General features: G+C 72.2%; 110 protein-coding genes, 4 pseudogenes and 1 riboswitch. Of the genes and pseudogenes, 35 read left to right on the forward strand and 79 right to left on the reverse strand.

Annotated elements, in window-relative coordinates:
* The 12 genes from AB0K15_RS31825 to AB0K15_RS31880 all read right to left on the reverse strand — a co-directional run.
* Nucleotides 1-146: cytochrome ubiquinol oxidase subunit I (locus AB0K15_RS31825; RefSeq protein ID WP_364059153.1), on the reverse strand; the 146-nt coding region annotated here is incomplete at its 3' end.
* 255 nt (nucleotides 147-401) lie between these two features.
* Entirely contained in the window at nucleotides 402-761 is a 360-nt protein-coding gene (locus AB0K15_RS31830) for a hypothetical protein (protein WP_364058718.1), read from the reverse strand.
* Nucleotides 758-1033, reverse strand: coding sequence for a hypothetical protein (locus AB0K15_RS31835; RefSeq protein WP_220241270.1), 276 nt, complete (start codon nucleotides 1031-1033; stop codon nucleotides 758-760). Before AB0K15_RS31835 ends, AB0K15_RS31830 begins: the two co-directional genes overlap by 4 nt.
* A 5-nt stretch (nucleotides 1034-1038) precedes the next feature.
* Nucleotides 1039-1281, reverse strand: coding sequence for a hypothetical protein (locus tag AB0K15_RS31840; RefSeq protein ID WP_364058721.1), 243 nt, complete (start codon nucleotides 1279-1281; stop codon nucleotides 1039-1041).
* Nucleotides 1282-1300: 19 nt separating this feature from the next.
* Entirely contained in the window at nucleotides 1301-1528 is a 228-nt protein-coding gene (locus AB0K15_RS31845; protein ID WP_220241271.1) for a hypothetical protein, read from the reverse strand.
* A gap of 13 nt (nucleotides 1529-1541) precedes the next feature.
* Nucleotides 1542-1796, reverse strand: a complete 255-nt coding sequence (locus tag AB0K15_RS31850; protein WP_364058724.1) for a hypothetical protein — start codon at nucleotides 1794-1796, stop codon at nucleotides 1542-1544.
* Nucleotides 1797-1806: 10 nt separating this feature from the next.
* The gene (locus AB0K15_RS31855; RefSeq protein ID WP_364058727.1) at nucleotides 1807-2391 is read right to left on the reverse strand and encodes an SRPBCC family protein; all 585 of its coding nucleotides are present in this window, start codon (nucleotides 2389-2391) and stop codon (nucleotides 1807-1809) included.
* Nucleotides 2385-3335: an XdhC family protein gene (locus tag AB0K15_RS31860; RefSeq protein WP_364058730.1), complete on the reverse strand. Its 951-nt coding sequence runs from the start codon at nucleotides 3333-3335 to the stop codon at nucleotides 2385-2387. The genes AB0K15_RS31855 and AB0K15_RS31860 overlap by 7 nt, the downstream gene beginning before the upstream one ends.
* Before the next feature lie 10 nt (nucleotides 3336-3345).
* On the reverse strand, nucleotides 3346-5736 hold the full coding sequence (locus tag AB0K15_RS31865) for an aerobic carbon-monoxide dehydrogenase large subunit (protein WP_364058733.1): 2391 nt from the start codon (nucleotides 5734-5736) through the stop codon (nucleotides 3346-3348).
* Between the two features lie 10 nt (nucleotides 5737-5746).
* Complete coding sequence (locus AB0K15_RS31870) at nucleotides 5747-6265, reverse strand: (2Fe-2S)-binding protein (RefSeq protein ID WP_364058736.1); 519 nt, start codon at nucleotides 6263-6265, stop codon at nucleotides 5747-5749.
* Complete coding sequence (locus AB0K15_RS31875; protein WP_364058739.1) at nucleotides 6262-7128, reverse strand: xanthine dehydrogenase family protein subunit M; 867 nt, start codon at nucleotides 7126-7128, stop codon at nucleotides 6262-6264. Before AB0K15_RS31875 ends, AB0K15_RS31870 begins: the two co-directional genes overlap by 4 nt.
* Before the next feature lie 10 nt (nucleotides 7129-7138).
* Nucleotides 7139-7375: a hypothetical protein gene (locus AB0K15_RS31880; protein WP_364058742.1), complete on the reverse strand. Its 237-nt coding sequence runs from the start codon at nucleotides 7373-7375 to the stop codon at nucleotides 7139-7141.
* Between the two features lie 287 nt (nucleotides 7376-7662).
* Here AB0K15_RS31880 and AB0K15_RS31885 point away from each other — a divergent pair, with 287 nt between their 5' ends.
* From AB0K15_RS31885 to AB0K15_RS31900, 4 genes are all read left to right on the forward strand, one after another.
* Entirely contained in the window at nucleotides 7663-8529 is an 867-nt protein-coding gene (locus tag AB0K15_RS31885; RefSeq protein WP_364058745.1) for a xanthine dehydrogenase family protein subunit M, read from the forward strand.
* Nucleotides 8530-8534: 5 nt separating this feature from the next.
* Entirely contained in the window at nucleotides 8535-9008 is a 474-nt protein-coding gene (locus AB0K15_RS31890; protein ID WP_364058748.1) for a (2Fe-2S)-binding protein, read from the forward strand.
* The gene (locus tag AB0K15_RS31895) at nucleotides 9005-11350 is read left to right on the forward strand and encodes an aerobic carbon-monoxide dehydrogenase large subunit (RefSeq protein ID WP_364058751.1); all 2346 of its coding nucleotides are present in this window, start codon (nucleotides 9005-9007) and stop codon (nucleotides 11348-11350) included. Before AB0K15_RS31890 ends, AB0K15_RS31895 begins: the two co-directional genes overlap by 4 nt.
* A gap of 63 nt (nucleotides 11351-11413) precedes the next feature.
* Complete coding sequence (locus AB0K15_RS31900) at nucleotides 11414-11668, forward strand: hypothetical protein (protein ID WP_364058754.1); 255 nt, start codon at nucleotides 11414-11416, stop codon at nucleotides 11666-11668.
* Between the two features lie 42 nt (nucleotides 11669-11710).
* Here the strand turns inward: AB0K15_RS31900 and AB0K15_RS31905 are convergent, their stop codons facing one another.
* The 5 genes and pseudogenes from AB0K15_RS31905 to AB0K15_RS31925 form a co-directional block, all read right to left on the reverse strand.
* The gene (locus AB0K15_RS31905) at nucleotides 11711-12997 is read right to left on the reverse strand and encodes an MFS transporter (protein WP_364058757.1); all 1287 of its coding nucleotides are present in this window, start codon (nucleotides 12995-12997) and stop codon (nucleotides 11711-11713) included.
* A 93-nt stretch (nucleotides 12998-13090) separates the two neighbouring features.
* Nucleotides 13091-15211 (reverse strand): DUF2156 domain-containing protein, encoded by a 2121-nt coding sequence (locus AB0K15_RS31910; RefSeq protein ID WP_364058760.1) that lies wholly within the window; start codon nucleotides 15209-15211, stop codon nucleotides 13091-13093.
* 23 nt (nucleotides 15212-15234) lie between these two features.
* A complete protein-coding gene (locus AB0K15_RS31915; RefSeq protein ID WP_364058763.1) occupies nucleotides 15235-15933 on the reverse strand; it encodes a hypothetical protein in 699 nt (232 codons plus the stop codon).
* A gap of 795 nt (nucleotides 15934-16728) precedes the next feature.
* Nucleotides 16729-16899, reverse strand: a complete 171-nt coding sequence (locus tag AB0K15_RS31920; RefSeq protein WP_364059177.1) for a hypothetical protein — start codon at nucleotides 16897-16899, stop codon at nucleotides 16729-16731.
* Nucleotides 16900-16985: 86 nt separating this feature from the next.
* A pseudogene (locus AB0K15_RS31925) lies at nucleotides 16986-17162 on the reverse strand (short chain dehydrogenase); the annotation flags it as partial.
* A gap of 323 nt (nucleotides 17163-17485) precedes the next feature.
* Here AB0K15_RS31925 and AB0K15_RS31930 point away from each other — a divergent pair.
* Nucleotides 17486-17866 carry a hypothetical protein gene (locus AB0K15_RS31930; protein ID WP_364058766.1) on the forward strand — a complete coding sequence of 127 codons (381 nt, stop codon included), beginning with the start codon at nucleotides 17486-17488 and terminating at the stop codon, nucleotides 17864-17866.
* A gap of 124 nt (nucleotides 17867-17990) precedes the next feature.
* Here the strand turns inward: AB0K15_RS31930 and ligD are convergent, their stop codons facing one another.
* Nucleotides 17991-18992 carry a non-homologous end-joining DNA ligase gene (ligD, locus tag AB0K15_RS31935; RefSeq protein ID WP_364058769.1) on the reverse strand — a complete coding sequence of 334 codons (1002 nt, stop codon included), beginning with the start codon at nucleotides 18990-18992 and terminating at the stop codon, nucleotides 17991-17993.
* A 70-nt stretch (nucleotides 18993-19062) separates the two neighbouring features.
* The gene (locus AB0K15_RS31940) at nucleotides 19063-20499 is read right to left on the reverse strand and encodes an amidohydrolase family protein (protein ID WP_364058772.1); all 1437 of its coding nucleotides are present in this window, start codon (nucleotides 20497-20499) and stop codon (nucleotides 19063-19065) included.
* A 228-nt stretch (nucleotides 20500-20727) separates the two neighbouring features.
* Here AB0K15_RS31940 and AB0K15_RS31945 point away from each other — a divergent pair, with 228 nt between their 5' ends.
* The 5 genes from AB0K15_RS31945 to AB0K15_RS31965 all read left to right on the forward strand — a co-directional run bounded on the left by AB0K15_RS31945 (nucleotide 20728) and on the right by AB0K15_RS31965 (nucleotide 26023).
* Complete coding sequence (locus AB0K15_RS31945; RefSeq protein ID WP_364058775.1) at nucleotides 20728-21537, forward strand: IclR family transcriptional regulator C-terminal domain-containing protein; 810 nt, start codon at nucleotides 20728-20730, stop codon at nucleotides 21535-21537.
* A gap of 96 nt (nucleotides 21538-21633) precedes the next feature.
* A complete protein-coding gene (locus AB0K15_RS31950; RefSeq protein ID WP_364058778.1) occupies nucleotides 21634-22845 on the forward strand; it encodes a CoA transferase in 1212 nt (403 codons plus the stop codon).
* Nucleotides 22842-23639, forward strand: coding sequence for a citryl-CoA lyase (locus AB0K15_RS31955; protein WP_364058781.1), 798 nt, complete (start codon nucleotides 22842-22844; stop codon nucleotides 23637-23639). The genes AB0K15_RS31950 and AB0K15_RS31955 overlap by 4 nt, the downstream gene beginning before the upstream one ends.
* A 33-nt stretch (nucleotides 23640-23672) precedes the next feature.
* Nucleotides 23673-24536: a dioxygenase gene (locus tag AB0K15_RS31960; protein WP_364058784.1), complete on the forward strand. Its 864-nt coding sequence runs from the start codon at nucleotides 23673-23675 to the stop codon at nucleotides 24534-24536.
* 110 nt (nucleotides 24537-24646) lie between these two features.
* Nucleotides 24647-26023, forward strand: a complete 1377-nt coding sequence (locus AB0K15_RS31965; RefSeq protein ID WP_364058787.1) for an NADP-dependent succinic semialdehyde dehydrogenase — start codon at nucleotides 24647-24649, stop codon at nucleotides 26021-26023.
* Between the two features lie 18 nt (nucleotides 26024-26041).
* On the opposite strand, the gene AB0K15_RS31970 is transcribed toward AB0K15_RS31965, so the two are convergent.
* From AB0K15_RS31970 to AB0K15_RS32010, 9 genes are read right to left on the reverse strand one after another with little or no spacing between them, the layout of a single operon-like run.
* Nucleotides 26042-26821 carry an SDR family NAD(P)-dependent oxidoreductase gene (locus tag AB0K15_RS31970; protein ID WP_364058790.1) on the reverse strand — a complete coding sequence of 260 codons (780 nt, stop codon included), beginning with the start codon at nucleotides 26819-26821 and terminating at the stop codon, nucleotides 26042-26044.
* A gap of 44 nt (nucleotides 26822-26865) precedes the next feature.
* A complete protein-coding gene (locus AB0K15_RS31975) occupies nucleotides 26866-28605 on the reverse strand; it encodes a biotin carboxylase N-terminal domain-containing protein (protein WP_364058793.1) in 1740 nt (579 codons plus the stop codon).
* The gene (locus tag AB0K15_RS31980; protein WP_364058796.1) at nucleotides 28598-29521 is read right to left on the reverse strand and encodes an LLM class flavin-dependent oxidoreductase; all 924 of its coding nucleotides are present in this window, start codon (nucleotides 29519-29521) and stop codon (nucleotides 28598-28600) included. The genes AB0K15_RS31975 and AB0K15_RS31980 overlap by 8 nt, the downstream gene beginning before the upstream one ends.
* Nucleotides 29521-30345, reverse strand: a complete 825-nt coding sequence (locus AB0K15_RS31985) for a CoA ester lyase (protein WP_364058799.1) — start codon at nucleotides 30343-30345, stop codon at nucleotides 29521-29523. The genes AB0K15_RS31980 and AB0K15_RS31985 overlap by 1 nt, the downstream gene beginning before the upstream one ends.
* 10 nt (nucleotides 30346-30355) lie before the next feature.
* Nucleotides 30356-31873, reverse strand: a complete 1518-nt coding sequence (locus AB0K15_RS31990; protein ID WP_364058802.1) for an acyl-CoA carboxylase subunit beta — start codon at nucleotides 31871-31873, stop codon at nucleotides 30356-30358.
* Entirely contained in the window at nucleotides 31870-32316 is a 447-nt protein-coding gene (locus tag AB0K15_RS31995; RefSeq protein ID WP_220241301.1) for a MaoC/PaaZ C-terminal domain-containing protein, read from the reverse strand. The genes AB0K15_RS31990 and AB0K15_RS31995 overlap by 4 nt, the downstream gene beginning before the upstream one ends.
* Nucleotides 32313-32801: a MaoC family dehydratase gene (locus AB0K15_RS32000; protein WP_364058805.1), complete on the reverse strand. Its 489-nt coding sequence runs from the start codon at nucleotides 32799-32801 to the stop codon at nucleotides 32313-32315. The genes AB0K15_RS31995 and AB0K15_RS32000 overlap by 4 nt, the downstream gene beginning before the upstream one ends.
* 39 nt (nucleotides 32802-32840) lie before the next feature.
* Entirely contained in the window at nucleotides 32841-33590 is a 750-nt protein-coding gene (locus AB0K15_RS32005; protein WP_364058808.1) for an enoyl-CoA hydratase-related protein, read from the reverse strand.
* A 16-nt stretch (nucleotides 33591-33606) separates the two neighbouring features.
* Nucleotides 33607-35223, reverse strand: coding sequence for an ATP-dependent acyl-CoA ligase (locus AB0K15_RS32010; RefSeq protein WP_364058811.1), 1617 nt, complete (start codon nucleotides 35221-35223; stop codon nucleotides 33607-33609).
* Between the two features lie 121 nt (nucleotides 35224-35344).
* Between AB0K15_RS32010 and AB0K15_RS32015 the strand changes: the two genes are divergently transcribed.
* Nucleotides 35345-35926, forward strand: a complete 582-nt coding sequence (locus AB0K15_RS32015) for a TetR/AcrR family transcriptional regulator (protein ID WP_364058814.1) — start codon at nucleotides 35345-35347, stop codon at nucleotides 35924-35926.
* Nucleotides 35927-35989: 63 nt separating this feature from the next.
* Nucleotides 35990-36622, forward strand: coding sequence for a nitroreductase family protein (locus tag AB0K15_RS32020; protein ID WP_364058817.1), 633 nt, complete (start codon nucleotides 35990-35992; stop codon nucleotides 36620-36622).
* Nucleotides 36623-36683: 61 nt separating this feature from the next.
* On the opposite strand, the gene AB0K15_RS32025 is transcribed toward AB0K15_RS32020, so the two are convergent.
* The 9 genes and pseudogenes from AB0K15_RS32025 to AB0K15_RS32065 form a co-directional block, all read right to left on the reverse strand.
* Complete coding sequence (locus AB0K15_RS32025; protein ID WP_364058819.1) at nucleotides 36684-37346, reverse strand: DUF4190 domain-containing protein; 663 nt, start codon at nucleotides 37344-37346, stop codon at nucleotides 36684-36686.
* Nucleotides 37347-37699: 353 nt separating this feature from the next.
* Nucleotides 37700-38287 (reverse strand): YbaB/EbfC family nucleoid-associated protein, encoded by a 588-nt coding sequence (locus AB0K15_RS32030; protein WP_364058822.1) that lies wholly within the window; start codon nucleotides 38285-38287, stop codon nucleotides 37700-37702.
* A gap of 364 nt (nucleotides 38288-38651) precedes the next feature.
* A pseudogene (locus tag AB0K15_RS32035) lies at nucleotides 38652-38942 on the reverse strand (type VII secretion target); the annotation flags it as partial.
* A 7-nt stretch (nucleotides 38943-38949) separates the two neighbouring features.
* Complete coding sequence (locus AB0K15_RS32040) at nucleotides 38950-40872, reverse strand: hypothetical protein (RefSeq protein ID WP_364058825.1); 1923 nt, start codon at nucleotides 40870-40872, stop codon at nucleotides 38950-38952.
* 10 nt (nucleotides 40873-40882) lie between these two features.
* On the reverse strand, nucleotides 40883-41272 hold the full coding sequence (locus AB0K15_RS32045; protein WP_364059156.1) for a hypothetical protein: 390 nt from the start codon (nucleotides 41270-41272) through the stop codon (nucleotides 40883-40885).
* 55 nt (nucleotides 41273-41327) lie between these two features.
* The gene (locus AB0K15_RS32050; protein ID WP_364058828.1) at nucleotides 41328-42176 is read right to left on the reverse strand and encodes an ESX secretion-associated protein EspG; all 849 of its coding nucleotides are present in this window, start codon (nucleotides 42174-42176) and stop codon (nucleotides 41328-41330) included.
* A 292-nt stretch (nucleotides 42177-42468) separates the two neighbouring features.
* Entirely contained in the window at nucleotides 42469-43398 is a 930-nt protein-coding gene (locus AB0K15_RS32055; RefSeq protein ID WP_364058831.1) for a 2-dehydropantoate 2-reductase, read from the reverse strand.
* A gap of 83 nt (nucleotides 43399-43481) precedes the next feature.
* Complete coding sequence (locus AB0K15_RS32060; protein ID WP_364058834.1) at nucleotides 43482-43988, reverse strand: DinB family protein; 507 nt, start codon at nucleotides 43986-43988, stop codon at nucleotides 43482-43484.
* Between the two features lie 165 nt (nucleotides 43989-44153).
* Entirely contained in the window at nucleotides 44154-44645 is a 492-nt protein-coding gene (locus AB0K15_RS32065; protein ID WP_364058837.1) for a helix-turn-helix domain-containing protein, read from the reverse strand.
* A 184-nt stretch (nucleotides 44646-44829) separates the two neighbouring features.
* On the opposite strand from AB0K15_RS32065, the gene AB0K15_RS32070 reads away from it, so the two are divergent.
* Nucleotides 44830-45777, forward strand: coding sequence for a hypothetical protein (locus AB0K15_RS32070; RefSeq protein WP_364058840.1), 948 nt, complete (start codon nucleotides 44830-44832; stop codon nucleotides 45775-45777).
* A 21-nt stretch (nucleotides 45778-45798) separates the two neighbouring features.
* On the opposite strand, the gene AB0K15_RS32075 is transcribed toward AB0K15_RS32070, so the two are convergent.
* The 5 genes from AB0K15_RS32075 to AB0K15_RS32095 all read right to left on the reverse strand — a co-directional run bounded on the left by AB0K15_RS32075 (nucleotide 45799) and on the right by AB0K15_RS32095 (nucleotide 50978).
* A complete protein-coding gene (locus AB0K15_RS32075) occupies nucleotides 45799-46497 on the reverse strand; it encodes a flavin reductase family protein (RefSeq protein ID WP_364058843.1) in 699 nt (232 codons plus the stop codon).
* A gap of 84 nt (nucleotides 46498-46581) precedes the next feature.
* Nucleotides 46582-47397, reverse strand: coding sequence for a xanthine dehydrogenase family protein subunit M (locus AB0K15_RS32080; RefSeq protein ID WP_364058846.1), 816 nt, complete (start codon nucleotides 47395-47397; stop codon nucleotides 46582-46584).
* A complete protein-coding gene (locus AB0K15_RS32085; protein ID WP_364058849.1) occupies nucleotides 47394-47864 on the reverse strand; it encodes a (2Fe-2S)-binding protein in 471 nt (156 codons plus the stop codon). The genes AB0K15_RS32080 and AB0K15_RS32085 overlap by 4 nt, the downstream gene beginning before the upstream one ends.
* Nucleotide 47865: 1 nt before the next feature.
* A complete protein-coding gene (locus tag AB0K15_RS32090; protein ID WP_364058852.1) occupies nucleotides 47866-50130 on the reverse strand; it encodes a xanthine dehydrogenase family protein molybdopterin-binding subunit in 2265 nt (754 codons plus the stop codon).
* An 83-nt stretch (nucleotides 50131-50213) separates the two neighbouring features.
* A complete protein-coding gene (locus tag AB0K15_RS32095) occupies nucleotides 50214-50978 on the reverse strand; it encodes a sulfite exporter TauE/SafE family protein (protein ID WP_364059159.1) in 765 nt (254 codons plus the stop codon).
* Between the two features lie 163 nt (nucleotides 50979-51141).
* Between AB0K15_RS32095 and AB0K15_RS32100 the strand changes: the two genes are divergently transcribed.
* Complete coding sequence (locus AB0K15_RS32100; protein WP_364058855.1) at nucleotides 51142-52125, forward strand: LacI family DNA-binding transcriptional regulator; 984 nt, start codon at nucleotides 51142-51144, stop codon at nucleotides 52123-52125.
* Nucleotides 52126-52149: 24 nt separating this feature from the next.
* Here the strand turns inward: AB0K15_RS32100 and ribA are convergent, their stop codons facing one another.
* The gene (gene ribA, locus AB0K15_RS32105; RefSeq protein ID WP_364058858.1) at nucleotides 52150-52785 is read right to left on the reverse strand and encodes a GTP cyclohydrolase II; all 636 of its coding nucleotides are present in this window, start codon (nucleotides 52783-52785) and stop codon (nucleotides 52150-52152) included.
* Nucleotides 52786-52883: 98 nt separating this feature from the next.
* Here ribA and AB0K15_RS32110 point away from each other — a divergent pair, with 98 nt between their 5' ends.
* Nucleotides 52884-53363 carry a MarR family winged helix-turn-helix transcriptional regulator gene (locus AB0K15_RS32110; RefSeq protein WP_364058861.1) on the forward strand — a complete coding sequence of 160 codons (480 nt, stop codon included), beginning with the start codon at nucleotides 52884-52886 and terminating at the stop codon, nucleotides 53361-53363.
* 16 nt (nucleotides 53364-53379) lie between these two features.
* Here the strand turns inward: AB0K15_RS32110 and AB0K15_RS32115 are convergent, their stop codons facing one another.
* Genes AB0K15_RS32115 through AB0K15_RS32125 form a run of 3 tightly spaced genes read right to left on the reverse strand, consistent with a single transcriptional unit; the run spans nucleotide 53380 to nucleotide 56838 of the window.
* Nucleotides 53380-54135: an FHA domain-containing protein gene (locus AB0K15_RS32115; protein WP_364058864.1), complete on the reverse strand. Its 756-nt coding sequence runs from the start codon at nucleotides 54133-54135 to the stop codon at nucleotides 53380-53382.
* 52 nt (nucleotides 54136-54187) lie between these two features.
* Nucleotides 54188-55021 (reverse strand): FHA domain-containing protein, encoded by an 834-nt coding sequence (locus tag AB0K15_RS32120; protein WP_364058867.1) that lies wholly within the window; start codon nucleotides 55019-55021, stop codon nucleotides 54188-54190.
* Complete coding sequence (locus tag AB0K15_RS32125) at nucleotides 55018-56838, reverse strand: serine/threonine-protein kinase (protein ID WP_364058870.1); 1821 nt, start codon at nucleotides 56836-56838, stop codon at nucleotides 55018-55020. The genes AB0K15_RS32120 and AB0K15_RS32125 overlap by 4 nt, the downstream gene beginning before the upstream one ends.
* 574 nt (nucleotides 56839-57412) lie before the next feature.
* Between AB0K15_RS32125 and AB0K15_RS32130 the strand changes: the two genes are divergently transcribed.
* The 4 genes from AB0K15_RS32130 to ahcY all read left to right on the forward strand — a co-directional run bounded on the left by AB0K15_RS32130 (nucleotide 57413) and on the right by ahcY (nucleotide 61477).
* Complete coding sequence (locus tag AB0K15_RS32130) at nucleotides 57413-57703, forward strand: DUF3040 domain-containing protein (protein ID WP_364058873.1); 291 nt, start codon at nucleotides 57413-57415, stop codon at nucleotides 57701-57703.
* 37 nt (nucleotides 57704-57740) lie between these two features.
* Entirely contained in the window at nucleotides 57741-58787 is a 1047-nt protein-coding gene (locus AB0K15_RS32135; RefSeq protein ID WP_364058876.1) for a DNA polymerase IV, read from the forward strand.
* An 84-nt stretch (nucleotides 58788-58871) separates the two neighbouring features.
* Nucleotides 58872-59645, forward strand: coding sequence for a GAF and ANTAR domain-containing protein (locus tag AB0K15_RS32140; protein WP_364058878.1), 774 nt, complete (start codon nucleotides 58872-58874; stop codon nucleotides 59643-59645).
* Between the two features lie 67 nt (nucleotides 59646-59712).
* Nucleotides 59713-59795: riboswitch (S-adenosyl-L-homocysteine riboswitch) on the forward strand.
* 206 nt (nucleotides 59796-60001) lie between these two features.
* Nucleotides 60002-61477, forward strand: a complete 1476-nt coding sequence (gene ahcY, locus AB0K15_RS32145; RefSeq protein WP_364058881.1) for an adenosylhomocysteinase — start codon at nucleotides 60002-60004, stop codon at nucleotides 61475-61477.
* A 242-nt stretch (nucleotides 61478-61719) separates the two neighbouring features.
* On the opposite strand, the gene AB0K15_RS32150 is transcribed toward ahcY, so the two are convergent.
* Entirely contained in the window at nucleotides 61720-61932 is a 213-nt protein-coding gene (locus AB0K15_RS32150; RefSeq protein ID WP_364058884.1) for a hypothetical protein, read from the reverse strand.
* A gap of 198 nt (nucleotides 61933-62130) precedes the next feature.
* Nucleotides 62131-63021, reverse strand: coding sequence for a Ku protein (locus tag AB0K15_RS32155; RefSeq protein WP_364058887.1), 891 nt, complete (start codon nucleotides 63019-63021; stop codon nucleotides 62131-62133).
* Between the two features lie 236 nt (nucleotides 63022-63257).
* On the opposite strand from AB0K15_RS32155, the gene AB0K15_RS32160 reads away from it, so the two are divergent.
* The 3 genes from AB0K15_RS32160 to AB0K15_RS32170 all read left to right on the forward strand — a co-directional run bounded on the left by AB0K15_RS32160 (nucleotide 63258) and on the right by AB0K15_RS32170 (nucleotide 67703).
* Nucleotides 63258-63899 carry a TetR family transcriptional regulator gene (locus AB0K15_RS32160; protein WP_364058890.1) on the forward strand — a complete coding sequence of 214 codons (642 nt, stop codon included), beginning with the start codon at nucleotides 63258-63260 and terminating at the stop codon, nucleotides 63897-63899.
* Between the two features lie 64 nt (nucleotides 63900-63963).
* Nucleotides 63964-65697 carry an ABC transporter ATP-binding protein gene (locus AB0K15_RS32165; RefSeq protein WP_364058892.1) on the forward strand — a complete coding sequence of 578 codons (1734 nt, stop codon included), beginning with the start codon at nucleotides 63964-63966 and terminating at the stop codon, nucleotides 65695-65697.
* Nucleotides 65698-65813: 116 nt separating this feature from the next.
* A complete protein-coding gene (locus AB0K15_RS32170; RefSeq protein ID WP_364059162.1) occupies nucleotides 65814-67703 on the forward strand; it encodes an ABC transporter ATP-binding protein in 1890 nt (629 codons plus the stop codon).
* Between the two features lie 84 nt (nucleotides 67704-67787).
* Here AB0K15_RS32170 and AB0K15_RS32175 read toward each other — a convergent pair whose 3' ends face one another.
* Nucleotides 67788-69536 (reverse strand): pyruvate dehydrogenase, encoded by a 1749-nt coding sequence (locus AB0K15_RS32175; protein ID WP_364058895.1) that lies wholly within the window; start codon nucleotides 69534-69536, stop codon nucleotides 67788-67790.
* Between the two features lie 120 nt (nucleotides 69537-69656).
* Between AB0K15_RS32175 and AB0K15_RS32180 the strand changes: the two genes are divergently transcribed.
* The gene (locus AB0K15_RS32180) at nucleotides 69657-70406 is read left to right on the forward strand and encodes an SRPBCC domain-containing protein (RefSeq protein ID WP_364058898.1); all 750 of its coding nucleotides are present in this window, start codon (nucleotides 69657-69659) and stop codon (nucleotides 70404-70406) included.
* 170 nt (nucleotides 70407-70576) lie between these two features.
* Nucleotides 70577-71866, forward strand: coding sequence for a DNA polymerase ligase N-terminal domain-containing protein (locus tag AB0K15_RS32185; RefSeq protein ID WP_364058901.1), 1290 nt, complete (start codon nucleotides 70577-70579; stop codon nucleotides 71864-71866).
* Here AB0K15_RS32185 and AB0K15_RS32190 read toward each other — a convergent pair.
* From AB0K15_RS32190 to AB0K15_RS32210, 5 genes are all read right to left on the reverse strand, one after another.
* Entirely contained in the window at nucleotides 71850-72248 is a 399-nt protein-coding gene (locus AB0K15_RS32190) for an SPW repeat protein (RefSeq protein ID WP_364058904.1), read from the reverse strand. The genes AB0K15_RS32185 and AB0K15_RS32190 overlap by 17 nt on opposite strands.
* A 111-nt stretch (nucleotides 72249-72359) precedes the next feature.
* Nucleotides 72360-72713: an STAS domain-containing protein gene (locus AB0K15_RS32195; protein ID WP_364058907.1), complete on the reverse strand. Its 354-nt coding sequence runs from the start codon at nucleotides 72711-72713 to the stop codon at nucleotides 72360-72362.
* A 200-nt stretch (nucleotides 72714-72913) separates the two neighbouring features.
* The gene (locus AB0K15_RS32200) at nucleotides 72914-73420 is read right to left on the reverse strand and encodes a hypothetical protein (RefSeq protein WP_364058910.1); all 507 of its coding nucleotides are present in this window, start codon (nucleotides 73418-73420) and stop codon (nucleotides 72914-72916) included.
* A 98-nt stretch (nucleotides 73421-73518) separates the two neighbouring features.
* Nucleotides 73519-76479: a BTAD domain-containing putative transcriptional regulator gene (locus AB0K15_RS32205; RefSeq protein ID WP_364058913.1), complete on the reverse strand. Its 2961-nt coding sequence runs from the start codon at nucleotides 76477-76479 to the stop codon at nucleotides 73519-73521.
* A gap of 157 nt (nucleotides 76480-76636) precedes the next feature.
* Nucleotides 76637-77338 carry a DJ-1/PfpI family protein gene (locus AB0K15_RS32210; RefSeq protein WP_364058916.1) on the reverse strand — a complete coding sequence of 234 codons (702 nt, stop codon included), beginning with the start codon at nucleotides 77336-77338 and terminating at the stop codon, nucleotides 76637-76639.
* A 98-nt stretch (nucleotides 77339-77436) separates the two neighbouring features.
* Here AB0K15_RS32210 and AB0K15_RS32215 point away from each other — a divergent pair, with 98 nt between their 5' ends.
* From AB0K15_RS32215 to AB0K15_RS32225, 3 genes and pseudogenes are all read left to right on the forward strand, one after another.
* Nucleotides 77437-78414, forward strand: coding sequence for a GlxA family transcriptional regulator (locus AB0K15_RS32215; protein ID WP_364058919.1), 978 nt, complete (start codon nucleotides 77437-77439; stop codon nucleotides 78412-78414).
* 895 nt (nucleotides 78415-79309) lie between these two features.
* Nucleotides 79310-80548, forward strand: a pseudogene (locus AB0K15_RS32220) (YibE/F family protein); the annotation flags it as partial.
* Nucleotides 80549-80637: 89 nt separating this feature from the next.
* Nucleotides 80638-80913, forward strand: coding sequence for a hypothetical protein (locus tag AB0K15_RS32225; RefSeq protein WP_364058922.1), 276 nt, complete (start codon nucleotides 80638-80640; stop codon nucleotides 80911-80913).
* On the opposite strand, the gene AB0K15_RS32230 is transcribed toward AB0K15_RS32225, so the two are convergent.
* Nucleotides 80885-81541, reverse strand: coding sequence for a hypothetical protein (locus AB0K15_RS32230; protein ID WP_364058925.1), 657 nt, complete (start codon nucleotides 81539-81541; stop codon nucleotides 80885-80887). The genes AB0K15_RS32225 and AB0K15_RS32230 overlap by 29 nt on opposite strands.
* Nucleotides 81542-81546: 5 nt before the next feature.
* Nucleotides 81547-82122, reverse strand: a complete 576-nt coding sequence (locus AB0K15_RS32235) for an MBL fold metallo-hydrolase (protein WP_364058928.1) — start codon at nucleotides 82120-82122, stop codon at nucleotides 81547-81549.
* 146 nt (nucleotides 82123-82268) lie between these two features.
* Between AB0K15_RS32235 and AB0K15_RS32240 the strand changes: the two genes are divergently transcribed.
* On the forward strand, nucleotides 82269-83156 hold the full coding sequence (locus AB0K15_RS32240; protein WP_364058931.1) for a peptidylprolyl isomerase: 888 nt from the start codon (nucleotides 82269-82271) through the stop codon (nucleotides 83154-83156).
* Nucleotides 83157-83942, forward strand: a complete 786-nt coding sequence (locus tag AB0K15_RS32245) for an aminotransferase class IV (RefSeq protein ID WP_364058934.1) — start codon at nucleotides 83157-83159, stop codon at nucleotides 83940-83942.
* 7 nt (nucleotides 83943-83949) lie between these two features.
* On the opposite strand, the gene AB0K15_RS32250 is transcribed toward AB0K15_RS32245, so the two are convergent.
* Nucleotides 83950-84729 (reverse strand): enoyl-CoA hydratase-related protein, encoded by a 780-nt coding sequence (locus AB0K15_RS32250; RefSeq protein WP_364058937.1) that lies wholly within the window; start codon nucleotides 84727-84729, stop codon nucleotides 83950-83952.
* 73 nt (nucleotides 84730-84802) lie between these two features.
* Here AB0K15_RS32250 and AB0K15_RS32255 point away from each other — a divergent pair, with 73 nt between their 5' ends.
* A complete protein-coding gene (locus tag AB0K15_RS32255) occupies nucleotides 84803-85666 on the forward strand; it encodes an alpha/beta fold hydrolase (RefSeq protein WP_364058940.1) in 864 nt (287 codons plus the stop codon).
* Here AB0K15_RS32255 and AB0K15_RS32260 read toward each other — a convergent pair.
* The 8 genes from AB0K15_RS32260 to ruvC all read right to left on the reverse strand — a co-directional run bounded on the left by AB0K15_RS32260 (nucleotide 85642) and on the right by ruvC (nucleotide 94830).
* Nucleotides 85642-88005, reverse strand: a complete 2364-nt coding sequence (locus tag AB0K15_RS32260) for a bifunctional (p)ppGpp synthetase/guanosine-3',5'-bis(diphosphate) 3'-pyrophosphohydrolase (RefSeq protein WP_364058943.1) — start codon at nucleotides 88003-88005, stop codon at nucleotides 85642-85644. The two genes, AB0K15_RS32255 and AB0K15_RS32260, sit on opposite strands and share 25 nt — an antisense overlap.
* Before the next feature lie 178 nt (nucleotides 88006-88183).
* Nucleotides 88184-88702 (reverse strand): adenine phosphoribosyltransferase, encoded by a 519-nt coding sequence (locus tag AB0K15_RS32265; RefSeq protein ID WP_364058946.1) that lies wholly within the window; start codon nucleotides 88700-88702, stop codon nucleotides 88184-88186.
* 5 nt (nucleotides 88703-88707) lie between these two features.
* Nucleotides 88708-89961, reverse strand: a complete 1254-nt coding sequence (secF, locus tag AB0K15_RS32270; protein ID WP_364058949.1) for a protein translocase subunit SecF — start codon at nucleotides 89959-89961, stop codon at nucleotides 88708-88710.
* A 1-nt stretch (nucleotide 89962) separates the two neighbouring features.
* Nucleotides 89963-91726 (reverse strand): protein translocase subunit SecD, encoded by a 1764-nt coding sequence (secD, locus tag AB0K15_RS32275; protein WP_364058952.1) that lies wholly within the window; start codon nucleotides 91724-91726, stop codon nucleotides 89963-89965.
* A gap of 205 nt (nucleotides 91727-91931) precedes the next feature.
* Nucleotides 91932-92354, reverse strand: coding sequence for a preprotein translocase subunit YajC (yajC, locus tag AB0K15_RS32280; protein WP_364058955.1), 423 nt, complete (start codon nucleotides 92352-92354; stop codon nucleotides 91932-91934).
* Between the two features lie 155 nt (nucleotides 92355-92509).
* Nucleotides 92510-93592 (reverse strand): Holliday junction branch migration DNA helicase RuvB, encoded by a 1083-nt coding sequence (ruvB, locus tag AB0K15_RS32285; RefSeq protein ID WP_364058958.1) that lies wholly within the window; start codon nucleotides 93590-93592, stop codon nucleotides 92510-92512.
* 3 nt (nucleotides 93593-93595) lie between these two features.
* Nucleotides 93596-94192: a Holliday junction branch migration protein RuvA gene (gene ruvA / locus AB0K15_RS32290; RefSeq protein ID WP_364058961.1), complete on the reverse strand. Its 597-nt coding sequence runs from the start codon at nucleotides 94190-94192 to the stop codon at nucleotides 93596-93598.
* Nucleotides 94189-94830: a crossover junction endodeoxyribonuclease RuvC gene (gene ruvC, locus AB0K15_RS32295; protein WP_364058964.1), complete on the reverse strand. Its 642-nt coding sequence runs from the start codon at nucleotides 94828-94830 to the stop codon at nucleotides 94189-94191. The genes ruvA and ruvC overlap by 4 nt, the downstream gene beginning before the upstream one ends.
* Before the next feature lie 74 nt (nucleotides 94831-94904).
* On the opposite strand from ruvC, the gene AB0K15_RS32300 reads away from it, so the two are divergent.
* Nucleotides 94905-95351 (forward strand): cupin domain-containing protein, encoded by a 447-nt coding sequence (locus tag AB0K15_RS32300; protein ID WP_364058967.1) that lies wholly within the window; start codon nucleotides 94905-94907, stop codon nucleotides 95349-95351.
* Between the two features lie 34 nt (nucleotides 95352-95385).
* On the opposite strand, the gene AB0K15_RS32305 is transcribed toward AB0K15_RS32300, so the two are convergent.
* The 3 genes from AB0K15_RS32305 to pdxT all read right to left on the reverse strand — a co-directional run bounded on the left by AB0K15_RS32305 (nucleotide 95386) and on the right by pdxT (nucleotide 97674).
* Nucleotides 95386-95907, reverse strand: a complete 522-nt coding sequence (locus AB0K15_RS32305; RefSeq protein ID WP_364058970.1) for a DUF4262 domain-containing protein — start codon at nucleotides 95905-95907, stop codon at nucleotides 95386-95388.
* A 291-nt stretch (nucleotides 95908-96198) separates the two neighbouring features.
* Nucleotides 96199-96954, reverse strand: coding sequence for a YebC/PmpR family DNA-binding transcriptional regulator (locus AB0K15_RS32310; RefSeq protein ID WP_364058973.1), 756 nt, complete (start codon nucleotides 96952-96954; stop codon nucleotides 96199-96201).
* A gap of 60 nt (nucleotides 96955-97014) precedes the next feature.
* Nucleotides 97015-97674 carry a pyridoxal 5'-phosphate synthase glutaminase subunit PdxT gene (pdxT, locus tag AB0K15_RS32315; protein ID WP_364058976.1) on the reverse strand — a complete coding sequence of 220 codons (660 nt, stop codon included), beginning with the start codon at nucleotides 97672-97674 and terminating at the stop codon, nucleotides 97015-97017.
* Nucleotides 97675-98129: 455 nt separating this feature from the next.
* Between pdxT and pdxS the strand changes: the two genes are divergently transcribed.
* A complete protein-coding gene (gene pdxS, locus AB0K15_RS32320) occupies nucleotides 98130-99044 on the forward strand; it encodes a pyridoxal 5'-phosphate synthase lyase subunit PdxS (RefSeq protein WP_364058979.1) in 915 nt (304 codons plus the stop codon).
* Between the two features lie 26 nt (nucleotides 99045-99070).
* On the opposite strand, the gene AB0K15_RS32325 is transcribed toward pdxS, so the two are convergent.
* The gene (locus AB0K15_RS32325; RefSeq protein WP_364059165.1) at nucleotides 99071-99634 is read right to left on the reverse strand and encodes an XRE family transcriptional regulator; all 564 of its coding nucleotides are present in this window, start codon (nucleotides 99632-99634) and stop codon (nucleotides 99071-99073) included.
* A 70-nt stretch (nucleotides 99635-99704) separates the two neighbouring features.
* Between AB0K15_RS32325 and AB0K15_RS32330 the strand changes: the two genes are divergently transcribed.
* A complete protein-coding gene (locus tag AB0K15_RS32330) occupies nucleotides 99705-100400 on the forward strand; it encodes an AzlC family ABC transporter permease (RefSeq protein WP_364058982.1) in 696 nt (231 codons plus the stop codon).
* Nucleotides 100400-100720: an AzlD domain-containing protein gene (locus tag AB0K15_RS32335; protein ID WP_364058985.1), complete on the forward strand. Its 321-nt coding sequence runs from the start codon at nucleotides 100400-100402 to the stop codon at nucleotides 100718-100720. The genes AB0K15_RS32330 and AB0K15_RS32335 overlap by 1 nt, the downstream gene beginning before the upstream one ends.
* A gap of 243 nt (nucleotides 100721-100963) precedes the next feature.
* Here the strand turns inward: AB0K15_RS32335 and AB0K15_RS32340 are convergent, their stop codons facing one another.
* Both AB0K15_RS32340 and AB0K15_RS32345 read right to left on the reverse strand, forming a co-directional pair.
* Complete coding sequence (locus AB0K15_RS32340; RefSeq protein WP_364058988.1) at nucleotides 100964-101695, reverse strand: hypothetical protein; 732 nt, start codon at nucleotides 101693-101695, stop codon at nucleotides 100964-100966.
* A 57-nt stretch (nucleotides 101696-101752) separates the two neighbouring features.
* Nucleotides 101753-103174, reverse strand: coding sequence for an FAD-binding oxidoreductase (locus AB0K15_RS32345; protein ID WP_364058991.1), 1422 nt, complete (start codon nucleotides 103172-103174; stop codon nucleotides 101753-101755).
* Nucleotides 103175-103346: 172 nt separating this feature from the next.
* On the opposite strand from AB0K15_RS32345, the gene AB0K15_RS32350 reads away from it, so the two are divergent.
* Nucleotides 103347-105458, forward strand: a complete 2112-nt coding sequence (locus AB0K15_RS32350; RefSeq protein ID WP_364058994.1) for an elongation factor G-like protein EF-G2 — start codon at nucleotides 103347-103349, stop codon at nucleotides 105456-105458.
* Nucleotides 105459-105501: 43 nt separating this feature from the next.
* On the opposite strand, the gene AB0K15_RS32355 is transcribed toward AB0K15_RS32350, so the two are convergent.
* The 8 genes and pseudogenes from AB0K15_RS32355 to thrS all read right to left on the reverse strand — a co-directional run bounded on the left by AB0K15_RS32355 (nucleotide 105502) and on the right by thrS (nucleotide 112621).
* Complete coding sequence (locus tag AB0K15_RS32355; protein ID WP_364058997.1) at nucleotides 105502-106014, reverse strand: XdhC family protein; 513 nt, start codon at nucleotides 106012-106014, stop codon at nucleotides 105502-105504.
* Nucleotides 106015-106049: 35 nt separating this feature from the next.
* Nucleotides 106050-106538 (reverse strand): NUDIX hydrolase, encoded by a 489-nt coding sequence (locus AB0K15_RS32360; protein ID WP_364059000.1) that lies wholly within the window; start codon nucleotides 106536-106538, stop codon nucleotides 106050-106052.
* The gene (locus AB0K15_RS32365; RefSeq protein WP_364059168.1) at nucleotides 106535-107680 is read right to left on the reverse strand and encodes a glycosyltransferase family 4 protein; all 1146 of its coding nucleotides are present in this window, start codon (nucleotides 107678-107680) and stop codon (nucleotides 106535-106537) included. The genes AB0K15_RS32360 and AB0K15_RS32365 overlap by 4 nt, the downstream gene beginning before the upstream one ends.
* 16 nt (nucleotides 107681-107696) lie before the next feature.
* Nucleotides 107697-108614, reverse strand: a complete 918-nt coding sequence (locus AB0K15_RS32370; protein ID WP_364059003.1) for a phosphatidylinositol mannoside acyltransferase — start codon at nucleotides 108612-108614, stop codon at nucleotides 107697-107699.
* Nucleotides 108615-108751: 137 nt separating this feature from the next.
* Nucleotides 108752-109351: pseudogene (pgsA, locus tag AB0K15_RS32375) on the reverse strand (phosphatidylinositol phosphate synthase); the annotation flags it as partial.
* 100 nt (nucleotides 109352-109451) lie between these two features.
* Nucleotides 109452-109982: a MarR family transcriptional regulator gene (locus AB0K15_RS32380; protein ID WP_364059006.1), complete on the reverse strand. Its 531-nt coding sequence runs from the start codon at nucleotides 109980-109982 to the stop codon at nucleotides 109452-109454.
* A gap of 66 nt (nucleotides 109983-110048) precedes the next feature.
* A complete protein-coding gene (locus tag AB0K15_RS32385; RefSeq protein WP_364059009.1) occupies nucleotides 110049-110597 on the reverse strand; it encodes an HIT domain-containing protein in 549 nt (182 codons plus the stop codon).
* Nucleotides 110594-112621, reverse strand: coding sequence for a threonine--tRNA ligase (thrS, locus tag AB0K15_RS32390; protein ID WP_364059012.1), 2028 nt, complete (start codon nucleotides 112619-112621; stop codon nucleotides 110594-110596). Before thrS ends, AB0K15_RS32385 begins: the two co-directional genes overlap by 4 nt.
* Nucleotides 112622-112670: the final 49 nt, after the last annotated feature.

Genomic DNA, 112670 nt, shown 5'->3' on the forward strand with positions numbered 1-112670 from the left:
GCCCGGTCGTGATGGCGCACCGCCCGGTAGTTCGCGATCAGGACCATGAACGCCCACGACACCCCGAGCGGCACCAGGATGATGTGGAACCCGAGCGTGAACGCCATCTGCGAACGCGCCCACGGCACGGGGTTCACCGCAGCCATCGTCGCCAGGCCGGTCAACGTCTCGCCCACGATCACCCCTGCCCGCTTGCCCGTGCACCGGCCCCGGCCGCTCGGCGGGTTCGCCGGTTGTGGCGATGCCCCGACCCTGTCGGGTGCCGCACCCGGCGGGCATCACCCCGCGGGGATGACGTCGGCTCCGTACCGAACCGCGGAGGAACGGGGGTCAGGCGGCCGCGTGGCCGGCCGGAAGGTTCGCTTCGCCTCCTCGATGCCCGTAAAGGGTGCCGGCCAGGGTCAGTGCCGCGCGAACCCCACCGCGTCGTGCAGCCGCGAGCGCCGGGTGCCCGAAGCGGGGCGCGCCGGCGGGCGTTCCTCCGTCGGCGGTGTGTAGGTCGCGCCCACCACGATGTCCTCCGCCATCCCGTACAGCAGCGGCAGCGCACCCGCCACGACCCCGCCCGTGCGGTTGATGTGCGAGACGCCCGGCACGATCGCCTCGGCGTGGGTGTTGATGCGCCGCACGGTCTCCGCGCAGTCCTCGAGGTTCGTCGCGATGCGCGCGAGCAGGCCGCCGACCCAGAACAGGTACACCGCGAGGCCCGCGACGAGCAGGGCGATGTCGACGACGGTCAGCACGACCAAGGTGGTGGTCACGACTTCACCTTTCCGAGCACTCGTCCGAGGAACAGGTGGTGCTGCAGGCCTTCGGCGAGCACGGCGTCGACGCGCGTGGCCGTGACGGGGATCAGGTCGGTGTGCTGCGTGTTGTCCGCCGCGCCGTGCAGCGTGTCACGGATGCCCGCGACCCGGCGGTCGATCACCTTCACGTACCGGATGAGCAGGCTCAGCAGAGCCACCACCACGAGGATCACCACGAACCCGGCGGCGATGGCGATCCACCACAACGTCTCGTCCTGTGTGGACATCCCGATCAGCCTCCCAGCCGCTCGCGGCCCCGTCGCAGCCCGGCGACGATGACCTCGGCGTGGTCGATGGTGGTGCGCAGCTCGGCCAGCGGCGCGGTGTTGCGTTCGGCCGCCTTGAGCTCGTCGTCGATGAGCGGCGCCGCCCGGCCGATGGAGCGCGCGAGCACCAGGATCGGCACCACGAGCGCCACCACGACGAGCACGATGACGACCCCGATCGAAAACCCGATGATCCAGCCCGTGGTCACGGTTCGCCTCCTTCGGCGTTCACACCGACTCGCAGAAGTCGCGCACCGGCTTGAGGTTCGCGTTCACCGAGCCCAGCGCGGCGGGCACGGGCGCGGTCTCCTCCGCGATCACGCGCACGCCGCCGAGCACACTGCCGAGCGTGCGGCGGACGTGGCGCAGGTGCAGGATCACGCGGAGCAGGCCGACGGCGGCGAACAGGATGATCAGTGCGCTGATGGCCAGGGTGGCCCATGCGGCGGCAGGCATGGCGGAACTCCTTTCAGCCCAGCAGTTTCGCGACGCTGCCGGCGTACCGGGTCGCGCCGGCGGCCACTTCGCCGATGGTGCGGTCGGTGCGCGCGAGCGCCTCCGGGACGGGTTCGAGCTGCCCCGCGAGGCGCACGCCGCCCACGAGGATGTCGTCGGCCGCGGCGCGGATCCGCTCCACGGCGGCCAGCACGCGGTTGAGCAGGGCGATCACCACGGGCAGCACCACGAACAGCAGCACGGCGTTGCCGATCCACCACAGGACCACGGTTGCCTCCTCAGGCCGGGGTGCTCGGGTAGGGCGCGAAGAACCGGCGGAACACGCGCTTGAGCGCCATGAGCGTCGCCTGCAGGCCGATCGTGAACCCGCGGGCCGGGGCCGCCGCGTGGCGAGCCTCCGCCGTCTCCCCGCGTTCGGCGCGTGCGATGGCCTCCTGCACGTTGAGGGCGAACTGGCGCATCAGCACCGACGAGACGTCGGCGATCATGCCCCGGCCGTACTGCGCGGCGGCGCCGGACACCTGCAGGTCCTGCTCGAAGTCGACGCGGGTGCCCACGTCGGCGCGGGCCAGCGTCGCCGTCACGACCATGGCCGCCTGGCCCCGGCCGCGGGCTTCGGCCCCACTCGCGTCGACCACGAGCCGGCGGGCGTCCTCGTCGCGCGAGGTGATGGCCGCGACGCCGTCGAACTTCAGCGACACCGGTCCCAGGCGGACGCCCACGCGGCCGCGGTAGCGCTCGTCACCGAGCTCCTCGGTCAGCTCGGCGCCGGGCAGGCACGTCGCCACGGCGGGGACGTCGTCGAAGAACCGCCAGACCTTGTCCACGGGCTGCGCGACCTCGAACTGGTTGCGGATCAGCATCGGCTCTCCTTCTTGGTGTACGCGCCGGGGTCACGCAGGAACTCGGCGCGGCAGCCGGCGCAGCAGAAGCTGTACTCGTGGCCCTCGAACACCACCGGGGCGTCGACCTCCACGGTCATGCCGCACACCGGGTCGACGGTCTCCGTCGCGTCCGGCGCGGCAGCGGCACCCGGCTCCGGCGGCCCGGGCGGCACCCCGCGCGCCGCCCGGATCCGCACGAGCTCGGCCAGGATCGCCACGGCGATCTCCCGGTGCGACACATGGCCGAGGTCCAGCCCGGCCGGCACCTGCACGCGGTCCAGCTCGTCGGCGGCCACCCCGCGGTCGGCGAGGTAACCGAGCACACTCGCTCCGCGCCGGCGCGAGCCGACGAGCCCGACGTACGCCGGCCGCGCGGCCAGCGCCTGTTCCACCGACTCCTCGTCGTGGTGGCCCTGCGTCGCGACGACCACGAAGGATCGCTCGGTCACCACGTCCAGCTCCGTGTGCTCGACGAGCCGCGCGTGCCAGCCGAGCGAACCCGCCAGCGCCACCAGTGTGTGCGCCATCGGCGAGTGCCCGACCACCACCAGGTGCGGCACGGGCAGCACGGGTTCGATGTAGACCTGGAGCGCGCCCTCGCTCTGGCACGAGATCGGCACCACCGTCATCCCCTCGGGCACCGCCGCGCCGAACTGCTCCGGTGACCCCAGCAGCAGGAGCCTGGGCGTGCCTTCGACGAGTGCCTGCCGGGCCTCGCGGATCACGGCCGGCTCGGCGCACGCGCCTCCGATCCACCCGCGCAGCTCGCCCTCGCCGGTGATGATCGCGCGGCAGCCCTGCTTGCCCGACGACGGGCCCTGGCGCCACACCACCGTCGCGAGCGCGAACGCCTCGCCGCGGCGGGCCAGCTCACCGGCCTGCGCCAGCACGTCCCAGCCGTCGGTCGAGTCCGTCATGGACATCCCGGGCACCTCACTCGTCCGTCCGCACGGGCGGCGCGCCGGACACGTCGTGGTGCTGCGTCAGGGCTTCCCACACGCGGTCCGGCAGCAACGGCATGTCGATGTTGCGCACACCGGTGTCGTCGAGCGCATCCAGCACCGCGTTCACGAAGGCCGCCGGCCCGCCGACCGCGGCGCACTCCCCCACGCCCTTCGCGCCGATCGGGTGGTGCGGCGACGGCGTGACGACCTCGCTGTGCAGCTCGAACCCCGGTGTCTCCCACGCAGTCGGCAGCAGGTAGTCCATGTAGTTCGAGCCGACACAGTTGCCCTCGGCGTCGAAGGTGATGAACTGCATGTTCGCCATCGCGTAGGCCTCGGTGAGCCCGCCCATGATCTGGCCCTCGACGATCATCGGGTTGATGCGCACGCCGCAGTCGTCCACGGCCACGGTGTTGAGCACGTCCCACACGCCGGTCTCCGGGTCGACCTCGACGGTGACGATGTAGACGGCGAATGGCCAGGTCAGGTTCGGCGGGTCGTAGTAGGCGTGGTTCTCCAGACCGGGCTCCATGCCGTCGGGCATGTTGCCGTAGGCCGCCATCGCGCACTCCTGGATCGTCACGCCGTGCTCGGGCACCCCGCGCACGGAGAACCGGCCGAGCTCCCACTCGATGTCCTCTTCGGACACTTCGAGCAGGTGCGCGGCGAGCTTGCGCGCCTTCGCCCGGATCTTGCGCGAGACCATGGAGATCGCCGCGCCCGCCACCGGTGTGCTGCGCGAGGCGTAGGTGCCCATGCCGAACGGCGCGGTGTCGGTGTCGCCCTCCTCGACCGTGACGTCGTCGGCCGGGATCCCCAGCTCGTGGCTCACGATCTGCGCCCACGTCGTCTCGTGGCCCTGGCCCTGGCTCTTCGCCCCGACCCGCAGCAGCGCCTTGCCGGTCATGTGCACGCGCAGCTCGGCCGAGTCGAACATCTTGATGCCGAGGATGTCGTACTCGCGGCTGTTGCCGGCGCCGAGCGGTTCGGTCATCGTGGAGATCCCGATCCCCAGCCGCCGTCCGCGTTGTCGCGCTTCTTCCTTCTGCCGCAGGAAATCCTCGTAGCCCACGGCTTTCAGCCCCACGTCGAGGCACGCCTCGGGCTGGCCGGAGTCCACGAGGAACCCGAACGGCGTGCGGTGCGGGAAGGCGTCGGCGCGGACGAAGTTGCGCCGCCGGAACTCGGCCGGGTCCAGCCCGAGGTCTTTCGCGGCCTGGTGGACCATGCGTTCCTGGAAGAACATCGCCTCGGTGACGCGGAACGAGCAGCGGTAGGCGACGCCGCCGGGTGCCTTGTTGGTGTAGGTGCCGCGCGCGGTGAGGTGCGCGGCGGGCACGTTGTAGCAGGCGAACGTCGAGTGCAGCAGGCCGATCTTGAACTTGCTGGGCTGGGCGTCGGCGAAGAACGCGCCGTGGTCGGCCTCGGCGTGCATGCGGACGCCGAGGATCTTGCCGTCGGCGCGCAGGGCCATCTCGCCGTCGAGGTACATGTCGCGGGCGAACCCGGTGGAGATCAGGTTGCCGGTCTTGTCCTCGATCCACTTCACGGGCCGCTCCAGCAGGATGGAGCACAGGATCGAGCACACGTAGCCGGGGTACACGGGCACCTTGTTGCCGAAGCCGCCGCCGATGTCCGGCGAGATGATGCGGATCAGGTGCTCGGGCAGCTCGGCGACCATCGCCACGGCGGCGCGGATGATGTGCGGCGCCTGCGTGGTCATGTACACGGTCAGTTTTCCGGTGGCACGGTCGAAGTCGGCCACGGAGCCGCAGCACTCGATCGGCGAGGGGTGCGAACGCGGGTAGTGCAGCCGCAGTTTCGAGACCACGTCGGCCTGCTCGAACGCCGCGTCGGTGCCGGCCTGGTCCCCGACTTCCCAGCGGTAGACCACGTTGTCGGCCTGGCCTGCCTTGTCGTCGCGGATCAGCGGCGCGCCTTCGGCCACTGCCTGGCCGGGGTTCACGATCACGGGCAGCGGTTCGTACTCGACGTCGATGGCCTCGCACGCGTCCTTGGCGATGTAGGGGTCGTCGGCGACGACACACGCGACTTCCTGGCCCTGGAACCGCACCTTGTCGGTGGCGAGCACGGCCTGGGTGTCGTAGGAGAGCGTGGGCATCCACGCGAGGTTGCGGGTCGCGGCCATCTCGCCGGTCAGCACGAGCCGCACCCCCGGGATCTCCCACGCCCGGCTGGTGTCGATCGACTTGATCCGCGCGTGCGCGAGCGGGCTGCGCAGGATCTCCATGTGCAGCAAGCCGGGCAGCACGATGTCGTCGGTGTAGTTCCCGCGCCCGCGGATGAACCGGTTGTCCTCCACGCGCTTCCGGCTGACGCCGAGCCCGCCGATCTTGTTCTCGTCCAACGCCTGCGACACGTCGAGCCTCCTATTCGGACCGCAGCTTGGCTGCGGCCCACAGCACCGACTTCACGATGTTCTGGTACCCCGTGCAGCGGCACAGGTTCCCCGACAGCGCCCAGCGGACGTCCTCTTCGGACGGATCGGGGTTCTCGTCGAGCAGGGCCTTGGCCGAGAGCATCATCCCCGGGGTGCAGAAGCCGCACTGCAGGCCGTGTTCCTCGCGGAAACCCTCCTGCAGCGGGTGCAGCTCGCTCGCCGTGGCGAGCCCCTCGACTGTGGTGACCTCGTGCCCGTCGGCCTGCACCGCGAGCATCGTGCACGACTTCACCGCGCGGCCGTCCACGAGCACGGTGCAGGCGCCGCAGTTGGTGGTGTCGCAGCCCATGTGCGTGCCCGTGAGGCGCAGGCCCTGGCGCAGCAGGTGCGCGAGCAGCAGCCGCGGCTCGCACTCGACCACGCGGCGCTCGCCGTTGACCGTGACGGTGATCCGGCGGATCGGAACGTCGCCGGTGGCTTCTTCGTGGATCTCGTGGACGCTCGTCATGCCGCTTCCTCCCCGGTGCGGTCCAGCGCGCGCACGACGAACGTGCGCACCAGGTGCCGTTTGAACGCGGCCGTGCCGCGGTGGTCGGTCTTCGGGCGCGCCGCCGCGGCGGCCAGGTCCGCGGCCTCCGCCACGCTGCCGGGGGTCAGCGGACCGCCCACGAGCACGTGTTCGGCATCGGTGGCTTCGATCGTCGAACCGCCGACGCCGGTGAGGGCGATCCCGGCGCGGGTGACCGTCCCGGCCTGTGTCTCCACCGCCACGGCGACGCCGACCGTCGCGAAGTCGCCGACCCGGCGCTCCAGCTTGAGGTAACCGCCCGCGGGGGTGCCGCGCGGCGCCGGAATGACGGCCTCCACGGCGATCTCGTCGGGCCCCAGCGCGTTCTGGAACGGGCCGAGCACGAAGTCGCGCGCGGCGATGCGGCGCCGGCCGGCGGGCCCTTCCGCGACGATCGACCCGTCGAGCGCGAGCACCACCGACGCCCAGTCGCCCTGGGGATCGGCGTGGCACAGCGAACCGACGAGCGTGCCGCGGTTGCGCACGATGGGGTCGGCGATCAACGGCGCCGCCGCGGCCATCGTCGGCTGCACGGCCTTGAGCAGCTGCGAGCGTTCGAGATCCGCGTGCCGGCACAGCGCGCCGACGTGGAGGTTGCCCTCGGCGTCGAGCTCGTGGTGGGCGAGGCCGGGGACGTTGTTGATGTCGACCACGAGCGCGGGCGCGGCGAAGCGCAGCTTCATCAGCGGCACCAGGCTCTGCCCGCCCGCGAGGACCTTGGCCTCGTCGCCGCCGGTGTGCAGCAGGTCGAGCGCCTCGGCCAGGGAACGGGGTGCTTCGTAGCGGAACCGGGAGGGGTACACGCGGGCCCCCTCAGCCGTTCTCGGGAGGTTCGGCCACGGCCGTGGGCAGCGTGTCCTCTTCGGGGTCCTGCCGCGGCCGCTGGTGTGGCGGCCACGGCCCGGCGACCGGGCGGCCCGCCACCTTCAGGAAGTCCACGAGGTCGGGCCACGCCCACACAGTCGGACCAGGCCCTTCTTTCGGTGCGTCCTCGACGAGCTCGAACAGCCGGGGGTTGCCGCGGCTGTGCCCGTCGGACTCGATCCGCATGACGCGCACCTGCTTCCGCCGTTGGTCAGCTGCCGTGATGCTCCCCCCGGACCACGGGCAGGACAATCCGCGATTAACCCTTTGCTTAACCCCGCGCCGAGCTGGGCGGAACCGGTCCCTGTACCTCTTACCAATCCGACCAAAAGTAGGCAGACCCCGAGCCCGACGTAACCGTTGCTACGAAAGCTCAAGCCGTGACTGTGGTCGGATTGGTAACAAACGGCGCAGTAGGCCATCGGTTAATCCGGTGTTGCGGCGGCCCCGTGGGGCGGGGACCATCGACCGTCATGCAGGTGCCGGCGCAGTTCGAGTACGAGCGGGCCACGAGCGTCGAGCACGCGCTGGCGCTGCTGGCGAAGTACGGCCCGGAAAGCCGCGTGATCGCGGGCGGGCACAGCCTGATCCCGATGATGAAGCTGCGCCTGGCCCGGCCCGAAGCGCTGGTGGACGTCAACGAGCTCACCGAACTGTCCGGGATCCAGGTCGCCGACGGCGAGCTGCGCATCGGCGCGCTGGTGCGGCACGCGCAGCTGCTCGCCTCGGCCGAGGCCGGCGCGCTGTTCCCGGTCCTGGCCGACGCCGAGCGCGTGATCGCCGACCCGATCGTGCGCAACCGCGGCACGATCGGGGGGTCGCTGTGCCAAGCCGACCCGTCGGAGGACCTGTCGGCCGCGTTCACCGCGGTGCGGGCCGACGCCGTGATCCGCGGTGAGGAGGGCACGCGAATGGTGCCCGTGCGCGAGTTTTTCACCGGCCCCTACAGCACGGTCGTCGGCCCGGCCGAGCTGCTCGTGGAACTGCGGCTGCCGATCCGCGAGGGCAGCGGCAGCGCCTACGCGAAGGTCGGCCGCCGGGCGGGTGACTGGGCGGTGGCGGCCGCCGGGGCCGAGCTCGTGCTCGAAGGCGGCGACGTGGCCGAGGCCGGCATCGGGCTCACCGCCGTCGGCGCGCCGCGGTTCGTCGCGGCCGAGGCCGAGGATTTCCTGCGCGGGGGCGCCGCTTCGGCCGAACGCTTCGAGAAGGCCGGGGTCATCGCGGCCGAGCACTGCTCCCCCGCCGCCGACCAGCGCGGCCCGGTGGACTACAAACGCCACCTCGTCGCCACGCTCACCACCCGGGCGCTGCACCGGGCGGCCGACCGGGCCGGAGGCTGACGGGCGTGGAGATCACGGTGACGGTCAACGGCGAACCCCACCGCCGCACGGTCGAGCCACGCCTGCTGCTCGTCCACCTCCTGCGCGACGACCTCGGGCTCACCGGCACGCACTGGGGTTGCGACACCTCCAACTGCGGCACCTGCGTCGTGTGGCTCGACGACCTGCCGGTGAAGTCGTGCACGGTGCTGGCGGCGATGGCCGACGGCAAGCGGGTCCGCACCGTCGAGGACCTCGGCCACGGCGCCGAGCTCGACCCCGTGCAGCAGGGTTTCGTGGCGTGCCACGGGATCCAGTGCGGGTTCTGCACGCCGGGAATGCTGATGACGGCGCGCTGGCTGCTCGACCACGACCCGGATCCGAGCGAGGACGTGATCCGCGAAGCGATCTCCGGGCAGCTGTGCCGCTGCACCGGTTACGAGAACATCGTCCGCTCGATCCGGTGGGCGGCCGAGCACCCGGATGGGGCAACCCCATGACCTACGGTTCGTTGCCCCGCAAGGAAGACGCGCGCTTCGTGCGCGGGCGCGGCACGTTCGTCGACGACCTCGTGCTGCCCGGGATGCTGCACGGCGCGATCCTGCGCAGCCCGCACGCCCACGCGCGGCTGCTGTCGGTGGACACCAGCGCGGCCGAGGCCCACCCCAAGGTCCGCGCCGTGCTCACCGGGAAAGACCTGGCCGAGCGCGGGATGGCGTGGATGCCGACCCTCTCGCACGACGTGCAGGCCGTGCTGGCCACCGACAAGGTCCGCTTCCAGGGCCAGGAGATCGCGTTCGTCGTGGCCGAAGATCGTTACGCGGCACGAGACGCGCTCGAGCTGATCGACGTCGAGTACGAGCCGCTGCCGGTGGTCGTCGACGCGCCGGCCGCGCTCGCCGCGGGCGCCGCCGTGATCCGCGACGACCTCGGCAAGGCCGACAACCACGTGTTCGACTGGTCCTCCGGCGACGAAGCGGCCACCGAAGCCGCCTTCGCGAAGGCCGAGGTGGTGGCCCGGCAGGACATGCTCTACCCGCGCGTGCACCCGGCGCCGCTGGAAACGTGCGGCGCCGTGGCCGACGTCGACGCGATCACCGGCAAGCTCACGGTGTGGGCCACCGCGCAGGCGCCGCACGCGCACCGGATCCTGTACTCGCGGATCACGGGCCTGCCCGAGCACCGGATCCGCATCGTCGCGCCCGACATCGGCGGCGGCTTCGGCAACAAGGTCGGGATGTACCCGGGATACCTGTGCGCGGTGGTCGGTTCGATGGTCACCGGCCGGCCCGTGAAGTGGACCGAGGACCGGTCGGAAAACCTGATGAGCACGTCGTTCGCCCGCGACTACCACATGCGCGGCGAGATCGCGGCCACGCGCGACGGCCGCCTGCTGGGGCTGCGCGTGCGCGTGCTCGCCGACCACGGCGCGTTCAACGGCACCGCGCAGCCCGCGAAGTTCCCCGCCGGCTTCTTCCACGTGTTCACCGGTTCCTACGACCTGCCGGCCGCGTTCTGCTCGGTCACCGGCGTGTACACCAACAAGGCGCCGGGCGGCGTCGCGTACGCGTGCTCGTTCCGGATCACCGAAGCGGTCTACGTGGTCGAGCGGATGATGGACGTGCTCGCGCGCGAGCTGGGGCTCGACCCGGCGGAGCTGCGCATGCGCAACCTGCTGCGGCCCGAACAGTTCCCGTACACGTGCGCCACCGGCTGGCAGTACGACTCGGGTGACTACCCGCGCGCGCTGACGCTGCTGAAGGAGATCTCGGGCTACGACGAGCTGCGCCGCGAACAGGCCGGGAAGCGCGCCCGCGGCGAGCTGATGGGCCTCGGCCTGAGCTTCTTCACCGAGGCCGTGGGCGCCGGACCGCGCGAGCACATGGACATCCTCGGCTTCGGCATGGCCGACGGCGCCGAATTGCGCGTGCACCCGTCCGGCTCGGCCGTGCTGCGCCTGTCCTGCATGTCGCAGGGCCAGGGTCACGAGACGACGTTCGCGCAGCTCGTGTCGGCCGAGCTCGGCATCCCGCCCGAGGAGGTCGAGGTCGTGCAGGGCGACACCGACCACACGCCGTTCGGCCTCGGCACCTATGGCTCGCGTTCGACGCCGGTGTCGGGCGCGGCCGCCGTGACGGTGGCGCGGAAGGTGCGCGAGCGCGCGCGGCAGGTCGCGTCGGCGATGCTCGAGGTGAGCCCGGACGACCTCGAGTGGGAACGCGGGCGCTGGTTCGTGCGCGGCGTGCCCGGCCGGGGGCACACGATCCGCGAGATCGCGCTGGCCGCCCACTCCGACCTGGCGCTGCCCGAAGGTGTGGAGGGGCAGCTCTACGCCAGCACGGTGTACAGCCCGCCGAACCTGACCTATCCCTTCGGCGCGTACCTGTGCGTGGTCGACGTCGACGCGGACACCGGCCAGGTGCGCGTCCGCCGCTTCGTCGCCGTGGACGACTGCGGAGTGCGGATCAACCCGATGATCGTCGCGGGGCAGGTGCACCGCGGTCTCGCCGACGGCATCGGCATGGCGCTGATGGAGCTCATGGCCTTCGACGCCGACGGCAACCACCTCGGTGGCTCGTTCATGGACTACCTGCTGCCCACGGCGCTGGAGTGCCCGTCGTGGGAGCTCGGCGAGACCGTCACGCCCTCGCCGCACCACCCCATCGGCGCGAAGGGCATCGGCGAGTCCGCGACCGTCGGCTCGCCCGCGGCCGTGGTCAACGCGGTGGTCGACGCGCTGGCCCCGTTCGGGGTGCGCCACGCCGACATGCCGCTGACGCCGGCCGCCGTGTGGCGGGCCATGCGCGGCAAGCCGCTGCGCGCCGACCTGGCGATCTCCTGAGCGGGTTGAACCGGCCCGGCCGCGGTTCCGTGTTCCAGGTGAGGGACGCGGAAAGGAACCGCCATGACGACGACACCGCTCAACGGCCGGGCGCTCGCGCTGTTGCGCGCCATCGCGGCGGGCCGCGCCGAACTCGGCGCCGGCAGCGAACCCGACCTGCGGATCGACGGCCTGCTCTGCTCCGACCAGCCCACCGCGCACGCGCTCACGCACTCCGGGCTCGTCCGGCCGGTACGGGAAGTCGGCCGCGGGCAGTGGGTTCCGGCCGAACTCACCCCGGCCGGGGCACAGGCGCTGGACCTGAACCCCGCCGCCTGAGGACCACCGGCTTCGCCGCCGCCCTCCGCGATCGCGCCGGCCTCAGCCCTCGGTGGCCGGCGAGCGCGGAAACGCGATCACCGCGCCGAGACTGATCAGCGCGACCGCCACCATGTACAGCGACACCGAAAACGACGTGCCGGTCGACGTCTGCAGCGCGGTCGCGATCAGCGGCGCGAACCCGCCGCCCAGCACCGCGCCCACGGCGTAGGCGAAGGAAGCGCCGCTGTAGCGGTAGCGCGGTTCGAACAGCTCCGCGAACAACGCCGACTGCGGCCCGTAGGTCGCGCCCAGGCCGAGGTTCAGCACGACCACCGCGACCCCGAGCAGCCACGGCTGGCGCGTGTCGACCAGCAGGAAGAACGGGATCGACCACACGACGAGCAGTACCGAACCCACGAGGTACACCCGTTTTCGCCCGACGCGGTCCGACCAGATCGCGCCGGCGATGATGCTCACGAGCCACACGGCACTGCCGACGATGATCTCCACCAGCATCGTGGTGCTGCTCAGCTTGAGCACGGAAGTGCCGTAGGACAACAGGTACGCGAAGAACACGTAGCCCAGCGCGGTGTTGGCGATGAAGCTCAGCGCCGCCACGGTCACCTCACGCGGGCGCCGGCGCAGCACGTCGACGATCGGCACGCGGCTGCGTTCCCCGGTCTCCCGCAGCCGCGCGAACACCGGGCTTTCGGCCACCCGCAGCCGGATCACCAGGCCCACGACCACCAGCACGAGGCTGACCAGGAACGGCACGCGCCAGCCCCACGACCGGAAGTCCTCGGGCGACAGCGAGCTCGTCACCGCGAAGAACACCAGCTGCGCGATGATCAGCCCGGCGGGCACGCCGATCTGGGAGAACGAGCCGTAGCGCCCCCGCCGGCCCGCGGGGGCGTGCTCGACGGCCATGAGCGCCGCGCCGCCCCACTCGCCGCCGGCCGAGATGCCCTGCAGCACGCGCAGCACCACCAGCAGCACGGGCGCGAGCACGCCGGCCTGCGCGAACGTGGGCAGTACCCCGACCGCGGCCGTCGCGAGCCCCATCAGGACGAGCGACGCGACCAGCATCGCCTTCCGCCCGACCCGGTCGCCGAAGTGGCCCCACACGATCCCGCCCAGCGGCCGCGCGACGAAGCCCACGCCGAGCGTCGCGAACGCCGCCAGCGTGCCCGTCGCCGGCGAGAGCGAGGGGAAGAACAGCTTGTTGAACACCAGCGCGGTGGCGGTGCTGTAGATGAAGTAGTCGTACCACTCGATCGTCGTGCCGATCGCGCTCGCCACCGCGACGCGGCGCACCTGCTCGCCGCGCACCAGGACCTGCTCAGCCATCCCGTCCTCTCCCCCGTTGATCAACGCGGCGAGCATAGTCCGCGCAGGTCCAGGGGAAACGGCCAATCCTCGCCCGGGTGCCCGCCCGTCCCGTCAGTTCTTCCCGATCCGCACCAGCGAGCCCAGCGAGGCATCCGGCAGGTACGCGCGGGCGAGCGCGACGCCGATCCGCGGCAGGTCGGCCTCCTCGCGGTAGGACAGGTACATCGGCACGTAGCGGGGCTTGAACTTCGTCTTGAACGCGTGCAGCGAGCGGAACCCGTAGTAGGGCTCCATCGCGCCGCCGAAGGAGTCCAGGAGACGTTCGAGCGGCGCGGCGGGCGGGGCCTCCGGCGCGCGGGCGAGCGGGGCGCCGGACAGCGAGACGAACTTCGCGCCCTCGGCGCGGAACGCCTGGCAGGACGAGGCGATGAGGAACTCCACCACGGGCCGGAACCCGTCGCCGCGGCGGCGCATCACGTCGAGCGTCCAGCCGTCGACCCGCCCGTCGCCCCCGTACACGGGCAGCCACGACGTGACGCCCTGGACCACACCGTCCGCGTCCACGGCCAGGCCGACGCGCACACGCGGGTCCAGCGCCTCGTCCACGCCGCCGAGGGTGAAGCCCATCTCGGGCATCCCCTTGTCCCCCACCCACTCCTCGGAGATCGCGCGGACCTGCGCGACGAGCGACCACGGTTCGTCGGCCAGCGTCACCAGGCGAAAGGCGACGCCCTCCTTCACCGCGCGGTTGAGCGCCGAGCGCACGTTCTGCCACGCCTTCCCGCGGAACTCCAGGTCTTCGAGGTCGACGAGGGTGTCCTCGGCGACCTGCACGCGCGCCCAGCCGAGCGAGTCCGTGACGGCGGTCGTCTCCTCGGTGACCGAGAACAGGCACGGCACCAGCCCCGAGGTGTCGCACAGCTCCGCGAACGCCCTGATCGTGCCCGCGGTGTCGGGGCCGATCGGGTCGCCGAGGGCGATGGCCACGCCGGCGTGGCGGCGGTAGGCGAGGTAGGACTCGCCGTCGGGGTCGAAGAAGTGGGAGTTCTCGGGCCAGAGGGTCATCCAGGACAGCGTGCCGCCGCCGTGGCGTTGCAGCAGTTCGGTGGCGCCGTCGACGTCGCGGGAGCCGAGCGCGCGGCGCCGCTTCCTTCGCGAGGGCACGCGGAACGCCCCGCGCGCCGCGATGAGCAGCGTCAGCATGGCGCCCCAGAGCACGGCGTCGGCGATGAGGAACGACGCGTTCTCGATCGTGTAGGCCAGGCCGAAGATCTCCGCGACGACCACGATCACGGCGATCACGACGCCGAGCGCCACGATCAGCGAGGCGAGCCCGACCGCCCACCGCCACGCCGCGCGTTTGCCGCGCCGCAGCCCGTTGATCATCAGCGCGATCACCACGAGCACGATGGCCAGCTCCGGCACCGAGTCGGCCTGGCCCGCCGTGGAGCCGAGCGGGCTGACACCGGGCGCGACGCGCACCACGATCTGCACCGCGCCCGCGATGACGAGGCCGGTAACGGCGAGCAGCCGCCACTCCCGCCGGGTCGGGCGGCCGGTGGAGCGGAGGCGTTTCGGGCCGGCGAGGCGGCGCGCGAGCGGCAGCGTGAGGCCGACGGCGAGCAGGTGTTCCAGATCGGCGAGCGTGCCGATGTAGAGGATGGACACCCCGACGTAGACACACAGCAGCGCACGCAACCGCAGCCGCCACGGCGAGCGGATGGTCGCGCTGACCACCGCGACCGTGGCGAGCGCACCCGCGGAGAACCCGACGTCGGTACGGCCGGCGAGCTGCGTCGCCCATTCCCAGCCGGCGCCGCGCAGCGCGAGCAGGATCAGCGAAGCTCCGAGGGTGGCGGCCAGCTGCGCGCCGACGGCGATCGCGGCGGTCCGGCGCGTGCCCAGCCGCGCCTCGGCCGGGCCGACGAGCAGGGCGAACCCGCCGGCCACGGGAAGGTAGAACAGCGGGGTCAGCGCGAAGAACGGGCCGATGAGGAACGTCCACCAGCGGCCGTCGAGGAGCGAGGGCAGGCCGTAGGACACCTGCGGGAACCACTCGCGCGTCTCGACGGCGCTCCACAGCGTGCCCGTCGCCAGGCCGAGCGCGACCATGGCCACGACGACGGCCGTGGTGAACGGCGCGCGCCGCCACAGCACCAGCGCGATCGACCGTGCGCGGGTGAGGAACTCGGGGGTCTTCGCGTGTTCGGCGGTCGCGGTGTGTTCTGCCATGGTGGCCGGCCCGGTCCGCGGTCTCAGTACGGCGGTGGGGTCGGTGTGGTCGGCTCCGGCGCCCGGCTGCGGGGCCGGCCCAGGGCGAGTGCGACGACGGCCGCCACTACCAGGACCAGCCCGCCGATCAAGAACCCGAGCGCGTAGCCGAACAGGCCCGGCAGGTTCAGGTCGACGCCGAGGCGGGAGTCCACGCCGGGGGTGCCGTCGGCGTTCATCACGACCGCGCGGTAGTCGCCGTCGGTGATCGGCCAGGTCACGTCGGTCGCTCCGGAGGCGACCCAGAACGGCTGGGTGGCCGGCGGGGCCGCCAGCGCCGTGCCGTCGCGGCGCACGGCGTCGAGCGCGAACGGGTCGAGGTCGAAGTTGCGCGCCTGCTCGATCGCGACGCCGGTGAGGTAGCGGTCGACGTCCGCGGCGGGCCCGATGCCGATGAACAGGCCGGACGAGTTGCCGCCCGTCGCGTGGACGCTCACCGACGGCGAGCCCAGCGCGCGGGTGAGCCGGCCGGTGTCGGTGATCTGCGCCGTGTCGGTGACGATCGCCGCGGTCGGGGTCGTCACGTCGTGCTCCCCCGACTTCAGCGACCCGCCGGAGCCGAACACGAGCAGCAGGACGCCGCCCCCGATGGCCAGGCACACGCCGATCACGAGCGCGACCACCGCGATGACGATCACCGCGATCCGCGCGGGACTGCGGCGCGGCGGATAGGTGGCAGTCATCGGCGCCTCCCCGGCTCGAAGACAGGTCCCGGCAGACGAGCCCCGGCCGCACCGGCCCTCGGGTGTCCATTGTGGTCGGTGGGTGACCAGGACGGGCCGCGCGACGGAAACTCACCCGTCGGGCTCGCTGCGCGCCAGTTCCCCGCACGACGCGCCCCCGGGCTTCGTGGGGCACGCCACGGCCCGGCGACCGGGAAGCGTCGTCGCAGCATGAATCGGATGGTAACCCCGCTTTCGGGCACCTCCGGCCGGCTCGGCCGCCGGTACGTCGCGGGTCCGCCGACCGGCCCGGCGGGACCGGGCTCCTCTCGAGCGGCCGCGGACGGGCATCGCGCAAGTCGGCGTCCTTGCCGTCTTCGCGAGGCTCGTTCTGCTGCCGGGGGTGCCGGTGCGTCGATGAGCCGCCCTGAGCCGGATAGGCGCCGCCCGGGAATTCTCTTGCGGTGCACCGATTCGACGGTGCGCCCAGTCCTCGGCCACCCGGGCCTGCTCGGCGCCCGGGCCACGCGATGACGACCCCTGGCATGCGCTGACCGCGCTCTCCCCCACCACGGTGATTGCACCGGGCTTCTCGACGAGCCTCGATGGGGCGCGGCCGCGGTGTTGCTGACGAAGCCTTCCGATGATCGGCTGCCGGCTGTGAAAAGTGCATCCGCAACCGGGTGCGTCAACGCCGGCCGATCGTCGTGCGGCAGCCCTGCGCACGTCCTGCTTGCGCAGCGGGACGGCGAGTGACCTGCGCTTCCGGCCGAGACCCCTTGCGCCGCCCGTGACGAGGGCCGTGGTTGTTTCCTGTCAGCCGTCGGTCTTGTGCAGCTTCAGCAAGCGGCCGGTGACGGGGTTCGCCATCGCCCGCAGGTACGCCCGCGCCACCTCGGCCGCCCGCACGGGTGTGAAACCGGGGAAATACGGCTGGTAGGCCGTGGACTCCGTGAGGACCGTCGGGCTGACGCAGTTGTTGCGCACGCCCCGCGGCAGCTCCGTCGCCGCGGCCTTGACGAACCCTCGACCAGGTGGTTCACCGCGGCGCCGATCGTCGCCGCCGGCGTCACCTCGTCGGTCAGCACCCCCGACACGAGCGTGAACGCCCCCCCGTCCGCGATGCACGGCAGCGCCGCCCGCACCACGTGGACCTGCCCCATCCCCTTCGACGCCAAGGAGCTCGCCCACTGCTCGTCCGTGGTCTGCTCCAACGGCGCCGGGAACACGTCGCCGGCCGCGTTGGCCACCGCGTCGAACCCCCCGAGCTTCGCGAACTACCCCCGCAAGCTCCCGATGTCGGTGATGTCGGCCTGGTAGCCCCCGGACCCTCCTGCCGACGGTCACGACTTCGTGGCCGTGCTCCGCCACCAGCTCGCTCACCGCGGCCCCGATGGTCCCGGTGCCGATCACGACTGCTTTCACTGTGCTCCGACTGTCATTGGCTGCCTCTTGTGTCATTGACTGACAAGTTCAGGATGGCCACGCCGCTGGGCGGTTCGTCCACCGCACGAAGGCCCGACTGCAAAAAAAAGCCGGCAGCGATCGCCTCGGCTTCTGGCACGATCGCGGCATGACCGCCGCTCACGACCCGTCTGCGTCGCTGCGACTCCTGATCGGCCGCAAGGTCAGCGCGGTCAGCTTCGTCCGCGACTACGTCGAACTGCACTTCGACGGACCCGTGTTGCGAGCGCTGACGAACCCGTTCGGACTGTACGGCTGCCGCGCATGGCGCTTCCCCGAAGGACAGTCGCAGGTCGTCATGCGCGCTTTCGTCGGGGTGGTGATCGACGGCTGCGAAGTGATCCCCGGCCGCTACCTCGCGCTCGACTCCGGCGAGCATCGCTTCGCCGTCCCGCTGGACGACGAGTCCCGCATCGGCCCCGAAGCAGCCCATCTCGTCGGCGTCGACGAAAACGGTCAGCCCGACCCGCGACTGCTTTCGGTCTGGTAGCGCGAAAATCGTCGACCACCTGACCGCCGCCGACCGCGTCTCGTCGGCCGCCGGGACATCCCGCTGCCCCGCACAGAGCCGAGCGCGGCTCCCGGTCGCAACGTGGTCGAGTCGCGCTCGCGCACTACCTCGACGGAACTTCCACCTCACCCGGTACCCGATCCGGCCGCAACCCCCGCCAAGCCGTGTGCCGGAGGCGCTGGTCGCCCGGGGTCAGGCGGCGGTACACGACCTCGCCGACCAGCGAAGGGGCCAGCCAATGCGCCCCGCGGGCCCGATCGCGGGGTACCTCGTTGGCGAACGGGTTCACCGACCGTTCCAAGGGCGCCAGGGTTTCCCGCAGATCCACGAGCATCTGCTCCGTGAAGCCCGTCCCGACGTCACCCAGGTAGAGAAGATCGCCGGAAGCAGGATCGTGCGCACCCAGCAGCAGCGCACCGAGCGTGGAAGCACGACGCCCCTGGCCCGGCCGCCAACCGCCGAGCACGACCTCCGTGGTCCGGATCAGCGGGTGCTTCAGCCACTCCGGACTCCGCCGCCCCGGGTGGTACTTCGAGGCCCGCGCCTTGACCACCAGGCCTTCGAGCATCGTCTTCTGCGCCACGTCCAGCAGGTCCTGCGGCGACATCCCCTGCGCCGACAAGTCCGTGTGGGAGTACGACGGGGTGATGGCCGCCAGGCGACGGTCCGGCGGCTCGAGCGCCTCGAGGACACCCCGGCGTTCGTCGTACGTGGCGTCCAGCAGTGAGTCGCCGCCGAGCAGGAGCACGTCGAACACGAAGTACGACACGGAACGCGCGGAGGTGTCGTGGTTCTGCAGCAGCCCGAAGTCGGGGTGCCCCTGCTCGTCGAGAGCCACGATCTCGCCGTCGAGCACCGCGGGCCGCCCGCCCAACGCGTCGCCGAACACGCCCAGCAGCTCCGGGAAGCGGCCGGTGAAGTCGTTGTTGTTGCGGCTCGTCAGCACGGTGGTGCCGTCGGGGGCGACGCGCATGATGGAGCGGTAGCCGTCCCACTTGAACTCGTAGGCGTAGTCGGGGCCGTCGCGCAGGAGGCCGCCGTCGGGGGTCGCGAGCATCGGCTCGATCGGGGCCGGCACGCGCGACCGCTCAGCACCGCCTGCCATGCCGGCCTCCCGCCTCGGACGTCCCGCTCGCCCCACCGTAGGGCGAAGCGAGCGGAAACGTCCACAGTGGTCACCCGCCGTGGGTGCTGCCGCTCTGGTAGTCGGTGTAGGTGTAGGGGTTGTCGAGGACCTTCGCCGCGGGGACGTCGGGGTTCATCCCCTGCTCCCAGGCCTCGTCGCCCAGCTGCGCGCGCAGGTGTTCGACCGTCGCGTCCACCGTGCGGCGCACCGCCGCGAGGTCGACGTCCACGAGGCGGCCGTCGCGCTTCACGATGCGGCCGTCGACCAGCACGGTGTGCACGTCGCCGCGCTGGGCCTGGAACGCGATGTGGCCGTGCGGGTTGAGCAACGGGAACGACACGGGCGAGTGATCGTTTTTCACCAGCACGAGGTCGGCCTTCTTGCCGACCTCGACGCTGCCCAGCTCCGCCTCGCGCCCGAGGGCCCGGGCGCCGCCGCGGGTGGCCCACTCCACGACCTGGTCGGCGCGCAGCGCGGCGTGCGTGACGGTGTCGCCCTTCGCGTGCGCCTCCAGGTGCTCGCGGGACCGGTCGGCGCCCAGCGTGGTGCGCATGGCGGAGAACAGGTCGCCGCTCCACCACACCGACGTGTCCATCGACAGCGACACCGGGATGCCGTGCGAGCGCAGCGCCCAGGTGGGCGGGTAGCCCTGGCCCGCGCTCTGCTCGCTCTCGGTGGACACCGACACCGAACCGCCCGTCGCGGCGATCCGGTGGTACGAGTCGGCCGAGAGCGAGGCGCCGTGCACGTAGATCGTCTCGGGCGTCATGAAGCCGTGGTCGTGCATGAGACGGATGCCGTCGTCGCCGGTCGCGCCCCACACGCCCGCGTGCGTGGTCACGGGGACGCCGAGCTCGCGCGCGACCTCGAACGCCGGCTTCTCCGGGAACGCCGGGTCGCCGGTCACGTCGAACGCGAGCTGGAGGCCGAGCATGGGGTCGCCGGTCATGCGGCGCGCGACGAACTCGCGGAACTCGGGCGCCGCGGTCCAGTGCGCCGGCGCGTCCTGGATGTTGCCGTACGCCAGCACGAACCGGCCCGGCACCGCCTGCAGCGCGTCCACGGCCGCGTCGGCGTGCTCGGTCGTCTGCAGCCCGTGCGACCAGTCCACTGTGGTCGTCACGCCGGCGTCGAGCGCCTCCCAGGCGGACAGCAGGTTGCCCGCGTGGACGTCGGCCGGGCGGAAGGTCTTGCCGTGCTCCAGGTAGTACCAGACGAAGTACTGCGTCAGCGTCCAGTCGGCGCCGTAGCCGCGCATCGCCGTCTGCCACATGTGCCGGTGCGTGTCGATCATGCCCGGCATCACGATGCCGCCGGTCGCGTCGATCTCCACGGTGCCTTCGGGCACGGCCAGGTCCGGGCCGACGGCGGTGATCGTGTCGCCGGTGACCAGCACGTCGTGCCCGGGCAGCACGCGGCGGGTGGCGTCGACGGTCAGCACGGTCCCGCCGCGCAGGACGACCGGCCGGCCGGTGGGCTCGCTCATGGCTGCCTCTCTTCCACGCCGGAGCCCCACGGACCCCCGACGCGTACAATCGTCCGCTTGACGGACAACCAGTGGGGTGCAGACACTTTTGCGCACTGTGGAGCCGCTGTCAATGCCCGGCCGGGCCCCGGCGCCGCGCGAGGCCGGACGACGCTGTCCGTCTCGCGGACAGCGAGCGGATACGCTTCGCGGGACGCAGTGCCCGCCAGGCCGTGAGGAGGTCGTGCCATGCCACGAGAGGGAACCGGTCCGGACTTCATCGAGGCGCTCGCCCGCGGGCTCGAAGTGATCGCCGCCTTCCGGCCCCACCAGCCGGTGATGACGCTCGCCGAGGTCGCGACCGCCACGAAGCTGGCCCGCCCCACCGCGCGGCGGATCCTGCTGACACTGGAAGAACTCGGCTACGTGCGCGCGGCCGAGCGCGGTTACGCCCTCACGCCGCGCGTGCTCGAGCTCGGCGTCGCCTACGTGCGGTCGATGGGCCTGTGGGACGTCGCGCGCCCGCACCTGGAGAAGCTCGTGGCGCAGACGAACGAGTCCTGTTCGATCGCGCAGCTCGACGGCTCCGACATCGTCTACGTGGCCCGGGTTTCGGTGCCCAAGATCGTGTCGCTGGCCGTGCAGATCGGCACCCGGTTCCCGGCGCTGCCGACATCGCTGGGCAAAGTCCTGCTTGCGGCACTGTCGCCCGAGGAGCTCGAGACCACCCTTGCCGAGCCGACCCGTTCCGGGCTCGTGCCGCGCTGGCAACCCGGTCGCGCCGAACGCGACGCCGAGCTGCGCGAGGTGCGCGCCCGCGGCTGGGCGCTGACCGACGAGCAGCTCACCCTCGGGATCCGCTCGGTCGCGGCGCCCCTGCGCGACGGAGCCGGCCGCGTGGTCGCCAGCGTGAACGTCAACTGCCACGCCGCCGAGACCCCGGTCGACCGCCTGATCGGTCACCACCTGCCACTGCTGCTGCAGGCCGCGGGCAACATCAGCGCGGATTTCGCGCGTCTGCAGGACGTCCCGCACGTCGCCGCGCCGGCCGTGTCCTGACCCACGCTTGACCGACGCGCCGCACTGGCGCAGACTCTCGGTTGTACGACTTGGACGGACAGTGGTCCGCCTGACGGACACGAAGAGAGGCGAAGCATGGAAGACTCCCCGGCGGGAGCGGGCACCGGACCGCTGTCGGGGCTGCTGGTGGCGGACTTCTCCCGGGTGCTGGCCGGCCCGTACGCCACGATGCTGCTCGCCGACCTCGGCGCCGAAGTCGTGAAGGTCGAGGGCCCGCAGGGCGACGAGACGCGCACCTGGATGCCGCCGGTCCGCGGCGAGACCTCCACCTACTACCTCGGCGTGAACCGCGGCAAGCGCTCCATCGCCCTCGACCTGCGCGACGAAGCCGACGCGGCGCTCGGGCGCGAGCTCGCCGCCCGCGCCGACGTGCTCATCGAGAACTTCAAGCCCGGCGGCCTCGCCAAGTACGGCCTCGACTACGAGACCGTCCGCGCCCTCAACCCCGGCCTCGTCTACGCGTCGATCACCGGCTTCGGCTCCGGCGCGGGCAGCCACGTGCCCGGCTACGACCTCATGGTGCAGGCGATCTCCGGCCTGATGAGCCTCACCGGCGACCCCGCCGGGCCGCCCTACCGCGCCGGCATCTCCGTGTTCGACGTGATGGCCGGCAACCACGCCGTGATCGGCATCCTCGCCGCGCTGCGCCACCGCGACGCGACCGGCGCCGGCCAGCTCGTGGAGGTCAACCTGCTGTCCTCGGCGCTCACCGGGCTGGTGAACCACAGCTCCGCCCACGTCGCGGGCGGCGTCGTCCCCTACCGGATGGGCAACGCGCACCCCAGCGTCTTCCCGTACGAGCCGCTGCCGACGGCCGACGACGACCTCATCGTCGCCGCGGCCAACGACGGCCAGTTCCGCAAGCTGTGCGACGTGCTCGCCATCCCCGAGATCGCCGAAGACCCGCGGTTCGCGCACAACGCCGACCGCACGCGCAACCGCGAGGAGCTGCGCCCGATCCTCGTCGAGCGCCTGGCCTCCCGCGGCGCCGTCGACTGGTTCGAGGCCCTCACGGCGGTGGGCGTGCCGTGCGGCCCGATCTCCACGATCGACGGCGGCTTCGCGATGGCCGAACGGTTCGGGCTCGATCCCGTGGTCGAGGTCGGCGAGGGCGACCGCGCGGTGCCCACCACCCGCCACCCGCTGCGGCTCTCGGCGACCCCGGCGTCCTACCGGCTGCCGCCGCCCGAGCTCGACGAGCACGGCGCCGAGCTGCGCGCCTGGCTGGGCGCGCCACGCAGTGGTCTCCCCGGAAAGGACGATCTCGCAGGAAAGGACACCGAGTGAACGAGCCGGTGTACGAGACCGCGCTCGGAGCGTCGTCGCTCGACAAGATCACCCTGCTCGGCCAGGACCTCGCGCAGGACGTGATGGGCAAGGTCGGTTTCGGCGAGCTGTCCTTCTGGCTCGCGACGCAGCGCCGGCCGACGCCGGGCGAGACCCGCGTGTTCGAGGCCGTGCTGGCGGCGCTGGCCGACCACGGCTTCACCCCGACCGCGATCGTCACGCGGCTGACCTACCTGTCCGCGCCCGACTCGATCCAGGGCGCGCTCGCCGCCGGCCTGCTCGGCGGTGGCTCGCGCTTCCTCGGCGTCACCGAGGACTGCGGCCGCTTCCTGCACGAAGTGCTCGCCTCCGCCGGCGACCTCCCGACCGACGACGCCGGCTGGGACGCGCTCGCCCTCGAAACCGTGCGCACGAAACGGGAAGCGCGCGAGTTCGTCCCCGGGCTCGGCCACCACGTGCACAAGCAGGGCGACCCGCGCACGCCGCGCCTGCTGGAGATCGCCGCGGAGGAAGGGCTCGTCGGCCCGCACCTGGCACTGTTCACCGCGATCGGCCGCGTCCACCCGCAGGTGCTCGGCAAGACGCTGCCGCTCAACGGCGCGGGCGTCTGCGGCGCCGCGCTGGCCGACCTCGGGCTGCCGCTGGAGATGCTGCGCGGGTTCGCACTGCTCGCCCGCACGGCCGGGCTGATCGGCCAGCTCGCCGAGGAGCTGCGCCACCCCGTGGGGAACGACATCTTCCTCGCGGTGGATCTCAACAACCGGCCTGTCGAGCCGGACCCGTACACGCCCTGACCCCAGCGGAAACCGGCCGAGAAGAGGACGTCAATGGAGCTCGTCACCGAGGACAACATCACCGAGCTGGCCGAGCGGCGGTGGGCCACCGCGCACGACCCGCGCACGAAGGAGCTGATGACCGCGCTCGTGCGGCACCTGCACGACTTCGCGCGCGAAGTGCGGCTCACCGAACCGGAGTGGATGGCCGCGATCCAGTGGCTCACCCGGACGGGCCAGATCAGCGACGAGAAGCGCGAGGAGTTCATCCTCGCCTCCGACGTGCTCGGCCTGAGCATGCTCGTCGTGCAGATGAACCACGCCTTCGCGAAGGAAGCCACGCCGGCCACGGTGCTCGGCCCGTTCCACATCGACGGCTCCCCCGAGCTGGACTTCGGCGGCGACATGTCCGACGGCGTCGAGGGCACCCCGCTCTACGTCAGCGGCACCGTCCGTTCGCTCGACGGCTCCCCCGTCGCCGGCGCGCTGCTCGACGTGTGGCAGGCCGACGCCGACGGCGCCTACGAGTCGCAGCTGCCGGAGGTCGACGAGGCCCGGCTGCGCGCGAAGTACACCGCTCGCGCCGACGGCACCTACTGCGTCCGCACGATCGCCCCGAAGGGCTACTCGATCCCGATGGACGGCCCCGTCGGCGACCTGATCTCGCGCACCGACATCAGCCACTTCCGCCCGGCCCATGTCCATTTCCTCGTGAACGCCACCGGTCACGAACCGCTGATCACACACCTGTTCCAGGAAGGCGCCGAGTACCTCGACAGCGACGTCGTGTTCGGCACCAAGCAGGAGCTCGTGGTCACCTTCGAGCCCCGCGAGCCGGGCCCGACCCCCGACGGCGGCGAGTCGGCCGTGCCGTGGGTCGAGGCGCGGTACGACTTCGTCCTGCAGCCGGTCGGCTGACCTCGGCTCGTCGCGGGTTTGCCTGCCACACGGGCCGGGAAGACCTAGGCTCGTGCTGGAGACGGCCCCGCCCGGCCGCACCGCGACGAGGAGAAGGGACGACTGCGCCCATGGCAATCGCCACGATCAACCCCGCGACCGGCGAGACGGTCAGGACGTTCACCGAGCTGACCGAGGCCGAGGTCGCCGACCGGATCGGTGTCGCGCACGAGCGGTGGCACAACTACCGTCGCACGACCTTCGCCGAGCGCGCCGCGCTGCTGCACGCCACCGCCGACCTCCTCGAGAAGGAGGCCGACGACGTCGCGCGGATGATGACGACCGAGATGGGCAAGACGCTCGCCTCGGCCCGCGCGGAGGCGCTGAAGTCGGCCAAGGGCATGCGGTACTACGCCGACCACGCCGAGGAGTTCCTGGCCGACGAGCCGCTGCCGGACGCGTCGGTGGTCGGCGCGTCGCGCGCGCTCGGCCGCTACCGGCCACTCGGGGTGGTGCTGGCCGTGATGCCGTGGAACTTCCCGCTGTGGCAGGTGATGCGCTTCGCCGCGCCCGCGCTGATGGCGGGCAACGTCGGGCTGCTCAAGCACGCGTCCAACGTGCCGCAGTGCGCGCTGTACCTCGAAGACGTGTTCCGCCGCGGCGGATTCGCGGAAGGCTGTTTCCAGACGCTGCTGGTCTCCTCGCGCCAGGTGGAGCCGATCCTGCGTGACAGCCGCGTCGCCGCCGCCACGCTCACCGGCAGCGAGCCCGCCGGGCGTTCGGTGGCCGCGATCTGCGGGGACGAGGTCAAGCACACCGTGCTGGAACTGGGCGGCAGCGACCCGTTCGTGGTCATGCCCTCGGCCGACCTCGACCGCGCGGCCGAGACCGCGGTGACGGCGCGGACACAGAACAACGGCCAGTCGTGCATCGCGGCCAAGCGGTTCATCGTGCACACCGACGTCTACGACGAGTTCGCCCGGAAGTTCGTGGCGCGGATGCGCGCGCTGACCGTCGGCGACCCGTTCGACGACACCACGCAGGTCGGGCCACTGGCCACGGAACAGGGCCGCACCGACGTCGAGGAACTGGTGGACGAGGCCGTTTCCGCGGGCGCCACCGTGCTGTGCGGCGGGCAGCGGCCGGAGGGCCCGGGCTGGTTCTACCCGCCGACGGTGATCACCGACATCACGCGCGAAATGCGCATCTTCACCGAAGAGGTGTTCGGCCCGGTCGCCTCGCTCTACCGCGTCGCGGACCTCGACGAGGCGCTGGAGATCGCGAACGCGACGTCGTTCGGGCTCGGGTCCAACGCGTGGACCGAGGACCCCGGCGAGATCGAGCGGTTCATCGACGACCTCGACGCCGGGCAGGTGTTCGTCAACGGCATGACGGTGTCGTACCCGGAGCTGCCCTTCGGCGGCGTGAAGCGCTCGGGGTACGGCCGCGAGCTGTCGTCGCACGGGATTCGTGAGTTCTGCAACCTCAAGACGGTCTGGGTCGGCTGACGCGCGGCGGCCCGGGCGTCAGAGCACGCCCGGGTACGCCCCGCCGTCGATGAGCAGGCTCTGGCCGGTGACGAACCCGGCCTGCGCCGAGCACAGGTAGGCGCACGCCGCGCCGAACTCCGCGGGCTCGCCGAACCGGCGGGCGGGGATCGACGCGCGCTGCCCGTCCGCGACGACTTCCGGCGTCACGCCCGCGTTCGCGGCCGCCGCTTCCTGGCCCGAACGCAGACGGCGGGTGTCGAACGAGCCGGGCAGCAGGAAGTTGATCGTCACGTTGGCGTGGGCCACGGACCGGGCGACGCCGGCGAGGAATCCGGTGAGGCCCGCCCGCGCGCCGCTGGAGAGGTCGAGCCCGGCGAGCGGCATCTTGACCGAGCCGGACGTGATGTTCACGATCCGGCCGAACCGGCGCGCCACCATGCCGTCGACGACCTGCTGTACCAGCCGGATCGGCGTGGCCATGTTGGCGCGCACGCCGGCGAACAGCGCTTCCTCGTCGACCTCGCGGAAGTCGCGGAACGGCGGGCCGCCGTTGTTGTTCACCAGGATGTCGACCGGTCCGGCGGCGGAGAGCAGCGCGGCCTGCACGGCGTGGTCGCCGAGGTCGCCCGCCACGGGCACCACGGTGGCGCCCGTCTCCGCGGCGACCTCACCGGCGGCGGCGCGCGTCGAGTCCTCCGAGCGTCCGTTGACGACGACGGTGCAGCCCGCCCGGGCGAGCTCCACCGCGCAGGCCCGCCCGAGGCCCTGGGTCGACGCGCACACCACGGCCGTGCGGCCGGCGATTCCGAGATCCACGAGCCCGCTCCCCTGTCGTAGCAACAGAAAATCCCCGGTGGACCTTACCCGGAGATCTCGCAGAGCACCTCGCCCTGGGCCCGGCTGTCGCCGACGGTCACCGCGAGCCCCGTGACCACGCCGGATTTGTGCGCCTTCACCGGGTTCTCCATCTTCATCGCCTCCACCACGGCGATGAGGTCGCCGGCCTCGACGGAGTCGCCTTCGGCCACGGCGAGCTTCACGACCGTGCCCTGCATCGGCGTGGTCACCGCGTCGCCGGACACGGCCGTCGCGCGCGGACGGAGCGCCACCGCCGCGGAAGCCGCGCGGATCTCGTCGGCCCGGGCGCCCACTTCGGACAGACCGGGCAGGGACACCCGCAGGGCGCGGCCGCCGACGGAGATCGACACCTTGCCGTCGTCGGCGGGCTCGGCCGAGTACTCCGGCAGGATGTCGGCGAAGTCCTCCTCGATCCAGCGCGTGTGGACGGTGAACCCGTCCTCGGCCGTGAACGCCGGGTCGCGCACCACGGCGCGGTGGAACGGCACCACGGTCGCGAGGCCCTCCACCTCCAGCTCGGCCAGCGCGCGGCGGCTGCGGGCCAGGGCCGTCGCGCGGTCGGGCCCGGAGACGATCAGCTTGGCCAGCATCGAGTCGAACTGCCCGCCCACGACACTGCCCGCCTCGACGCCGGAGTCCAGGCGGATGCCGGGGCCCTCTGGCACGTCGAAGCGGCGGACGGTGCCAGGCGTCGGGAGGAAGCCGCGGCCCGGGTCCTCGCCGTTGATGCGGAACTCGAACGCGTGCCCCCGCGGTTCGGGATCGGCCGGCGCCAGCCGCTCGCCACGCGCGATGCGGAACTGCTCCAGCACGAGGTCGAGGCCCGTCGTCTCCTCGGTCACGGGGTGCTCGACCTGCAGACGCGTGTTGACCTCCAGGAACGAGATCGTGCCGTCGGTGCCGACGAGGTACTCGACGGTGCCCGCGCCGAGGTATCCCGCCGCCGCGCAGATCTGCTTGGCGGAGGAGTGGATCAGCTCGCGCTGCGCGTCGCTCAGGAAGGGAGCCGGGGCCTCCTCCACGAGCTTCTGGTGGCGGCGCTGCAACGAGCAGTCGCGAGTGCCGGCCACGACCACGGTGCCGTGCGCGTCGGCGAGCACCTGCGCCTCGACGTGGCGCGGGTGGTCGAGGTAGCGCTCGACGAAACACTCGCCACGGCCGAACGCCGCGACGGCTTCACGGGTGGCGGAGTCGAACAGCTCGGGGATCTCCTCGAGCGTCCGGGCGACCTTGAGCCCGCGGCCCCCGCCGCCGAACGCCGCCTTGATCGCCACCGGCAGCCCGTGCTCGCGCGCGAACGCCACGACCTCATCGGCCGACGCCACCGGCTCCTCGGTGCCCGGCACCAGCGGCGCACCGACGGACCGGGCGATCTTGCGTGCGGTCACCTTGTCGCCGAGATCGCGGATCGCCTGCGGACCCGGGCCGATCCACACCAGACCGGCGTCGAGCACGGCCTGGGCGAAGTCGGCGTTCTCGGAGAGGAACCCGTAGCCGGGGTGGACGGCGTCGGCGCCGCTGACCTTGGCGACGTCGAGGATCTTGTCGATGTCCAAATAGGACTCGGCGGCCGTGCTGCCGTGCAGCGCGTAGGCCTCGTCGGCGAGGCGGGTGTGCGGCGCCCGGGCGTCGGGATCGGCGTAGACGGCGACCGAAGCCAGCCCTGCGTCGCGAGCGGCACGGATCACGCGGACCGCGATCTCGCCCCGGTTCGCGACCAGGACCTTGGTGAACTCAGACACGGGACATCCCCCTCTCCCGGATCCCCGGGAGGACCTCGGTGGCGAACAGGTCGATCGCGCGGTCGTGATCCGCGCACGCGGGCGCGAAGATCACGCTCTCCGCACCCGCCTCGGCGAACTCCGCCAGCCGCTCACGCACGCGCGCCGGCGTGCCGAACAACAGGTACCGGTCGGCGTGGCCCTCGAAGTCCTGGCGGTAGGTCCCGCTCACGGCCGACACCACCTCACGCCGGGCCCGGTCGCCGTCGGTGTCCACACTGGACCACAGGTACACACCGCCGCGAATGTCCTCGGGCCGCCGCCCGTACCCCACGGCCAGCTCCCGCACCTGCGCCAGGCTGTCGCGCAGCCGGTCCGGCGTGACCAGGTAGGGCAGCCAGCCGTCACCGTGCCGCGCGGCCCGTCGCATCGCCGCGCGCCGCCGGCCACCGACCCACACCGGCGGCCGACGTTCGGGCACCGGCTGGAGCTCCTGATCCTCGATGGTCGTGAACTCGCCGTGGAACGTCACCGGGCCCCCGGCGAGCAGCCGGTCGAGCACCTCGAGGGCCTCGTCGGTCCGGCGGCCGCGCTCGGCCGGCGGGACGCCGACGGCCTCGAACTCGGGCGGATGCTCGCCACCCACGCCGACCCCCAGCTCGAACCGGCCGCGCGACACCGTCGCGAGCGTCGCCACGAGCTTCGCCGCCAGCGCCGCCGGATACACCGGCAAGATCGTGAGCGCGCTCATCAGCCCGAGTCGCTCGGTCGCCCCGGCCGCCGCGGCGAGCCCGACGAAGGCGTTGGTCATCGGCCCGTGGAAGAACACGTGCTCACCACAACAGAAGAAGTCGAACCCGGCTTCCTCGGCCCTGCGCGCGACCGCGGGGATCTCCCCCGGATCGCCCGCGGGCGGGAACATCAACCCGACGCGCATCACACCTCCCCCGGCACGCGCGCCAGCACCGTGCGCGCCATGCGGACGTGGACGTCGTCGACCATCTGGCCGTCGACCACCGCGACGCCGGAGTCGGCGGCGGCCAGGACGGCGCGCGCGTGGGCGACCTCGTCCGGGGCCGGGGTGAAGACCTCGTGGGCGAGCTCGACCTGGCGCGGGTGCACGCAGATCTTGCCGGTGTAGCCGATCGCCCGGCCCTGCTCGGCGTCGGTGCGGAACCGGTCGTCGTCACGGATCGAGACGACCGCCTGGTCCACAGTGGACACCCCGCACAGATGGGCGGCCAGCCGCACCTCGCTGCGGGCGTACAGGACCTCGTCCCCGCGGGTGGTGCGGACGCCGCCGATGTCCGCGATGTAGTCCTCCGCTCCGAAGTAGACGGAGTCGACCCCCGCGCGCAGCAGTTCCCGGCAGAACGCCACGCCGCGCACGGTCTCCAGCCCGGCGATCACCGGCACGTCCGCGCCGACCCGCGCCCGCACCGCCTCGATCTCCTCGGGCCGCTCGTACTTGGGCAGCACCACGCCGACGCCGCCCAGCGAAGCCACCGCGGCCAGGTCGTCCGCGAACCACGGCGACGTGATCGGGTTGACCCGCACCAGCACCGTCGTCGACGGCCCGGCGTCGAAGCCGGCCAGTGCGGCCACGGTCGTCGCCCGCGCTTCGGCCTTCTGCGCGGCCGGCACGGCGTCCTCGAGGTCGACCACGGCCGCGTCGGGGGCGATCGCCGGGATCTTGGCGATCATCGAGGCTTTCGAGCCCGGCATGAACAGCAGGCTGCGCGGAACCAGTCCGTCCGACATCAAAGCTCCCTCACACCGGGCTGATCAGGTGGTGGCGACGGTGCCCGGACCGTTCCCAGCTCCCGGCCGCGCGCAGCCGGCCCAGCAGCTCGGCCCGCAGCGCCTCCGGCTTCACCACCGTGTCGACGTGCAGCTCACCGGCCAGCCGCAGCAGCGTGAAGTCCGCCGCCTGCTCGGCCACGCGCGCCTGCACGAACGCCTCGCGCTCGGCCGGGTCCTCGATCGCCGCGATCTTGTTGGCGTACACCGCGTTCGCCGACGCCTCGGGCGACATCGTGCCGATCGTCGCGGTCGGCAGCGCGATCGTGGCCCGTGGTTCGAAGCCCGGCGCGCACATCGCGTAGAAGCCGGCCGCATACGCCTTGCGCAGCACCACGCTGAACTTCGGCACCTCGGCGCTCGCCATCGCCGCGACCATCTTCGCGCCGTGGCGGATGATCCCCTGCCGCTCCACCGCGACGCCGACCATGAAGCCCGGCACGTCCTGCAGGAACACCAGCGGCACGTTGTACGCGTCGCACATCGAGATGAACCGCGCGGCCTTGTCTGCCGAGTCCACGAAGATCGCGCCGCTGCGCACCGACGGCTGGTTCGCGACGAGCCCGACGGTCTGCCCGCCGAGACGCGCGAACCCCGTCACCATCTCCTCGGCCCAGGCGGACTTGATCTCGAAGAAGCTGCCGGCGTCCACCAGCCGCAGGATCACGTCGCGCACGTCGTAGGCCGCGTTGGGGTCCTCGGGGATCAGGCCCTCGGGCCAGTCCGGGATCTCCGGCGCCACGGCCTCGGCGCGGGCGGGCGCCGAACGCCAGTCGTCGGGCAGGTACGACAGCAGCAGCCGCGCCGCCGCGATCACCTGCCAGTCCTCGTCGAACACCTCGTCGCCGCAGCCGGAGACGGTGGCGTGCATGACCGCGCCGCCCATCTCCTCCAGCGTCGTGCGCTCGCCGGTGACCTTCTCCGCGACACGCGGCGAGGCCAGGTACATCGAGGCGTTGCCCGCGACCATGCCCACCCAGTCGGTGAACGCCGGCATGTACGCGCCACCCGCGGCCGAAGGCCCGTGCAGGCAGCAGATCTGCGGTACCCGCCCGGAAAGCTTCACCTGCAGCTGGAAGATCCGCGACGCCCCGCGCCGCCCGGAGAAGAAGCCGAGCTGGTCGGTGAGCCGCCCGCCGGCGGAGTCGACGAGGTAGAACACCGGCAGCAGGTCACGGTCGGCGCGCTCCAGGATGCGCACCTGCTTCTCGCACGTCAGCTCGCCCCACGACCCGGCCTTCACCGAGAAGTCGTGGGCGATCACGGCGACCGGCCGGCCCTCGACCGTGCCGACGCCGGTGAGCACTCCGTCGGCGGGCAGGCCGTCGCCCGACGCGTCGGCGAGCAGGCCGTCCTCCACCCAGCTTCCCGGGTCGAGCAGCAGCGCGATCCGTTCCCGCACCGGGAGCTTGTTCGGCCAGCGGCTCGCGTCGCCGCCCGCCAGCGCGGCCTCTTCGGCTTTCTCGAGCTCGGCCGTCACCTCGCTCATCGCGCCGCCTCCTCCGTGACCACCAGGGTCTTCAGCGACGCCGCGAGCACGGTTTCTCCACGCTGGTTGAGGATCCGGAACGCGGAGGTGACCACGCCCCGGCCGTCGCCGCGCGGGGTCAGCTCGGTGACCTCGGTCTCGACGTGGATCGTGTCGCCGACGCGCACCGGCGTGACGAACCGCAGCCGGTCGATGCCGTAGAACGCCTTCATCGCCTCGGGCCAGAACGTGACCAGGCCCAACGCGACCGACAGCGACAGCGCACCGTGGGCCACGCGCCCGCCGAACACCGGGTCGGCCCCGAAGTACTCGGCATCGGTGTGCGCCGGGTGCCAGTCGCCGGTGAACATGGCGAACTGCACGATGTCGGTCTCGGTGATCGTGCGGGCCCGGCTGACGTGGGTGTCCCCCACCTTGATCCGGTCGAAGTACTCGGTGATCACGCGGCATCCCCTTCCGGCCGGCGGTGCATCAGGCCCGTGCGCTTGGCCCGGCACACCAGTTCGCCGCGCTGGTTGTAGGCGCGGTGCTCGAACACGACGATCCCGGCGCGCGGGCGCGACTTCGACGCCCGGGCCTCGACGACCTCGCTCTCCACGCGGATCGTGTCGCCGGCGAACACCGGCTTCGGGAACTCGATGTCGGTCATCCCGAGCTGCGCCACGATCGTGCCCAGCGTGAGCTCGTACACCGAGAGCCCGACCACCAGCGCGATCGTGAACATGCTGTTCACCAGCGGCTTGCCGAACTCGGAGCGCGAGGCGTAGTCGGCGTCGAGGTGCATCGGCGCCGGGTTCATCGTCATGGTCGTGAACAGGACGTTGTCGGTCTCGGTCACGGTGCGCCGCGTCGCGTGCTGCACCACGGTGCCGACTTCCAGCTGTTCGAACCACCGGCCCGAGACCGGGCGATCGGTGTCTGTGCTCATGGTTTTACCTTTCCGTGCCGGGCCACCGGCGATCTTGAGTCAGAGACTGCCGAACCGCGGCGCTCTCCGCTCGGCGAACGCGGCCAGCCCCTCCCGCGCGGTCGGGCCGGCCAGGTGCGCGAGCAACGTCTCCCGCTCCGCGGTGATCGCGGCGGCGGGGTCGTCGGCGAGCGCCTTGCGGTGCAGGCGTTTCATGCCGCGCAACGCGTCCGGCGCGTGCCGGGCCAGGCGCGCGACGAGCGCTTCGACGGCGTCGTCGAGCTCGGCCGCGGGCACCGCGCTGCTCACGAGCCCGAAGCGCGCGGCGGTGGCGCCGTCGACGATTTCGCCGGTGTAGAGCAGCCTGCGGGCGATCGCCGGGGCGACGGCGTGGGTCAGGCGCACCGAGCCGCCGGCTCCGGGCAGCAGCCCGTACTCGAGGTGCCGGTCGCCGATCTGCGCGGTTTCGCTGACCACGGCGAGGTCGCAGGCGAGCATGATCTCGCAGCCGCCCGCCACCGCGTAGCCGTCGATCACGCAGACGGACACGAACGGCGCGGCTTCCAGCCGGTCGAGCGTCGCCCCGATCGAGGTGATGTACTCGCGCACCGCGCCCGGGTCGTCCAGCACCGACCGCAGGAACTTCAGCTCGGCGCCGGCCGACAACGTCCCGCCCCGCCCGCGCACCACGACCACCGAGCAGTCCCCGGCGGCGGTGATCGCCTGGTCCAGCCCGGAGATCACCTCGGGGCTGAGCGCGTTGCGCGTGGCCTCCCGGTCGATCGTGATCCGGCCGACGGGACCGTCCACACTGAACCCGACCGCCTCACTTCCTGATGACAATGCCCGCCGCCTCCCGGTCCCACAGCTCGCCGACGCGGTCCGCGGCGGCGGTCTTCAGCTTGTACTTCTCGATCTTCTCGCTCGGCGTCTTCGGCAGGCCGTCGATGAACTCCAGGTAGCGCGGCACCATGAAGTAGGGCATGCGCTCGTCGCAGAACGCGATGATCTCCTCGTAGGTGGCGCTCTCGCCCTCTTCGAGCACCACGTACACCATCAGGTCGTCTTCGCCCAGCTCGGAAGCCACCGGCACCGCGGCGGCCTCGAGGATCGCCGGGTGCTTGCAGACGATGGTCTCCACCTCGTAGGCGGAGATGTTCTCCCCACGGCGGCGGATGGCTTCCTTCTTGCGGTCGGAGAAGAACAGGTACCCGTCTTCGTCGACCCAGCCGCGGTCGCCCGTGTGGAACCACAGGTCGCGCGTGGCCCCGACCGTCGCGTCGGGCATCTTGTAGTACTCCAGCATGGTCATGCCGGGTTCGTTGGGGCGCAGGCGGATCTCGCCGACCTCGCCCACCGGCACGGCGCGGCCCTCGTCGTCCACGATCTGCACGCTCATGTCCGGGCGCACGCGCCCGGCCGAGGGCACCTTCTCCGGCGAGTCCTCGGGGCTGAACACGGTGACCGCGCAGTTCTCGGTCATGGCGTACACCGACGTCACGCGCGTGCCGTAGCGCTCGAGGAAACCCTGCGCCAGCTCCCGCGAGTTGGGCACCATCATGCAGATCCGCACCGAGTGGTCGCGGTCGCGCTCCGAGGGCGGCTGCTGCCAGATGATGTTCGCCATCGCGCCGAGGCAGTTGAACACCGTCGCCTTCGACTCGCGGATCTGCGACCAGAACCGGCTGGCCGAGAAGTGCGGGTAGAGCGCCACGGACGCTTCCGCCCACAGCGCGGCGTACACCGTGTACCAAAGCGCGTTGCCGTGGAAGACCGGCAGGCACGTGTAGAGCACGTCGTCCTGGCGGTAGGAGTTGAGCGACGCCATCTGGTGACCCACGGCGTGGCCCTGCGCCTGCGGGCAGATCGCGCCCTTCGACGGGCCCGTGGTGCCGGAGGTGTAGAGGATCAGGTGCGGGTCGTACCAGCGCACGGGTTCGGCGAGCTGCGGCGGTTCGGGCGAGGACTCACCGAGGTCGGCGAGGTCGTGCGTGGTCACCCCGTCGAGCGCGGCCAGCTGCGCCGGGTCGGAACCGAGCCCCAGCACCATGCGCACGGCCGGCACCTCGGGCAGCACGGCGGCGACGCGCGCGAGCAGGTCGCCGGCCACGCAGATCGCCGTGGAGTCGGACTGGTCGAGGAAGTAGCGCAGCAGCTCGCCCTTGGCGGCGGTGTTGAGCGGCACCGCCACGGCACCGAGCTTGCCCAGGCCCCAGAGCGTCCACAGGAACTCCGGGCCGTTGGGCATCATCATGGCCACGTGGTCGCCCCGCGACACGCCGAGCGCGGCGAACCCGTTGGCGTAGCGGTTGGTCATCTCGTCGAGGTCGCGGTAGGTGAAGGTGCGCCCCGCCCAGTGCAGGAACGGGCGGTCGCCGACGCGGGCGGCTTTGTCGGCGAGGATGTGCGCGGTGGTCCTCTGGTCGATCTCGTAGTAGCGCATCGTCGGGCTGCCTCCAAGTCTCGCCTCGGACGCTAACCGTACGGGCGCGATCGGTCAACAAACAGTTGTTGCACGTGGTCTGCCCATCGACTCGTCACTCGCCGTAGTGTCTAATGGGCGGGTGTCCGAACGAGCCACCGACTACGTCACGCCCATCGTCGAGATCGCCGCGAGCCTGTTCGCCCGCAAGGGCTATCACGGGACCTCGATGCGCGACATCGGCCGGGAGGTCGGCGTGCACGCCGGAAGTCTCTACGTGCACATCCAGAGCAAGGAGGACCTGCTCGAGGCGATCGTGCACAGCATCATGGAACGCTCCGAGCGCGACATGGAGGAGATCCTCGCCGCCGGCGGCACCGCCACCGAGCAGCTGCGCCAGGTCGCCGCGCGCGACCTCAAGCTCATCGGCGAGAACAAGGAGTTCGCCACCGTCTTCTTCCACGAATGGCGCAACCTCAGCGAGCCCCGCCAGCAAGCCGTGATCGCCAGCCGCGACCGCTGGGAAACCGGGCTGCGCCGCATCATCACGCGAGGCATCGAGTCCGGCGAGTTCCGCGAAGCCGACCCGCGCATCGCCGGCATCGCACTCACGAGCATCCTGAATTGGGCGTATGTCTGGTATTCGCCCGACGGGTCGCTCACCACGGACGAGCTCGCGGACCGTTTCGCCGACTTGTTGATCGAAGGCCTGCGCGCGCACTGAACCCGGCTGTGGCCACGGTCTCGCGCGGCGCGCACCGCCGCCTCACGGTCCTATGATCGCGGCATGCTCGAACTTTCCCCGGACCAGCTGCTGTCCACCACACGCGCGGTGCGCAAGCGCCTCGACTTCACCCGCGATGTGCCCGACGACCTCATCCGCGAGTGCGTCGCCCTCGCCCTGCAGGCCCCGGCCGGCTCCAACGTCGTCACGGCCCGCTTCGTCGTCGTGCGCGACGAAGCCAAGCGCCGGGCCATCGGCGAGATCTACGGCGCCATCTACGCCGGGTACAAGGCCTCCCCCGGCTACCCGGGCAAGAACACCGGCGAGACCGAACGCGACCGCGTGCAGTCGCGCGTCGCCAGCTCGGCCGACTACCTGGGCGAGCACATGGGCGAAGCGCCGGTGCTCGTGCTCGCCTGCAACGAAGGCACCGACCGCGCGTCCGCCACGGCGGGCATCTCCAACGTCCTGCCGGCCACCTGGAGCTTCATGCTGGCGGCCCGCGCCCGCGGTCTCGGCACCGCGTGGACGTCCATGCACGTGGTCCGGGAGCAGGAGGTCGCGGACGTCCTCGGCATCCCCTACGAGACCGTCGCGCAGGCCGTGCTGACCCCGCTGGCGTACACGAAGGGCACCGACTTCCGCCCGGCGTCGCGGCCCGCGCCGGACGAGGTCACCCACTGGGACAAGTGGTAACCGACCATCCACACAGGAACGGCCCGGGTGAGCACACCGCTCACCCCGGCCGTTTCGCGCATCACGGCTGGTAGGTGCAGACCGCGCCGAAGGCGTTGGAGTTCTCCGAAACGACCTTGCCGTCGACGGTGATCTTGCAGGTGTTGTCCTTGCCGTCCAGCTGCGGGTCGACCGCGGTCGCCGTGACGGTGGTGAAGTTCAGGTCGGACATGGACAGCGTCTGGCTCCATGTCTTGCCGCCCGGGACGACGGCCTGCGCGCCCTGCGCCAGCCCACTGTTCCAGTCCACATTGGACTTCGATCCGGTCGTCACCTCCAGGACCACGGCGTGCTCGCCGCCGGAGACCGCGGCGGCGGGAGCACCCGCACCCGCGTCCTGGACAACCGCCGGCGCGGCCGTCTTGGGCAGGCCGTCGGCGACGTCCTTCACCGCCGCGCCGACCACGACCGTCCACACGACACAGATCACGAGCCCGATCGCCGACAGCACGACGGCCGTGATCGCCATGCCCTTGTTGTCGGCCTCGCCCTTGTTCACCCGCACGATGCCGACGACACCGAAGATCACGCCGAGGATCGTCAGCGGCCAGGCGATCACGCCGATGATGGGGATGAACGCGAACACCAGCCCGACCAGACCGAGCACGAACCCGGCCACGCCGAGCCCGTTCTTTCGCTGCGGAACCATCGGCGCCGGCATCTGCGGGATGGGTGCGTACGACACGGGTTTCCTCTTTCGACGGACACTCCGCGCGACCGGTTTGGTCACGCGTCGCTCCCTCGATCGCCGCCCACCATTACTTCGCTACAAGGCCTCAACCACGCGTCCGGTCACCAATCGGACACTGTTGATCATGCTCGCGCCCGTTTGCGCAGCTGGCGACCGTCGAATGGCCCCTTCGCACACTCACCGTGAGTCATCGGCGGGAATCTTCGCTTCACTCGAACGGAGCAGAGGTCGTGACGTTCCCGTGTCCGGCGGACCGTCCACAGCAGACAGCCCGGGTGAGCGGTCGCGCTCACCCGGGCTGTCGAAGCGTGCCCCGTGCCGGTGTCCTCAGTGGACCCCTGCTCCGGTCACCAGGGGTTGTTGTCCTGCTCGTCCGGGTCGATGCCACCCGGCCGGCGCGGGCCCGCCGGACCGGCCGGCCCCGGCGGAGCGGCGGGCGGCGGCGGGGTCGCGGCACCACCGGCCGGCGGCGCGGGCGGCACCGGCGGCGGAGTCGGCGCGGGGGGCTCCGGCTCGCCCGAGCCGTCTTCGGGCTCCTCGAGGTCCGGGAAGCGACTGCGGAGGCTGCCGAGCAGTGCGGTGCGGGTGTCCTGGTCCTCGTCGCCGAGGTTCTCGGTCATGACCTCGGCCACGCGCTGGGTGATGCCCGACTGCGCCCGCCGCATGGTGTCGAGCACCATGCGGGCCAGCTCCTCCTGCGGCATGGTCCGCGTCTTGGACCCGAAGACCAGGTCGGACACGACCCCGTCGGCACCGACGGTGACCTTGACGGTGCCGTCGGGGCTCGACGCCGTGAGGCGCAGCCGTTCGGTCTCCTGCTGGGCGGCCGCGTAGCGCTCGGCCTTGCGGGCGAAGCCCGCCGCCCACTCGTCCATCCGCCGGATCGCCTCGTCGGGGTCCCTGATCAGGTCACCCAACCCTCCCGCACTGGTCATGGTGTTCGTACTCCTCGATCTGCCTGCTGCTGAACTGTTCGGGTGGCGCCGGGCGCCACGGTGTCACCCGCTACTCGGTGACCGTGCCGATCCGGAACGACGACGGGTTCACCACGGGCTCCTCGGGCACCGTCGTGCCGACGCGGAACCTCGGCTGCTCGGGCTCGAGCGGCTCCGCGGCCTCCCGCGGCACCGTGGTGCCGATGCGCGGCGACAGCGGCTCCTGCAACGGCTCGCTCGGGATCGTCGTGCCGATGCGCGGCGACAGCGGCTCGCTGCCGGACGGGTAGCTGCCCGACGAGTAGGCGTCCGAGCCCCCGCCGGTGAGGCCCGCCGCGTCGTCGCTGTTGGACAGCTGCTTGAGGAACGGCTGCGCCTCCTGGGAGTCGCCGTCCAGGTACGCCTGCGCCGTGGTGCGGACGTTATCCGCCGTGGTCTGCATGCCCTCGGCCGCGGCGCTCACCGCGTCCTTGGCCTGCTGCCCCGTCGGGTTCACGATCGGCGGGAGAAACGCGCACAGCAGGCCGTAGGCGTCGTCGCTCAACGCGTAGTCCGCCGCCTGCACGGCGTTGTTCAGCCTGTCCACGAGCCCGTCGAGGTGGCTGGCGTGTGCCGTCAGCTCGTCGGGTTCGACGTCGAAGCCTCCGCTGGTCATCCCCGCCTCACTTCCAGTCCTTGTTCTTCCAGTCGCCGATCACCGGCGGCGCGACGACCTCGTCCGCGGCGAAGAAGCTCGGGTCGTCCGACTCCACGTAGTCGGCGATCTTGTGCTCCTTGTCCTCCGGGCCCTTGCCGCCCTTCTGGCCGGCACCCATGCCGCCCATGCCCGGCGAACCGGCCGCGCCCTTGGCGCCCGCCTGTGCGGCACCGCCTCGCGCCGCCAGCTCCTCTTCGGTCGCCGCGGCACCGGAACCGGCGCCCGCGCCCGTCGCGGAGCCCGCGCCACCGAGGCCCGCGCCCTTGATACCGGCGCCACCACCGATGCCGCCGACCCCGCCACCGGCACCACCGCCACCGCCACCGCCGAGGCGGCTGCTGATGCTCTCGCCGTTGATGCCGCCACCACGGCCGATGGTGGGGATCTTGCCCGATCCCCCGCCGATGCCGCCACCGGAACCGCCGAGCGAGCCGCCGCCGACGCCCGTGCCGGGGTTGAACGGCGGCGGGGTGAAGCCCGCGCCGGAACCCGAGCCGCCGCCCAGGCCACCGCCACCGGCGCCACCGCCCGGGTTGAACGGGGGCGGGTTGAAGCCGCCACCGCCGCCGATCCCGGTACCGCCGGGCCCGTCGGGCACGTTCAGCGGCGGGGGCGTGAAGCCCGACGTCTTCGTGGTCTCGTCGTCAGGCAGGCCGGAGCCGCCGCCCAGTCCACCACCGCCGAGGCCACCACCGCCCGGACTGTCAGGAACGTTGAGCGGAGGCGGGTTGAAGCCGCCACCACCACCCGCACCGCCGCTGGCGCCGCTTCCCGAGCCACCGCCAAGGGCGCCACCACCGGCGCCGCCCGTGCCCTCGGCCAAGTCGAGCGGAGGCGGGTTGAAGCCGCCCGCCCCGCCACCGGCACCACCACCCGCGCCACCGCCGGCACCGGCCCCTGACCCGCCGATCGGCTGCCCGTCGGGACCGAGGGGCTGCCCGTCCAGGCCGACCGGACGAACCTGGCTCCCGGTACCGCCACCGGCGCCACTCGCACCGCCGCCGTTCGCGCCGGTCGAGCCCGGCAGCTTCGGCGGAGCCGCGAACGCCGGCGTCACGACGGCCGAGCCGATCGTGTGGTCGTACTGCGTCATCAGCTGCGCGGCCTGCTGGCGCGCGGCCTGCTGCTCGGTGAAGGTCGCCATCGCCTTGGACGCCTGCGCGGCGTACTCGGTGGGGTCCTTGATCTGCTGCAGCTGCGCGTTGGCTTCCTGCACGTTGAACTGCACGGGCGGGTTCGCGGCCATCGCGATCTGCGTCTCGTTCAGCGCCTGCGAGTGGATCTCCTGCTGGCGCCCGGCCAGGGTCGCGCCCTGGGCGGTGGTGCCGAGCCACTTGCCGACGTTCGCGAGGTGCTCGCGCGCCGCGTCGCCGCCGGCGCCCTGCCAGTTGCTCGTGCTGGCGTTGATCGCCTGCGCGAGGTTCTGCTGGTGCGTGGCCAGGTCGTTGCCGACCCGCACCCACTCCTCCGACGACTCGGCCACGGTGCCCGAGTTCGCCTGCTGGGTGATCGCCTGCTGCATCTGCTCGTGCGTCGCCTGCGACCAGTCGGTGTAGGGCGCGCCGTCGGTCTGGCGCAGCTGAAGACCGCCGTCGAGGCCGGACTTCGCCTCCACGAGCCGCTGCTCGTAGAGCTCCTGGATCTTGTCGTTGCGCGTCTTCGGGTCGACGACGGGGCCGAGCCAGCCCTTGGCGATCTCGTCGTCGATCTCCTTGGTGGCCTCGGCCCGGATCTGGTCACCGGAGGCGACGTCGTCCGGCTTGACCGGGCCGACGAAGTACTTCGACGACGAGTCCGCCGTCACGTCGTAGTAGGGGCTGTGCGGGTCGTAGTCCGGTGACGACGGGTCGGAGACCGCCGAGGTGGACGTGTCGGTTGTCGTGGCCACGAGATCCTCCTCAGGTCAGCTCGTCGACGGGAAGGCGCTTGATCGTGTCGCGCGTTCCGGCTTCGGTGTTGCTGTAGTTCTGCTTCGCCAGCTTGATCGCCTCGACGTACGTCGGGAACTCGTCGCGGGCCGCCTGCAGCTGCGTGAGCAGGCCCTGGGCGTCACTGGCGGTGTTGAGCATGTGGTTCGACACCCATTGACCGGTCGCCGTGGCCGACAGAGCCGGGGCCGTGCCCAGCTTCTGCAAAGCGTCCCACCGCGCCTGAAGGGTGTCGATCACACCTTCGAGCGCTTCGATCATCTGGTTGCCGGTGGTGTCGTCCACCGCGAAACTGCCGGTCTGCGCCAATCGCTTCAGCTCGGTCCCGGACAACTGCGGCGTCAGCTCACGCGCGGTCATCTTCGCCGGGGTCGCGTCGTCGGCCACCGGATCTCCCTCCTCTTCGGTGCGCGCGTCAGTAGACGGCGGCGATGGCGTTCTGCACGGCGCGGGCGACCTCGGACCGCCCTGCGGGGACGTAGTCCGCGCTCAGGTCACCGGCCTCGCCGTTGGTGGTGTGGACCAGGTAGCGGCCGTCCTGCGTGTCGAGCCAGCTGAGCGGGTCGGCCGCGCGCAGCTCGCCGTGGCGCCCCCAGCCGGTGACGGTGACGTGGCCGCCGCCGAGACGCGGCGCGGCCATGACACGCTCGAGCACCTCGGTGCTGCCGGGCGTCGGCGTGACGCGGGGGTCCGTGCGGCCGGGCCGAACGGTCCCGCGGACCTCGATCATCCCGAACGCGTCCGTCTCCTCCTCGTCCTCGGCCGCCTCGGCGATGCGCCGCGCGGTCATCGCGGACACGGCGCGCGTCGCCTGCCGGTTCACCGTGTGGGCACCGGTCGTCGCGGCGCGCGCCGGGGGCAGCACGCCGGTGACGACGTCGACGAGGTCCTCGTCGGCGAAGAGGGAGAACAGCAGTTCGTCGGTGCGCGGGTTCTGCGTGATCCCGAGCGCCTGCCTGCCGTCACTGAGGGCGAGCACCGCGATGTCGGCGCCGACACCGTCGACCCCGGCCACCGCGACGGAGACGCGCGGCCGGGCGAGCAGCCCGAACGCCGTCTGCACGTGGGGGCTGAGCTCACCGTGGGTGGAGAGCCGCTTGTCCTCCATCGCCCGGTAGACCTGGGTCGCCACGCGGACGAACCGGATGGGATCCGAAGGCACCGTGCCGATCCGCAACGGGTACTGGCGGATGTCACCGCCGGTTGCCTGGCTGACCACAAGAGCTTCGAAGACGTCGAGAACGAACTCGAACCTGTCCGCCATACCCGAGAGCTTCCTTCCCCACGGCGGGTCGTGCACGGCGCTGCGCCGCGGTCCGGACACCTGCGCCAAAAGGGGCGCAGATGTCACTGATCGGAGCGTAGCAGTCCTGGTGTGGCGGGAAATCACCACTCGAACCGGTGCCCGAAAGACCATCCGTCCGTGTCAACCCGGGCACGGCCGTCGCGCCCTTCCGCACCCATCACGTGGGCCGGAGCCGATTCGGTTCACCATGGTCCGGAAAAAGTTCGCGGACCTCTCCCGGGGGCGCTGACCCAGGGTTCGTCCGGGAGGTTCAGCCCAGCCGTGACTGGTACACGCGCAGGTTCAGCCGGACCAGTTCCAGCAGTGGTACGGACACCCCCAGCGCGTGCGCCCGGTCCACGAGGTCGCCGAAGATCTGCTCGCCCTCCACCGGCAGCCCGGCCGTGAGGTCGCGGTAGAGCGAGGGCGCGCGCGGGGACCCGACTTCGGTCACGGTGCTGCGGGCGTTCTCCAGGGCGGCCGCCGCCAGCGGGTACCCGGCGGCCGCCGCGACGGCCGCGCACTCGGCGACCACGGCCTCGGCGAAGGCGATCCCGCCCGGCTGCCCGGCGACGTCGCCGACGGTGCCGCGCATGAGCGAGGTCACGGCCCCGATCGAGGCGATGAACACCCACTTCGCCCACATCGCCGCCGTGATGTCCGGGGACAGCACCGTGTCGAAGCCCGCACCCGAGAGGAGCTCGTGCGCCTCGGCGAGCCCGGCCGGCGCCGGCCCGGTGCGGGCGCCGTAGGTCAGCGACTGGAGGTCGAACAGGCGGCGGATGTCGCCCGCACCGTCCACAGTGGTCATCACGATCGCGACGCCGCCGAGCACCCGCTCCTCGCCGAAGCGGGCCACGAGCGCGTCGATGTGGCGCAGCCCGTTGAGCACCGGCAGCACGAGGGTGCCCGGCCCGACCGCCGGCGCCACGTCCTCGATCGCCTGCTCGAGGCCCGCGGCCTTGACCGTGAACAGCACGAGGTCGTACGGCTCGGTGAGCTCGCCGGCGCGCACGAGCTTCGGAGTGAGCACCGTCTCTTCACCGAGCCCCGTGATCCGCAGGCCGCGCTCCATCAGCGCGGCCGCTCGCCCGGGGCGCACCAGGAAGGTCACGTCACGACCGGCCTGCACCAGCCGGCCGCCGAAGAGCCCGCCGGTCGCGCCGGCACCCACCACCAGGATTCGTTTCGCGCTCGTCACCCGTCCGACAGTAGGCCCCTGACTTGCCCGGGACGAGCCAGGGTCGGCGCTCTCACACCTCGGGCGGTGGGGTGCGGTGAGGTTCAGACACCGACGACGCCGTCGACACCCTCGCGCAGGAAGTCGGCGTGGCCGTTGTGCCGGGCGTACTCGTGGATCAGGTGCAGCATCACCATCCGCAGGGAGACGTCCTCGCCCCACCGCGCGCTGTACGCGACGACGTCGAGCGACTCGGCGGCCGCCTCGATCCGCCGCGAGTGCTCCACCTCGGCCTGCCACGCGGCGAAGGCCTCGGCGCGCGTGCCGTCGGCGGCGTCGTAGGCGACCTGGTAGTCGCCCTCGGCCGACCAGACGAGCGGCACGTCCTCGCCGTCGATCACCCGGCGGAACCAGGCGCGCTCGACCTCGGCCAGGTGCCGCACGAGCCCCAGCAGCGACAGCGTCGAAGGCGGCATCGACTGCCGCCGCAGCTGCTCGTCGGAGAGGCCGTCGCACTTCATCGCGAGCGTCGCGCGGTGGAAGTCGAGGAACGCGCGCAGCATCTCCCGCTCCCCCGCGATCGCCGGCGGCCCGATCCGTTCCGTCGCCACGGCTCCCCCTTCACCCGGTGGCACGTCCGGGCTCAGGTTACCGGCACGCTCGCGCCCATCGCGCCCGGCACACGGACGTCACCCTGATCGTCCTGTGTGGACGGTCCACTGAGGATGGCCACTGCGGGGGAACTCGCGGAACAGCGGTAGCGCCCGCGCCGCCGGTCAGCTCACGGGTTCGGCGAGCGGCACGGGTTCTGGCGAGCGCCACGGCCGGTACCAGAGCATGTCCTCGCGGCGCATCGGTTCCCCGCACTCGTCGCACAGCGTGCCGGGGCGGGTCCGCGCCCCGCAGGCGCCGTGGACGATCAGCATGCGCTGGGCGGGCGGATCGGAGCGGGTGTGCTCGTCGCCCCACTCGGCGAGGGACAGCAGCACCGGCAGCGCGTCGGCACCGGCCTTCGTGAGGCGGTACTCGTGGCGGGTGCGGCCGCCGTCACGGTAGGGCACGCGCGCGAGCAGCCCCGCGTCGGTCAGTTTGGCGAGCCGGGTCGTGAGCACGTTGTCGGCGATGCCGAGCTCGTCGCGGAACTCGTCGAAGCGCGCGGTGCCCGTGGTCGCGTTGCGCAGGATCAGCAGCGTCCACGGTTCGCCGAGCACGTCGACCGCCCGGGCGATCGGGCACGCGTGTCCGGACCACTGGATACGTCGGGCCATCACGGCTCCCTTCCTTCTGCCACACCGCATTCGCTGCCTTTCGCGGTGCAAGCCGGCACCGACCGTAGCACGCGGCGGGCGCGCGCTGGGCCGTTCGGCCGAACACAGGGGCTTCACAGCAACACACAGGAAACAGACAGGTGGAATCGGCTGCAACTCAGGGGGTCCGCGGCGTTGTCCCGGTATGGCAAGACGGCTGAGATGGACACTCGCCGCCGCGGGGCTCACCGCGACGGTCCTCACGACGGCGGTGGTCGTCACGGTCGGCACGCGGCACGTGACGACCATGCCCGCGGCGGAGGCGCTGCCGCCGCCCTCGTCCTCGCCCGCACCGCCGACCACGAGCGAGCCGCCGACGTCTTCGACGACACCGACCACTCCCTCGACTCCCCTGCCCGACCCCTCGGCCGTGGCCGACGACGTGGTCGACGCGGTGACCGCGGCGTCGAAGGGCACGAAGGTCGGGCTCGCGGTCTACGACACGAAGACGGGCAAGACCCTCGCGCTGAACAACCCCGAAACCCCGTACTACACGGCTTCCGTGGTGAAGCTGCTCATCGCGCTCGATTCGCTGTACGACGACGGCACCTGGCAGGTCCCCGCCGGCGACACCGCCGACGAGCTCGCCGACATGATCTCCGGCAGCAACGACGCCATCGCCGACAAGCTCTGGGAAGCCGACGGCGGGACCGCGATCGTCGGGCGGATGGCCGACCTCATCGGGCTTTCGCACACGCTCGAACCGACGGACCCGGGCCAGTGGGGCATGACGAAGATGAGCCCCGACGACGTGGTCACCACCTACCGCTACCTCACCGACACCGTCCCCGACGCCACGGCGCGACCGCTGCTCACCGCTATGGCCGACGCGCGCCAGCCCGCCGACGACGGCTACCCGCAGTACTTCGGCATCCCGGACGGCATGGCCGGCGGGACCTGGGAGATCAAGCAGGGCTGGATGATCCTGCGCTCGGCGCTCGTGCTCAACACCACCGGGATCGTCGACTCCCGCTACGTCGTGGTGCTCCTGACGCAGCAGCCGGCCGCGACGTCGTCGGCGAAGGGCCGCGCCGCGGTGACCGCGGGGATCAAGGCACTGGCGCCGGCACTGGCGGCGTGGACCGCGGGCTGACCGCTCGGCTTCCGGAAGCTCTCAGGTGGTCCGGACCGGCGCCCGCCGCGCTCGGTCGATGTCCGGACCTCGGTACAGCCGCTCCGGAATGGACGCCAGCGTCGACTCGCGCACCTGCGGGCCCAGGCCGTAGAGCTTCTGGAAGCTCATGATCAGCGGGCGCCACGCGTCGGGGTCCACGTGGTCGTCCGTGCCGGGCAGGCGGATGTCGTCGTGGACGAAGACGCGCTGGACGCGGACTTCCAGGCCCACGACGGAGCCGTGCTGGTTCTCGTCGTCGGCGGCGAAGGGGTGGACGGCCTCGAGGACGGCCTCCATGGCCACCGGGCACTCGCCCACGCGCGGGGGCGCGACCGTCTCGGACGGGACCGGCGTGAGGCCCGCACGGGCGAACTTGTCGGCGACGTGGAAGTAGCCGCGCTGCTGCTTGCCCGGCGGCACCGGGTCCGAGCCCGTGGTGAGCGCGAGCCGGTCGACGGCCGCGGCGAGAGCGGACGAAGGCAGGTTCAGCACGCATTCGCGCGTGCGTCGCAGGTTCTGGGTGGTCTTCGAGCGCGCGCCCAGACCGAGCATGGCTCGCCAGCCGAGCCAGAACGCCGAGGACATCGGGGCGAGGTTCGCCGAACCGTCCTCATTGGTCGTCGAGATCAGCACCACGGGGGTGCCGAAGTACAGGATTCCGGGCTCGATGGCCGTGTGCAAGGGAAACGTCGTGTTCACGTCTCCCAGTCTGCGCGCCTTGGCCGCCCACGGCTGGCGGGAAACGGACGTCACGATCACGCCCGTTTCCCACCGGCCGCACGGTCAGGCGATGCCCGCCGCCAGCAGCGCCCGCCGCGTCAGCACGCGCGCCAGGTGCCGCCGGTACTCCGCCGACGCGTGGGGCTCGTCGGGCGGCGAGGTGTCCTCGGCGGCGAGCGCCGCGGCCTCGTCGGCCGAAGCTCCGTCCGCGAGGGCTTTCTCCGTCGCCGCGGCGCGCAGCGGGGTGCCGCCGAGGTTGATCAGGCCCACCGACCTGCCCACCACCGCCACGCCCACGATCGCCCAGTCGATGTTGCGGCGCGTGAACTTCTCGAAGCCCCAGCCCAGTCCGGCCTGGCTGGGCAGGCGGACCTCGGTCAGCAGCTCGTCCGGCTCCAGTGGCGTGGTGAACGGGCCCAGGAAGAACTCCGCGGCCGGGATGCGCCGCTCCCCCGCCGGGCCGCGTGCGACGAGCACGCCGTCGGACGCGAGGATCACCGCGGGCAGATCGGCGGCCGAGTCGGCGTGCACGAGCGAACCGCCGAGCGTGCCGCGGTGGCGCACCTGCGGATCGCCGACGGCACCGGAGGCGTGCGCGACGAGCGGCGCGTGCTCGGCGAGCACCGGGTCGCCGTGGAGGTCGTGGTACCGCGACAGCGCGCCGATCACCACCTCGTCTCCGTCGAGCCGCACGAACTTCAGCTCGTCGAGCGACGCGATGTCCACCACGACCTCGGGCGCCGCGAACCGCAGTTTCATCAGCGGCAGCAGGGAATGCCCGCCGGCGAGCAGCTTCGCGTCCTCGCCGTGCTCGGCCAGCAGCGCCAGCGCCTCGTCCACAGTGGACGCCCGGCGGTAGGAGAACTCGGCGGGGATCACCGGTCCACCTCCTGCCCCGACGCCTCGACGACAGCGCTCACGATGTTGTGGTAACCCGTGCAACGGCACAGGTTCCCTTCGAGCGCCTCCCGGACCTCGCGTCGCGACGGCCGCGGGTTCTCCTTCAACAGCGACACCGAAGCCATCATCATGCCCGGCGTGCAGAAGCCGCACTGGAGCCCGTGCTGCTCGCGGAACGCGCGCTGCACGGGGTGCAGCTCGCCGCCGTCGCCGGCCAGACCCTCCACTGTCGTCACTTCGTGCCCGTCGGCCTGCGCGGCCAGCACCGTGCACGACTTCACCGACTCGCCGTCGAGCAGGACCGTGCAGGCGCCGCACGACGTGGTGTCGCAGCCGATGTTCGTCCCGGTGAGCCCGACGGTGTCGCGCAGGTAGTGCACCAGCAGCGTCCGGTCCGGCACCTCCCCGGCCGTGGTCCGGCCGTTCACCTCGATGGAGACCCGCACGTCAGTTCGCCTTCCTCACGTCGTTCAGGGCCGCCCAGACCCGCATCGGGGTGGCCGGCATGTCCAGGTGCCGCACGCCGTGGTGGGCGAGCGCGTCGACCACCGCGTTGTGCACCGCCGGCGTCGACCCGATCGTCGCGGCCTCGCCGATCCCCTTGACTCCCAGCAGGTTCCGCGTCGTGGGCGTCGCCATGTCCACCAGTTCGAAGTCGGGCAGCTCGGTCGCGGTCACGAACGAGTAGTCCGCGAGCGTGGCCGTGGTCGGGTTGCCGTCCTCGTCGTAGTTCACGACCTCCAGCAGCGCCTGCGCGATGCCCTGGCCGAGCCCGCCGTGGCGCTGGCCGCGGAAGGTCAGCGGGTTCACCACCGGCCCGGCGTCGTCGACCGCGACGAGCCGCCGCACCTCGACCTTGCCCGTCTCCGTGTCGACCTCGACCACGGCGAGGTGCGCGCCGAACGGGAACGTCGGCTTGCCGTCGCCGAACCACACGTCGGCCGACAACGCCGTGCTCTCGGCCGACGCCACGATCCGCGCCCAGTCGAGCGTGGTGCTCGACGGCGCGCCGCGCACCTGCCAGACCCCGCGTTCGGTGTCGAGCTCGAGATCCTCGGGCGCCGCCTCGAGCAGGTCGGCCGCGAGCTCCCGGGCCTGGGCGATCACCTCGTCGGCCGCCTGCCGGATCGCCGAGCCGCCGAGCTGCAGCGACCGCGAGCCGAACGTGCCGACCGCGCGCGGGACCTCGTCGGTGTCGCCGTGCTTCACGGTGATCTTCGCCAGTGGCACGCCGAGCTGGTCGGACAGCAGCATCGCCAGCGACGTCGCGAGCCCCTGGCCGTGCGGCGAGCTGCCCGTGTACGCGGTGACCGAGCCGTCTTCGTGGATGTCGACGCGGCCGCTCTCGCCGCTCGCGTCGCCGCCGGTGATCTCGACGTAGGCCGCGATGCCCAGACCGAGCGCCACCGGATCGCCCGCGACGCGGCGCAGCTCCTGCTCCGCGCGCAGCTCCGCGTAGCCCGCGGCCGCCAGCACCTTGTCCAGCGCCGCCGCGTACTCGCCCGTGTCGTAGTCCCCGCCGGTCGGCGTGGTGTAGGGGAACTCCTCGGGGCGGATGAAGTTGACGCGCCGGACCTCGGCGGGGTCCATCCCGATCTCGGCGGCGAACAGGTCCATCGCGCGCTCGACCGCGGCCGTCGCCTCGGGCCGGCCCGCGCCTCGGTAGGCGGCGATGGGCGTGGTGTTCGTGACCACGCAGCGGCTGCGCGTCTGCACCACCGGGAAGCGGTACACGCCGGGCGCCATCATCTCGGTCAGCGTGGGCAGGAACATCGCGCGTGGGTAGGCGCCGCTGTCCTGCACGACGTCGATCCGGTACGCGAGCACCGTCCCGTCGCGCTTCCCGCCGATGGTCACGGTGTTCTGCTGCGCCCGGCCGTGACTCATCGCCGTGAGGTTCTCGCTGCGCGACTCGGTCCACCGCACCGGCCGCCCGACGGCACGCGCGGCCCAGCCGAGCACGCTCGCCTCGGGGTCGGCGCCGATCTTGGCACCGAAGCCACCACCGACGTCGGGCGCGATCACGCGCACCCGTTCCTCGTCGAGCCCCAGCGCGCCGGCCACGGTGGTCCGGGCGATCTGGGCGTTCTGCGTGGACAGCCACAACGTCAGCCGCCCGTCCTCGCCCCACGCCACCGATCCGCCGCGCACCTCGAGCGACGCCGGGGCCACTCGGGGGTTGAGGATCGTCTGCGTGACCACGGCGTCGCAGTCCGCGAACACCGCGTCGTCGAACTCCTCGGCGCCGTTCACCTGCATGACGTTGCCGGTGACACCGCCACCGGGGAACAGCTCGGTTTCACCGGACAGCGCGGCGTCGATGCTCGCCACGGCGTCCAGCGGGTCGTAGTCCACGTCGACCAGCTCCGCCGCGTCGGCCAGCTGGTAGCGCTCTTCGGTGAGCACCAGCGCGACGGGTTCGCCGACGTAACGCACGACGTCCGTGGCGAGGAACGGTTCGGTCACGGGACCGGTTTGCTGAGGCGCGAGGTCGAGATCCGCCGCCGTGAAAACGGCGACGACTCCCGGTGCCTGCTTCGCCTCTTCTGTGTCGATGCCGGAGATACGCGCGTGGGCGATCGGGCTGCGCACGAAGACCGCGTGGACCGCGCCGGTGAGCGCCGCCTCCCGCAAGTCGTCGACGTACGTTCCGCCCGAGGTGATCAGCTTCTCGTCCTCGACGCGCACCACGCGGGTGCCGACAATGCTCATCTGGCCTCCTGCTCGGGTACCCGCCGATCATGCCCCCTGGGGTGCCCGCGCGTCAGCCTCGCTCGGCAACGGTTGCGCTGCGATCAGCCGGAGTAGGCTTCGCGCGCGAGCACCACCGCGAGCACGAGCCCGCCGATCGCGATCGCGATCCGCAGCGGGGTCGCGGGCAGGTACCGCACGAGGATCGAACCGAGCCAGGACCCCGCGACCGAACCCAGGCACACGGCGAGCGCGGCGGGCCAGAGCACGCGGCCGGTGAACGCGAAGACGGCCGCGGCGATCAGGTTCGCCGTGCCCGTGGCGATGTTCTTGGCCGCGTTCGTGCGGGCCAGCGGCTGCGTCCAGACGGTGGTGAGCAGCGCGAGCATCAGAACGCCCGCCGCGGCACCGAAATAGCCGCCGTACACGCCGACGAGGAACGCGGCCGTGCCGGTGACCGGGCCGATGCCGTGGCGCTCCGCGCCTTCCGCCAACCGGCGCAACCGCGGACCCGCCAACAGGACCAGCGACGCACCACCAATCAGCCACGGGACCACCGCGGTGAACGCGCCGGGCGGCGTCAGCAGCAATACGAGCCCGCCGCAGCCACCGCCGGCCGTGGTGATCAGGCACAGCGGCAGCAGGCGGCGCCACTGCCCTTTCAGCTCGGGCCGCGCGCCGGCGGCCGCGCCCGCGGTGGTGCCGAGCATCGCGACGGTGTTGGTCATGTTCGCGACCACCGGCGGCATCCCGGCGGCGAGCAGCGCGGGGTACGACACGAGCGAGGCCAGTCCGGCGGTGGCGCCGACGAGGCCGGCGCCCACTCCGGCGAGCAGCAGGAGGACGAACTCGCCCGCGTCGATGATCACGCCCGCCATCAGAACACGGGCTCCCGCGCTGCCGTATAGGTTGTTATACATGTCACGTCCGGTTGAACGAACACCGCCGAACGGACGCCGGGCGATCGTCGGACAGGCGAGTACGTTGAAGACAAGGCAACCCGCCCGGTGCTCGGATTCCCCTGGAGGACCGATGCGCGTCACGATCGCGGAGGTCGCCCGCCGTGCGCGGGTGAGCAAGACGACCGTGTCCCGGGTGCTCAACAACAAGTCCGACGTGGACGCCGCCACCGCCGTGCGCGTGCGGGAAGTCATCGCCGCGACGGGCTACATCCCGAGTGCCGGGGCCGTCGGCCTGGCGAGGGGCCGGACCCGGCTGGTCGGGGTGCTCGTGCCGGGACTCTCACCGCCAGGCGTCGGCGAAGTGCTGCAGGGAGTGGCCGACGTCGTCGAGGCGAGTGACCACGGCCTGCTGCTGAGCACGGCCGCCCGGGGCGCGGACTCGCTGACGCGCTTCACGCACCAGGTGCGGGCACACGCGTTCGACGGGCTGCTGCTGCTCGACCCGCCACCCGCCGTCACGGACAACGACGCGCTGCGCGACTCCGACCTCCCGGTCGTGGTCATCGACGGGGCGCGCTCGGCGTTCCCCTCCGTGGCCGGCGACGACGCCGCGGGCGCCGCCGCGGTGGCCCGGCACTTCCTGGCGCGCGGCCGGCGCCGCGTCGCCGTGGTGACGGGCCCCGGCGAACACGCCGCCGCCCGGCTCGCCGGATTCCGGTCCGTGCTCGACGAAGCCGGTTCACCGCTCACCGGGAACGCCGTCACCGAGGCGGCTTCCACCGCGGGCAGCGGCCGCTCGGCCGTGCGGCGGCTCGTCGCCTCGGGCCTCGGGTTCGACGCCGTGTTCGCCGGTGACGACGTGGTGGCCGCCGGTGTCCTCACCGGACTGCGCGAGGCCGGCCGCACGGTGCCCGGCGACGTCGCCGTGGCCGGGTTCGGCGACCTGGCGCTCTCGGCGTTCACGCAGCCGCCCCTCACGACCGTGCGCCGGCCCCTGCGGGCGCTCGGGGAAACGGCGGCGCGACGCCTGCTCGGCAAGCTGACCGGCGACACGCCTCTCGACGGCATGACCGTGCTGCCGACCGAACTGGTCGTACGGGAATCGGCGCCCTGACGCGGACGATCCGCAGTGGGTGGTTCAGCTGGCGAGGCCGGCGTGACCGAACCCGGCGGGCAGCACGAGGCTGTGGCCGGTGTGCTCGACCTTCGCCCGCAGGTACCGGACGTTGGTCTCCGTCGCGAACACCCCCGTGCGCACGCGGTCGCGCACGTCGAGGCCGTGGGCGGTCAGCTGCGCGGCCTTGTCGGGGTTGTTCGACAGCAGGTCGAGCCGGTCGACGCCGAGCGCGGTGAGCATCTGCGCGGCGGCGGTGTAGTCGCGGGCGTCCTCGGGCAGGCCGAGCGCGGCGTTGGCCTCGTAGGTGTCGAGGCCCCCGTCCTGCAGCGCGTACGCGTCGAGCTTGTTGTACAGGCCGATGCCGCGGCCTTCCTGGCGCAGGTAGAGCAGGTAGCCACCGGTCTCGGAGATCCGGGCGATCGACTCGCGCAGCTGCGGGCCGCAGTCGCAGCGGGCCGAGCCGAAGACGTCGCCGGTCAGGCACTCGGAGTGCATCCGCACGAGCGGCACCGGGCCCGGCTCGCCGAGCACGAACGCGAGGTGCTCCAGCCCGTCGGCGAGCCCGCGGAACGTCACGGCCTCCGCGTCGACGGAGAGGTCGTCGCCCAGCCGCAGCGGGATCCGCACCCGCGTACGCACCTCCGCCACCGTCGCCATCGGCTGCTCCGTTCTCCCAGGTGGTTCAAATTCGAACCACGACTTGATCGACCCTACAACATGGTTCAAATTCGAACAACCTGCGTTACCATGGGTGCATGGCCGACCCCCGATGGCTCACGGATCGCCAGCTGAAGACCTGGCAGGCCTTCCTGGCGGTGAGCTCGCAGCTCAACCGGCGCGTCGAACAGCAGCTTCGCGACGACGCGGGGCTTTCGCACCCACAGTACGAAGTTCTGGCGCGCCTCGCCGCCGCCGGCGGGGCGCTGCGCATGACGGAGCTCGCGGGCGCGGCCCTCACGTCCAAGAGCGGGCTGAGCTACCAGGTCGGCCAGCTGGAGAAGACCGGGCTCGTCGGGCGCCGCTCGTGCGAGTCCGACGACCGCGGGGTGATCGCCTTCCTGACCGATCTCGGCTGGTCACAGCTTCGCGAGGCCGCCGCCGGGCACGCCGCGCTCGTGGGCGAGCTGCTCGTCGACGCGCTCACGGCCGAGCAGTTCGGCGCGTTCAGCGCGGTGCTCGACACCCTGGAGTCCCGGCTGCGCGGCGCCGAGCGGCCGCAGCGAACCGCCGTGTGACGCTCGGCACCCCGTGCTACGAGCCGACTGTCCTCTGTGTCCAGTCGGGCACGCGGGGTCGCGGCACGGGGTCGGCGGTCAGCAGGGCCAGGTCCGGCGGCACGAGCACGGCCGCGGCGAGCAGGACACCGAGCAACCGGTCGTCGCCGCCTGCCGGGTGGAATCTGGCCCGCACCCCGTCGACGGCGGCCCGCACGCCCAGCGGGGTCCACTCGCCGCCGGGGTCCACCACCGCGAGCTGAGCCGCCGCCCGCTCCGGCGGCACCGGCCGCGGTTGTGCCTCCCAGCGCAGGAAACTCTGGCCGACCGCGGTGAGCGCGAGCCGTTCGCGCGCGTCGAGCACCGCGTCCGCCACGGGTGGCGCGACGGGTCTGCCGTCGGCGACGTGCACCTCCAGCACGTGCTCCCGCCCACCCGAGCCGTGCACGAACAACGGCAGGTAGCCCGCCGCCAGCGCGACCGGCGCCGCGCCGGCGAACAGCAGCCGCGATTCCGGCAGCCGCAAGGGGACCTTGCCCGTCGCCCGCACCCACCAGCGGTCGCGGTGGTGCTCCAGCAAGCCGTGGCGGCGGCTCACACGCCGGTCGTCCTCCCCCACCGGCACGGCGACCTCCGCGGTGTTGCGCCCGAACGTCACCGGGCCGGGCTCCGACGGCGGCACCAGCACTCCCCCGGCGAGTCCGAGCACGACCAGCGTGCCGGGCGGTGACGCGAAGCCCCGCGCCAGGCTCGGATGCCCGGCGGGCAGTGCCTGCATCCCCTCACCCGTCACGCCGTCCCCACCCGTTCCCGGCGCGGGGCCCGCCCCACCGCGCGCCGCGAGGCTAACCAGGCGGTGCCGGGACCCCTCCCGACGCGGTTTCGTCGGGTGGTTCGAGCAGCGCGAGGTCCGGCGGCACCAGCGAAGTGGACAGCAGGAGCTCTTTCACGAGGTTGTCGTTGAGGGAGTTGCCCACCGGCTCGCCGACCTCTTCACGCGTGAGGCCTGCGACGCCGGCGCGCGCGAGCCGCGTCCGCACGGCGACCACGAGGTGCTCCACCCGTTTGGGCGTCCAGCGGCCTTCCGGTGCCAGCTCCGCGAGCTGCTCGGCGACCTGCCGCCACGCCATCGGCTGCGGGTAGGGCTGCTGGAGCAGGTACCGCTGGGCCAGCGACACCAGCACGAGCCGCTCTTCGGGGCTCAGCCGCCACATGCGCGGGGGCTCGGTCACGTCCTGCGGCCGCGACTCCGGCCGGCGGCCGTCCGCTCCCGACACGTACAGCTCCAGCAGGTGCTCGCGGTCGGCCGAACCGCGCACGAACACCGCCGTGTAGCCCTCCGCGAGCGGCACGGGCTCCTCTTCGGGGAACAACAGGCGCGAGCCGGGCAGGCGGATCGGCAGCCGCCCGGTGTTGTGCATCCACCACGCGTCGTGCCGGCGCACGAGGAAACCCTGTCTGCGGCTGACTTTCCGGTCGTCCTCCCCCACGCACACGTGGACGTCCTCGCGGTTGCGTCCGAAGAGGACTTCCCGGCCGTCGCGGGGCGGCATGCGCACGCCCCCGCTCACCGCCAGCGCGAAGATCGTGCCCGGCGCCGCGGGCGGCACCCCGTAGGCGAGGCTGCCGTGGCCGGCGCCGAGGGACTCGGCCGGCCCGCCGGATCGCAGCGCGGTCATGCCTGCGGCAGCTTCGCGACGACGCCGCCGGCCAGCGACGTGGCCGGGGCGCAGAGGTCCTGCGACGGCGGGTCGCCGTGGACCACCACCTTGATCTGCTCCACCGCGGCCTCCCCGTGTGCGTCGGTGTAGCGCCGGTAGACCAGCAGCGCCTGGCAGGTGTTGTCGGCGAAGTCGTCGGTCGCGAGGTAAGCGTCGTGCCCGGAGACCTGGACGAGCCGGCCCGAGTCGCCGTCCGGCGGCTGGTCGCGGTCGAAGATCACCGTGACCGCGCGGTCCGACGCCGAGCTGTCCCAGTCACACGTCCAGTCGCCGTAGCCCGGCACCACCTGCACCGGCGGCGTGACGCCCGCGGCGCTGCCGAGCGAAGCCGAGCCCAGCAGCGCGCACGCGTCCACCTTGGACAGTGAGCCGGCCGGGACCGGCGAGGTCCGCGCCGGCACGCCGGCGACAGCGAGCACCTTCGTCGCCGACGCCACCGCGATGTCGGCGGGCTTGCACGTATCGAGGTTGTCGCCGTCGTCGTCGGAGACGGTCACGCGCACGAGGTACTTGTCCTGCAGCTGGATCAGGCGCACGCAGGCGCCGTCCTGCGCGGGATCGCCGAACACGTCGAACGGGCCGGAGCGCGAACGCCGCCCCACCGGCGCGGCGCCGCCGGAGGGCGGGTCCTCCAGCTCGACCTTCACGTCGGCCTGCAGATCGTTGCCCCGCTTGAGGATCACGTCGCAGCGGTCGAAGTTGCCGTAGTCGGGATCCACCTCGGGATCGCCGAACGGGCGCAGCGGCACCGCGTCCACGAGCCGGCACGGATCGGCCGAGCGCGGGTCCTGCCCAATGCCGAGCTTCGCCGGGGCGGCGGGCACCTTCGAAGCCGCGGCCGGGGTCCGCGGCGTGCCGCTGTCCGGCAGCAGGATCAGGGCCACGCCCGCGAGCACCACGACGGCGGCGACCGCCCCCGCGATCACGAACCGCCGGCGGCGCCCGCCGGGCCGGCGGCGCAGCGGTGGCGCGGCAGGCAGCCCGCCCGCGCCGGCGGCAAGCAGGTCGTGCGCGGCGGCCGCGGTGGGCCGGTCCTCGGGAGCCGTCCGCGTCAACGCGGCGAGCACGGGAGCGAGGTCACCGGCCTTGCGCGCCGGCGGGACCGCGCCCTCGGCCGCACGCCGGATGGTCGCGTACTCGTTGCCGCTGCCGAAGGGCGGTGCGCCCTCGACGGCGGAGAACAGCGTGGCGCCCAAGGAGAAGACGTCGGACGCGGCGGTCGGCGGGTGCCCCTGCGCGACCTCCGGCGCGAGGTAACCCGGGGTGCCGCCGATGTGCGGGGAGTCGGTGACCGTCTCGTCGGTGCGGACCGAGCGCGAGATGCCGAAGTCGGTGAGCTTGGCGTGGCCGTCGTCGGTGATGAGGACGTTGCCGGGCTTCACGTCGCGGTGCACCACGCCGCGTTCGTGCACGGCGGCGAGCGCGCCCGCGACCTGCACGCCGATCTCGGCGACAGTGCGCACGGGCAGGCTGCCTTCGGCGGCGAGGACCTCGGCGAGGCTGCGCGAAGGCACGTACTCCATCACGAGCCACAGTTCGTCAGCCTCGGCGACGACGTCGAAGAAGGTCACCACGTTCGGGTGCTGCACCCCGGCGGCGAGCCGGGCTTCGCGACGCAGGGTGCGGCCGCTGACCGCATCGGAGAGCCGGGCCTGCTTGAGCGCCACCTCGCGGTCGAGCTGCTCGTCGTGCGCACGCCAGACCACGCCCATGCCCCCGGTGCCGATCCGCTCGAGCAGTCGATAGCGCTCCGCGATCAGCCGGCCACCCTGCACCGACGCTCCCCTCGGCGTGGTCGGACCTCTGTGAGGTAACTCGCAGTAACGATACTGCATCACATCCGGTGGCAGGAAGCGGCCCGGATCGGGACCACTCCCCCGGCGCCCGCTCACGGTCCGGGCACGAACGGCCACTCTCCCGAACCGGGGACACCCCGGCGAAGGGCGCGACATCCGTCCGGCCGACCGCCCCGGCGTCGGGCTCGACGGGAACCACGTCGACCCGGCCATCCCCCGCGAGGCGGGATCGACAAATCGTCCCGCGAGAGCCCCGACGGCGCCGAGCCGGCCTGCGCGCGGCGACTGCGATGCCGGTTCCCTTGCCCACCAGAGGAACCGGCGCCCGAACCGTGCTGCGCTGCGTGAGCACCGGGGTCACCCGTCCGGCTGATCAAGCGTCCACAGTGGACCCGAAAACCGGCACGGCGGTCCAGGATTTGACGTATAGGCCGTTATACGGACGGGTGCGGCCGGGTGAATCCGCCAGGAGCGCCCGGATCGGCGATTGGACCATGGTGGCCGGGGGTATCTGGCGGACGTGACGGCAGGCGCGCCGCCGAAGGAGACCTCCATGCTCAGTCACCACGAACGCAGCGAGCTGGACAAGATCGAACGCTGGTTCGAGTTCAGCGATCCGGAACTGGCGGCGGCGCTCTCGCGGGGCAAGCCGGCGCCGAACCGCCGCCTGCTCATCCTCTTCGCGGTGCTCTTCGACGTCTCGGCCGTCGCGTTCCTCGTGGCCGGCCTCGTCACCACGAGTCCCGCCTTCACGCTGTGCGCGCTGCTCGCCGCCGGCGGCGGGGTGGCGCTGCACATCGTGCGCGGGCACGGCCGCTCCTGGCGCGTGACGCGGCGCGGTTGACGTGCGCCGACCCGGGTCCGCGCCGCACACTGGTGCGGTGTCCGCCTGGGTTCTCCACGTCGATCTCGACCAGTTCATCGCCGCGGTCGAGATCGCGCGCCGGCCCGAGCTGCGCGGCCGGCCGGTGGTCGTGGGCGGCAACGGCGACCCCGCCGAGCGCGCCGTGGTGGCCACCGCGTCCTACGAAGCGCGCGAGTTCGGCGTGCAGTCCGGAATGCCGCTGCGGCTGGCCGCGAAACGCTGTCCCGACGCGGTGTTCCTGGCCACCGACGCGCCGGCGTACCAGGAGGTCTCCGACCGCGTCATGGCGCGGCTGCGCGAGCTGCCGGTGGTGGTCGAGGTGCTCGGGTGGGACGAGGCGTTCCTCGGCCTCGACACCGCAACCACCGGCACCGACGACCCCGAGGCGTTCGCGGCCGAGGTCCGCCGGGCCGTCGAGGACGAGACCGGGCTTTCGTGCTCGGTCGGCATCGGCGACAACAAGCTGCGCGCCAAGCTTGCGACCGGGTTCGCGAAACCCGCCGGGATCTTCCGCCTGACGCAGGAGAACTGGTGGGCCGTGATGGCCGAGCGGCCCACCGACGCGCTGTGGGGCATCGGGCGCAAGACGGCCAGGAAGCTCGCCGAAGCCGGGTTCACCACGGTGCTGCAGCTGGCCGGCGCCGACGCGGACGACCTCGCCGCGCGATTCGGCCCGCGCCTCGGGCCGTGGTACCGGGTGCTGGCGGGCGGGATCGGCGACGCCGAGGTCACCGCCACGCCGTACGTCGCGCGCTCCCGCAGCCGCGAGACGACGTTCCAGCAGGACCTCACCGATCCCGCGCGGATCGCGGAAGAGATCGACGCCCTCGCCGTTCGGGTCGCCCGCGACGTCGTGGACGAGGGCCGCCCGGCGGCGCGCGTCGCGGTGAAGGTGCGCTTCGCGCCGTTCCACACCCACACCCACAGCGTCACGCTGCCGGAGCCCACCTCGGACGCCGCGGCGTTCGGGCGCGCCGCGCGCGAGGTGCTCGGGATGTTCACGCTCGGCCGGCCGGTCCGCCTGCTCGGCGTGCGCGCGGAGTTCCCCCACCCGCCCGCGTGATCCGGCGCGGCGACCCGCAGGTGCGCGTTTGGCGGCGCCTGCCCGCGGGGTAATCGGCATTCCGGCACACGAGTGAGGTGGCGCATGTCCGAAAACGGCTTCCCCGCGACCGGTTCCGACGACCGGTTCGGCGGGCTGGGTGGCGAGTTCCGGGACCTCACGCGGTCGCTGCTGGAGGTCACGACCGTCGGGGGCGTGCTGAAGCAGCTGGTGACAGCGGCGGTCCGGGTGATCCCCGTGGCGAGCGTCGTCAGCATCACGCTGCGCTCGCCCGACGGGATGTTCTACACCCCGATCGAGACCGATCCGGTCGCCGTCGAGCTCGACCAGGTGCAGTACCGCACCGGAGAGGGCCCCTGCCTCGACGCGGCCCGCCCGGACGGCCCGGCCCACGCCGAGAGCCAGGACCTCGCCCACGAGCCCGAGTGGCCGAAGTTCGGACCGGCCGCGGCCGAACGCGGCATGGGCTCGATGCTCGCCATCGCGCTGCTGCCCGACGCCCGCGAGCCGCAGCTGTCCGGCGCCCTCAACGTCTACGCACGCGAGGCCGGCGCGCTGACGGCCACCGACCGCGACCTCGCGCTGCTGCTGGCCACCCACGGTTCGCTGGCTCTGGCGACCACCCACGCGGTGACGGCCGCGGACCTGCAGCGGGCGCACCTGCGCAAGGCCATCGACTCGCGTGACGTGATCGGCCAGGCGAAGGGCATCCTGATGCAGCGGCGCGGCATCTCTGCCGACGAAGCGTTCGACATCCTGCGCCGCACGTCACAGGACCTCAACGTGAAGCTCGCCGTGCTGGCCGAGACGCTGGCCACCCGCCACACCGAGATCGACCTGCCCGGCCCGCACGCTTGACAGCCTCCGGCCCGCCTTGCCATGGTGGAAAGCGGTAGAACGAACCGTGCGCCGCCGAGGCGCACTCCGGGCCGAGAGGCGCTGCGACGGAAGCCGGAAGGTTTCCGCCACGCTCGGCCCGCGAGTTCCGGACAAGGGCGCCTCCTGCGAAGGAGGTGCCTTTTTTGTCGCCCCAGCTGTCGCCGACCCGGACGTCGCCGGCACAGGTGGTGCCGCCGAAGGAAAAGCCGGCGGACGGCCTGCGCACCTCCTGAACCCCTCCCGGGTGAGCCCGGCGCCGCCGACCGTGGTGGTGCCGCGATTCCCCGTGCCCTGAAACAGAAACCAGAACCGTATCGAAGGGGAGCGGAACTTCCATGAGCCCGAAACTGCAGAACGTCGGCGGACTCGAGTTCGCGGTGGCCGACCTGGCACTCGCCCAGGCCGGGCGGACGCAGCTGCGCCTGGCCGAGCATGAGATGCCCGGCCTGATGGCGATCCGGCGCGAGTTCGCCGACGCCCAGCCGCTGAAAGGCGCCCGCATCGCCGGCTCGCTGCACATGACCGTGCAGACCGCGGTGCTGATCGAGACCCTCGTGGCACTGGGCGCCGACGTGCGCTGGGTGTCCTGCAACATCTTCTCCACCCAGGACGAGGCCGCGGCCGCCGTCGTCATCGGTCCGAACGGGACGGCCGAGCGGCCCGAGGGCACGCCGGTGTTCGCGTGGAAGGGCGAGACGCTCGACGAGTACTGGTGGTGCACCGATCTGCTCTTCCGGTTCGCCGGCGGGCAGGGCCCCAACATGATCCTCGACGACGGCGGCGACGCGACGCTGCTGGTCCACAAGGGAGTCGAGTTCGAGGCCGCGGGCGCCGTCCCGGCCGCCGCGGACTCCGACCCCGAGGAGTACGCGATCATCCTCCGCACGCTCGCCGAGAGCCTCGCCGCCGACCCGAAGCGCTTCACGCGCATCGCCGGCGAGGTGCGTGGCGTGACCGAGGAGACCACCAACGGCGTCAAGCGGCTCTACAAGCTCGCGACCGAGGGCACGCTGCTGTTCCCCGCGATGAACGTGAACGACTCGGTGACGAAGTCCAAGTTCGACAACAAGTACGGCATCCGCCACTCGATGGTCGACGGCCTCAACCGCGCGACCGACGTGATGATCGGCGGCAAGCTCGCCGTCGTCTGCGGTTACGGCGACGTCGGCAAGGGCGCCGTGGAGGCGCTTCGCGGCCAGGGCGCGCGTGTGGTGGTCACGGAGATCGACCCGATCTGCGCGCTGCAGGCGGCCATGGAGGGCCTCGACGTGGTCGAGCTGGACGACGTCGTGGAGCGCGGTGACATCTTCCTCACCACCACGGGCAACTTCGGCATCATCTCCGCGGCGCAGATGGGGCGGATGAAGCACAACGCGATCGTCGCGAACGTCGGCCACTTCGACAACGAGATCGACATGGCCGGCCTCGCCAAGGTGCCCGGCATCCGCAAGCTGGAGATCAAGCCGCAGGTGCACGAGTGGGCCTTCCCCACGGCCGAGGGGCGCGCGGCGCACTCGATCATCGTGCTGTCCGAGGGCCGGCTCATGAACCTCGGCAACGCGACCGGGCACCCGTCGTTCGTGATGTCGAACTCGTTCGCGAACCAGGCGATCGCGCAGATCGAGCTGTTCACCAAGCCTGGCGAGTACCCGGTGGGCGTGCACCGGCTGCCGAAGCTGCTGGACGAGAAGGTGGCGCGGCTGCACCTCGACGCGCTCGGCGTGAAGCTGACGAAGCTCACGAAGGAGCAGGCGGAGTACATCGGCGTGGACGCGGCCGGCCCGTTCAAGCTGGAGCACTACCGCTACTGAGCCCCGGGCCACCCCCGCGGAGACCGGAGGCCGGAAATAAGGGGTCCTCCGGCTCCGAGGGGGAGGGAGAGCCGAAGGACCTCGTTAGTGTTAGCACATCGCCAAGCCGGTGTACACAGCTGCATACACGATCGGGTAAGGATCCGGGGCGGAAGGGAAACCCCCGGCGGAAAACCGTGAAGGCCTCGTTCCCCGGGTTGCCGGGGAACGAGGCCTTCACGGTCGCTGGGCCGCGGGAGGGCTCAGGAAGCCTGTCGAAGCTCCGCCTCGACCTCGACGGCGAGCGTGCAGGAGCACTCCGCGTCGACGGTGTGGCAGTCGATGATCAGGGCGTGGCGGACGCGGTCGAGGTTCGCGCAGCTCTCGTGCGTGCACTCGGCGAACCCGCCGTCCGGGTGAACCACCAGGGTGCCGTGACAGTGGTCGATCCCGCTGGTGCAGAACGCGCACTCCATGCTCAGGCCGCCTTCCGCTCTCGTGCTCTCGAACCGGGTCGTTCGCGACCGGCTCTTATCAGACCGGACAGCTTCTTGGTACCACCGGTGAGCGCCAGAGTCTGGCATACGGGCGGCGTGTCGCCGCACCCGGTCCGGTGATCCCGGTCCGGCGGGGATTGCCTGCGGCTTTCCCGCCGCCCGACGGGAAAAGCTCGCTCAGGCGCTCTTCGGCCGCCGCGTGCGCGGAGCAGCCTTCTTGGCCGGCTTCTCCTCGTCGGAGGCCGCCTTGCGCGAGCGCGACGAGGTGCTCTTGGCCGGCGCGGCCGAGCGCGACTTGCGGGCTTCGGAGACGCTCGCCTCGAGCGCCGCCATGAGGTCGACCACGTCGGCTTTCGCCCCCACCGCACCGGGTTTCGTCGTCTCGTTGCCCGAGACCTTGGCCTCGATCACGGATTCGAGCGCCTCGCGGTAGCCGTCGGTGTACTTTTCGGACTCGAGAACCGGTTCCGACAGCGAATCGATCAGTGAGCCGGCCATGGTCAGCTCCTGCGGGCGCACCTGGGGCGGATCCTCGCGCAGGAACGGGAAATCGGGCGTGCGCACCTCGTCGGGCCAGAGCATCGTGGTCATCACGAGCACGTCGGACACCACGCGCAGCAGCGCCAGGCTCTCGCGCTGGCGCACGGCGACCTTGGCGATGGCCACGTGGCCGGCCTTGTGCAGCGCGTCGCGCAGCACCACGTACGGCTTGACGGCGTTCTTCTGCGGTTCGAGGTAGTAGGTCTTGTCGAACTGGATCGGATCGATCGACTCGAGCGGCACGAACTCCAGCACGTCGATCGTGCGCTGCGTGGCCAGCGGCAGGTCGGCGAGGTCGGCGTCGGTGATCACGACCATCTCGCCGTCGGGCAGCTCGTAACCCTTGGCGATCTCGGCGTAGGGCACCTCCTGCCCGTCGACCGTGCAAAAGCGCTTGTACTGGATGCGGCCGCCGTCGGACACGTGCACCTGGCGCAGCGAGACGTTCTTGTTCTCTGTGGCCGCGTACAGCTGGATCGGGATGCTGACCAGCCCGAACGACACCGAGCCCTTCCACATCGACCGCATGCGCGCTCCTCCGCCGTCCGCCGGTGTTCCACTCACGCTCGGTAACAACCGTAGCCCGGATCATCCGATCCCGACAGTCCCGCCGGTCGGCGCGGCTCCCGACCGGCCCAGCCTGACCTGCGACGACCGCGCGGAGCCGGTCACCCGGGGTAGCGATTACCCCGAACCCGCGTTCCCGCAAAAGTGCGGGGCACGCAGATTATTGCGTGCCCCGCACTTTTGCTACGCTGATGCCCATGACCCCCGAACCCGCGACGCCCGTGCTCGGGCTGCGCGAGCGCAAGAAGCTGGCGGCCCGGCAGGCACTGGGTGCCGCGGCGCTGCGGCTCGCGCTCGAGCGCGGCCTGGACCAGCTGCGGGTCGAGGACATCGCGAGCGAGGTCGGCGTGTCGCCGCGCACGTTCAACAACTACTTCTCCAGCAAGGAGGAGGCGGTCTGCTCGTTCATCGTCGCGCAGCAGGAACGCGTGCGGGAGGCACTGCGGGCCCGGCCCGCGCACGAACCGCTGTGGGAGGCCGTGATCAACGCGGCGGTGGACCAGGCCTCGCGTGACGGCTCACCCCGGCGCGAGGACGTGCGCCGCATGCGCGACATGCTGCGCAACGCCGGGCTGTTCGCGGAAATGCTGCGCGCGCACGCCACCGTGGAGCGCGTCCTGGCCGAAGCGGTCACCGAACGGGCGGGCGGCACCGCAAATCCGTTGCACGCGAGGATGCTCGCGGGGATTGTACAGAGCGCTTCCCGCATCGCGTTCCACACGTGGCTTACCTCCGGGCCGGACACGGAGTTCCTGCCTACGTTCGTGGACCTGCTGCGGGAGGCGTCCGCGGGCATGCCCACCCTGGCCGCGGCCGCGGCGAGCGCCACCGCACCATGAGCCACCCGAACCGTCCAAAACAGACACACCACCACAGAACACCACCCTGGGGGAGAACCGTCCCGTGCTGATCCGGCTGTTGCGCAGTCATCTGCGCCCCTACAAGACGACCATCTGGCTGGTCGTCGTCCTGCAGTTGATACAGACGCTCGCCGCGCTGTACCTGCCAACGCTCAACGCCGACATCGTCGACAACGGGCTCGTGAAAGGCGACACCGGCTACATCATGCGGATCGGCGCCATGATGCTGCTGGTCACGCTGGTGCAGATCGCCGGCTCGGTCGGTGCCGTCTACTTCGGCGCGCGCACCGCCATGTCCCTGGGCCGCGACGTGCGAGGCTCGGTGTTCCACCGGGTCCAGGACTTCTCCGCCCGCGAGGTCGGCCAGTTCGGCACGCCCTCGCTCATCACCCGCACCACCAACGACGTGCAGCAGATCCAGATGCTCGTGCTGATGACGCTGACGCTGATGGTGTCGGCGCCGATCATGTGCGTCGGCGGCATCCTCCTGGCGCTGAACCAGGACGTGCCGCTCTCGTCTCTGCTGCTGGTGATCGTGCCGGTGCTGGGCGTCGCCGTGGGCCTGATCATCGCCCGCATGCGCCCGGCGTTCCGGCTCATGCAGGTGCGCATCGACAAGATCAACCAGGTGATGCGCGAGCAGATCATGGGCATCCGCGTGATCCGCGCGTTCGTGCGCGACCAGCGCGAGCGGGAACGCTTCGGCCAGGCCAACGACGAGCTGCTCACCGTGTCGCTGCGCGTCGGCCGGCTGATGGCGCTGATGTTCCCGACCGTGATGCTCGTGGTCAACGTCTCGAGCGTCGCCGTGCTGTGGTTCGGCGGGCACCGCATCGAGAGCGGCTCGATGCAGATCGGCGCGCTCACCGCGTTCCTGGCCTACCTGCTGCAGATCCTGATGTCGGTCATGATGGCCACCTTCATGTTCATGATGGTGCCGCGCGCCGAGGTGAGCGCCGAGCGCATCTCCGAGGTCCTCGACACCGAGTCGAGCGTCCGCCCGCCGCTCGCGCCGGTCTCCCCCGGCCGCGTGCACGGCGTGCTGGAGCTGACCGGCGTCGAGTTCTGCTACCCCGGCGCGGAGAAGGCGGTGCTGCGCGACATCTCGCTGAGCGCGCGGCCCGGTGAGACCACCGCCGTGATCGGCAGCACCGGCAGCGGCAAGACCACGCTGCTCAACCTGATCCCCCGGCTCATGGACGCCACCGCCGGCACCGTCCGCGTGGACGGCGTCGACGTCCGCGAACTCGACCCGGCCGTGCTTGCCTCGGCCGTGGGGATGGTGCCGCAGAAGCCGTACCTGTTCGCGGGCACGGTGGCGAGCAACCTGCGTTACGGCAACCCGGACGCCACCGACGAGGAGCTCTGGCACGCGCTGGAAGTGGCGCAGGGCAAGGACTTCGTGCAGAAGATGCCCGAAGGGCTCGACTCCCCGATCGCCCAGGGCGGCACGAACGTCTCGGGCGGGCAGCGCCAGCGTCTCGCCATCGCGCGGATGCTGGTGCACAAACCGGAGATCTACCTGTTCGACGACTCGTTCAGCGCGCTGGACTACGCCACCGACGCGGCGCTGCGCCGCGCGCTGACCGACGAGACCCGCGAGGCGACGGTGGTCATCGTCGCGCAGCGCGTGAGCACCATCCGGGGCGCCGACCGCATCATCGTCCTCGACGACGGGCGCGTCGTCGGCACCGGAACCCACCACGAACTGATGGACGGCAACGAAACGTATCGCGAGATCGTGCTTTCGCAGCTGACCGAACAGGAGGCGGCGTGAGCGAGGAAGAGAGCACTTCGGGAGCCGTCGCGACCGAGGTCGGCGAGCGGCCGACGGCGGCACGCAACAAGAACGTCGCGCCGGCCGCGGGGCCGGGGCGGTTCATGGCCGGCGGCATGCCGCCGGAGAAGGCCATGGACTTCAAGGGGTCGCTGGCCCGGCTGCTGCGCCTGCTGCGGCCGCAGCGCGCCGCGTTGGTCGGGGTGCTGGTGCTCGGCACCCTGAGCGTCACGCTGACCGTGATCGGGCCGAAGATCCTGGCGCGCGCCACCGACCTGATCTTCGCGGGCGTGATCGGCAAGGGCCTGCCCGCCGGTGTCACGAAGGACGCGGTCGTCGCGGGCCTGCGGGCGCAGGGCAACACCACGCTCGCGGACATCTTCGCGCGCGCCGACATCGTGCCGGGCCAGGGCATCGACTTCACGGCCGTGGGCCAGGTGCTGCTGATCGTGCTGGCGCTGTACGTGATCGCGTCGTTCTTCGGCCTGATCCAGGCGCGCCTGACGACGAGCCTCGTGCAGGGCGCGGTGCACTCGCTGCGCCGCGACGTGGAGGAGAAGCTCGCGCGGCTGCCGCTGCGCTACTTCGACCGCCAGCCGCGCGGTGAGGTGCTCAGCCGCGTCACCAACGACATCGACAACCTCGCGCAGTCGTTGCAGCAGACGCTCGCGCAGATCGTCACGTCGGTGCTGACGGTGATCGGCGTGCTGGTGATGATGTTCCTGATCTCGCCGCTGCTCGCGATCATCGCGCTGCTGACGGTGCCCGCGTCGGTGTTCGTCGCGGCCAAGATCGGCAAGCGCGCGCAGCCGCAGTTCATCAAGCAGTGGGCGACGACCGGGAAGCTCAACGCGCACATCGAGGAGATGTACACCGGCCACTCGCTGGTGAAGGTCTTCGGGCGGCGCGAAGAGGCCGAAGCGACGTTCCGCGAGCAGAACGACACGCTGTACAACGCGAGCTTCCGGGCACAGTTCATCTCCGGCACGATCCAGCCGGCGATGATGTTCATCGGCAACCTGAACTACGTGCTGGTGGCCGTGATCGGCGCGCTGCGCGTGGCGTCGGGCAGCCTGACGCTGGGCGACGTGCAGGCGTTCATCCAGTACTCGCGTCAGTTCAGCCAGCCGGTGACGCAGATCGCGAGCATGGCGAACCTGCTGCAGTCCGGTGTCGCCTCGGCCGAGCGGGTGTTCGCGCTGCTCGACGCGAAGGAGCAGGAACCCGAGCCGGCGGATCCGCAGCGACCGGCCGTGGTCCACGGCAAGGTCGAGTTCCACGACGTGTCCTTCCGCTATCTCGAGGACACGCCGCTGATCGAGAACCTCTCGCTCACGGTGGAGCCGGGCCAGACGGTCGCGATCGTCGGACCCACCGGTGCCGGCAAGACCACGCTGGTGAACCTGCTGATGCGGTTCTACGAGATCGACAGCGGGCGCATCACGCTCGACGGCGTCGACATCGCGAAGATGGACCGCGAGGAGCTGCGCGACAAGACCGGCATGGTCCTGCAGGACGCGTGGCTGTTCGGCGGGACCATCGAGGAGAACATCGCCTACGGCGCCGACGACGTGACCCACGAGCAGGTCGTGGAAGCGGCCACGGCGACCTACGTGGACCGTTTCGTGCGCACGCTGCCCGACGGCTACGCCACGGTGATCGACGACGAGGGCGGCACGGTCAGCGCCGGCGAGAAGCAGCTGATCACGGTGGCACGGGCGTTCCTCGCGAAGCCGGCCATCCTCATCCTCGACGAGGCGACCAGCTCCGTGGACACCCGCACGGAGGTGCTCATCCAGCACGCGATGAACTCGCTGCGCGAGGGCCGCACGAGCTTCGTGATCGCCCACCGCCTGTCCACGATCCGCGACGCGGACGTGATCCTGGTGATGGAGTCGGGCCGCATCGTGGAGCAGGGCGACCACCAAACCCTGCTGCACGCGGGCGGCGCGTACTCCCGCCTGTACGCGGCGCAGTTCGCCGAGGCGATGGCCGAGACGGACTGATCCGCCGGGCTGTCCGATCCGGGGCGGTGCCGCTGTGGTGAACCACGGCGGCGCCGCCCCGGTCTCGTTTTCCGGGGCCGGGTGCTACGGGCGGGGCACGTTGCGGAGGTTGGACTTCGCCAGCTGCAGCATCTTGCCGACCCCGCCGCCGAGGACGGTGCGGCTGGCGGCGAGCGCGAAGCCACGCACCTGGGCGGCGGTGATGTTCGGCGGGATCGAGAGCGCGTTGGGATCGGTCACGACGTCGAGCACCGCGGGGCCGTCGTGGTCGAGGATCTCGCGGATGCCCTCGCGCACGTCGGCCGGCTTCTCGACCCGGCGCGAGTGCAGGCCGGCCGCGCGGGCGATGGCGGCGAAGTCGACGGAGTCGTGGTCGGTGCCGAACTCGGGCAGGCCGTCCACGAGCATCTCGAGCTTCACCATGCCGAGCGAGGAGTTGTTGAACACCACGGCTTTCACGGGCAGCGCGTGGGTCTTCAGCGTGAGCAGCTCCCCCATCAGCATCGCCAGCCCGCCGTCGCCGCACATCGCCACGACCTGGCGGCCCGGCGCGGCCGACTGCACGCCGATGGCGTGCGGCAGGGCGTTGGCCATGCTGCCGTGCACGAACGAGCCGATCAGCCGGCGGCGGCCGTTGGGCGTGACGTAGCGGGCCGCCCACACGTTGCCCATTCCGGTGTCCACGGTGAACACCGCGTCGTCGGCCGCCTCCTCGTCGAGGATGTCGGCGACGTACTCGGGATGCAGGGGCACGCGCTGCGCGACGTCGCTGGTGTAGGCGTCGACCACGCGCTGCAGGCTGCGTTCGTGCTTGTGCAGCATGCTGTGCAGGAACGAGCGGTCCTCGCGCCGCCGAAGCCGCGGCAGGGCGGCGCGGATCGTCGCGCCGACGTCGCCCAGCACGCCGAACTCGAGCACCGAACGGCGGCCGATGCGGGCCGGGTCGATGTCCACCTGCACGGTGTTGCGCTGCGGCAGGAACGTGTTGTACGGGAAGTCGGTGCCGAGCAGCAGCACGAGGTCGGCCTCGTGCATCGCGTCGTAGCAGGAGCCGTAGCCGAGCAGGCCGCTCATGCCGACGTCGAACGGGTTGTCGTACTGCACGTACTCCTTGCCCCGCAGGGAATGCCCGACCGGCGCGCCGATGGTGTCCGCCAGCGCGAGGAGGTCTTGATGGGCGTCGCGGCAGCCCGCGCCGGCCATGATCATCACCTTCTCGGCGCGGTTGATCCGCTCCACGAGCCGGTCGACGTCGGCGGCGGCCGGCACGATGGCCGGCGGGGTGCCGAGCGGCGCCGACACCCCCGTCGGGTTCACGGCGGACTCGTGCGAGACGTCGCCGGGCAGCACCAGCACGGCCGCGCCGCGCCGGCCCACGGCGTTCTGCACCGCGATCCGCGCGAGCCGCGGCATCTGCTCGGGCCCGCTCACCAGCTCGCAGTAGTGCGAGCACTCCGCGAACAGCTGCTGCGGGTGCGTCTCCTGGAAGAAGCCGGTGCCGATCTGCGTCGACGGGATGTGCGACGCGAGCGCGAGCACCGGCGCGCCCGAGCGGTGCGCGTCGTAGACCCCTTGCAGCAGGTGCAGGTTGCCGGGACCACAGCTGCCCGCGCACACGGCCAGCTCACCCGTGAGCTGCGCCTCCGCGGCCGCGGCGAACGCACCGGCCTCCTCGTTGCGCACGTGCACCCAGTCGATCCCGCCGCGGGCCGAGCCGCCGGTGCGGCGCACGGCGTCGACGACGGGGTTGAGGCTGTCGCCGACCACGCCGTAGATGCGGCGCACACCGGACTGCACGAGAACGTCGATCAGCTGGTCGGCCACGGTCGCCATGAGCGGTCCTTTCCCTCGGTTCCCCGGCAGTCTCGCACCTCCCGGCGAACGTCGCTCGCCCTTGACAACTATTCTTGTCAATGACACGGTGGGTTTCCGTCAGGCGAGGAGGAACCGGTCATGACCCACGAGTTCGACATAACCAAGCAGGTCCGGCTGCCCGCGCCCCCGGAGGCCGTGTGGGACGCCGTGGCCACGGGACCGGGCATCGACTCGTGGTTCATGGGCAAGCACGAGGTCGACGCGCAGGCGCGGCGCGTCCGCTTCGCCATGGGCGAGTTCATCAGCGAAGCCGAGATCACCACGTGGGAACCCCCGCGGCGGTTCGCCTACCGCGCCACGCCGGCACCCGACGGCAGCTTCGACGCGTTCGAGTTCCTCGTGGAGGCGGCCGAGGGCGGCACGTCGGTGCTGCGCTTCATCCACCACGGCTTCACCGCGCAGGACTGGGGCGAGGAGTACCACGAAGGTTTCAGCCACGGCTGGGAGATGTACCTGCACACGCTCGGCGAGCTCCTGCGGTACTTCCCCGGCCGCCGCGCGCGGTTCGTGATCGCCGCCGGTCCGGAGTCCTCGGCTTCGGTCGAAGCCTGGCCGAAGCTGGTGCGCGCGCTCGGCCTGCCGGAGGCGCCCGAGGCGGGGCAGCCGGTGCGGTTCGCGGTCGACGGCGCCGGCACCGTCGACGGGATCCTCGACTACACGACCCCGCACTACGCGGGCATCCGGACCCCGGACGCGCTCTACCGCTTCCACGAGCGGTCCGGGATGGGGATGCCGATCGCGATCGGGCACCACCTGTTCGCCGCCGACGCCGACGCCGAACAAGAAGGCAAGGCCTGGCAGGCGTGGCTCGAGCGCGTGCTGGCGTGAGCGGGCGCTAAGGTGGGCGCACCCTAAGGGACGGGGGTGCCACGCCTGCGATGGCGGACGAACTCGCCGAACGCCGGCGCCGACGCGCACTCGGCCAGGCTCCCGAACCGCTCCCCGAGCACCCTGCCGACGAACACCCTGCTGATGAGCACCCCGTCGAGAATCGTGGCGTGTTCGTGGTCCAGGAGCACCGCGCGTCGCGGCTGCACTGGGATTTCCGCCTCGAACGCGGCGGGGTGCTCACGTCGTGGACCGTCCCGCGCGGCCTGCCCCGCTCCCCCGGCCGCGGGCGGCTCGCGATCCGCATCGACGACCAGCCGGTGGACTACGCGGACTTCGAAGGCGAGATCCCGGCGGGCGAGTACGGCGCGGGGACGGTCGAGGTGTGGGACCGCGGCCGCTACGAAACCGTGCACTGGCACGAGCACCACATCGAGTTCGTGCTGTACGGCGAACGGCTGCGGGGCCGCTACGAGCTCGACCGCGGCGACGGATCGGCGGACGGCTGGCGGCTGCGCCGCCTCGACCCCGCCGAGCCCGGCCACGAGGACACACCGCGGTTCCTCGCGCCGATGCCCGCGCGCCCGGGCCGCATGCCCTCCACCGCCGAGGACGGCGACTGGGCGTACGAGTTCGCGTGGCCGGGCCGTCGCACCGTCGTGCGCGCGGGCGGCGCGCGCGTGACGGCCGTCGACGAGACCGGCGCCGACGTGACCGCGCGCTACCCGGAGCTGCGTGGTCTCGCCGCGCAGCTCGGATCCACGGAAGCGTTGCTGGACGGGCAGATCGTGGTGTTCGCCGCGGGCCGGCCCGACCCGGCAGGGCTGCGCCGCCGCGCGGAAGCCGACCCCGACGCGGCGCGCCGGCTCGTGGACCGGCACCCCGCGTTCTTCTTCGCCTCCGACGTGCTGCACCTCGACGGCCGCTCGCGCCTCGACCTGTCCTACGTCGAACGCCGCGCGCTGCTCGACGACCTGGGTCTCACCGGGGACCACTGGCGGGTGCCGCCGACCCACCTCGGCGACGGCGGCGCGGTCGCGCGGGCGAGCCGGGACCACGGCCTGCCCGGACTTCTCGCGAAACGCCGGAGCAGCCCGTACCGGCCGGGCCGGGCGAACACGGACTGGCTGTTCGTGGCATCCCCGGACGTGCGCCGGGTGCTCATCGCCGGCTGGCGCCCCGGCGGCGGCCGACGAGCGGGCACGTTCGGCTCACTGCTGCTGGCCGTGCCCGACGGCGCGGGCCTGCGCTACGCGGGCAGCGTCGGAGTCGGCTTCTCCCAGGAGGAACTCGGCTCCCTCGCCGCGGCGCTCGCGGGGCTGGAACAACCGCGGCCGCCGTTCGCCGACGTGCCCGACCACCCCGACGCGCGCTGGGTGCGGCCCGTGCTCGCCGCGGAGGTCGTGCACGGGCCGAAGTCCGCGCCGCGCTGGCGCGGGCTGCTCAGCGAGCCCGGGTAGCCGGGCGGCGCAGGCACAGCGCGATGCCGGCCAGCAGCACGACGGCACCGGCGATGATGTTGCCCGTCAACGCTCCCGCCGAGGGCGCGGTCTCGTCGCCGTAGCGCAGGACCAGCGGGGACACCGCGGCCCAGACGCCGAGCACCGGCAGGATCCATGTGAGGGCCTGCGGGCGCGTGGTGCGCGCTCGCACGGCGGCGAGCACGATGATCGCCAGACCGGCCACCGTGTTGCTGATCGCGAGCTCGGCGGCGCCGCCGAACCGCGCCAGCCACGGGCCGATGATCAAGTACAGACCGGCCAGCACGGCCAGCCCCGCGGCGCCGCCGACCAGTGCGCCGACAGCGCCGTTCGCGCCGGTGCGTTCGGTCGTGGTGGACATCCCGGATCACCTCGCCGTAGTCGGGTTCCCATGATCGGGTTCACCGGTGGGGTACCCACGATCGGCGCGGCTCGCACGGGGCCGGGTGATCTCCACCCGTTCGGCGGCCGGTCAGGCGCGGGCGGCCGCGCAGGCGTCCACGAGCCGCGGCCGCACGTCGAGGGCTTGGGCGGCGCCCGTGACGTCGAAGACCCGCAGCACGAGCCGTCCGGTCGCGACCACGGACAACGCGGGGCGTGTACGGCTCGTCTCCTCCAGCACCCGCAGGCCGGCGCAGCTGAGGAAGCCGACTCGCGAGAGGTCGACCACGAGCTTCTCCCCCACCACGCACGCTTCGGCCAGCACCGTCCGGAAGTCGCCGACCGAGGCGGCGTCGATCTCGCCCGCGGCGGTGACGAGCACGAGGTCGTCGTCGCGGACGGTGGTCAGGAGGGTGAGGCCGGAATCCCCTCGGCGCTGGGGCATTGGCCTGACGGTACGCGCTCCCCCGGCCCGGTCAACCCCCGCGCGGCGCGCAGGTGGGCGACCTCACGAGTCACCCGGAGTGAGCGAACGGCCGCGGACCGGTCATCGGTGCTGCTGGGCCGGGCCGGGGACTGCCCATCGCCCTCAGTGGTGGGCAGTCCCCGGCCTGGCCGCGCGGCCGGTGCGAACGCAGCGTCCGATCAGCCGCCGCTGGTGTAGTAGGTGATGTCCCAGTGGTTGCCCTCGTCGCAGTAGAGATTGCTGGAGGGGGCCTGCCACTGCGGGTAGCCGTCGCCGCGCAGGCCGATGTAGGAGAAGCTGTTCTTGATGTAGGCGTCGATGCAGCTGTTGTGCGAGATGTCCACCTTGTAGCCGTTGTAGTGGCTGTAGGTGCCCGAGGCGTGGCCGACCTCGGTGCCGCCGGTGATGTTGATCGCGCAGCCGCTGGCTCGCTTGAGCGTGATCACGCCGCTGACCGTGGTCTGGTTGATCTGCTCGAACGACGTGCAGGTGGAGTTCGACCGCGTGGTGCACCCGCCGCTGGACGAGTGCGTGACACCCGCCGCGGACAGCTGCGACGCCGCTTGGGACTGCGTCAGCTTGGTGACGGCGGGTGCGGCCGAAGCCGTCGCCGTGCCGAGCACCGTCATGGCCGCCGCGGCGGCCAGTCCGACGGCCGCCTTGGGCAGCATCGGAGGAACGCGCATGACTTGCCTCCTCGTGGGGACCGGGAACGAGGGGCAGCCAAGTGCGCGGCTCCATACGATCGCCAAACGCCGGCGCGGCCGCGTCGCCGAGGCGGGCGTCAGATCCTGATCTTCGCCAAGACTTCACGAGCCCGGTCGCCGACGGGTGAATCACCCGAAGCGGCGTTGAGCTCCCGCAACGCGCACAGCTCCCACAGCGGGAAGCCGAGGCCGCGGAAGACATGCGCGGCCTCGGACAGGGCACCGGGGGCTTCGCCCACGCCGGCTTGCAGTTTGCCGAGGCTCAGCAGCGCGTAACCCGTGCCGCGCCGGTCGTGCAGGTCGCGGAACACGGCCATGGCGCGGCGCAGGTGCTGCTGCGCGCCGGCCGGGTCCGCCGCGCACAGACGGGTCTCGGCGAGGCTGCGGTGGGTGTAGGCGGCCGCGTGCCGGTGGCCGATCTGCTCGAACAGGTCCAGCGACCGCGTGAGGCAGCGTTCGCCCTCGGCGACCTCGCCGGCGTCGGTGTGGAGGTCGCCGAGGCTGCGCAGGACGTGGGCCTCCCAGTGGCGCTCACGCGTGCGGACGGCGCCGCCGAGCGCGCCCGCCAGCAGGTCGGCGGCGCGGTCGGTGCGGCCGAGGCGGCGCAGCACGTCGGCGTAGCGCTTGGCGACCTGGTCGTGCCAGCGGCCGGCGCAGTCCCCGGCGAGCAGCAGGGCGGCTTCGAAGCTCTCCACGGCCCGGCGGATGTCGCCCAGGTCTTCCGACAGGCCGCCGAACTGGGCGGCCGCGATGGCCTGGCCCCGCACGTCGCCGCAGGCACGCAGGAGCTCCAGGGCTTCGCGCAGCTCTTCGACGGCGAGCTCGGCCTGGCCGGCGTCGGCGTCGAGATCGGCCAGCGCGACCAGCGCTGCGCCGCGGCCGCGCGGGTCGCCGAGGGCCTTGAAGCGCGTGCCGGCCATGGCGAAGTAGGTGCGGGCCTGGCGCGAGCGGCCCAGCTGCCAGTGGACGGAGGCGAGGGTGAAGAGCTTGCCCGCCTCGGCCGGGCGGTCGCCGAGGCGGCGGGCCGCGGCGAGGCCGACGACCGAGACCGCTCTCGCGGAACGGCCGAGCCACGGCGTGCCGGCCAGGGCCGCGCAGGCGTCGGAGAGCCGGGCGGCCAGCGCGTGCCAGTGGTGGCGGCCGGCGAGCCGGGCCGCCGTGGCGACGAGCTCGGTTTCCCGGCGTCGCCAGGCATCGGGGTCGGCGGTCGCGGTGCGGGCCGCTCCGACGTCGGGCGGGGTGAACGGCGGTCCGGCCGGGGTGAACCCCTTGTCCAGGACGGAAAGCACGCGTTCGGCGAGCGCGAGCACGGCTTCGAGGGTGCGGTTCAGCGCGGCCCGGTCGGGTTCGCCGGGCAGCCGCGCAAGGCCGAGGCGGACGAAGCGGGGGACGGCGTGGCGGCCGTGGTCGTCGGCGACCAGGAGGTGGGTGTCGGCGAGGGCCTCGAGTCGGTCGCGGGCTTCGGCGGGGCGGACGTCGAGCAGCGCGGCGGCGCACCAGTCGGGCACGGGGCGGCGGAACAGGCCGAGCAGGCGCAGGAGATCGCGGTCTTCCGCGGCGCAGTCGCGCAGCGTCGGGAGAACGGCCGTGCGGACGCTGACGTCGCCGGAGGCGAGCTCGTCGAGGACGCGGCGGTCGTCGCCGAGGCGGGTGGCCAGGTCGGCGATCCGCAGGTGCGGCCGCGCGGCCAGTCGCAGCCCGGCGATGCGAACGGCGAGGGGAAGCCCGGCGCAGCGCGCGACCACTTCGTCGGCGGCGGCGGGCTCGGCCGCGATCCGTGCGTCGCCGGCCACGGCGGTGAGCAGGGCCCGGGCGTCCACAGTGGACATTTCGCCGACCGGAACGGGCCTGGCCGCCACCAGTCCCGGCAGCGGCCGCCGCGCCGTCACGAGGATGCCGCAGCCCGAGCCGCTCGGCAGCAGGGGCCGGATCTGGCCTTCGGTGCGCGCGTTTTCGAGCAGGACGACCAGGCGCCGGTCGACGGTGTGGCTGCGCCAAGCGGCGACGAGGGCCGTGAGGTCGCCCGTGAGCTCGGCGGCGGGGGCGCCGAGGGCGCGCAGGAACGCGATCAGGACGTCGCGGGGTTCGGTGGTGGCGAGGTCGGCGGTGAGCTGCCCGTCGGGGAAGCGGCGCCGCGCCCGCCACGCGGCCTGCACCGCGAGCGCGCTCTTGCCCGCTCCGGCGCCGCCGTGGACCACGACGGGCGCGGGCGCGCGCAGGTGCCGCGCGACGGCGGCCAGTTCCGTTGCGCGGCCGGTGAAGTCGGGCACGGGTGCGGGCAGCTGCGCGGGCGGGCCGCCGGCCGTCCACTCGGCGCCGGCGATGCGGCGGTACAGCGCGTCGAGCTCCGGCCCGGGCACCACGCCGGCCTCATCCCACAGCGCGCGGCGCGTGCGGCGCAGCACGTCGAGCGCGGCGTCGCGGCGGCCCAGCCCCGCCAGCGCCCCGGCGAGGCGGCCGGCCAGCCGTTCATCGGCGGGCCGCGCCGCCACGACGGGAGCGAGCCGGTGCACCACGGCCTGTCCGTCGCCTTCGGCGAGCTGCAGCTCCACCAGCTGCAGCAGGACCGTCCGGCGGCGGTCCTCCAGCCACACCTCGTGCGCCTCGACGAGCGGTCCCGTCGCGACGTCGCAGAACGCCCCGCCCCGCCAGCAGGCGAGTGCCCTGGTCAGCAGGTCTTGCTTCGCCCGGGTGTCCTCCGCCGCCAGCCCGGCCGATGCGAGCGCGACGAACTCCGCGGCGTCGAGCTCCCCCTCGGCCACCCTGAGGACGTAGCCCCGCGGCCCCGACTTGAGCCGTTGGCCCGGGTCGTCCGCGGCCAGCCCGGGCGACACCGCCTTGCGCAGCTTCGACACCGTCACCTGCACGATCGCCGCCGCACTCGGCGGCGCCCCGTCGGGCCACAGCTCGTCGACGATCGTCGCCCGCCCGACCACCTCGTTGGGTCGCGCGAGCAACAACGCGAGCAACCGCCGCGGCTGTGCCGCCGACGGCAACGCGACGGTCGCCGCCAGCGGACCGAGGACCTGGAACCGCACCGCAAGCTCCCCCCGGCCGCACATCACCTGATCGAGCGACCCGAAAGTACCTGCGCCCCCGGCTGTTCGACCGGTCCTCACCCGGATGGCCCACCTCGTTGGAAGGGTGCCCGGGGCCGGCCTGGTGCGAACGGTCCCTTCCCGCCGCGGTCCCGGCTCAGGCGTGCGCGAGCAGCTTCGCCTTCAGGTCCGGCCGGTCGGCCAGGACGTGGTCGCCCAGGGCGTGTTCCAGCAACGGCTTCAGCGCGCCGTGCGGGGCGCTCGACCAGTCGAGCGGACCCAGCGGCGGCTCCGGGTCGTATTCGATGCCGAACTGGACGGTGCGGGCGACATCGGGGCCCGCGAGGCGGTCGACGAGGTGCAGGGCCAGGTCGATGCCCGCCGAGACGCCCGCGGCGGTGATCACGGGGCCGGCGTCGACCCAGCGGCGGGCGACCGGGGTGGCGCCGAAGGCGCGCAGCAGGTCGCGACACATCCAGTGGGTGGTGGCCTCGCGGCCGTCGAGGAGGCCGGCCTCGCCGAGGAGCAGGGCGCCGGTGCAGACGGACGTCATCAGCTCTGCCGTGCGCGCGGTCGTGGCCAGGTAGTCGATCAGCGGCCGGTTCGCGAGCGCCTCCAGGGTCGGCGCGGAGCCGCCCGGGACGAGGACGCCGTAGGGCTCGCGGACGTCGGCGAAGGTGTGGCTGGGCGCGATCCGCAGGGGCGTGTCGGTGCCGATCGGGTCGAGGGTCTCGCCCACGACCACCACGCGGAAGTCCTGATCCGCCATGGCGAACTGACTCAGCACCTGGAGCGGGCCCACGAGGTCGAGCACCGTGAGGCCGGGGTAGAGGACAAAGGCGAACGTCTTCTCGGTCATGCGTCCCACCGTGCCCCCGCGGGCGCGCGGACGGGAGGGCGATGTCCGTAATCCTGCGAACCATGTCGATCGGCCTGCTGACCTGCTAACGTTCGATCATGCCGGGGCCAGAACGGCAGGTCGTGATCGTCGCGTACCCCGACGCCGAACTGCTGGACATCGCGTGCGTCTCCGACGCGCTCGACGCCGCCAACCGGCTCGGCGCGCGCCCGGGCTACGCCCTGCGGCTGGCCACTGTGGACGGACACCCGTTCCGCTGCCAATCCGGCATCACGCTGACGCCCCACGTGCGGCTCGACCAGGTTTCGGGGCCGCTGCACACGATCGTCGTCTCCGGCGGTCTCGGCCACCGCGCGGCGGCGGGCGACGAGCGCCTCCTCGAACACGTCCGCCGCCTCTCCCGCGACAGCACGCGCACGGCGTCGGTCTGCACCGGCTCCACCGTGCTCGCCGCCGCCGGCCTGCTGAGCGGCCGCCGCGCGACCACGCACTGGGCGTACGCGGCGCAGCTCGCCGCGAAGTACCCGTCGGTGACCGTGGACCCGGTGCCGCTGTTCATCCGCCACGGCGACGTCTACACCTCCGCCGGCGTCACCAGCGGGCTCGACCTCGCGCTGGCGTTCGTCGAGGAGGACCACGGCCCGACCCTCGCCCGCGAGGCCGCCCGCGCCCTCGTGACCTACCTGCAGCGGCCCGGCAACCAGGCCCAGGTGAGCATGTTCCTGTCCGGCCCGCCGCCCGAGCACCGGCAGGTGCGCGACCTCACCGCGTTCGTCGCCGAACACCTGGGCGAGGACCTCGGCACGCCGGTGCTGGCCCGGCAGGCGGGCATCAGCACGCGCCAGCTGACCAGGTTGTTCGACGCGCACCTCGGCACCACGCCCGGCAAGTACGTGCGCACCGTCCGCGCCGAGCACGCCGCCCGCCTGCTCGCGGGCACCGACCTGCCCCTGGCCGCCATCGCCCGCCGCTGCGGCTTCGGCTCCACCGAGACGCTGCGCCAGGCCTTCCTCGACCACTTCGACACCCCGCCGTCCGCCTACCGCCGGGTGCACCTGCGCCAGGCGCTCGGCTGAGCGAAACGCCGGAATCGACCGGGTCGTCCCCACCCGGTACGGGTGACGGCCACGGCGTGAGTGCAGGATGTGCGCCGTGGCACCGCCCGACTACCCCGACGACACCGCCGACACCGGCCCCATCCGCCGTGTGGCCGGCGACCCCGCCGCTCCTCCGGCGTCCGCGGCCCGGCCCCGCCGCCCCCGCACGGGCGACGAGCCCGCCTGGCCCGGAGTGGAAGAGCCGGTGCGCCGAGCCACGCCGCGTTCCGGCGACAACCCCGCCGGCCGCCGCACGGGCGAAACCCAGCCACCACGCCGCTCCGGCGAGACTCCCCCTCCGGCCGGCCGCCGCCGCGGAGACACGCCCCCACCGGCGAGCCGCCCCACCGGCGACGGCCGAACCGGGCAGGCTCCGCTGCCTTCGCGCCACGCCGACGCAACCCCGCCACCCGCCGGCCGCCGCACCGGCGAAACCCCGGTCCCCCCGCGCCGCCGCGGCGAGACCCCTCCGCCGACCGGCCGACGGGGCGGCCAACCTGCGCGCCGCACCGGTGAAACTCCGCTGCCGCCCTCACCCCAAGCCGACGGACAAGCGCGCCGCACCGGCGAAACCCCGCTGCCCTACGCCGACAGCGACTCGCCGCCCACTAGCCGCCAGAGCCGCGAAACCGCGCCCTCCCGCCGCACCCCGGGACAAGCGCGCCGCGACGGCGAAACCTCACGCGCCACCGACGATTCCCCGTCACCCGACGCCGACGGGGCCCGGCCGGTCACCGGCCGCCGCACCGGCGACACTCCTCCCGCCACCGGCCGCCGCCCCCGCACCACCGCAAGCCCGGACGAAGCGCCGGAACCCGCCGGACCGCCCGCACACAAGGGCCTCCGCGCCGCACTCACCGCGCAGGCACACGGGCACGGTCATGGACACGGCCACGGCCACGGCCCGGCCGCCCCCGCCTCCACCCGCGTCCGCAAGCTCCTCATGTGGCTGCTCGTCCCGCTCGCCCTCGCGACGGTCGTCGGCATGGTCGTGCTGTACCCGTGGGGCAAGGCGTCACCGACGAGTGTGGTGCCGCAGGGCACGCCGGTGCAGGCGTCGATCACGGCGACCGCCACGGGACCGTGCCTCGCGAACGGCCAGGTGCAGGTCGGGGCCGACACCGACCCCGACCAGAAACCGTGCCTCACCGTCGACCTGACGATGACCGACGGCCCGGGCGACGGAAAACCCCTGCGGCTCATCGTGCCGATCGAGCCGAGCACGCCGCGCTTCTCCACCGGCGACAAGGTGGTTCTCGCCTACAACGGCGGCAACGCCACCGACCCGGCGTCGTTCCAGCTCGTCGACTTCCAGCGCGGCACGCCGCTCGTGCTGCTGGCCGCGCTGTTCGCCCTCGCCGTGCTGGTGCTCGGCCGCTGGCAGGGGCTCGCGGCGCTCGTCGCGCTGGTGCTGAGCTTCGTGGTGATCGTGCTGTTCGTGCTCCCCTCGATCCTCGCCGGCGAGAACCCGCTCCTGGTCGCCATCGCGGGTGCCGGCGCGATCATGTTCGTCGCGCTGTACCTGACCCACGGGCTGTCGGCGAGAACGTCGGTGGCGGTGCTCGGCACATTGGTGAGCCTCGCGCTGATCGGCATCCTGTCGGCGATCTTCTCCGTCGGTGCCTCGCTCACCGGTCTCGACGACAGCACGTCCACGCTCATCGGCTCGCTCGGCCACGGCATCGACGCGCGCGGCCTGCTGCTCGCCGGCGTCGTGATCGGCGCGCTCGGTGTGCTCGACGACGTGACGGTGACGCAGACCAGCGCCGTCTGGGAACTGCGGCGCGCAAACCCTTCGCTGGGGTGGCGAGAGCTCTACCGCGCGGGCCTGCGAATCGGCCGTGACCACGTCGGCTCGGCCGTGAACACTCTCGTGATGGCCTACGCCGGCGCCGCGCTGCCGGTGCTGCTGTACTCGTCGATCTCGGGCGTCGGGCTCGGCGCGCTGCTCGGCAGCGAGGACATCGCGTCGGAGATCATCCGCACGCTCGCGGGGTCCGTGGGCATCGTCGCGGCGGTCCCCGTGACGACGATCCTGGCGGCGCTGATCGCGGCACGCGAGCCCGTCGACCACCTCGTGAGCACCACGGATATTCCCTCGTCACACCAGTAACACCAGCGAACCCCGGCGGGAACCGGACCCGGTGGCTGCGGTACGAAGGCCGCGACCGAGGCGAGTACATCCGTACCCGAGGAGGGGTCGTGTTCTCAGCCGTACTGGCGGGACCGCGGGTCACCGTGCACCTGGTCCGGCGCCTGTTCGCGGCCTTGCCGGAGGCGGCCGAGGCCGTCCCGCGGATCGCGAGCGCGCTCGACGACGTGCGGGCGACGCTGCACCACCTCGAGCGCCTGCTCGCCTACGTCGCCGAGGAGCTGCCGGATCTGGCCGACCAGGTGGAGCAGATCCGCGCCCGCGTCGACGGCATGGAGGAAGCCTCGAAGAACCGCGTCACTCCAGCGTCGCGACGAAGCGGCTGACGGCCTCCATCGGGAACCGCTGGACGTAGCGCCCGGCCGGGGCGGCCGACGCGAGCCGGTACAGCGGCCGCTCGGCCACGGCGTCGCCCCGCGCTTCCGACCGCAGCTCCGCCACCAGCAGCTCGGAGAACACCAGCCCGTTGGCCTCGGTGTTGTTCAGCAGCGCGTCGGCGACCCGGCGCAGCTGCAGCGCGCCCAGCTCGCGCCCGCCCGTGCCGGCGAACACGGCGAGGTCGACCTTCACGGTCTTGCGCCGCTTGCCCGCGTTCACGAGCAGGCTCACCGTGCGGGTGCCGCGCACGTCGCCGATCACGATGTCGAGCCGCTCCGCCTCGACGAGCCCGATGCGGCGGATGCCCCACGTGCGCACGACCAGCGTCGTGCCTTCGAGCCAGATCCGGCGGCGCAGCGTGTAAAGCACGATGTACAGCAAGGGAAGCGCCACGACGACCGCGACAATCAGCCCCACCAGCTGCCCGCCGATCAGGCCCGCGATGCCGCCGAACGCCGCGGCCACGATCACCGCGCCGATGAAGCCGGACCACGCGCGCCGGCGCGTGAGCTTCGCGTCCTCGGCGAACAGCGGCAGCCGTTCCGGTGCGCCCTTGACGCCGTCCTGCTCGGTCATGCCCGTCACGCCTCCGCCGCCGTGAGCGCGGGGTTGGTCGCGCGTTCGCGCCCGATGGTCGTGGCGGGCCCGTGGCCCGGCAGCACGACGGTGTCGTCGGGCAGGGTCAGCAGCTTCGTGCGCAACGATCTCTCCAGTTCGGCGCCGGAGCCGTCGGAGCGCCCGATCGACCCGGCGAACAGCGTGTCCCCCGTGAGCACCAGCCTGCCACCTTCGCTCGCGTTCACGGCGAAAGCCACCGACCCCGGCGTGTGGCCGGGCACGGCCACGACGTCGAGTGCCAGGCCCGCCCTTTCGAGCGCGCCTTCGGCCAGCGGCACCGACGGTCCCGCGAACCACTCGCGGTCGGCCGGGTGCAGGTGCAGCGGGAGGTCGTGGCCGGCGGCGCCGGCGACGTGGTCGGGGTGACCGTGGGTGGCGAGCAGCGCGACCGGCGTGAGCCCGTGCTCGGCCAGCGCGGCCGCGAGCGGTTCCGCGGACTCCTGCCCGGGGTCCACCACGACGCACGCGCCGCCCGGCGCAGGGGCGAGCAGGTAGCAGTTCGCGCGCAGCGGTCCCGCGACGAACCCGACGACGAGCACCAAACCCCTCCTGTCCCGGCGTTGGCGAAGCGGCGCCGATCACGATCGGATCGAGACTAGCGGCCCCTGTACAGAGTCCTCACAGGCTGTGCCCATACACTGCCGCTACCTCAGACGTGTGACATCGAGCCTGAACTGGAGGGCGGGTGGCGACCAACCAGCAGCGCCGTGAAGCCGCTAAGCGGAAACTCGAGCGGCAGATCGAGCGCCGGCGGGACCGGGCCAAGCGACGCAAGATCGTGGGCGCTGGAGTGGTCGGCGGTGTCGTTCTCATCGTGGCCGGGGTAGTCGTGTGGGTCGTGAACAGCGGCGGTGGCGACGACAGCACGGCGGCTGCCAGCCCGCCGCCGTCGAGCTCGGCCCCGCCGGTGCCGACCGTCGGCCAGATCCCGACGCAGCGCACCGCGCTGCCGACGCGGACGAAGGCCCTGCCGAACCCGACCACGTGCGCCTACCCGGCCGACACGCAGAGCGCGCCGCCGCCGAAGAAGACCACGCCGCCGGACGGCAAGAACGTGGCGTCGGAGGGCAAGGTCGACATCACGATGAAGACCACCGTCGGCGACATCCCGATCACGCTCGACCGCGCGCTCGCGCCGTGCACCGTCGAGGCCTTCGTGAGCCTGGCGAAGCAGGGCTTCTACACCGACACGATCTGCCACCGCCTCGGCGTCACCGACCTGCAGATGCTGCAGTGCGGCGACCCGAACGCCAAGGGCGACGTGACGACCGACGGCACGGGCGGCCCCGGGTTCACCATCCCGGACGAGTTCATCGACGGCGAGAAGTACGGCCGCGGCATCCTCGCCATGGCCAACACGGGCCAGCCGAACTCGGGCGGCAGCCAGTTCTTCATGGTCTACGGCACCGCCGAGCTGCCTCCGAACTACACCATCTTCGGCAGCATCTCCGACCAAGGCCTCAAGGTCCTCGACGCGATCGCCAAGACGGGAATCGGCACCGTCGGCCAGGACGGCGCGACCGGTGAGCCGAAGAAGCAGGTCAAGTTCACGGCCGTGAACGTCGCGGCCTGAGTGTCTTTCCCGTTCGAGCTGAACGGCGCTGAACCCAGCGCCGTTCAGCTCGCTCGTGTTCTTTGCGGCTACGGCCACTTCACCGCGATGCAGGTCCGCGACGGCCGGGTTCGCGGCCTCGCCCTCCACCTCACGCGGCTGGCCACGAGCACCCGGTTGCTGTTCGGCAGCGAACTCGACCTCGACCGGGTCCGCGGCTACGTGCGCAAGCTCGTCGCCGGGCAAGGGGCGCTGTCGGTGCGCGTGCTCGTCTCTTCCCGCTCCAGCGAAGAAGCTCCCGTGATGGAGCCCGAAATCCTCGTGCGCACCGGTCCCCCGCACGAGCACGTCGCCGACCCGATCCGGCTGAGATCGGTGCGGTACCAGCGCGACCTGCCCGAGGTGAAGCACACCGGCACGTTCGGCCTGATCCACCACTCGCGCCAGGCCGTGCTCGCGGGTTACGACGACGCGGTGTTCATCGACCACAGTGGACACCTCAGCGAAGCGTCCATCTGGAACCTCGGGTTCCTCGAAGGCGACACGGTGGTGTGGCCCGAGGCAGCGGTGCTGCCGGGCATCACCTATCTGCTGCTGAAGGAACGGCTGGCCGCCGCCGGGGTCGCGCAGGTGACCCGCCGGGTCCACCCCCGCGAGCTGCCCGGCTTCGACGCCGTGTTCCTCACCAATTCCGAGACCGTGGGCCGGCCGGTCGCGTCCGTCGACGGTGTGGTGCTGCGCACCGACCCCGCGGCGGCCCGGTTGCTCACCGAGGCGTACGAAAGCGCGCCGTGGGACGAGATCTGAGCACTCCTCAGCGGTGCGTGAACGTCGGCGGCCGGCGGTTCAGGAACGCGTCGACGCCCTCCGCGTAGTCCTCGCCGTGCAGTGCGGCCAGGCGGATGGCGTCCACCTCGTCGTCCGGGTGCTGCTGACCGCCGACGATCTTCTCGATGATGCGGTTCATGCCGCGGATCGAGGCCTGCGAGCGGGAGCAGAGGGTGTCCACGAAGGCCGCGGTGGCCGCGGTGAGGCCTTCTGCGGCGTGGAGGTCGTTGACGAGGCCGATCTCGCGGGCGCGGACGGCGTCGATGAGCTCGCCCGACAGCAGGAGGTACTTGGCGTTCGCGGGGCCGACCAGGGAGACCAGCCGGCGCGTCGAGTCGAAGTGGAAGACGATGCCGAGCTTGGCGGGCGTGATGCCGAAGCGCGCGTCTTCCGAGGCGAAGCGGAAGTCGCACGCCACGGACAGCTGGCAGCCGCCGCCGATGCAGTTGCCCTGGATCATGGCGACGGACGGTTTGCGCATCGAGGTCAGGGCGGCCACAGCGCCGTCGACGGCCTTGTCGTAGGTGGCCGCGCCGTCGGCGGTGGAGCGCAGATCGCGGAACTCGCTGATGTCGGCGCCGGCCGAGAAGTGCTTGCCCGCACCCGTGAGCACGAGGACCTTGACCGCCGGGTCGGCCTCGACCTCGGCCACGACGTCCGGGATCGCCGACCACATTCCGTAGGTGATGGCGTTCATCTTCTCCGGCCGGGCGAACGTCAGCCGCGCGACTTCGCCGTCGCGCGTGAACTCGAATCCGTCGGTCATGCCAGCACCCTAGCGGGATCGCCCTGCGCGAAACCCGCGTCTGTGACCAGCTCCCCGCGCTAGCGTGGCGTCCATGGGGATGATCGAGGTCGACGGCGTGCGGTTCGGCTACGACGAAGCCGGCGAAGGCTCGCCCGTGGTGCTCCTGCACGCCGGGCTCGCCGACCGGCGCATGTGGGACCACCAGTTCGCGGCCCTCGCCGAGCACCACCGCGTGATCCGCTACGACCGCCGCGGCCACGGCGACTCGCAGGCGGCCGAAGGCACCGTCTCCCACCACCGTGACCTGCTCGCGCTCATGTCCGTGCTCGGCATCGACCGGGCCGCGCTCGCCGGCTCGTCGATGGGCGGCGCCTACGCGCTCGACGCGGCACTGGCCGCGCCCGAACGCGTCACCCGCGTCGTGCTCATCGGCGCCGGGCTGTCCGGGCACGAGTGGCCCGAGCCGATGGCGTCGGAAAGCCGCGAAGCCATGCTCGCCGCGGTGCCGTGGGAAAAGCTCAAGCGCTACCAGGACCACAGCGCCGAACGCGTCGACGAGGCGGACGTCCACGCGATCGCCGACGCCAACGTCCGCTACCTCGTCGTCGGTCCACATCGGACCCGAGCAGACGTCGACCAGGACTTCTACGCCCGCGCCCTCGAAATGTGCGAGGGCGTCTACCGCCGCGAGTGGACCGATCCGAAGTGGACGGAGGACCTCCCCGGCACCCGCCACCGCCTCGGCGAGATCACCGCGCCCACGCTGGTGATCATCGGCCGGGAAGACGGCTCGGGACTGCTCGAACTCGCCGACATGTTCGAGCGGGAGATCCCCGGCGCGGCCCGCCTCGACCTGCCCGGCACCGGCCACCTGCCCCCGATGGAGCGCCCCGCCGAAGTGACCGAGGCGCTCCGCTCGTGGTTCCGGGATCAGGAAGCCGACGTGACCCGGTAGACGTCGTACACGCCCTCGACGCCCCGCACCACCTTCAGCACGTGGCCGAGGTGCTTCGGGTCGCCCATCTCGAACGAGAACCGGCTCACGGCCACGCGGTCGCGCGAGGTCGTGACCGACGCCGAGAGGATGTTGACCTTCTCGTCGGCCAGCACCTTGGTGACGTCGGACAGCAGCCGGTGCCGGTCGAGCGCCTCGACCTGGATGGCCACCAGGAACACCGACGAGGACGACGGCGCCCATTCCACCTCGACCAGCCGCTCGGGCTGGGTGCGCAGGTCGTCGGCGTTGGTGCAGTCCGTGCGGTGCACGCTCACCCCGCCGCCGCGCGTGACGAACCCGAGGATCTCGTCGCCCGGCACCGGGGTGCAGCAACGGGCGAGCTTCGCCCACACGTCGCTGGCGCCCTTCACGATCACGCCGACGTCGTTGGATCCGCGCCGCCGCGTGACCGTGGACGGGGTGGCCCGCTCGGCGAGCTCCTCCTCCGCCTCGTCGACGCCGCCGATGAGCGCGACCAGCCGCTGCACCACGTGCTTCGCGCTGGTGTGGCCCTCCCCCACGGCCGCGTACAGCGAGGAGATGTCCCCGTGGCGCAGCTCCTTGGCGACCGAGCCCATGGACTCCGCCGAGACGAGCCGCTGGATGGGCAGCCCGACCTTGCGGATCTCCTTGGTGATCGCTTCCTTGCCCGCGTCGATCGCCTCGTCGCGGCGCTCCTTCGCGAACCACTGGCGGATCTTCGCGCGCGCCTTCGGCGAGCCGGCGAACTGCAGCCAGTCTCGGCTCGGGCCGGCGTTCTCCGCCTTCGAGGTGAAGATCTCGACGTTCTCGCCGTTCTCCAGCTTGCGCTCGAGAGCCACGAGACGGCCGTTCACCCGGGCGCCGATGCAGCGGTGGCCCACCTCGGTGTGCACGGCGTAGGCGAAGTCGACCGGCGTCGAGTCCGCCGGCAGCGTGATCACGTCGCCCTTGGGCGTGAAGACGAAGATCTCGCGCGCGGCCAGCTCGTAGCGCAGCGACTCGAGGAAGTCACCCGGGTCCGCGGCCTCACGCTGCCAGTCGAGCAGCTGGCGCATCCACGCGATCTCGTCGACGTCCATCGAGTTGCCGCTGTGGGTGCCCTTGGTTTCCTTGTACCGCCAGTGCGCCGCGATGCCGTACTCGGCGGTGCGGTGCATCTCGTACGTGCGGATCTGCACCTCGAGCGGCTTGCCGTCCGGGCCGATCACAGTGGTGTGCAGCGATTGGTACACACCGAAACGCGGCTGGGCGATGTAGTCCTTGAACCGGCCGGGCACGGGCTGCCACAGCGCGTGGACGACACCCATGGCGGCGTAGCAGTCGCGCACGTCCTCGACGAGGATCCGCACGCCCACCAGGTCGTGGATGTCGTCGAGGTCGCGCCCGCGCACGATCATCTTCTGGTGAATCGAGTAGTAGTGCTTCGGCCGGCCCTCGACCTTGGCGGTGATCCGCGACGACACGAGGTTGCCCGTGAGGTCGGCGATCACCTTGCGCAGGTAGGTGTCACGCGAGGGCGCGCGGTCGGCGACCAGGCGCACGATCTCGTCGTACTTCTTCGGCTGCAGGATCGCGAACGCGAGGTCTTCGAGCTCCCACTTCACCGTCGCCATGCCGAGGCGGTGGGCCAGCGGGGCGAGCACCTCCAGCGTCTCGCGGGCCTTGCGGGCCTGCTTCTCCGGCGGGAGGAAGCGCATGGTGCGCATGTTGTGCAGCCGGTCGGCCAGCTTGATCACGAGCACTCGCGGGTCCTTCGCCATGGCGATGACCATCTTGCGGATCGTCTCGGCCTCGGCCGACATGCCGAGCTTGACCTTGTCCAGCTTGGTGACGCCGTCGACGAGCTCGCCGACCTTGTCGCCGAAGTCGGCCTTCAGCTGGTCGAGCGAGAAGCCCGTGTCCTCGACGGTGTCGTGCAGCAGCGCAGCGACGAGCGTGGTGGTGTCCATGCCCAGCTCGGCGAGGATCGTGGCCACGGCGAGGGGGTGCGTGATGTACGGGTCGCCGGACTTGCGCCGCTGGTCGCGGTGCAGCTCCTCCGCGACGTCGTAGGCACGCTGCAGCAGCGCGAGGTCGGCGTTGGGGTGCAGCTCGCGGTGGATAACGGCGAGCGGCTCGAGCACCTGCTTGACGGGCGCGGCCCGCTGGGCCGTAATGCGGCGGGCCAGACGGGCCCGCACCCGGCGGGTCGCCGACGGGTTGGGCGCGGCCCCGTTCGCCTTCGGCGGCGGCACCGACTGCGCACCTCGCGCACCGGAGCCATCCTTCGCGGGCACCGGCTTGGCGGGCACCGCGGCGTCGAGCTCTTGGCTCACCCGCACCTCCTGCTGCTCGTGCGGCCTTCGAACCCCCAGGGTAGCCGTTCGACCGCGTGGCCTCGCCGCCTACGTCCGATCGGCAGACGGCGCGCCGCCGAGCACCTGCGCAGCCACACCTTCTTCAACGCCGCGCGAGCGTCCCGGCTTCCCGGCCGTTCGCGCTGGTGACGCGGGGTCAGACGACCTGCAGCGCCTCGACCCGGCGGCCCGCCAGCACGCCACGACCGCCCAGCGCCGCGAGCTCCAGCACCACCGACACGCCGTCGACCACGGCGCCGGCGTCTTCGAGCAGCTTGGCCGTCGCGGCGACCGTGCCGCCGGTGGCGAGGACGTCGTCGATCACGCCGACGCGCCGGCCGGGCTGCACGACGTCGGCCGGCAGCTCGACGCCGGCCGTGCCGTACTCGAGGCCGTAGTCGACCCGGCCCGCCACCGACGGCAGCTTGCCGGGCTTGCGGATGAGCACCACGCCGAGGCCGCGGGCGTACCCGACGGCCGCGGCGAGGAGAAACCCGCGGGCCTCGACGCCGGCCAGCAGCTCAACCCCGGGGCTGAGCGTGCCGGCCAGTGCGTCGACGACCGCGGCGAACCCGGGGCCGTCCGCGAAGAGCGGGCTCAGGTCGCGGAACAGCACGCCGGGCTCGGGAAAGTCCGGCACCTCGGCGATCAGGCCGAGGGCCTTCTCCAGCTCCATCCGGCTCAGCGCTTCCGCTTCGCCGACGACACGCCGCCACCGGCGCGGCGCGGCTTGTTCTGCGGGCGCGCTTTCGGAGTGCGGGCCGGAACGCCGGCCGCCGCGGCCATCGCCTTCTCCTTACGGAGCTCGGCGGCCAGGGCGTCGTCGTCCGCTGCGTCGAAGGCCTCGCCCTCGGCCTCGCGAGCGGCGGCCTTGGCCCGGCGGGCCGCGACGCGCTGCGCCTGCTGCTGGTACTTCGGTTCACGCATCTTGAAGTCGACCAGCAGCGGCGTCGCGAGCGCGACCGACGACAGCACGCCGACCAGGGTGCCCGTGAGCTGCACGAGCGCCAGGTCCTGCAGCGTGCCCGAGCCGAGCAGGACGTACCCGACGATCAGCAGGCCGAGGATCGGCAGCAGGGCGATGAACGCCGTGTTGAACGACCGCATCAGCGTCTGGTTCAGAGCCAGGTTGGCCGCCTCGGCGTACGTGCGGCGGGTGAGGCCGAGCAGGCCGCGCGTGTTCTCGCGGACCTTGTCGAACACCACCACCGTGTCGTACAGCGAGAACCCCAGGATGGTCAGCAGGCCGATCACCGTCGCCGGGGTGACCTCGAAGCCGACGAGCGAGTACACACCCGCCGTGACCACGATGTCGTGGATCAGCGAGATCAGCGCCGCCGCGGCCATCCGCGTGTCGAAGTAGATCGCCAGGAAGATCACCACGGCGACGAGGAAGACCGCGAGCGCGATCAGCGCCTGCCGCGAGATCTCCCCGCCCCACGACGCGCTCACCGCGCTGTCGCTGATGGCCTGCGCGCTAGGCTGGCCGTTGGTGCCCTCCGGCGCCAGGTCGGTGAACAGCTGCTGCTTCACCTTGGCGACCTGGTCGACCGGCAGCGCCTCCGACCGGATCTGGATCGTCTTCGCGTTGCCGGTGCCGACGCTCTGGGTCTCCGACGGCTGCTTGCCCAGCGCCTTGGTGAACGACTCGGTCACCTGCGAGGTGGTGATCTCGCCGTGCGCGCCGCGGGCCGGCAGCTGGATCTGCGTGCCGCCTTCGAACTCGATGCCGAAGTTGAAGCCGCGGATGAACATCGAGAGGATGCAGACGAGCACCAGCGCCGCGAAGAAGATGTACCAGCGCTTGCGCGCGCCGACGATGTCGAAGGCGCCCGTGCCGACGTAGAGCCGGTGGAAGACGCTTTCCTTCTTGCCGGACGGGGTGGCCTTGCCGGCGCCCGCCTCGGCGTCCGTGCCCAGGTCTTCGACGCCCACGTCAGGCCTCCTTCACGTTCGTGCGGCCGACGGCGGGGCGGGTGGACTTGCGCTCCGAAGCCAGGCGCTGGACGGCACCGAGGCCGAGGTTGCGGGGGTTGGACAGGAACGCCGACTTCGACGTGGACACCATCGCCACCAGCGGGTGCGTGACGAGGTAGACCACCACGAGGTCGAGCACCGTCGACATGCCGAGGGTGAACGCGAAGCCCTGCACGTCGCCGACCGCGATCACGTACAGGATCGCCGCGGCCAGGAAGCTCACCGCGTCGGACGCCAGGATCGTGCGCCGGGCGCGAGCCCAGCCGCGCGGCACCGCCGAGCGGAACGTGCGCCCTTCCCGGATCTCGTCCTTGAGCCGTTCGAAGTAGATGACGAACGAGTCCGCCGTGATGCCGATGGCGATGATCAGGCCGGCGATGCCGGCGAGGTCGAGCGTGTACCCGATCCACCGGCCGAGCAGCACCAGCACCGCGTAGACCAGCAGGCCGGACAGCGCCAGCGACAGGATCGTGAGAATCCCCAGCAGGCGGTAGTAGATCAGGCAGTAGATGAACACCACGATCAGGCCGATCGCGCCGGCGAGCAGGCCCGCCTGCAGCGATGCGGAGCCGAGCGTCGCCGACACGGTGGTGGCGTCGGAGGAGTCGAACGACAGCGGCAGCGAGCCGTACTTCAGGACGTCGGCGAGGTTCTTCGCGTCGGCCTGCGTGAACTGGCCGGTGATCTGCGTGTTGCCGCCGAGGATGGCCGACTGGATGGTCGGCGCGGACACGACCTGCGTGTCGAGCACGAACGCGGCCTGCGAGCCGACGTTGGCGGAGGTGAAGTCACCCCAGGTCTTGCTGCCGGCGCCGTCGAAGGTCAGGTCGACGACCCACTGGCCACGCTGCTGGTCGTAGCCCGAGGACGCGGTGGAGATCTCGGTGCCCGGCAGGAACTGGGGGCCCAGCACGTACTTCGTGGCGTCCTTGTCACCGCACGCGACCAGCGGCTTGTCCGAGAGGTCGTTGCCCTCGAGCGGGTCGGCGACGTTCGGCGCGCAGGTGAGCGAGGCCAGGGCGGCCTGCTGCGCGGCCTGCGCCTTGGCCTGGTCGGTCGAGGCCAGGTCCGGGTTCTGCCGGATGGCCTGCGCCTGCTGGATCGGCGTCTGCGCCTGGCCACCGGCCGCCGGGGTGGTCGAGGCAGGCGGGGCCGACGGAGTGGTGCTCGGCGGCTGCTGGGCCGGGGCACCGGCCGCGCCACCGCCGCCGTTCGGCGTGCTCGACGGCGCGCCCGTGGCGGACGGCGGAGCCGAGGGCGCACCGGAGGACGGCGGCGTGGAGGGGGTGCCCGAAGCCGGCGGCGCCGCGGGGTTGCCCGAGGCGGGCGGCGCGGCCGGGGTGTTCGGCTGCGAGGTGATGACCTTGCGGAAGCCGAGCTTCGCGGTCTGGCCGAGGGACTTCGCCTGGTCACCCTGCGCGCCCGGGACCGTGATGACGACGTTGTTGCCGTCGAGCACGACCTCCGTGCCGGCGACACCGATGCCGTTCACGCGGGTTTCGATGATCTGGCGCGCCTGGTTCAGCGAGTCTCGCGTGGGCTGGCCGCCGTCCGGCGTCCGCGCGGTGAGCGTGACCCGGGTGCCGCCCTGCAGGTCGATGCCGAGCTTCGGCGTGGGCTTGCCGCTGCCGGTGAAGAACACCAGGGCGTAGAGCACGACCACGATCAGGGCGAAGAAGGCGAGATAGCGTCCCGGGCGGAGATGCCCGGCCGATGGTGCCACGGTGCTTCGGTCTCCTCGGACTGGGTGGACCCCAACTGGTTCGGTGAGCGAGCCGGGACGGTGCTCCCGGGACGCTGCTGGGCATGACTATGGCGGCGGACACGCACGCAGCACCGAGACAGTACTCGGTGCTGCGTGAGCCCTGCGTTCGCCCGTACCGACTTTCGTCGGCTACGCGCGTGTCACTGCCCGGGGAAGAAGCAGGTCACTTCTTGCCGTGCTCCAGCGGGGGCGCGATCTGCGCACCGGACTTCTCGCCCTCGGCCTCGATGGACTCCTGCGCGGGCGCCTCGGCGGTGGTCGAAGTGACGCCGCCGACGGTGTCGTCGGAGTCCGCCTCCACCTCGGTCTCGTCGGTCTCGACGGCCGGCTGCACCTTCTCGCGGACCGCGATGCGCAGCCACGTGGTGACGACGCCCGGGGCGATCTCGATGTCGATCGTGTCGTCGCCGGAAGCATCGGCGACAGTGCCGTAGAGGCCCGAGGTGGTCATCACGCGGTCGCCGGGGGCGATGCTCTTCTGCAGGTCCTGCTGGGCTGCCTGCTGCTTCTTCTGCTTGCGGGTACCGAGGACGAGCGGCACGGCCACCACGACCAGCAGCAGCAACGGCAGCAGTAAGTTGTTCATGACTCTCCATTCGACGGACGTCGCGTCGTCGGTGCTTACGTCCGGTTTTGACGGATGTGCTGTCTTCGAGTGTGCCAGGTGCTCGCGAAATCGCCAGCACCCACCGTCCGTTGCGCTCCCGCCGGCCGGTGTCCGACGTCCCCGTCAACCCTGGTTCAGCTCTGGTCGAACAACGTGGGACCGCCCTGGTCCGGCCGCCCTGCGTCGGGCGGTGGCACCAGGCCGAGGTGCTCCCACGCGGCCGCGGTCGCGACCCGGCCACGCGGAGTGCGGGCGAGCATACCCGCGCGGACCAGGTAGGGCTCGCACACCTCTTCCACCGTGGTCGCCTCCTCACCCACGGCGACGGCGAGTGTGGAGATGCCGACCGGTCCCCCGCCGAACGAACGCGTCAGCGCGCTGAGCACGGCCCGGTCCAACCGGTCGAGGCCGAGTTCGTCCACGTCGTACACCTTCAGCGCCGCCCGGGCGACGTCCCTGGTCACGTTGCCGTCGGCGCGGACCTCGGCGTAGTCGCGGACGCGGCGCAGCAGGCGGTTCGCGATTCGGGGCGTGCCGCGTGAGCGGCGGGCGATCTCCGAACAGCCGTCCCGGTCGATGGGGATGTCGAGGATCGTCGCGGCGCGGCGCACGACGAGTTCCAATTCGGCATCGGAGTAGAACTCCATCTGCCCGGTGAAGCCGAAGCGGTCGCGCAGCGGTCCGGTGAGCGAGCCGGAGCGCGTGGTGGCCCCGACCAGCGTGAACGGCGCGATCTCGAGCGGGATGCTCGTGGCGCCCGGTCCCTTGCCGACCACGACGTCGACGCGGAAGTCCTCCATCGCGAGGTACAGCATCTCCTCGGCGGGCCGGGCGATGCGGTGGATCTCGTCGATGAACAGCACGTCACCGGGCGCGAGGTTGGACAGCATCGCCGCCAGGTCGCCCGCGCGTTCCAGCGCCGGGCCGGAGGTGATGCGGATGGCCGCGCCGAGCTCGGCGGCCACGATCATCGCCATGCTCGTCTTGCCGAGGCCGGGCGGGCCGGACAGCAGCACGTGGTCGGGTGGCACGCCGCGGCGGCGGGCGCTCTCCAGCACCAGCTCCAGCTGCTCGCGCACGCGAGGCTGGCCCACGAACTCGTCGAGCTTGCGCGGCCGCAGGGTCGTCTCGACCTCTCGCTCGCCGTTCTGCGAGAACGCGGAGAGCGTCTCGTCGGAGTCGCCGGCCGCTTCGAACTCCGTCACTTCGTGGTCCATCGTCTACCGCTTGCGCCCGAGGGTGGCCAGCGCCGAGCGCAGCACCGTCGCGGTGGTGTGCCCCTCGCCCTCGGCCAGCACGCGATCCACCGCCTGCTCGGCCTGTTTGGCCGGGAAACCCAGTCCTGCCAACGCTTCCACGACCTCGGCGCGCAGCGCACCGGGTGCGGACACGGCCGGCACCTCGCCGGTGCCACCGAGTGCGGTGACCTTGTCGCGCAGCTCGAGGCTGAGCCGTTCGGCGCCCTTGCGGCCGATGCCGGGCACCTGCGTGAGAACGGTGATGTTGCCTTCCACGAGCGCGGCGCGGAGCTTGTCGGGCTCCAGCACGGCGAGCGTGGCGAGCGCGAGCCGCGGGCCGATGCCCGACACGGTCTGCAGCAGGCCGAACAGCTCGCGCGCGTCTTCGTCGGCGAACCCGAACAGGGTCAGCGAGTCCTCGCGCACGACCAGCGCGGTGTGCAGCCGCACCTGCTCGCCGCGGCGCAGCGTCGCGAGCGTCGCCGGGGTGGCCTGCACGGCGAAGCCCACGCCGCCGACCTCGACCACGACGTGGTCCAGGCCGACGGACAGCACTTCACCGCGTACGGAGGAGATCATCGGGGTGCTCCAGTGTCGTCCAGCTTGCTCGGGGTCCGGCGGGCCGCGCGCCGCACCGGGGTGCGGGTGGCGGCGCCCGCCTGTTTCGCGGCGGCCGCCAGCTTGGCCTTGTGCGCGCGGGCCAGCTCGGCCGCGCGCGCCTCGGCGTCGGCGAGGCGAACGCGCATCGGCTCGCGCCAGAGGTGGCAGATGGCCAGCGCCAGCGCGTCGGCCGCGTCGGCGGGGTGGGGCTTCACCTCGAGGTTGAGCAGGCGCATCACCATACCGGTGACCTGCGCCTTGTCCGCGCGGCCCGACCCGGTGACCGCGGCCTTGACCTCGCTCGGGGTGTGGAACACGACCGGCAGCCCGCGCCGGGCCGCGGCCAGCGCGACGACGCCGCCCGCCTGCGCGGTGCCCATGGCCGTGCGGACGTTGTGCTGCGCGAACACGCGCTCGACGGCGATCGCCTCGGGCTTGTAGCGGTCCAGCCAGACCTCGACCTCGTCGGCGATGCCGAGGAGCCGGTGGGCGAGATCGTCCTCCGGCGGGGTGCGCACGACGCCGACGGCCACCGCGCGGACGACCCGGCCCTTGCCACCGTCGACCACGCCGAGACCGCACCTGGTCAGACCGGGGTCGACCCCGAGCACCCGCACACCTTCTCCTTCGCCTGCGCGAACATTCGTTCGAGGTGCAGGCTACTGGGCGGGGGCGCGGCAGGATGGTCGCCATGCCGCAGCCACCGGAATTCATCCGCCACCTGGGTCTGTCGCCGCTGCCCGTCGAAGGCGGCCTCTTCGCGCAGAGCTGGCGGGCCGAGGAGGGGTCCGCGATCTACTACCTGCTGGTGGCGCCGCAGGTCTCCGCTCCGCACCGCCTGGATCGCGTCGAAGTCTTCGTGCACCACGCCGGGGCGCCGGCGCGGATGCTGCTCCTGCACCCGGACGGCACGGTCACCCGGCCGGTGCTGGGCACCGACGTCGCCGCGGGCGAACGGCCGCAGGTCGTGGTGCCCGCGGGAACCTGGCAGGCGACGGTCCCGCTGGGCGAGTGGTCCCTGCTCGGCACCGTGGTGGTGCCGAGCTACACCGACGACTGCGTGGAGTTCGCCGACGTCGAGACGCTCGCCGCGCGGTTTCCCGCCGCGGCGGCGGAGCTGAGGGCCCTGCCGCGGTGACCCGACGGCCGCTGGTGATCAGGGTTGCCGGTGATCAGGGCCCGTCGACGCCCGGGGTCCAGCTCTCCGGCACACCGCTTTCGGTGAGCACCGGCTGCCACTCGGCGAAGCCTTCGGGAGCCGTGTCCTGCCACGGGAAGTGCCCGTCGGCCGTGGCGACGAGGACCTGCAGCGCCGGGAAGTCGCCGTCGGGGTAGACGAGGAACGCCGAGCCGAAGTACTCCGGGTAGTGGCCCTTGGCGACGCGTTCGAACACGACGGCGCTGCCCTGGAAGAAGTCGTCGTAGCGCTTGCCGACCTCGAAGATCTCGCCGTTGGCCGCGCGGTCGACGTACGCGTCGAGCAGGATCGGGCCCAGGTCGCCGGGAAGACCGACGACCACGACCTCCGGCACGCTGTGCAGCGCCCACGCGCAGGCGGTGAAGCAGAAGCCGGCGCCCTGATCGTCCTGCGGGACCGCGATGACCGCGTTGCCCCGTTCCTTGGCCTGGGATTCGATCCAGTCGATCAGGCGCTGCTCTTCGGCGGTGAGGGCTGAGGTCGTCACGGCGGCCATTGTGCCGCACCCGCGCGGCTGAGCCCAGTACCGACAGCCGCGAATTTCCGGGCACAGCAAGGAATCCGACTACGCTCCGCTGATCGAATGAGAAACGGCCCCGGCCGGACGCGGGTTCTCCCGCACTCGACCGGGGCCGTTCGCCGGCACGCTCTACTCTCGGTGTGCCGCCGATACTCCTTGTCGCGGCGGGAAAACCCGCCCTGCGCCGTCGTCAGTCGACGGACGCCATCACCTCGTCGGAGACATGGAATTCGACGCAGCGCGTACACGCTCCACGCCGCACCACCCTCAGTCGACCGAGGCCATCACCTCGTCGGAAACGTCGAAGTTCGCGTACACGTTCTGCACGTCGTCGCAGTCCTCGAGCGCGTCGATCAGCTTGAAGACCTTCTTCGCGCCGTCGACGTCCAGCGGCACCGAGACCGTGGGGAGGAACGTGAGCTCCGCCGACTCGTACTCGAACCCGGCCTCCTGCAGCGCTTTGCGCACCGGCACCAGGTCGCCGCCCTCGGAGACGATCTCGAAGCTCTCGTCGAGGTCGTTGACCTCTTCGGCGCCCGCGTCGAGCACGGCCATGAGCACGTCGTCCTCGGTCGCCGCGCCCTTGGGCATGATCACGACGCCCTTGCGATTGAACATGTACGCGACGGAGCCCGGGTCGGCCAGCGAGCCGTTGTTGCGCGTGAGCGCGGTCCGGACCTCCATGGCGGCGCGGTTCTTGTTGTCGGTGAGGCACTCGATCAGCACCGCGACGCCGTTGGGCCCGTAGCCCTCGTACGTGATGTTCTGCCAGTCGGCGCCACCGGCCTCTTCACCGGCGCCGCGCTTGCGCGCGCGCTCGATGTTGTCCTGCGGGACCGAGTTCTTCTTCGCCTTCTGGATGGCGTCGTAGAGGGTGGGGTTGCCGTCGGGGTCCCCACCTCCGGTGCCGGTCCGGGCGGCCACCTCGATGTTCTTGATCAGCCGGGCGAAGAGCTTGCCACGCTTCGCGTCGAGGTTGGCCTTCTTGTGCTTCGTCGTGGCCCACTTGGAGTGGCCGCTCATCTTTCCTCCATTTGTTCCGCGTGCCCCCGACTCGCGTCGCGCGCACGCCGCAATCCCTGCTCAGGCTTCTCGCACGAGCTCGACGAACAACCGGTGCACCCGCTCGTCCCCGGTGATCTCCGGGTGGAACGCCGTGGCCAGCACCGACCCCTGCCGGACCGCGACGATCCTAGCCTCGGGCTCGCCGGCCGCGGGGTCTTCGGGCACCGACTCTCCGGACACGAGCGCCGCCGGGACGGTGGCCAGCACCTCGACCCCCGCCCCCGCCTTCTCGACCCACGGAGCCCGGATGAAGACCGCGTGCACAGGCCCGCCTTCGACACCCGCGAAGTCGAGGTCCACCTCGAACGAGTCGACCTGCCGGCCGAACGCGTTGCGCCGGACGACCACGTCGAGCCCGCCGAGCTGCTGCTGGTCCGGGCGCCCGTCCAGCGCCTGGCGCGCCAGCAGGATCAGCCCGGCGCACGAGCCGAAGGCGGGCATCCCGTCCGCGATCCGCGCCCGCAGCGGCTCGAGCAGCTCGAAGCTCTCCAGCAGCCGCGACATGGTGGTGGACTCCCCGCCGGGGAGCACCAGGCCGTCCACTTCGGACAGTTCCGCCTCGCGGCGCACCGGCACGGCGTGCGCGCCCGCGCGCTCCAGCATCGCGACGTGCTCGCGCACGGCGCCCTGCAAGGCGAGCACGCCGACCGTCGGCCGTGCTCCCGAAGCTGTCGCCACCCGACCTCCCGAAAGACGTTCTGCTCAGCTTAGGGGGACGCCCCGCGGGCCTCCCGGCCAGGTCAGCGGGCGGTCGGCCGGCTGTCACCCACCCGAGGGACCGGGCCGGCCACCGGACCCCGGCGCCGGCAAGTGGCCTTCCCGAAACGTCGCCGAGTGGCCACCTCGAGGGGGATCTTGCCGGAGCTCACGACGCCCGCGGGCCGGACAACCACGGGAATCCACGTGGTTGCCCCCGCCGGTACCTCCAGGATACCCCGCCGGCGCCGATGCAGGTCAGCGTGGATCCGGCGGCACGTGACGCGGCCGACACCACCCCGCCACGGGCGGAACCGCAGGTGGTGGCCACCCGGAAAGTGGACTGCCGAGATAGCCGGGCACTGGCCTGGTTCACCGGTCCACCGCGCCCCTACGCTCGGAACCGCAGGAGTTTCGTCCCCGAGAAAGGCCCCGAGGTGTCCGAGCAGCAGACCACCCCCGAACCCCAGTCCGTCACCGGCACCGCCAAGGTCAAGCGCGGGATGGCGGAGATGCTCAAGGGCGGCGTGATCATGGACGTGGTCACCGCCGAGCAGGCGAAGATCGCCGAGGACGCCGGCGCGGTCGCGGTGATGGCACTCGAGCGCGTGCCCGCGGACATCCGCGCCCAGGGCGGCGTCGCGCGCATGAGCGACCCGGACCTGATCGACGGCATCATCGAGGCCGTCTCGATCCCGGTCATGGCGAAGGCCCGCATCGGCCACTTCGTCGAGGCGCAGGTGCTGCAGTCGCTCGGTGTCGACTACGTCGACGAGTCGGAGGTGCTCACGCCCGCCGACTACGCCAACCACATCGACAAGTGGGCCTTCACCGTCCCCTTCGTCTGCGGCGCGACCAACCTGGGCGAGGCGCTGCGCCGGATCACCGAGGGCGCGGCGATGATCCGTTCCAAGGGCGAGGCCGGCACCGGTGACGTCTCCAACGCCACCACCCACATGCGCCAGATCCGCGCCGAGATCCGCAAGCTGTCCTCGCTGCCCGAGGACGAGCTGTTCGTCGCGGCCAAGGAGCTGCAGGCGCCGTACGAGCTGGTCAAGGAGGTCGCGCAGAACGGCAAGCTGCCGGTGGTGCTCTTCACCGCGGGCGGCATCGCGACCCCGGCCGACGCGGCGATGATGATGCAGCTCGGCGCCGAGGGCGTGTTCGTGGGCTCGGGCATCTTCAAGTCCGGCAACCCCGCGCAGCGCGCCGAGGCCATCGTCAAGGCGACGACGTTCTACGACGACCCCGACGTGCTGGCCAAGGTCTCGCGCGGCCTGGGCGAGGCGATGGTGGGAATCAACGTCGAGGAGCTGCCGGAGCCGCACCGCCTCGCCGAGCGCGGCTGGTAAGCCCCGGGGTTCTCACCACCGGTTTTTCACGAGTACTCGGAGATCTCCACCCCGAACGTGCCGGGCTCCAGCGCCTCGAAGATGTGCGGCACGTCCCCGGGGTAGCAGATGTAGTCGCCGGGCAGCAGCTCGACCGGGTCGTCGCGCACGCCGACGCGGGCCCGTCCGGCGCAGATCACGATGTGCTCGACCACGCCGTTCATGTGCGGGTCCGACCTGCGCGGAGTGCCCGGCTCCGCGCGGATCACGTACATGTCCCGGCGCGCCGAAGGTGGGCACGCGGACAGCAGCGTGCACGCGTAGTCGGCGTGCTCGGCGAACACGGTCGGCCCCTTGCCCGCGCGGATCACGCGGACCTGGGGCCGTTCGGGTTCCACGAGCCGGGAGAACGGCACGTCGAGCGCCACACCCAGGGCCCACAGCGTCTCCACGCTCGGGTTGCCCGAGCCGGATTCGAGCTGCGAGAGCGTCGATTTCGCCAGGCCGGCGCGGCGCGCGACCTCGGTGAGCGACAGGCCCGCGCGGGTGCGCTCGCGCCGCAGCGACGCGGCGATGATCTCCAGCGGCGCGCCGCCGGTCTCCTGCGACATCTGTGTTCGCTCCATCAGTCTTTCCGTTCGCCTTGACGAACACCCGGTCCTGTGTTCAGCATAAGGCACTATGCGTTCGATTTGGCGAACACTCGACCGGGAGCTGACCCGGGACATCGCACTCGTCTGCGTGGCCGACGGCCTCGTGGGCGTCTCCTACGGCGCCATCGCGGTGAGCTCGGGCTTCCCGCTGTGGGCGCCGATGCTGCTGTCGCTGCTGGTCTTCGCGGGCGCGTCGCAGTTCATGCTGGTGGGCATCATCGCCGGTGGCGGCAACCCGCTGGCCGCGGTGGTCGCGGGTCTGCTGGTGAACGCGCGGCACCTGCCGTTCGGCTTCGCGATCGGCGACGTCTTCGACTCGAAGTGGGCCGCGCGCATCGCCGGCAGCCACCTGATGATCGACGAGTCGGTGGCCTTCGCCCTGGCCCAGCGCGATTCGGGGCGCCGCCGCGCCGCCTACTGGGCGTGCGGCGCGGGCCTGTTCGTCTCGTGGAACGCCGGCTGCGTCGCGGGCGCCTTCGCCGGCACCGCGATCAGCGACACCGCCGCGTTCGGCCTGGACGCCGCGTTCCCGGCCGTGCTGCTGGCCCTCGTGCTGCCGTCATTGCGCGACCGCGCCACCCGGCTGCCCGTCGCCGTGGGCGTGGTGGTCGCCCTCGCGGCGACCCCGTTCCTGCCCGCCGGCCTGCCGGTGCTGCTGGCGCTGGCAGGCGTGCTCGTCGGCGTGGCGGCCAAGGAACCGAAGACGCTGGAAGGAGCCCGCTGATGGACGGCCTCGAGCTCCTGATCGCCACCGTGGTGCTCGCGGCGGGCACGTTCGCCTTCCGCTTCGCCGGGCCGGTGCTGCGCACGCGCGTGCACCTCTCCCCTCGCGCCCAGCGGCTCATGGCGCTCTCGGCCGTCGTCCTGCTGGCCGCGCTGGTCGCGACGAGCGCGCTGACGGAAGGGCACACGTTCGCCGGGATCGCCCGGCCGGCCGGGGTTCTGGTCGGCGGCGTGCTGGCGTGGCGCAAGGCCCCGTTCGTGGCCGTGGTCGTGGCCGCCGCGGCGACCGCGGCCCTGCTGCGCCTGGCCGGGGTGCCCTGAGCCTTCAGCCGTCGGCCGCGGTCACCACGGCGTCGGCGGCGACCGTGCGGGAGTGGACGCCGTCGGAGGCCGCGGCGACCAGGCCCGCGGCGCGCAGGAGCTGAAGGTGCTTCGCGACGACGCCTTGCTTGCTTCGGGCTCGTGCGGCGCGCCAGCTCGTCGACGTCGGCGGGCGTGGTCAGTGCGGTGAGGAGCGCGCTGCGGCTGCGGCCGAGCACCCCGCGCAGGGCCGCCGGCGACGAGCTACCGCCGGTCTCCCACAGGCCGGCGACGCCGCGGGCCGGGTAGCGCAGCACCGGCTGCCGGCCCGCGTGGGTCCGCGAGATCACGCGCGGCCCCGGGGCTGATGGAGCGGTACTGGGCGGTGGCGCTGGCGCCCGCGTGGCCGCGCATGCGGGCCCTGCTGGAAGGCGACGTGCTGCACCGTTCGCGCCTGCTCGCCGCCGGCGCGGCGGAGGACCTGTTCCACGACCTTGCGCCCGCCGTCCACTGGGCCGAGGGCGCGCTGATCGTCGCGCAGCGGCACGTGCCCGCCACGGGCGTGCCGCACGGCCACGGGCTCGTGCTGGCGCCGTCGGTGTTCGTCTTGAGCCGGTCGAGCCCCGCCTCCGGGTCGCGGTGCAGGCGGGCCAGCGCGGCCGAGGGCGGCGGGTCCATCGCCGCCAGCTCGCGCCGCACCGCGCGCGGCGCCACGTCGCGCAGGTCCGCGAGCTCGTCGGCCAGCTGCGGCACGGGCGAAGCCGGTGCGGGCGTGAGGAAGCGCGGCACCGAGCGGCCGGCGACGAGATCGGCGAGCGGCGTGACGTCGATCCCCGCGTCGGCCAGCGCACCCGACGCCTTGCGCACCCACGGCAGGTGCAGCGCGTGCTCCCCCGGCCGGGCCAGCACGCGGACGCTCGCCACGATTTCCCACAACGGGGAGAACGCGAGCCTCGTTCGCGCCCATTCGTCCGCCGACCACGCCAGCTCCAGCACGTTCCTCCTCCTCGAAAACGGGAATCGGAGAAGTGTAAAACAATCCGTTGTGGACAGTCAGGCCGGGGTTACCCCTTGAGGGAAGGCGAACACGCGGTCCGGATCGTAGCGACGGGCGAGGGCCCGCAGCCGGGGAAGGTTCCCGCCGCAATAGGCCTGAGCCCAGTCCGGCATTTCCGGATCGAGGTAGTTGACGTAGCCGGTTGTGCCGAATTCCGGCCCGAGCCCGTCGCGGATTCGCCCCATCGCGCGCCTTGCCGCGGGTTCGGTCGCGTGCTCCAGCCCGTGGACGAACTGGAAGCTCGCGAGCGCCCGGCGGTGCGGGAAAGCCGAGTCGCCGCGCGCGATCGCGCCGCCACCACCGTCCACGATCGTGTAAGCGTCCGGGTTCTCGCTCAGCAACGCGAGGACCGCGGCCGGATCCCGCGCGGGGCGCATGAGCATCCGTGACGTCGCCACGTACGCCGCGGTCCCGATCTTGCCGGTGCCGCCGCCCCAGCCGGGACCGCACGCCGAACCCGCCAGGTCCGTGCAGCCGGCGAAGTACCGCATCGCGCCGAGGAAGTCGGTCTCCGGCTCCTCGCGCTTCACCGGTGCCGCGCCCACCCGGCGGACGAAGTCGTCCAGGATCGGCTTCAGCCGGCGGCGCGGACCCACGAAGCAGCCGTCGAAGTTCGCCCCCGTGGCGCCGAGCCCGAGGTCGGACCAGAGCTCATCGGGCATCCGCGGCTGCCAGTCCTGCCACTCGGCGAACAGCGTCGCGGCCGTCTCGGGCGGGAACTGCAGGCTGAACGACGTGAGGTCCGGCGCCTCGGCGGTCCGGAAGGTGAACGACGTGACGATGCCGAAGTTGCCGCCCCCGCCGCCGCGCAGCGCCCAGAAGAGGTCCGCGTGCTGGTGCGCGGACACCGTGCGCGCCACGCCGTCGGCCGTCACGACCCGTGCCGACTCGAGCTGGTCGCACGTGAGCCCGAGCTTGCGGCCGAGCACGCCGACTCCCCCGCCGAGCGTCAGCCCGGCGATGCCGACGGTCGGGCACGTGCCCACCGCCAGCGCCCGCCCCGCCGACCCGAGCGCCTGGTACACGGGCCCCAGCCGCGCGCCCGCGCCCACCACGGCTCGCCCGTGGCCGAGGACGCGGATCCCTGCGAGCCGCCCCACGTCCACCACCAGGCCGCCGTCCACAGTGGAGTACCCGACGTAGCTGTACCCGCCCGAGCGCGCGGCCACCGGGGTGCCGTGCCGCGCCGCGAAGTCCACGCACGCCTGCACGTCCGCCTCGCTCGCGCAGCCGGCGATCGCCGCCGGGCGGTGGTCGTACAGCGTGAAACAGCCGTGGCGAGCGGCCTCGTAACCCGCGTCGCCGGGCACCAGCAACGCCCCTGAAAGCCGCCGCCGAAGGGCGGCCCACCGGTCCGGCGCTGCGTCCGGAGTGGCGGCCCCCAGGCCCGCCGCCACCGGTACCGCCGCCCCGGACACCCGCAGGAACGTGCGTCTGCTGATCGTCGTCCCGCTCCCCCTCACCCGGCCCGAGGCCGGATCCCACCGGGAAGCAAACGCGTGGTCCCCCCGGCCCTGCCTTGCCCTGCCCAGGGTAGCGGGTGTGTGATCGAGCACATCGCGTACACCAGCCGTTCGCCGAGGAGTCGCCATGGCCGACAAACAGAGCAGGAGTACCGACACCGGGGCCGCCGTCGCTGTGGCCGACCCCGCCCAGGTGCGCAACGTCGTGCTGGTGGGGCCCTCGGGATCCGGGAAGACCACCCTCACCGAGGCCTTGCTCGCGGCGTCGGGCACCGTCCCACGGGCCGGCTCGGTCGTCGAGGGCACCACGGTCTGCGACCACGACCCGGCCGCCGTGCGCCAGCAGCGGTCCGTGGGGCTGTCGGTGGCTCCGGTGCTGCACCAAGGCCACAAGATCAACCTGATCGACACCCCGGGGTACGCCGATTTCGTCGGCGAGCTGCGCGCGGGGCTGCGCGCCGCCGACGCCGCGCTGTTCGTGGTGTGCGCGGCCGAAGGGGTCGACGCCGCGACGGTCGCCGTGTGGGAGGAGTGCGCGTCGGTCGGGATGCCCCGGGCCGTGATCGTCTCCCGTCTGGACCACCACCGGGCCGACGCACTCGCGGAGATCGCCGCCTGCCAGGCCGCGTTCGGTGCGGGCGTGCTGCCGCTGTACCTGCCGGCTCGCGACGGGCTGGTCGGTCTCATCACCCGGCGCTACTTCGACTACTCGGCCGGCTACCCGCCGCGGATCGGCGAGCCCGACCCGGCCGATCTCGCCGGGCTCGAAGACGCCCGCAACGAGCTCATCGAGGGCATCATCGCCGAGAGCGAGGACGAGACCCTCATGGAGCGCTACCTCGGCGGCGAGGAGATCTCCGAGGACACGCTCATCGCCGACCTCGAGACGGCCGTGGCGCGCGGGTCGTTCCACCCCGTCATTCCCGTGTGCGCCACCAGCGGCATCGGGCTCGCGGAAGTGCTCGACGGGATCGTCCGCGCGTTCCCGTCACCGCTGGAGCACACCCTGCCCGGCGTCACGACCCCCGACGGCGGCCCGCACGGCGACCTCACGGCCGACCCCGCGGGACCGCTCGCCGCCGAGGTCGTGCGCACGGCGGTCGACTCCTACGTCGGGCGCGTGTCGCTCGTGCGGGTGTTCTCGGGGACGCTGCGACCGGAGAACGCGGTGCACGTCTCCGGCCACGGCCTCGCCGAGCGCGGGCACGAGGACCACGACGCCGACGAACGCGTGGCGCACCTGTACTCGCCACTCGGCTCCACGCTGCGCGAAGTCCCCTACTGCGTGGCGGGCGACCTGTGCGCGCTGACCAAGGTCGGCTCGGCGGAAACGGGCGACACCGTTTCGTCGCCGGACGACCCGCTGGTGATGAAACCCTGGCGCATGCCCGAGCCGCTCCTGCCGGTCGCCATCATCGCGAAGACCCGCAGCGACGAGGACACCCTGTCGCGCAACCTCTCGCGCCTCGTGGCCGGCGACCCGACGCTGCGGCTCGACCGCAACGCCGAGACCGGCCAGCTCGTGCTCTGGTGCATGGGCGAGGCGCACGCCGACGTCGTCCTGTCGCGGCTGCGCGCCGGCGGCGCCGACGTGGACACCGAACCGGTGCGCATCAGCCTGCGCGCCACATTCGGCAAACCCGCCCGCGGCCACGGCCGCCACGTGAAGCAGTCCGGTGGCCACGGCCAGTTCGCCGTGTGCGACATCGAAGTGGAACCGTTGCCGCGCGGCAGCGGTTTCGAGTTCGTGGACAAGGTCGTCGGCGGCTCGGTGCCGCACCAGTTCATCCCGAGCGTGGAGAAAGGCGTGCGCGCGCAGCTCAAGCGGGGGCTCGTGGACGGGCACCCGGTCGTCGACGTGCGCGTGACGCTCGTCGACGGCAAGGCCCACAGCGTCGACTCGTCGGACGCGGCGTTCCAGACCGCCGGGGCACTCGCCCTGCGGGAAGCCGCGGCCGCCAGCCGGATCACGTTGCTGGAACCCCTGGACACCGTCGCCATCACGCTCGCGGACGAGCACCTGGGCACCGTCCTCGGCGACCTGTCGTCCCGGCGCGGGCGGGTCCTCGGCACCGAGTCGGGCGAGGGCGGCCGCACGGTCATCAACGCCGAGGTGCCCGCCGCGGAGCTCCTGCGGTACGCGATCGACCTGCGCTCGCTGACGTCGGGCACGGCCACGTTCACCCGCGTCCACGCCCGCTTCGAGCCGCTGCCGGAAGGGGCGGCGGTGCCTATGTGAGCCCCATCCGCGGTCAGCGCAGTGCCCGCCTGAACGCGGCGGCTCAGAACTCGAAGCCCCCCGGCTTGCCGTTGCGGTCGGCGATCAGACCGGCCAGGACGGCGATGGCGATCTCGGCCGGCTTGCGCGAGCCGATGTTCAGCCCCACCGGGCGGTGCACCCGCGCGATGTCCGGGGCCGGCACGCCGAGCGCCGTCAGCGCCGACACGTGCGGCCCCTCGTGGCGCGGGTTGCCCAGCACGCCGACCCAGCGGGCGTCCTGCGCGAGCGCGTCGCGCAACACCGGGCCCAGCTCGGCGCGGTGGTGGTCCGTCACCACGACGTCCGCGGTCCCGTCGAGGGCCGGCATCGCGGTGCGGATGTCGCACGCGGACTCCACGTCGGTGGCGCGCGCGGCGTCCGGCTCGAACAGCACGGTGTGGTAGCCCAGGTCGGCGGCGTAGCTCAGCAGGTACCGGGCCACCGGCGACGCGAACACCGTGACCAGGGTCCGCGCGTCGGGGTTCGCTTCGGGAGCGCCGTGGGCGACGGCGCAGGCATCCGGTTCGGCGGTCATGCGCCCCAGTCTGCCACCGGCACCCGGAAACCCGGTCACACCTCGGGTTCGGCGAACTCGAAGTACTCGGGCAGCGGCGCCGTCCCGGCGAGCTTGAAGTACCGCACTTTCCGCCGGCGCCGCAGGGCGAGGGTGTCGCGCACGGCGTCGTTGTGCACGCGGCGGGCGATGACCACCCGGTGCTCGGCGTCGGTGAGCTCCTCGGCCAGCGCCGGCGGCAGCGCCGCCCGGTCGATGGCACCGAGACGCAGGGTCAAGTCGTTCTCGTCGGCCTCGCGTTCGGCGCGGGACGCGCGCTCCGCCCGCTCGGCGGCGGCGTGCAGGCCGGGGCCGGTGCCGTCGAGCAGCGCCGCCACCGCACGGGCGACCACCGCCCGCCGCGCCAGCGCCGCGTCGAGCGCGGCCCAGCCGGCGTCCATGCGCACGTGGAGGCGGTCGAGGCGGTTGGCCGTGGCCACGAGGAAAAGCCCGCCCAGCACCACGATCGCGGCGAGCACGGGGATCAGCCACGCGAGCCACGTCACCGCGCGAACTCCCGCTCCGCCGCGACGACGAGCCTCGGGTCGGCGGCGATCGCCGTCTCGTACACGCGCAGGACCTGCGTGACGACGACCGACCAGTCGTACGCCGTCACGCGCTCCCCCGCCGCGGCGGCGAGCGACGCGCGCCGCGCCGGGTCGCCGAGCAGCTCGCGCAGCCCTTCGGCGAGCGCACCGGCGTCGCCGGTCGCCGCGAGCTGCCCGGCCTTGCCGTCGTCGAGCACGCGGCGGAACGAGTCGAGCCCGCTGGCCAGCACGGGCGTGCCCGAGGCCATGGCCTCGGTGAGGATCATGCCGAAGCTCTCGCCGCCGGTGTTCGGCGCGCAGTACACGTCGACGCTGCGCAGCGCGCGCGCCTTCGTGGCGTCGTCGACCTGGCCGAGCAGCTCGACGTGGGGCCACAGCTCGGGGCCGGCCATGCGCCGCAGCTGGTCCGGGTCACCGCGCCCGACCACGAGCAGCCGCAGGTCCTCGAACTCCGGCAGCAGACGGCGCGACGCCTCCAGCAGCACGTCCATGCCCTTGCGGGGTTCGGTGAACCGGCCGACGAACCCGACCGTGCCGCCCGCGCGCGGGTAGCCCTCCAGCGGCGTGGCGCGGGCGAAGAACTCGGCGTCGACGCCGTTGGGGATCTCCACCGCGTCGCCGCCGGCGTGCTCCACCTGCACCCGGCGGGCCAGCGCCGACACCGCGATGCGCGCGGTGATCTTCTCCAGCAGCGGTCGCAGCACGGGCTGGAACGCCGCCAGCGTGCGCGAACGCGTGGTCGCCGTGTGGAAAGTGGCGACGATCGGCCCGTCGGCCACCTTCAGGGCGAGCAGCGACAGGCTGGGCGCGGCCGGTTCGTGCAGGTGCAGCACGTCGAACCCGTTGTCCCGGATCCAGCGCCGCACCCGCGCGTAGGAGACGGGCCCGAACTGCAGCCGCGCGACCGAGCCGTTGTACGGGATGCCGAGCGCCTTGCCCGCGGGGTGCACGAAGTCCGGCAGCACGGCGTCCTCGTCGGCCGGCGCCAGCACGGACACCTGGTGCCCGCGCGCGATGAGCGCCCGCGCGAGGTCGATCACGTGTCCCTGCACCCCGCCCGGCACGTCGAACGAGTAGGGGCACACGATCCCGATCTTCAGCCCGCCCGCCACCGCGTCAGCCCACTTCTTCGAGGCTGGCGCGTTCGGCGGCCTCGAGGTCGGCGAGCCAGATCTTCTGCAGCATGTGCCAGTCGGCCGGGTGCGCCGCGATGTCGCCGGCGAACGCGTCGGCCAGCGCCTGGGTGGCCGCGGGCACCTCGGCACGGGCGGTCACGCGGATGCGCGGGTGCACCCGGACCTGCCAGCCGTCCTCGCTGAACCACGAGCCGACCGGCAGCAGCGCGGCCCCGGTCGTGGCAGCGAGCCGCGCCGGGCCCGCGGGCATGCGCGTGCGCTCGCCGAAGAACCGGACGGGAACCCCGCTCATGGTGAGGTCGCGGTCGCCGACGAGGCACACGACCTTGTTCTCCCGCAGGCGTTTCAGCAGGAGGCGCATCGCCGCGCTGTCGCCGGTGAGCGGCACGATCTCGAACCCGAGCGACTCGCGGTAGGCCACGAACCGGTTGAACAGCGACTCGGGCTTCAGGCGTTCGACGACCGTGGTGAACCCGCCGAGCCGGTCGGCCAGCCACACCCCGATCGCGTCCCAGTTCCCGCTGTGCGGCAGCGCGATCACCGCGCCGTTGCCCTCGGCGAGCGCGGCGTCGATGTTCTCGACGCCGGTGATCGCGGCGCCGACCTTGGAGATCACCTCGGCGCGGTCCATCGACGGGAGCCGGAACGTCTCGTACCAGTACCGCGCGTACGACCGCATGGCCCGGCGGACGAGCTCGTCGAGCTCCGTCTCGTCGGCCTGCGGCACGACCCGCGCGAGGTTGGCGCGCAGCTGGCGCACGCCCCCGCCGCCGCGGCGGGTGGCGAGGTCGGCGCCCAGCGCGAACGCCGCCGTCCCCATCGGCTCGGGCATCCGGCGGGCGAGCTGCCAGCCCGCCGTGTAGCCGAACTCGCCGAGCCGCTGGGACAGCGCGCTCACGGCTGCGCCCCGCCTGTCTGCACGTCACCGGTCGTGGCCTGCTCGGCCGGAGCGGCGGCGGGTTGCTCGGTCTGCGCGGCCTGCTCGGGCGGCTTGGCGTGTTCGGTCTGCGGAGCTCGCTTGGCCTGCTCGGCCACGGCCCGCGCGGCCTTCGCGACGGCGGCACCGCGCTGCAGCAGCGTGATCACCGACAGCACGGCGAGCAGCCAGAGCGTGATCTCCACCGTGTAGGGCACCCCGAGGCCGTGCAGGCCGGTGCCGACGAGCGCGATGATCAGCCGCTCGGCCCGCTCGACGAGGCCGCCGTCGGCTTCGAGGCCCGACGCGTCGGCGCGGGCCTTGACGTAGGAGATGACCTGGGCGAGCACCAGGCAGATCAGGGCGGCCGCGGCCGCGCGGTTGTTGTGGTCGACCACGAAGCACCACCACGCGATGGCGGCGAACAGCGCACCGTCCACCAAGCGGTCGCACGTCGCGTCGAGGACGGCCCCGAACGGCGTGCCGTAACCGCGGGCCCTGGCCATGGCGCCGTCGAGGAGGTCCAGCATGGCGAACCCCCACACGGTGAAGGTTCCCCACAGCAGGAGCCCCTGCGGGAAGAAGACCAGCGCGCACGCCACGGCACCCGCGGTGCCGATCACGGTCATCGCGTTCGGAGTCAGTCCGGCACGGACCAGCGTCCGACCGATCGGATCGGTGACGCGGGAGACTGAGGCACGGGCGAAAATGTTGAGCATCTCGTCGTCTTGTGCACCTGGCTCGAGGGTGGGTGGGCCACGAAAGCCTATCGACCCGCCGGCACGGGACCGACGTCCCGCCCCGCGACCCGCCGGGCGATCAGCCTGATTTCGGCAGTTCGATGACCGGCGCCACGAATTCGCCGGCCTCCTCGGCCGCGAGCGCGGCCGCGCACTGGGGCCGCAGCCCGCCGAGGATCGCCGCGCTGATCTCGCCCAGCTGCTGAGCCTGCTCCGGTGTCAGGCGGTCGAAGAGGCTCTCGCGCACGGCCTCGACGTGGCCGGGGGCGGCCGCCTCGAGCGCCGCGAACCCGGCGTCGGTGAGCACCGCCCAGGCGCCGCGCTTGTCGGTGGGACACGACTCGCGCCGCACCCAGCCCTTGCTCTCCAGGCGGGCCACGGCGTGCGAGAGCCGGCTGCGCGAGGAGCCGCGCGCTTCGGCGAGCTCGCTCATCCGCAGCCGGCGGCCCTCGGCCTCCGACAGCGCGACCAGAACCTCGTAGTACGTGTGCGGCATGCCCGAGTCGTGTTGCAGCTGGCCTTCGAGGTGCGCTTGCAACAGCGCGGCGGCCTGGGCGAAGTCACGCCAGACGCGTTGCTCGTCTTCGGAAAGCCAGCGAGGTTCGGACATACCTCCATGCTACCCCTGATTGAGGGCTCAATTACCGCGTCGGTACACTCCCGCGCCACGTGGTCTTCACCACGCGTCCGCCAGAAGTTTCCTCGTCTCGCCGAGCAGCTGCGGCAGCACCTTGGTGTGCCCGATCACCGGCATGAAGTTGGCGTCGCCGCCCCAGCGCGGCACCAGGTGCTGGTGCAGGTGCGCCGCGATGCCCGCGCCGGCGATCACGCCCTGGTTCATCCCGATGTTGAACCCGTGCGCCGCCGACACCGCCCGCACCACGCGCATGGCGTGCTGCGTGAACTCGGCCAGCTCGCGCGTCTCGGCCTCGGTCAGGTCGGTGTAGTCGGCCACGTGGCGGTAGGGCACCACCATGAGGTGGCCGGGGTTGTACGGGTACAGGTTCAGCACCGCGTACACTGTCTCGCCGCGCGCCAGGATCAGCGCCGTCTCGTCGTCGAGGCTGGGGATGCGGCAGAACGGGCAGCCGTCGGACTCGTCGTCGTCCGGCCTCTCCTGCCCCTTGATGTAGGCCATCCGGTGCGGGGTCCACAGCCGCTGGAGCGCGTCCGGGACCCCCACTCCGTCCTGCTCGACGATCTCGGGACCGTCCGCGTCGCTCACCGCAGGATCTTCTCCACGGCCTCCGCGCTCGGCGAGGCGTTCTCGCGGCCGGCCACCCACTCGGCGATGGCGTCGACGGCGGTGTCCACCGACACGCCGTTGATCTGGCCGCCGTCGCGGAAGCGGAACGACACCGCGCCCGCCTCGGCGTCCTTCGCGCCCGCCAGGAGCAGGAACGGCACCTTCTGCGTGGTGTGGGTGCGGATCTTCTTCTGCATGCGGTCGTCGCTCGCGTCGACCTCGGCCCGGATCCCCTTGGCGCGCAACGCCTTCTGCACACCCTCGAGGAACTCCACCTGGTCGGCGGTGATCGGGATGCCCACGACCTGTACCGGCGAGAGCCACGCGGGGAACGCACCGGCGTAGTGCTCGGTCAGCACACCGAAGAACCGCTCGATCGAGCCGAACAGGGCGCGGTGGATCATCACCGGGCGCTGGCGCGAACCGTCGGACGCGGTGTACTCGAGGTTGAAGCGCTTGTTCTGGTTGAAGTCCAGCTGGATCGTGGACATCTGCCAGGTGCGGCCGATGGCGTCGCGCGCCTGCACGGAGATCTTCGGGCCGTAGAAGGCGGCGCCGCCCGGGTCGGGCACGAGCTCGAGACCGGAGTCGATCGCGGCCTGGCGCAGCGTCTCCGTGGCCTCTTCCCACTCCCAGTCCTCGCCGATGAACTTCTCGGAGTCGCCGCGGGTGGACAGCTCGAGGTAGAAGTCCGACAGCCCGTAGTCGGCCAGCAGGTCGAGCACGAACTTCAGCAGCGAGCGCAGCTCGCCCGGCATCTGCTCCTTGGTGCAGTAGATGTGCGAGTCGTCCATCGTCAGGCCGCGCACGCGGGTGAGGCCGTGGACCACACCGGACTTCTCGTAGCGGTACACCGTGCCGAACTCGAACAGCCGCAGCGGCAGCTCCCGGTACGACCGCCCGCGCGAGCGGTAGACCAGGTTGTGCATCGGGCAGTTCATGGCCTTGAGGTAGTAGTCCTCGTCGTCGAACTTGACCGGCGGGAACATCGTGTCGGCGTAGTAGGGCAGATGGCCGGAGGTGTGGAACAGCTCGCCCTTGGAGATGTGCGGCGTGTTCACGAACTCGTAGCCGGCCTCCTCGTGGCGGCGGCGCGAGTAGTTCTCCAGCTCGCGGCGGATGATGCCGCCCTTCGGGTGGAACACCGGCAGGCCGGAGCCGATCTCCTCCGGGAAGGAGAACAGGTCGAGCTCGGCGCCGAGGCGGCGGTGGTCGCGGCGCTCGGCCTCGGCGATGCGCTCGAGATAGGCGTCCTGCGCCTCGCCCGACTCCCACGCCGTGCCGTAGATCCGCTGCAGCTGCGGGTTCTTCTCACTGCCGCGCCAATAGGCGGCGGCCACGCGGGTCAGCTTGAACGCGGGGATGAACTTGGTGGTGGGCACGTGCGGGCCGCGGCACAGGTCGCTCCACACGCGCTCCTTGGTGCGCGGGTCGAGGTTGTCGTAGATGGTCAGCTCGCCGCCACCGACCTCCATGACCTCGTCGGTGTCCACTTCGGACTTGAGGTCGACCAGCTCGAGCTTGAACGGCTCGTTCGCCAGCTCCTTCTTCGCCTCGTCGACGGAGTCGAACACGCGGCGGGAGAACTGCTGGGCCCCCTTCACGATCTGCTTCATGCGCTTCTCGAGCGCCTGCAGGTCTTCCGGCGTGAAGGGCTTGTCGACCGCGAAGTCGTAGTAGAAGCCGTCCTTGACCGGCGGCCCGATACCGAGCTTCGCGTCGGGGAACTCCTGCTGCACGGCCTGCGCCAGCACGTGGGCGGCCGAGTGGCGGATCACGCTGCGGCCGTCCTCGGTGTTCGCCGCGACGGGCTCCACCTCGGCGTCGGCCTCGGGCGCCCACGCGAGGTCGCGCAGCCGGCCCTCGGCGTCGCGCACGACGACGATCGTGTCCGGGCCCTTGGTCGGCAGCCCGGCCTCGCGGACCGCGGCTCCCGCCGTAGTGCCCGCCGGGACCACCACGCGCTCGGCGGGGACGGCGGCGGCTGACGGCGGATGCGACACGATCGGCTCCTTCTGGGGCAAGTGACGAGGATGACTCCGGTTGATGCTA

It is taken from the genome of Amycolatopsis sp. NPDC049253, from assembly GCF_040678995.1.
Lineage (GTDB): Bacteria > Actinomycetota > Actinomycetes > Mycobacteriales > Pseudonocardiaceae > Amycolatopsis.

Bases quoted from the DNA above. Each gene is read 5' to 3' on its own strand.
- yajC (WP_364058955.1), bottom strand. From the start codon at position 92,354: ATGAACAACTTACTGCTGCCGTTGCTGCTGCTGGTCGTGGTGGCCGTG.
- ligD (WP_364058769.1), bottom strand. From the start codon at position 18,992: ATGGCAGGCGGTGCTGAGCGGTCGCGCGTGCCGGCCCCGATCGAGCCG.
- AB0K15_RS32195 (WP_364058907.1), bottom strand. From the start codon at position 72,713: ATGCCCCAGCGCCGAGGGGATTCCGGCCTCACCCTCCTGACCACCGTC.
- AB0K15_RS32140 (WP_364058878.1), top strand. From the start codon at position 58,872: ATGTCCGAAAACGGCTTCCCCGCGACCGGTTCCGACGACCGGTTCGGC.
- AB0K15_RS32265 (WP_364058946.1), bottom strand. From the start codon at position 88,702: ATGGAGCTGGAGAAGGCCCTCGGCCTGATCGCCGAGGTGCCGGACTTT.
- AB0K15_RS31990 (WP_364058802.1), bottom strand. From the start codon at position 31,873: ATGAGCGAGGTGACGGCCGAGCTCGAGAAAGCCGAAGAGGCCGCGCTG.
- AB0K15_RS31940 (WP_364058772.1), bottom strand. From the start codon at position 20,499: ATGAGCGAGCCCACCGGCCGGCCGGTCGTCCTGCGCGGCGGGACCGTG.
- AB0K15_RS31835 (WP_220241270.1), bottom strand. From the start codon at position 1,033: ATGTCCACACAGGACGAGACGTTGTGGTGGATCGCCATCGCCGCCGGG.
- AB0K15_RS31985 (WP_364058799.1), bottom strand. From the start codon at position 30,345: ATGTCGGACGGACTGGTTCCGCGCAGCCTGCTGTTCATGCCGGGCTCG.
- AB0K15_RS32150 (WP_364058884.1), bottom strand. From the start codon at position 61,932: ATGGAGTGCGCGTTCTGCACCAGCGGGATCGACCACTGTCACGGCACC.
- AB0K15_RS32310 (WP_364058973.1), bottom strand. From the start codon at position 96,954: ATGAGCGGCCACTCCAAGTGGGCCACGACGAAGCACAAGAAGGCCAAC.
- ruvB (WP_364058958.1), bottom strand. From the start codon at position 93,592: ATGGACCACGAAGTGACGGAGTTCGAAGCGGCCGGCGACTCCGACGAG.
- AB0K15_RS32255 (WP_364058940.1), top strand. From the start codon at position 84,803: ATGGGGATGATCGAGGTCGACGGCGTGCGGTTCGGCTACGACGAAGCC.
- AB0K15_RS32020 (WP_364058817.1), top strand. From the start codon at position 35,990: ATGCTCGAACTTTCCCCGGACCAGCTGCTGTCCACCACACGCGCGGTG.
- AB0K15_RS31945 (WP_364058775.1), top strand. From the start codon at position 20,728: ATGCCACGAGAGGGAACCGGTCCGGACTTCATCGAGGCGCTCGCCCGC.
- AB0K15_RS31885 (WP_364058745.1), top strand. From the start codon at position 7,663: ATGCAGGTGCCGGCGCAGTTCGAGTACGAGCGGGCCACGAGCGTCGAG.
- AB0K15_RS31950 (WP_364058778.1), top strand. From the start codon at position 21,634: ATGGAAGACTCCCCGGCGGGAGCGGGCACCGGACCGCTGTCGGGGCTG.
- AB0K15_RS31845 (WP_220241271.1), bottom strand. From the start codon at position 1,528: ATGCCTGCCGCCGCATGGGCCACCCTGGCCATCAGCGCACTGATCATC.
- AB0K15_RS32000 (WP_364058805.1), bottom strand. From the start codon at position 32,801: ATGAGCACAGACACCGATCGCCCGGTCTCGGGCCGGTGGTTCGAACAG.
- AB0K15_RS32110 (WP_364058861.1), top strand. From the start codon at position 52,884: ATGGCCGACCCCCGATGGCTCACGGATCGCCAGCTGAAGACCTGGCAG.
- AB0K15_RS31930 (WP_364058766.1), top strand. From the start codon at position 17,486: ATGACCGCCGCTCACGACCCGTCTGCGTCGCTGCGACTCCTGATCGGC.
- AB0K15_RS32200 (WP_364058910.1), bottom strand. From the start codon at position 73,420: ATGCGCGTTCCTCCGATGCTGCCCAAGGCGGCCGTCGGACTGGCCGCC.
- AB0K15_RS32325 (WP_364059165.1), bottom strand. From the start codon at position 99,634: ATGTCGCAGGAGACCGGCGGCGCGCCGCTGGAGATCATCGCCGCGTCG.
- AB0K15_RS32180 (WP_364058898.1), top strand. From the start codon at position 69,657: ATGACCCACGAGTTCGACATAACCAAGCAGGTCCGGCTGCCCGCGCCC.
- AB0K15_RS32300 (WP_364058967.1), top strand. From the start codon at position 94,905: ATGCCGCAGCCACCGGAATTCATCCGCCACCTGGGTCTGTCGCCGCTG.
- AB0K15_RS32010 (WP_364058811.1), bottom strand. From the start codon at position 35,223: ATGCGCTACTACGAGATCGACCAGAGGACCACCGCGCACATCCTCGCC.
- AB0K15_RS32100 (WP_364058855.1), top strand. From the start codon at position 51,142: ATGCGCGTCACGATCGCGGAGGTCGCCCGCCGTGCGCGGGTGAGCAAG.
- AB0K15_RS32305 (WP_364058970.1), bottom strand. From the start codon at position 95,907: ATGGCCGCCGTGACGACCTCAGCCCTCACCGCCGAAGAGCAGCGCCTG.
- ribA (WP_364058858.1), bottom strand. From the start codon at position 52,785: ATGGCGACGGTGGCGGAGGTGCGTACGCGGGTGCGGATCCCGCTGCGG.
- AB0K15_RS32090 (WP_364058852.1), bottom strand. From the start codon at position 50,130: ATGAGCATTGTCGGCACCCGCGTGGTGCGCGTCGAGGACGAGAAGCTG.
- AB0K15_RS31910 (WP_364058760.1), bottom strand. From the start codon at position 15,211: ATGGCAGAACACACCGCGACCGCCGAACACGCGAAGACCCCCGAGTTC.
- AB0K15_RS31860 (WP_364058730.1), bottom strand. From the start codon at position 3,335: ATGTCCATGACGGACTCGACCGACGGCTGGGACGTGCTGGCGCAGGCC.
- AB0K15_RS32380 (WP_364059006.1), bottom strand. From the start codon at position 109,982: ATGTCCGAACCTCGCTGGCTTTCCGAAGACGAGCAACGCGTCTGGCGT.
- AB0K15_RS32170 (WP_364059162.1), top strand. From the start codon at position 65,814: ATGCCGCCGGAGAAGGCCATGGACTTCAAGGGGTCGCTGGCCCGGCTG.
- AB0K15_RS31965 (WP_364058787.1), top strand. From the start codon at position 24,647: ATGGCAATCGCCACGATCAACCCCGCGACCGGCGAGACGGTCAGGACG.
- AB0K15_RS32130 (WP_364058873.1), top strand. From the start codon at position 57,413: ATGCTCAGTCACCACGAACGCAGCGAGCTGGACAAGATCGAACGCTGG.
- AB0K15_RS31880 (WP_364058742.1), bottom strand. From the start codon at position 7,375: ATGCGGATCGAGTCCGACGGGCACAGCCGCGGCAACCCCCGGCTGTTC.
- AB0K15_RS31870 (WP_364058736.1), bottom strand. From the start codon at position 6,265: ATGACGAGCGTCCACGAGATCCACGAAGAAGCCACCGGCGACGTTCCG.
- AB0K15_RS31980 (WP_364058796.1), bottom strand. From the start codon at position 29,521: ATGCGCGTCGGGTTGATGTTCCCGCCCGCGGGCGATCCGGGGGAGATC.
- AB0K15_RS31900 (WP_364058754.1), top strand. From the start codon at position 11,414: ATGACGACGACACCGCTCAACGGCCGGGCGCTCGCGCTGTTGCGCGCC.
- AB0K15_RS32355 (WP_364058997.1), bottom strand. From the start codon at position 106,014: ATGACCGCCGAACCGGATGCCTGCGCCGTCGCCCACGGCGCTCCCGAA.
- AB0K15_RS32160 (WP_364058890.1), top strand. From the start codon at position 63,258: ATGACCCCCGAACCCGCGACGCCCGTGCTCGGGCTGCGCGAGCGCAAG.
- AB0K15_RS31960 (WP_364058784.1), top strand. From the start codon at position 23,673: ATGGAGCTCGTCACCGAGGACAACATCACCGAGCTGGCCGAGCGGCGG.
- AB0K15_RS31895 (WP_364058751.1), top strand. From the start codon at position 9,005: ATGACCTACGGTTCGTTGCCCCGCAAGGAAGACGCGCGCTTCGTGCGC.
- AB0K15_RS32250 (WP_364058937.1), bottom strand. From the start codon at position 84,729: ATGACCGACGGATTCGAGTTCACGCGCGACGGCGAAGTCGCGCGGCTG.
- AB0K15_RS32230 (WP_364058925.1), bottom strand. From the start codon at position 81,541: ATGACCGAGCAGGACGGCGTCAAGGGCGCACCGGAACGGCTGCCGCTG.
- AB0K15_RS32330 (WP_364058982.1), top strand. From the start codon at position 99,705: ATGCGTTCGATTTGGCGAACACTCGACCGGGAGCTGACCCGGGACATC.
- AB0K15_RS32210 (WP_364058916.1), bottom strand. From the start codon at position 77,338: ATGACCGAGAAGACGTTCGCCTTTGTCCTCTACCCCGGCCTCACGGTG.
- AB0K15_RS32030 (WP_364058822.1), bottom strand. From the start codon at position 38,287: ATGACCAGTGCGGGAGGGTTGGGTGACCTGATCAGGGACCCCGACGAG.
- AB0K15_RS32190 (WP_364058904.1), bottom strand. From the start codon at position 72,248: ATGTCCACCACGACCGAACGCACCGGCGCGAACGGCGCTGTCGGCGCA.
- AB0K15_RS31905 (WP_364058757.1), bottom strand. From the start codon at position 12,997: ATGGCTGAGCAGGTCCTGGTGCGCGGCGAGCAGGTGCGCCGCGTCGCG.
- AB0K15_RS32050 (WP_364058828.1), bottom strand. From the start codon at position 42,176: ATGGCGGACAGGTTCGAGTTCGTTCTCGACGTCTTCGAAGCTCTTGTG.
- AB0K15_RS31915 (WP_364058763.1), bottom strand. From the start codon at position 15,933: ATGACTGCCACCTATCCGCCGCGCCGCAGTCCCGCGCGGATCGCGGTG.
- AB0K15_RS32350 (WP_364058994.1), top strand. From the start codon at position 103,347: ATGGCCGACAAACAGAGCAGGAGTACCGACACCGGGGCCGCCGTCGCT.
- AB0K15_RS31855 (WP_364058727.1), bottom strand. From the start codon at position 2,391: ATGCTGATCCGCAACCAGTTCGAGGTCGCGCAGCCCGTGGACAAGGTC.
- AB0K15_RS32070 (WP_364058840.1), top strand. From the start codon at position 44,830: ATGGCAAGACGGCTGAGATGGACACTCGCCGCCGCGGGGCTCACCGCG.
- AB0K15_RS32045 (WP_364059156.1), bottom strand. From the start codon at position 41,272: ATGACCGCGCGTGAGCTGACGCCGCAGTTGTCCGGGACCGAGCTGAAG.
- AB0K15_RS32175 (WP_364058895.1), bottom strand. From the start codon at position 69,536: ATGGCGACCGTGGCCGACCAGCTGATCGACGTTCTCGTGCAGTCCGGT.
- AB0K15_RS32065 (WP_364058837.1), bottom strand. From the start codon at position 44,645: ATGGCCCGACGTATCCAGTGGTCCGGACACGCGTGCCCGATCGCCCGG.
- AB0K15_RS32120 (WP_364058867.1), bottom strand. From the start codon at position 55,021: ATGACCGCGCTGCGATCCGGCGGGCCGGCCGAGTCCCTCGGCGCCGGC.
- ruvA (WP_364058961.1), bottom strand. From the start codon at position 94,192: ATGATCTCCTCCGTACGCGGTGAAGTGCTGTCCGTCGGCCTGGACCAC.
- AB0K15_RS32335 (WP_364058985.1), top strand. From the start codon at position 100,400: ATGGACGGCCTCGAGCTCCTGATCGCCACCGTGGTGCTCGCGGCGGGC.
- ahcY (WP_364058881.1), top strand. From the start codon at position 60,002: ATGAGCCCGAAACTGCAGAACGTCGGCGGACTCGAGTTCGCGGTGGCC.
- AB0K15_RS32155 (WP_364058887.1), bottom strand. From the start codon at position 63,021: ATGCGGTCGATGTGGAAGGGCTCGGTGTCGTTCGGGCTGGTCAGCATC.
- AB0K15_RS32215 (WP_364058919.1), top strand. From the start codon at position 77,437: ATGCCGGGGCCAGAACGGCAGGTCGTGATCGTCGCGTACCCCGACGCC.